This window comes from Janthinobacterium sp. P210006 (genome assembly GCF_036231885.1).
Classification (GTDB): domain Bacteria; phylum Pseudomonadota; class Gammaproteobacteria; order Burkholderiales; family Burkholderiaceae_D; genus Janthinobacterium; species Janthinobacterium violaceinigrum.
Window position 1 is genome coordinate 1,649,750 of sequence record NZ_JAZARD010000001.1, and the last position, 110,720, is coordinate 1,760,469.

Consider the following 110,720-nt stretch of genomic DNA (forward strand, 5'->3'; position numbering starts at 1 on the left):
GCGCTGGCGACGGCTTCGTCGATGTCGTGCGCATGGCAGTGCGGCGCGATGCGGCGCTGATGCAGGCACAGCGCCATCTTGATGATGCCGGCAATGCCGGCGGCGCCTTCGCAGTGGGCGATGTTGGCCTTGGCCGCGCCGAGGAACAGGGGCGTGTCGCGCTGGCCGAAGACCTCGCCCAGCGCGGCCAGTTCGATGCGGTCGCCCAGTTCCGTGCCGGTGCCGTGGGTTTCGATGTGCGATACCTGTTCCGGCGTCAGGCCGGCGTCGCGCAGCGCCTGTTCCATCAGGCGCCGCTGGGCGCTCTTCGATGGCGCGGTGATGCCGTTGCTGCGGCCGTCGCTGTTGATGGCGCTTCCGAGCACATGGGCGTACGCGCGCATGCCGCGCGATGCCGCTTCGGCGGCCGGCAGCAGCACGATGGCGCCGACGCCTTCGCCGCGCGAGAAGCCGTCGGCATGGCGGGTGAACGGCTTGCAGCGGCCGTCGGCCGCCAGCATGCCGGCAGCGGCGAGGTCGGCGCTGTAGTCGTGCGCCAGGATCAGCGACACGCCCGCCACGATGGCCATGCCGCAGCGTCCTTCGCGCAGCGCTGAAACGGCCTGGTGCAGCGCCACCAGCGACGATGAACAGGCCGTGTCGACCACCAGGCTGGGGCCTTCCAGGCCGAAATGGTAGGACAGGCGGCCGGCCGCCATGCTGCCCAGCGCACCGCGGCTCAGGTAGCCGTTATAGTCGCCGCTGGCGGCCATGCGCCGGCCGAAATCGCTGGTGCTGACGCCGACAAACACGCCGCATGGCTTGCCGCGCAGCGCTGCCGGATCGAGGCCGGCATCCTCGAGCGCGTGGTAGGCGCATTCGAGCAGAAGGCGGTGCTGCGGGTCCATGTAGGCGGCTTCCTTGGGCGCGATGCCGAAGCTGCCGGCGTCGAACAGCCACGGCGAGCGCCGCAGATAGCCGCCGTGGCGGGCGGCGGCGGCCAGGCCGTCGCGGGTGGCGCTGTCGAAGCGCTCGGCCGGCAAGGCGCCCGTGGCGTCGACGCCATGCATCAGCACGTGCTCGTAGCCGGCCAGGGTGTCGGCCGGGCCGGGCAGCTCGCAGGCCATGCCGACGATGGCGATGTCGCACGGGGAGGGGAGGTTAATGGCGTTCATGGTCAGATCCTTGATGGGAGGAAGTCGCGGCTGCCGGCAGCGCCTGCAGCACGCGCTGGGCCGAGCGCAGCGCGCCTTCGAAAAAGCCCTGGAAGTCGGAATAGGCTTCGCCGCAGATATGCACCTGCGGCGCGCGGCCGTCCTGGCCGATGGCGAACGCGGCCAGGGTTTGCATGACCTGTTCCGAATCGCGCCCCGGTTTCCAGAAATGCACGCCGGCACCGAAAGGCGCCGCGCTCCAGTCGCACAAACCCCATTCGAGCAGGTGCGGCTCGTCGTCGCGGCCAAAGGTCTGCTGCAGGGTGCGCACCAGCGCCTGGCGCAGGCGTGGGTCGCCGCTGCGTACCGGCCGGTCCTTGTGGGGGAAGCGCGCGCCTGGCGCGTCGCTCAGGTTGGCCCAGTAATGGCACCATGGGTCGTCGTTGTAAAACATCGCCAGGCCGTAGGCCTCGGGCTTGTCCGGATGCGATTCGAAGTGGGCGGCGCGGGTCGTGGCGCCTTCGCCGCTGCCGGGCGCGGCGCCAGGCGCCCACCAGGGATCGGCCATCACGCACGAGGCCCAGACGATGGGAAAGCACAGCACGGCGTCCAGGCAGGCCTGCACGGGCGCAGGCAGCGAGGGAGCCAGCGATTCCAGGGGGCTGCGCGGCAGGGCCAGGATCAGGCGCCGGGTGCGCAAGGTCACGGGCGCGCCCGCATGCCGCAGCTGCAGATCGAGTTCGCCATCGGCGCGTTCGCCGAAGGCCAGCAGCTGGTGGCCCACGTGGATCGCGACGCCGGCCGCGCGCACGGCCTGTTCGGCCACATCGATCAGCGCTTGCATGCCGCCGTGCGGAATGTACGAGGGGCGCTGCATCAGGCGCATGTCGAGCAGCTGGCAGATCCAGTCGGCCGCATTGGGATTCTGGTTCTTGAAGTTGTAGAACGCGCCTTTTTCGCGCGTGAACTCGACGGCTTCATGGCTCAGCACCTCGGCCAGCACGTTCCACATGCCCTGCCGGTACAGCGGACGTCCGCCAAACTGCGCCTGGCGGCGCAAGCGGGCCTTGTCGGCGGCCCGGCCCGGGCGGTCCAGCCGGTCGGCGGCCAGCGGCCACTGGTCGCCAAGGACTTGCGCGATGCCGTGCCACAGCAGCGCCCAGGCGACGTCGCCGCCGGCGGCCTGCTTCACCACGGCATGTTCGGCGGGCGTCAGCCGCGCGTTGTCCGGGCGGATGGCCGAGCAGGCCTCGTGCGACGTGATGGGGGTGATGACGAGCCCCAGCTGCCGCACAAAGTCGTCCATCAGGGGCTGCAGGTCCGGTTCGATGCGCACCGCGCCGAATTCGGCGCGGAACTCGCCGTCCAGCATGGGCTCGGTCTGCACGCGGCCGCCCACCGCTTCCAGCGCTTCGAACAGCTCGATGCGCAATTCCGGCTGGCGCCGCTTGAGCTGCAGCGCCAGGTACAGGCCCGTGATGCCGCCGCCGATGATGCAGATATCGCTGCTGGTTTGCATGCTCATCCTTATGCCATGGCGTGGTCGGCGGACGCGGCGCTGTCATGCTGCCGCGCGGCGATGGCTTGCGCCAGCAGTTCCAGCGTGAAGAATTCAAACAGTTCTTCGGCACGCAGGCGCACGCCGAAGTCCGTGCTGACGCGCAGCGCATACATCTGCACGCCGAGCGAATCGAGGCCCAGTTCGGCAAACGGCAGGTCGTGCTCGAGGGCGGCGCCGGGCGTGCCCAGCGTGTCGGCCAGGGCCGCTGCCAGCCGGTCTATGCAGGCGGCCGCCGGCGCCGCTGCCGGCGCCGGCGCGGCCTCGCCGCCGAACATGGCTTGCAGGGATTTGCGGTCCGCCTTGCCGCTCAGCGCCTGGCGCGGGATCTCGCGCAGCGGCAGGTATTGCTTGGGCAGCCAGGCAGGGGGCAGGGAGCGGGCGGCATGGGCGGCCAGCGCGTCGAGCCAGCGGACGTCGGCCTCGGCGCCCGCCCGGGGCACCAGCGCCGCGACCAGGCGCGTCCCCGCCAGCAGGGCGGTGACGTCGTCCAGCAGCCCGGAGTCGAGCAGCACGGCTTCGATTTCCGCCAGCTCGACCCGCTGGCCGTTGACCTTGACCTGGTCGTCGACGCGGCCGATGCAATGCAGCTGGCCCGCGGCGTCGACGCGGCAGACGTCGCCGGTCAGGTACAGGCGACGGTACAACTCCGTGGATTCGGGCTCGGATAGCGGATTCGGAATGAATTTGCGCGCGGTTTCGGCGGCATCGTTGACGTAGCCGTTGGCCAGGGCGGCGCCGCTGATGCACAGTTCGCCTTCGAGGAAGGGACTGAGCCGGTGCACCAGGCCGTCGCCGTCGCGCAGGTAGAAGCGCGTGTGCGGCACGGGCTCGCCTATCGGCAGCGAATCGGCGGGCTGGCCGTCATAGCGCCAGGCGCTGGCCATGATGGTTGCTTCGGTCGGTCCGTAGACGTTATAGATGCCGGCGGCCGGCAGCAGCGCGCTGGCGCGTGCGGCCAGCGCCGGCCGGAAGACCTCGCCGCCGACGCACATGGCGCGCATGGAGGTGCAGCGCTCCACGCCCGGCGTCTGCAGGATCAGGCCGAGCATGGTGGGCACGGTGGTCATGTGGGTTGCCTGGTGGCGCTCAATGGCGTCGACGATGCGGTCGCCGTCGATATTGCGCTCGCCGCCCAGGAAGGCGATGCGGGCGCCGACCATCAGCGGCGCCATCAATTCATGCATTGACGGGTCGAAGCACGGATGTATGCTTTGCAGCCAGCAGTCGCCGGCCTGGACGTTCAGGTAGCGCACGATCCAGCTGAAATGGTTGTAGGCGGCCGCGTGCGAGACTGCGACGCCCTTCGGCTGGCCCGTCGACCCGGAGGTGAAGATGATGTACAGGGGCGCCGTCACCGGCACCGGCGGCGCCATGTCGGCATTGGACAGGCCGAGGGCGTCGTGCTCGGCCTGCGCACACGGCAGCACGTTCAGCGTGGTCTCGGCCGCCATGCGGCGCTCGCTCAGTGCCGTCAGCAGCAGGCGCACGCCGGCCTGCTGGGCGATGCGCTGCAGGCGTTCGGTCGGACATTCGATATCCACGGGCACGTACACGGCGCCGCACTTGGCCAGCGCCAGCAGCAGCAGCGTCCGGCTAGGCTCATGCGCGCTGCAGACGGCGACGCTTTCCCCCGGGCGGACTTGATGCACCGCCTGCAGCAGGCGCGCCAGGCGATTGGCGCGCGCATTGAGTTCGCCATACGATACGGTGCTGCTGGCCGAGCACAGCGCCGGCAGCGCGGGCGTCAGACGGGCCTGGCGCTCGACCAGCTGGTGCGGATATTCAGGAGTGTAGGATGTGCTCATGGTTGGACTCTCGGTGCGTTTGTATCAGTTGGGCCAGGCTGTCGGCATGGGGCTCGGCCAGCATGGAAAAATGGTTGCCGGGGACTTCGATGCCCGGCTGGCGGTAGGCCAGGGCGGCCGCGTTCCAGCTGGCGATGAACGGCTGCCGGGCATGCAGGCGCAGGCAGCTGGCGCCGTCGGTGCCGCCCGGCGTGGGCCGGTAGCGCTGCAGCAGGGCCAGGCAGGCGTTGCGGTTGCTTAACACTTCATCGATGCGGCCCTTGGGCATGCGCTGCGCGATGCGCGCCGCCAGCTCGCCGGCGTCGAGCCGGCCGGCGACCTGCTGCTCGGACATTTCGGGATGCAGGGCCAGAAACAGGGTCAGCATTTCGTTGCCGGCGTCGCTCTGGCGGTCGCGCGCGGCCATGGCCAGCGAAGGGTCCAGCAGCACCACCTGTTCGACCTGCTTGCCGACGCTGCGTAGTATCAGCGCCATTTCGGCCGCGACGATGGCGCCGAAGGAATGGCCGCCGATGCGGTAGGCCGCCGCGGGCGCACTGCTCAGCAGCATCCTCACGTAGTGCGCCGCCAGGGTCTGTATGCTGGGCTGGCGGCGGCCGGCCTGCCGCAGGCTGAATGCATACACGCGGCAATTCAGGCGGGCTGCCAGCGCGGCAAACGGGGCGGCGCTGCCGTCGGCGCCATGCACCAGGTACAGCGGCGGCTGCGGCGTGATGGCCCGCGGCAGGCCCAGCGCGCGCGACAGTTCGACGATCGATTCGGCCTCCAGCGTGTGCGCCAGGCTGGCGGCGGCCAGCTGCCAGGCTTGCTGCAGGGCCTGGCCGCCCGGCGCGCCGCGGATGCTCCAGTCGTCATTCGGCAGCGGGTCGGACGGCGCCAGTATCACGCTGCGCTGGGGCGCGCGGATTTCAATCCTGGCGAGCGTCAATGCCTGCGCCGGGCTGCAGGGAGCGCTGCCGGCAGCGGGCGCTTCGCACGCGTCCAGCAGCTGCCGCAGCCATGCCGAGGCATCGTCGCCGGCCGGTTTCAAGGGCAGTCCCGTCCAGTGCAGCAATATCTGCGTCCGGTGGCCGTAGATTTGCTGGCAGGCATGTAGCAGTGCCGCCAGCAGGCTCAGTTGTACTGGCTGGCCGTACAGCCGGGACATGTGCTGGCGCAGCTGTTGCAGCGTGTCGCGTGAAGATGGAGGACTCATGCGGGTGATCCAGTGTAGGCGGTTGGAGCGGGCCATTGGACTACAGATGGGGGCACCGTATAACTGGAGGAAATGACAGTTTCGGCGCGTGGGCGAGGTTTCTATACTTGTCCGCGATTCGCCCGTCGGCTGATGCCTGCGGCCCTGACCATGTCGCCTATGAGGAATTCAATGGAAACCCCAACCGTCTCTGCCACGCAAGCCATCCTGGACGATGTGCGCGCGTACTTGCAGAGCAAAAGCAATCTGCCCGTCACCGAGGAACACGCTACTACCAAGCTGCTGGCCAAGTCGTTTGACGAGGAAGAAATCCGCCATCGCCGCGCCGCGTTTGCCACCAATGGCGAGATCGACTGTACCGCGGTGCTGGCGAATTACGAGTTATTGCATGGTATTAAATACCTGGACCGCCTGATCAATAACAGCGGCCACGAGGTGCCGGCCCGCGCGGCCATCGCCATCTTCCGCGGCGCCGAGATTTGCCTGAACAACCTGGTGGTGCTGGCGCGCCGCATCACCGACGACGTCAAGCGCGGCCATATGGCCGATGCTTCGCTGAAGATCGGCTGGGCCAATCGTTTCCACGAAACCTTGTACAGCCTGTCGCAGCTGCTGGTGCAGGTGGACCAGGGCGGCCGGCAGGGCGACAGCATCAGCATCCGCGATTCGGTCGTATTCCAGGACTATCTGGTGCAGGCGGCCCGCATGCACGCCATCCTGCGGGCCGAGGCCACCGAGCAGCACAGCGACCTGGGCGACAAGGATCTCGACGATCCGCAGCGCTTTGTATTCTTCCACAGCTTCGTCAACAGCAATTATGAAGCGATCTGGCTCAGCGCGATGGAACAGGTGCGCCTGCCCGGCGTGGTGCGCGAACCGGGCGAGGATGTCGCGACGTTCTATCAGCGCCTGATCCAGAACGACGAGGTGCGCGAAGCGGTCAACTGCGTCGACCTCAAGGACCCGACCTGCCTGATGCAGTTCCGCGCCTACCACCAGATCAGCGAAGTGCTGGTGGGCCTGGTCAATGAAGTGGCCAGCGAGATCATCGTGGCCTTGCTGGGCAACGAGCAGGGCACGTTCGGCGCGCACGCGCGCTCGCTGGCCCTGTGCAGCAAGCTGCTGCAGGTGGTGACCGACAATATCCGTCCCATCGTCCGCACGCTCAGCCCGAAAGCGTATTTCGCCATCCGTCCGGCGCTGGGCATCACCAGCGGCTCGCATTCGCACAACTTGCGCAAGGGGCTGTTCCTGACGATCTATCCGTCGCTGGTCAAGTCCCTGCGCCTGCAGCTGGCGGCGATGGACGAACAGCTGGCGGCCGACGACGAGCGGCTGCAGCAGATCGTGCTGGCGCTGCTGCAGCAGCACGGCGACCCGCGTGCCGACATCCTGCGCCAGGTGGTGTACATGCATCAGTACGTCCGTACCTGGCGCGACGAACACATGCAGTTCGTGAAGACGCAGATCGGCGTCAGCCCCGAGGACATGACGCCTACCGCATCGATTTCGGGCGCCGAAAACGCGGCGGTGACGGCCAATGGCTTCCGCCAGGCGCACAAGAACGATCCGATCGCCCCCTTGTACCAGGCCCTGCTCGGCAAGTCGCCGGTGCCGCCGCTGCCTATCGTGCACAAGGGCGGCTTCGATGAATACATGGCGCATTTCACCGCCAATGCGGTGAAAGAAATGTATGCCGACGTGCAGGACCGCGCGCAGCGCAAGCGTCCCGCCAGGATGGCCAGTTGAGCGGCCTGCCGCTCGTGGTGGTGACCGGCGCCGGTTCCGGGATCGGCGCGGCGGTGGCGCGGCGATTCAGCGCCGCCGGCCATCCGCTGCTGCTGATCGGCCGCCGCAAGGCGGCGCTGGAGGCGCTGGACTTGCCGCAGTCCATCTGCGCCGCGCTGGACGTGGGCGACGCCGCGGCGGCGCAGGACGCCGTGCGCCTGGCGGAGCAGCGCTATAGCGCCGTTGACTGCCTGGTCAACAGTGCCGGCGTCATGCGGCTGGCCGATGCCGCCGGGCAGGATGCGGCGGAGTTTGCCGAGATGCTCAATACCAACGTCGTCGGCAGCGTCAATCTGATTCAGTGCGTGCTGCCCGGCATGCTGCGCCAGCGGCGCGGCACGGTGTTCAACGTCAGCTCGATCGCCGGCCGCCAGGCGTTTCCCATGCATGCCGGTTATTGTGCCTCCAAGTTTGCCGTGCACGGCTACACGGCGGCACTGGGCCTGGACATGGCTGCGCACAATATTCGCGTCAGCACCGTCTCGCCCGGGGTCGTCGAGACGCCCCTGCTGCACAGCACCACCTCGGCGCCGGCGCGCGCCATGTTCGAGCAGTGGCTGGGCACGCTCGATTCCCTGCTCGCCCCGGAAGATGTGGCGGGCATCATCGCGTTTGCCTACCAGTTGCCGCAGAACGTGTGCATGCGCGAAATCTTCGTCACGTCCACCTCGCAGGGCTCCTAGCGGCGGTGCGGGGAAATCACACCCATCCCCGCCAGCCGCAGTGCGTGATGACGGTGTGTGCATCGAGCAAGTCGTAATAGACGCAAAACCGGGCGCCGGCGTGCAGGCGTGGCGACAGCGCCTGGTCGATGCGAAACGTCAGGGTACGCCGGGCCTGGTCGAACGCGATCAACGTGACGGCGCTGAAATCGAAGTAATAGCCGACCGTGGGAAAGGCGGCCTTGAAAAAGCTTTCCTTGGCAGAAAACACCACCGTCACCAGAAACTCCAGGGTATTTGCATTGTTGAGCTGGAGCAGCACGGCCAGCTCCGGCCCGCCAATCGCCGTGTTCAGCAATGCTTCGCGCATGTCCGCACCGACTACCGCCTCGATGTCGATGCCGATGGCTTCGTGATGCCGGGCCGGCAAGGCGACCGCGGCGGCATAGCCGCCGGCGTGGCTGATGCTGCCTGCCACCCCGGCAGGCCACAGTGGCTGGCGCGACGGGCCGGTGCCGATCTGTCCGCCGGCCAGGTCCAGCCGCGCCAGCGCGGCGCGCGCCGCCAGCCGTCCGAAAAAATACTCCGCTTGCCGTTTCGGCACGCTGTGCGCGATAGCGGCGGGCAGGGCGATGCCATGTTCATGAAAGGCGGCGGCGCGGAAGGGATACGGCTGGTAATGAATGATGGTGATGGGCAGTGCGCCCCCGTCGCTGTCGCCCGCTTCGTGGATGAACGGCAGGGGAAGCTGCTGCGTCCCGGCCATGATCATTTCTGCACGCTTCATTGCACCCGCTCTTTCATGGAAATGGACATAGACTACCCGATTGCCGCCATCGCGCACGACATTGCCGCCCATCGCCGCGGCTGCGCAACGGGATGACTGTCATGGCGTCCCATGCGGGGCCTGCTGCAGCGCCGCCACCGGCAACTGGAAGAAGCGCGGCACCATGGCGGGCGACAGCTCGTCGCCGCCGTCCGTCATGGCCAGGCGGCCGCTGAGCAGCAGCATCACGTAGCCGTGGCCCAGCGACCAGCCGGCGCTGGCGGCGGCCTTGTCCCAGCGCGCGTCGAGGCCCGCTTCGCGCACGGCCGCGCCGGCCGTCTGCAGCACATAGTGAAAGCACGCCTGCGCCGCCTCCTGCAGGGCGGGAAACTGGCGCACGTCCTGGTGCTCGAACATCAGCCGGTAGTGGGCGGGCGCGGCCAGCGCGAATTCGATGTATTGCTGGCCCAGTAGCTGGAAACGCTGCTCGGCGGGCAGGCTGGCCGGCGGCGGCAGTTCCGCCTCCCACTTGGCGACCAGGCTGGCGAAGCCGGCCGCCGCCACCTGGGCAAGCAGGGCTTCCTTGCTGGGGAAGTGGCGGTACACGGCGGCGATCGACACGCCCACCGTGCGCGCCAGTTCGCGCAGCGAGAGGGCGGCGTCGTGCTGCTGCGCCAGTTGCGCGATGGCGGTGGCGACCAGGGTGTCGCGCAGGTTGCCGTGATGATAGGTAGTCGTTGTCGTCATTCTATGTTATCGCTGTTCACATTGTCGTGTATGATGGCCATGTTATCACTGAACACATGGAGAGCATATGCAAGAGATGAGCAACGTGGTTCGCGCCGTGGCCTTGCCGCCCGGTGCCGGCATCGCCCCCTTGTATCCGGGCAGCAACCTGGCCGACGCGTACGCCGTGGGGTTGCCCACCGCGCAGGCGCGCCAGATGGACATGCAGAGCCTGGCGCGCCAGCTGCTGGGCAGCCAGCCGGGCTGGGCGCGCAGCCTGATGGTGCTGCGCGACGCCATCGTGGCGCGCTTCGGCATCCAGACGGCCAGGCAGCTGGAAGCGAAGCCAGGCAAGCGCATCGGCATCTTCCGCATCTATGCCGTCAGCGACGACGAGATCATCGTGGGCGAGGATGACAGCCACCTGGACTTCCGCCTGTCGGTGCTGCGCAACAGGGACGCGGGGCGGCATGGCAGCGTGACCGTGGCCAGCGTCGTGCGCTGTCACAACTGGGTGGGGCGCGCCTACATCCTGCTGATCCGGCCCTTCCACAAGCTGATCGTGCGGCGTTCGCTGGCACGGGCCGTCAGGCAAGGCTTTGCCTGAGCGGTCTGAGCAGGGAGCGTGACGGTGCGGGCAATCTTGCTTATTCATGGCCGGTATTGCATACTGCACCACCAGCCTCATCACGATTCCCATGAACGATACGCTTCTCCTGCTGGGTTTTGCCACCACGCCGCTTGAACTGATTTCCTTTGTCCTGGCACTGACAACCGTTGCGCTGAACATCCGCCAGAATCACTGGGCGTGGCTGTTCGCCATCATTTCCTCCGCCGCCTACGGTTTCGTGTTTTTCGAATCGCGCCTGTATGGCGACATGGCCTTGCAACTGCTGTTCATCAGCGTCTCGTTCTGGGGCTGGTACCAGTGGCTGCATCCGGCCAGCGGCGGCAAGATCCTGCCCGTCACGCGCCTCGATGGACGCGGCTGGCTGGCCTGCGCCGCGGGCTGGCTGATCGGCTTCCTGCTCATCGCCTGGCTGCTGACGACGACGGACACGGATGTGCCCCATGCGGACGGCTTCCTCACGGCCGGCAGCCTGGTGGGCCAGTTCCTGCTGTCGCGCAAAAAACTGGAAAACTGGATCGCCTGGATCATCGTCGACGTGCTGTACGTGTGGCTGTACGTGCACAAGGGCCTGACCCTGACGGCCGTGCTGTACGCCTTTTTCGTGGTCATGGCCATCATCGGCTTGCTGGCGTGGAAAAAATCGGCGCCAGCCGCGCCCGGCGCCATGGTACTCAAGTGATGGCGCCTTTGGTGCGCGTGGCGATCCTGGGCGCGGAATCGTCGGGCAAGTCGACCCTGGCGGCCGCCCTGGCCGAGCGCCACGGCACCGTCTGGGTGCCGGAATACTTGCGCGAGTTCGTCGAGACGCAGGGCCGGGTGCCCGTGGCGGCCGACCAGTTCGGCATTGCGCGCACGCAAGTCGAACGGGAAGCGGCCGCTGCCGCCCACGCCCGCCGCTTCCTGTTTTGCGACACGACGCCGTTGATGACGGTGGTCTACAGCCGCCATTATTTCAATGGCGCGGACGCGCCGCTGGCGGCGCTGGCCGATGCCACGCAGTACGACCTGACCTTGGTGACGGCGCCCGACAGCCCGTGGGTGGCCGATGGCTTGCAGCGCGAGTCCGAAGCCGTGCGCCAGCTGATCTACCGCTACCTGCTCGACAAGCTCGATGCACGCGGCATCGTCTACCACGTGCTGCACGACAGCCTGGAGGCGCGCCTGGAACAGGCGGCGCCTTTGCTGCAGCAGGCGCTTGCTGTGGCGCCTGCCATTTCCCTCAATTAAAAGTCGAACTGCGCCGAAACCTTGAACGTGCGGCTGGCGCCCGGGTACAGATAGCCATCCGATTCCGGCGTCACGTCGCGCCAGTAGAACTTGTCGGCCACGTTGTTGACGGCGGCGCGCAGCACGGCGCGCGTGCCGGCGATGCGCGTGGCGTAGGCGGCGCCCAGGTTGAACACGTTGTACGACGGCACGAAGGTCGTGTTGTTGTACTCAAACGCTTTCTTGCCCGCATATTCCCAGCTGCCGTTCACGCTCAGGCCCGCCACCTGCTGCACGGCGTAGTCCGCATGCACGGCCGCCTTGAAGGCGGGCACGTTGGGCACGCGCTTGCCGTCGAGGTCCGCATTGCCCGTGCCCGACTGCTGGCTGTTCAGGGCCGTCACGGACGCGCCCAGGCTCAGGCTGGACGATGCCTTGCCCTGGGCCGACAATTCCAGGCCACGGTGCTGCGCCTGGCCTTCGCGCACGAAGTTGTAGGCGCTCTTGCTGCTGTCGACGTACTGGTTGAATTCCAGGCCCTTGCGGATCTGGAACAGGCTGGCCGCCACCATGAAGTCCGGCGTCACGTCCATCTTCACGCCCAGTTCGACCTGCTTCGAGCGGCTGGGCGACAATTCCACGTTGGCGTTGACGGCCTTGCGGTCGGCCGTGCCGCCATGTTCCATGCCTTGCGAATAGGCCGCATACACGGACAGATTGTCGAGCGGGGTGTAGACGAGCGAGACGTTGGGCAGCAGGAAATCGTGCTTGGCGCGGATTTCCGTATCGGCCTTCAATACGTACTGGTAGCCATCGACATTGATATGGCGCAAGCCGCCATGCAGCTTCCAGTTCGGCGCCAGGCTGACGATATCCTGCACGAAGACGGAGTTTTCCGTGTCCTTGCGTACCAGGCGCACGGGACCTTGCACGCCCGTCGACATGTCGACGATCTGCGGGTGGTAGATGTTGCTCACGCCAGCCCAGTCGTACACGTACAGGCCGGCGCGGTCCTTGCGGCGGAAGGTCGATACGCCGGCCGTGAATTCATGGCGCAGGGAACCGGTGGCGAACTTGCCCTGGATCATGGCTTGCGCGCTCAGCGGTTTTTTCGTCTCGCCCAGGCTGCGGTAGTCGTACACGTCGAAGTCGCCATTGCCGCAGAAGCCGGGGTACAGGTCTTGCGCGCTGCAGCCGTACGGGAAGGCCGTGTAGTCGTCGCGCTTGAACGAGTGCTGGTTGGCCGACAGGGTGGCGTGCCAGTCGTCGCTGAACGCGTACTGGAAGCGAAGGCCGAGATTGCTGGTGACGGTTTCCACGGGACGCGTCCACGGCTGCAGGTTGAGCATGGCGTCGGCGCTGATGCCGGTCGGCAAGGTCGTGTTGTTCAGCAGCTGGAAGCCGGGCGCCGTCGCCTGCGCCTTGTCCTGGTAGTCGGCATCGATCTGCAGCAGCGCCTGCGGCGAGATTTGCCAGTCGAAGGCGCCGGAAATGAACTTGCGGTTACCATCGGCGCCCTTGATGTAGGAGCGCAGGCGCTCGGCCGCCACGTTGATCCGGTAGCCGAAGCGCGTGTCTTCCAGGCGGCCGCCCAGGTCGACGGCGCCATACACGGTGCCCCGCTCGCGCGTTTCTACTGTGACGCTGCGCAGCGGTGCGGCGGTGGGGCGTTTGACGATGAAGTCGATCACGCCGCCCGGCGCGGCCACGCCTGCCTGCAAGCCGGCCAGGCCCTTCAGCACTTCGATGCGTTCCTTGTTTTCCAGCGGAATTTGCGTGTCGCCTGGAATGGCCACGCCATCCTTGCGGTAGCTGGAATTGTTGTCGAGCTTGAAGCCGCGGATGGAAAACTGTTCCGCATAGCCGACGGCGTTGTAGGCGTCGTTGATGCTGGTGTCGAGCTTGACGGCATCGCTGAGATTACGGATCTGCAAGTCCTGCATGTCTTTTTGCGAAATGACGGTGACGGACGCGGGCGTCTGCAGCAGCGGCGCGTCACTGAAGCCGCCCACGGATGCGCGCTTGGCGGCCGGCGCCTTGCTGGCCGTGACGATGACTTCGGTCATGCTCTGGGCTTGCGGGTCGGCCGCTTCGGTGGTGTCATTCGTGGCAAAGGCGGGCGCGGCAAACGCGTGCAGGATCGCCAGGGTCAATACAGGACGGGAAAAATGCGCAGATAAATTCGGTGTGGACATAGATTGCTCGTGGTTCAAGCCGTCTCGGAAAAGAGCACGGCAGGCTGCTTGTTCGGCTGGCGCCAACGCAGGAGCTATCAAAGGAGGGAGGTACTTTGCGCTTTCCTTCGCTGGCATTATCCAGATCAGGTACGAAGGGTATCTCTCACCCGGATAACGACTCCAGGACCCCTAGCGAAATGACAGCTTAGCATGAACCACGGCCGCCTGTCCCCCTGGCTGACCGTTTTACAACAGTGTCGCCCGCAACTACAGGCTTAGTTCCAGCACCTTGCGGCTGACGGCGGGCGTCACTTCGCGCTGTTCGCCCAGCGCCGTCATGCCGTGCGCTTCCAGCGCGGACACGACGGCGTCCACGCTGGCGTGGTTCAGGCCGTAGTCGGCCAGGCGCGTCTTGACGCCCATGTGGCGGAAGAAGAATTCCGTGCGCGCGATGGCGGCTTCGATGCGGCCCTCCTCGTCGCCGCCGTCCAGGCCCCACACGCGGGCCGCGTATTGCAGCAGCTTGGCGCGCTTGGCCTGCTTGCGCACGCGCAGCATGCTGGGCAGGATGATGGCCAGGGTCTGCGCGTGGTCGAGTTCGTACAGGGCCGTCAATTCGTGGCCGATGGCGTGCGTGGACCAGTCCTGCGGCACGCCCACGCCGATCAGGCCGTTCAAGGCCAGGGTGGCGCTCCACATCACGTTGGCGCGCACGTCGTAGTCGTCCGGGTGCGACAGCGCTTTCGGGCCTTCCTCGATCAGGGTCAGCAAGATGCCTTCGGCGAAGCGGTCCTGCACGGACGCGTTCACAGGGTAGGTCAGATACTGTTCCATCACATGTGCAAACGCATCGACGACGCCATTGCCCACCTGGCGCAGCGGCAGGGTAAAGGTCTTCGACGGGTCCAGCACGGAGAATTTCGGATACACCTTGCGGCTCATGAACGAGCGCTTTTCCTGCGTGGCCTTGCGCGTGATCACGGCCGAGCCATTCATTTCGGACCCCGTGGCCGGCAAGGTCAGGACGGTGCCGAAGGGCAGGGCGGCCTCGACGATCTTGCCGCCTTTGGCCAGGATGTCCCACGCTTCGCCCTCGTGCAGGGCGGCCGCGGCGATGAACTTGGTGCCATCGACCACGGAACCGCCGCCGACGGCCAGCAGGAAATCGATGCGCTCGCTTTTCACCATGGCGACGGCCTGCATCAGCGTTTCATAGCTGGGATTGGGTTCGATGCCGGCAAACTCGAGCACCGTATGGCCGGCCAGCGCCGCCTTGACTTCATCGTAGACGCCGTTCTGCTTGATGCTGCCGCCGCCGTAGGTCATCAGGACGCGCGCCTGCGGCGGGATCAGGCCGGCGATGGCGGCGATCTGGCCCTGGCCGAAGAGGATTTGCGTCGGATTGTAAAAGTCGAAATTGAACATGGGGCTCCTGCCGCTGAGGTTTAGGCTGTTGCTGAGCCATGATTATGGCCGAACGGATGGAAACGTGTCGTGGACGCTTGAGCTTTTCGTCCGCGCGGTGGAGAATGCAGCCGATGTCACCAACACGCGAAAAGGAATGCGCATGACCACCGTCCCACTGGAAGAAACGGGCTTGCCGGCCACGGCACTCGACATGCACCGCGCCATCGGCGCCACCATCGCCGCGCTGCAGGCGCTGGACTTGAACAGCCAGCGTTTCGAGGCGTGCACGGACCCGGAACTGCGCCGCGTGCTCGCGCATGCGGGCGACACCAGCCGCAAGGAAGCGGCCATGCTGCTCGAATGGATGCGCCGCCGCGACGCGCGCCTGGACACGGCCATGAAGGAAGCGCTGTTCAAGGCGGGGCCGATTGTTGCCCAGTATCACTATGACGAGAAAATATTGTAACTATTGGTTTGTTGCTGTGACGTACCATGCGCCACATTGGCAGCGCTTCGCGTAGACTGTGCCCCGAACACGATTTTGGGGGAGTTTGCAACGATGAGATCATTACCATACCGCGAAGGCAGCTGGTTTGCCGTGCCCTTGCCGGGCGGCGGCTATGCCGTCGGCGTGGTGGCGCGCACGGCGCCCGCCGGACGCATCATGCTGGCCTATATGTTCGGGCCTAAGCGCGACAGCCTGCCGGCACTGGAAGAACTGGAAAGCTTGCGGCCGGAACAGGCCGTACGCCGCCTGCGCACGGGCGACATGGCCCTGCTCAACGAGCGCTGGCCCCTGCTGGGCGACAGCCGCCACTGGGAGCGCGCTGCCTGGCCCATGCCGGCCTTTATCCGCCGCAATGAATCCCTGCAGCGCGCCTGGCGCGCGAGCTATGCGGACGGGGACCCAGCCAAGCTGGACCGTGAAGAATCGATTCCCTTCGACACGCCGGGCATGGAAAGCGATTCCCTGTACGGCTACGGGGCAACGGAATTGCTGATGAATAAATTGCTGGCGCAGGAGCAGGCGTCGGCTTGATTGCGCGGGGTCAGGCCCGACTGGACTGACCCCGGCATGTCGGACTACACCGCTGGCAAGCTGATCTGAAACGCCAGGCCGCCGCCCTCGCGGTTGCGCACCTGCAATTCGGCGCCATGGCGCAGCAGCACCCGGTCGACGATGGCCAGGCCCAGGCCTGCGCCGTTTGCCTGCCCGCGCGCCGTGTCGAGGCGGGTGAACGGCTTCATCAATTGCTCGATCTTTTCCGCCGGCACGCCCGTGCCGTGGTCCTGCACCTCGATAATCACCTTTTTCACGCCATGGCTGGTGCGCACCTGGCAGGCGATGTCGATTTCCGTTACATCGCTGCCCGGCGTCTTGCCGTAGCGGCGCGCATTTTCGATCAGGTTGTTCAGCACGCGGCGCAGGTCGGTGGGATTGCCCATCGCATGCGCGCCGTCGGCGATGGTGGCGTTGATTTTGATGTCGGGCAGGCGCATGGCTTCGCGCGCCATGTCGCTGAGCAAGCCGCTCAGGTCGACATCGGTAAAGCTCGACGCTTCCGTCGGCTTGGCGTAGTCGAGGAACTGGCCGATGATCGCGTCCATCTGCCCGATATCGGACTGGATGCCTTCGCGCGCCTCGTCCGACAGGTTCGCCATTTCCACTTCCAGCTGCATGCGCGCCAGCGGCGTGCGCAAATCGTGCGAGATGCCGGCCAGGATCACGGCGCGGTCCGATTCCACCTGTTTCAGATCGTCGACCATCTGGTTGAAGCTGCGGTTTGCCTCGATGATCTCGATCGGGCCTTTTTCCGGCAACGGCGCCGGCTGCTTGCCCTTGGCGATGTCGCGCGCGGCCGCCGTCAGGCGCGACAGCGGCAGATTGATCAGGCTGGAAATGATGGCTGCGCCCAGCAGCGACAGCAGCGACACCAGGCTGGCCCAGCCCAGCCACTGGAAGCCCGTCAGGCCGCGCAGGCGCTCGCGGTCCAGCATCAGCCAGTACTCGTCATCGTCGATCTTGAAGCTGACCCAGAAGCCGGCCACGCCGTTGACGCGCGCGGAAAAGCGCGTGTCCTTGCCCAGCTTGGCCTTCACCAGCGCCTCGATGTCGGGCATCAGGTAATTGTCGGGCGGCGGCTCGATGCGGTCGTCCTCTTCCAGCGAGAAGATGCGGATGCCTTCGTTGCTGACGAGGTCGAACAGCAGCTCGCGGCGCAGCTCGGGCGCCGAGTGCGTCAGTGCCGCATGCGTGATGGTGACGACGGAAATGATCTGGGCGGAAATCTGCTGCGCCTGCGGCTCGCGCTGGATGACGGAAATCATGCCGATCCAGGTGATCATGCTGACCGTGGTCAAGGTGCCGAGCAGCAAAAAGGTGCGCCAGAACAGGCCGCTTTTCAGCCGCGCCAGGCTGATATCGGGAACAAGCTTCATCATGCCTCGCCAGCGATCAGCGCGGCTGTCCGTCCGGGATGAAGACGTAGCCCAGGCCCCACACGGTCTGGATGAACAGCGGGCTCGACGGGTCCGGCTCGATCAGCTTGCGCAGGCGCGAAATCTGCACGTCCAGGCTGCGGTCGAACACTTCGTATTCGCGGCCGCGCGCCAGTTCCATCAGTTTCTCGCGCGACAGGGGCTGGCGCGCATGGCGGGCAAACACTTTCAGCACGGAAAACTCACCCGTGGTCAGGGGCACCGTTTCGCCATTCTTTTTCAGGGTGCGCGTGCCCAGGTCCAACACGAAGTCGCCGAACTCGAAGGTTTGCGGCGTTTCCGACGGCGCGCCCGGGATTTCATCGGGACCCTTGCGGCGCAGCACGGCGCCGATGCGGGCCACCAGCTCGCGCGGGTTGAACGGTTTCGGCAGGTAATCGTCGGCGCCCATTTCCAGGCCCACGATGCGGTCCACGTCCTCGCCCTTGGCCGTCAGCATGATGATCGGCGTCTGGTCGCCCGCGCCGCGCAGGCGGCGGCAGATCGACAGGCCGTCTTCGCCGGGCAGCATCAGGTCGAGCACCAGCAAATCGTAGCGTTCGCGCAGCCACAGCTTGTTCATGGCCGTCGCGCTCTCTGCCGTAAAGACATTGAAGCCCTGTTCGGTCAGGTAGCGGCGCAGCAGGTCGCGCAGGCGCACATCGTCATCGACCACCATGATTTTTGCCTGGTGGCCGTGGATCGATTGCGTTGTTGTATTGCTGCCGGATGTGGAGGTTGTGGTCATTTAGGGTGTCGTGTTATCTTATATTAGTTGCTATAGTAACGCCTCGCGCGGCGTCGGCAAGGGGCTGTGGCGACCCATTACAAAGTGTTACAAACTTTACCCAATTACTCTTACTGCACCGTGTAAAGCATCATACACTGGGGCCACAGTGGAAATCAGCTTTAAGTTTATACGGCATCGCGGAAGAGGAACTCAATGAATATCTTTACTAAAAAAATTCACGCCGCTCCCAGCGCAGCTATTGCCGCACGTACGACTGTGCTGTCCGCATTTGCCGTTTGCTCCGTGTTCGCCGCCAGCGTGGCGCTGGCACAAAACCAGCCGCCGCCTCGCCGTGACGACCAGCAGCAAATGCAGGCCCAGCGGTATGAACAGGTACAGCGCAGTAACAGCAATGATACGCGACTGCGCGAACAGCGTGACGCACGCAGTTTCGACACGCGCGCCGAAGAGCAGCGCCGCGCCAACGAAGGCGCCGATGCCTCGCGCCGCACGGGCCGCATGACGCCCGACGAACGGCGCGACCTGCGCCGCCAGATCAATGAAGTGGGCCAGGATATCTACTCGAATCCCCCGCGCCGCTAGGCTTCGCGCCTCCCATCCGACAGGGCCATCTCGCAAGACATGGCCCTGTTTGCATCTGGCAAACACATTTTTGCCGAGTCAGGCACACGGCCACGCCCCGTGATATTGTTCAGTGCACTGAGGCAATTCTCTGAATTTGTTGCTGGGGAGGCAAGGCGTGAGCGACGACGACACACCCGTTCCTGATGCGGTCCAGGCTGGCGGCTTGCCGCATGGCCTGGTCCAGCGCGACGCGGGCGTGTACTTCGACCTGTCCCTGGCGCCCGCGCAGTTGCGCGCCGCCGTGGACCAGCTGTTCCTGTCGGGGCAGCTGCTGGCGGGCCTCGATTACGGCTTGTTCCTGCTGACCCTGTTTCATGCGCCCGCGCCCCGCGCCGCCCCCAAAGGCGACGCCTTGCTGCGCATTGCCGCCAGGGTGGCGCCATTTCCGCCCCAGCGCCGCGCGCTGTATAAACAGATCAAGATCCGCGGCGACAGCGCCGAGTTTTACTTTGAAGCGCTGGCCCCTGACGCGGATGGCCAGATGCCGGCCCGCCGCGAGTTTGACGAGCTGGTGGCCGACCTGTGGGGCAAGGGCGTGCACTACGGCATCGATGGCGTGGCCGTGCGGGCCATTCTCGACAGCGGCAAGGCCGAGCGCATCACGGTGGCGCGCACGCTGCCGCCACAGCCGGGACACGATGCGCAACTGGTCGAAGTGTCGCAAGGCATCCACCGCGACGATGCGCCGCGCGAACGCTCCGATGGCCGGCTGGATTTGCTCAGTTTCAAGAACCGCTTTCCGCAAGTGAAAAAACATGCGCGCCTGCTGCGCCTGCTGCCGGGCACGCCCGGCTTGCCCGGCTACGACCTGGCCGGCAAGGCGCTGCCGCCGCCCGCGCCGCTGGAACTGGACCTGGCCACGGTGGCGGGGGTGGGCACGGCGGTCGAGCATTTCAGCGATGGCGATTACGTCGTCGCTACGCAGGATGGCTATGTGAATGTCGATGAGCACGGCAAGATCTCCATCGAAAACAAGATCGTCAGCCGCGAAGGCGTCAGCAGCCGTACCACGGGCAACCTGAAGCTGCGCGCCGCCTACGAGGAATATGGGGAAGTGCAGGAGCAGCGCCAGCTCGACGGCAGCGACATTACCATCCATGGCGACGTGTATGGCCATCTGCACTCGCATGGCGGGCTGATATGGCTCAAGCGCAACCTGGTGGGCGGCACGGCCTTCAACGAGCATGGCGACGTGCGCGTCGAGGGCGTGGCTTCCGGTTCCGTGCTGCAGGCGCTGAGCGGCGAAATCCACTTGAAGCGGGCCGAAAGCTGCGTCATCGCCGGCACGCGCGTGGTGATCGACAGTGCCAGCAATTGCGAGATCATCGCCGACGAGGTCGTCATCGAGCTGGCCGAAGGCTGCGCCGTGGCGGCACGCACCATCCGCATCGGCAGCGCCGGTCCCCGCAAGCAGGTGGAGATGCTGCTGTTCCCGCTGGTGCCCGACCTGGGCCCGCTGGAGCAACGGATCGCGGACGGCCTGGCAAAGGCCGCGCAGTTTTTGCAGGTGCAGCACAAGCGCCAGCAGGAAATCGATGCCATTGCTCAATTGCCCGAGGTGCGCAATTACCTGACCCTGGCGGGCCAGCTGCGGCGCGGCGAGCTGCAGCTGCAGCCGGCGCAGCAGCTGCAGTACGACAAGCTGGCCGCGCGCATCGCGCCCGTGCTGAAGGAAGTGGCGCGGCTGCGCGTGGACGTCAAGCAGTCGGAAATCATGCACGCGCAGATGCTGGCGCTGGTGGCGCAGGTGCGCCAGGAACGGCAGGCGGCGGCCGGCCAGACGCGCTGCACCCTGGGTCTGATCGATGGCGAAACGGCCGTGCGCGCGCTGGTCGTGCCGCCCGGGCCGGCCAAGGTCTACGACCGGCCGCCCAAGGAAATCAAGGCGCTGCTGCGCAGCGCCACGCCGGCCACGCAGCCCGTGTTTGCGGACAGCACGGGCAGCCTGGACTGGACGTACTCGCCACCGCCGTAATCAGTCCGTGACCTTGCCGCGCGACTGCTTCAGCACGCTGTGCGTGCTCTTGCTGTCGAGGCGCCGCCGCTGCGAGCTGCGCGTGGGCTTGGTGGCGCGGCGCACGGCGGGCAGGAAAGTCACGCTGTCGATGATTTCCTGCAGCCGGCGCAAGGCTTCTTCCTTGTTCTGTTCCTGGCTGCGCGACTGCTGCGCCTTGAGCACCAGCACGCCATCCTTGCTGATGCGGCTGTCGCGCAGAGCCAGCAGCCGTTCCTTGTACGCTTCCGGCAGCGACGAGGCGGCGATGGGGAAGCGCAAATGGATGGCGCTGGAAACCTTGTTGACATTCTGCCCGCCCGGGCCCTGGGCGCGGATGGCGGAAAATTCGACTTCGGCGGGGTTGACGAGGTGTTGCATGGCCGGCCTGTGGGGAAACGATGTCCGTATTGTAAGGCAAGTGGCGCGGAACTGCGCCGGCGCAAGGCCGTGGCGGCAGGCGATGATGTCTTCCGGGAAAGTTGCGCTTTCTCAACGCCGCCCAGGGCGATGCTGGTTAGCATGGGGCCAAAGTTGCATCGTTGCGCCACTGCGCATCCTGGCAGCGCTTACCGGATGAAAGGATCATCATGCAGCCCACGACTACGCCTGGCGCCGCAGCAACGGCCGAAGCTGGCACCGCGCAATACCTGACGCAGTACTTGAGCTTCCGGCTGGGTGGCCTGGAATACGGCCTCGATTACCGCTGCGTGCGGGAATTGCGCCCGCTCAAGGAGCTCGACCGTTTTTCGTCGGAAGGGGAAGTGCTGCACAGCGTGGCCGTGTCGCGCGGCGTGATCATCCCCATCGTCGACATGCGCGCCGCGTTCGGCAGCGCCCAGGGCGCACCCGACCCGTCCACCGACGTGATCATCCTGCAGCTGAGCAATGGCGTGATGGGCATGGTGGTCGATGGCGTCACCGATATCGTCAGCCTGGCCCCCGCCGACATCGCCGCCGTGCCCGGCCTGGGCGAGACGGAGGCGGACTACCTGCTGGGCCTGGGCACGGTGGCGGGGCGCCGGCTGATCCTCGTCGACATCGACCGCCTGATGGCGATCCGCAGCGCCAGTCCCATGCAGGTGGCCTAAAAAAAAGACGACCCGATGAGTCGTCTTTGTGTTTGGCCTTAGCCGAGTTTTTCCAGCTGATCCTGCAAGTCCAGCCACTCCGCTTCCAGCTGCGCCAGGTCCTTGGTGAAGAAGGTCTGGTCGGCCAGCAATTGCTTCAGCTTGGCCTTGTTGGCCGCGTCGTAGATGGTCGGCTCGCCCAGCTTTTCTTCCGTTTCCGCCTTTTGCGCGTTGCGCTTGGCAATCTGCTCTTCCTGGCGCTTGATCTTGTTTTCGATCGGCTTGCGCAGGGCGGCGGCCTTCTGGCGGTCTTCCGCTTCCTGGCGCTTGTCGCGCACGGGCGCGGCAGGGGCGGCGGTCGGCGCAGGGACGGACGACGTCACCGGGAAGTCGGTCTTGTTGGCCTTGCCGGCGGCCGGCAGCACGTCCGTGCCCTTGCCCAGCTTGGTCTTGAACAGCCAGTCCTTGTAGTCGTCCAGGTCGCCGTCGAACGGTTGCAGCTTGCCGTCGGCAACGATGATGAATTCATCGGTGGTGGCGCGCAGCAAATGGCGATCATGGGAAACGACGACCAGGGTGCCTTCGAACTGGGCCAGCGCTTCCGTCAGCGCTTCGCGCGTTTCCAGATCCAGATGGTTGGTCGGTTCATCGAGCAGCAGCAGGTTCGGACGCTGCCAGACGATCAGGGCCAGCGCCAGACGGGCTTTTTCGCCGCCCGAGAACGGGGCGATCGAAGCGGTCACCATGTTGCCGGGGAAGTTGAAACCGCCGAGGAAGTTGCGCAATTCCTGCTCGCGCACGGTCGGGGCGATCTTCGCCAGATGCCACAGCGGCGATTCGTCGTGGCGCAGCATTTCCACCTGGTGCTGGGCGAAGTAGCCGATGTTCAGGCCCTTGCCCATGGTGGCGTCGCCGCTCAACGGCATCAGTTCGCCGGCGATGGTCTTGATCAGGGTCGATTTGCCGGCGCCGTTCTGGCCCAGCAGGCCAATGCGCTGGCCGATCTGCAGCGAAAACTTGATGCCGTTGACGATGGTTTTATGCGTGACCGCGCCCGTCGCTTCGTTTTCGATCTTGTAGCCGGCATCGACGTCTTCCATCACCAGCAGCGGGTTCGGGGCGCTCAAGGGCTCGCGGAACTCGAACGAGAATTCGGCGGCGGCGCGCAAGGGCGCCAGCTCTTCCATCTTCGCCAGCGCCTTCATGCGGCTCTGCGCCTGGCGGGCCTTGGAAGCTTGCGCCTTGAAGCGGTTCACGAACGATTCCAGGTGGGCGCGCTTGCGCTGCTGCTTTTCCAGCGCGCCGGCGGCCAGGATCATCTGCGCCGCGCGCTGGCGCTCGAAGCTCGAGTAGTTGCCCGAGTAGCGTTTCAGCTTGCGCTCGTCGATGTGCACGACCACGTTGACCACTTCGTCGAGGAAGTCGCGGTCATGGGAAATGATCAGCAAGGTGCCCGCGTAGCGTTTCAGCCAGTCTTCCAGCCAGATGATGGCGTCCAGATCCAGGTGGTTGGTCGGTTCATCGAGCAGCAGCAGGTCGGACGGGCACATCAGCGCTTGCGCCAGGTTCAAGCGCATGCGCCAGCCGCCGGAGAAGCTGGCCACCGGTTGCTGCATCTGGTCCAGGGTGAAGCCCAGGCCCAGCAGCAATTGCTCGCCGCGCGACTGCACCGTGTAGGCGTCGGCGTCGGCCAGCGCGCTGTAGATCTCGCCGATGGCGATGCCGTTTTCCGACGTGGCCGGTTCCGATTCCAGGCGCGCCAGTTCCGCTTCCAGCTTGCGCAGGGTGACGTCGCCGTCGATCGCGTAGTCGAGCGCGGCGCGGTCCAGCGGCGGCGTTTCTTGCGCCACGTAAGCCACGCGCCACTTGGCGGGGAAATCGATTTCGCCCTGGTCAGGGTGCAATTCGCCACGCATCATGGCAAACAGGCTCGATTTGCCCGCGCCATTGGCGCCGATCAGGCCGATCTTGTCGCCCGGATTGAGGGTGACGTCGACTTGTTCGAGCAACGGTTTGATGCCGCGCATCAGGCTTACTTGTAGGAAACGTATCATTTTTTTCTTTGTGTTTTAACCCAAAGGCGCAAATCTGGGGTCGGACCCTGAGGGTCCGACCCCGGCACTTGCTGTTGGGTTGAGTGAGGTAGTGCGCTTGTCAATTAACCCAGCTTCAACTGCTCGGCCGTCAGCAGGAACACCATGTCGTCGCCGGCGCTCGTCGTCAGCCAGGTCAGGCCCAGCTCGCCGAAGGCCGCTTCCGCGTAGGCGCGTTCGTTGCCGATTTCAATCATCAGGATGCCGTCGTCCGTCAGGCGTTCGGCCGCGCCGGCGATGATCTTGCGCACCAGGTCCATGCCGTCGCTGCCGCCGTCGAGGGCGATTTGCGGTTCGGCCAGGTATTCCTGGGGCAGGGCGCCCATCGATGCGGAATTCACGTACGGCGGGTTGCTGATGATCAAATCGTATTTCTTGGCCGGCACGTTCGCGTACAGGTCCGATTCGATCAGGGTGACGCGGTCCTGCAGCTTGTACGTGTCGACGTTGCGCTTGGCCACGGCCAGCGCGTCGGCGGAAATGTCCACGGCATCCACGGCGGCGTTCGGGAAGGCGTCGGCCATCATGATGGAGAGGCAGCCCGAACCGGTGCACAGTTCCAGGATGTTTTCCACGGCGTCCGGTTCCGGCACCCAGGGCGAGAAGTACTCGGGGATCAGCTCGGCGATGAAGGAGCGGGGCACGATCACGCGCTCGTCCACGTAGAAGTTATACGTGCCCAGCCACGCTTCCTTGGTGATGTAGGCGGCCGGCACGCGGTCGATGCTGCGGCGGTCGATGACGGTCATCACGTTGGCCACTTCCGACGGCAGCAATTTGGCGTCGAGGAAAGGCTCCAGCCGGTCGAGCGGCAGCTTTAACGTGTGCAGGACCAGGTAGGCGGCTTCGTCGAACGCTTCGGCGCTGCCGTGGCCGAAAAACAGCTTGGCGGTATTAAAACGGGTAACGGCGTAGCGCAGCAGGTCGCGTGGCGTGGAAAACGGGTTCGGGGTCATGGCATTCTCGAAAAGACGGTGTTCTGGCCCGCCGTGACGGGCCTCGGTATTCAGGTTCAGACGGGCAGCAAATGCTCCAGGGTGCGCCGGTAGATATTCTTCAGGGGATCGATGTGGCGCAGTTCGATGTGCTCGTCGATCTTGTGAATACTGGCATTGGGCGGCCCGAATTCTATCACTTGGGGGCAGATCTGCGCGATAAACCGGCCATCGGAGGTGCCGCCCGTGGTCGACAGCTCCGTCACGATGCCCGTTTCCTGCTCGATGGCGGCGGACAGCGCATCGGACAGGGTGCCGCGCGGCGTGAGGAAGGGCAGGCCGCTCAAGGTCCATTGCAAATCGTACTGCAGGTCATGCCTGTCGAGGATGGCGTGGACTCGTTGCTGCAGGCCTTCCGCCGTGCTGGCCGTGGAAAAGCGGAAGTTGAAGTCGATCACCATGTCGCCCGGAATCACGTTGTTGGCGCCCGTGCCCGCATTGATGTTGGACATTTGCCACGTGGTCGGTAGGTAGTACTCGTTGCCCGCATCCCATTGCTCCTCGACCAGGTCGGCCAGCGCCTGCGCCGCTTCGTGAATCGGGTTTTTCGCCAGGTGCGGGTAGGCAATGTGACCCTGCACGCCCTTGATCGTCAGACGGCCCGACAGCGAACCGCGGCGGCCGTTCTTGATCATGTCGCCCAGTTGCGCGCTCGACGTGGGCTCGCCCACCAGGCAATAGTCGATCTGCTCGCCCCGTGCTTTCAATTGCTCGCAGACGATGACGGTGCCGTCCGTGGCCGGGCCTTCCTCGTCGCTGGTGATCAGAAAGGCGATCGAGCCCGTGTGTTCGGGCGTGGCGGCGATGAATTCCTCGCAAGCGACCACCATGGCGGCAATCGAGGTCTTCATGTCGGCCGCGCCACGGCCGTACAGCTTGCCGTCGCGGTGCGTGGGGATGAACGGCTGCGAGCGCCATTGCTCGACGGGGCCCGTGGGCACCACGTCCGTATGGCCGGCAAAGACGAACACGGGCGACGTGGTGCCGCGGCGCGCCCACAGGTTGGTGACGTCGTTCGACTGTATCGTCTCGCAGACAAAGCCCAGCGGCGTGAGGATATCGATCAGGTGCTGCTGGCAGCCCTTGTCATCGGGCGTAACCGAAGACAGGGCGATCAGTTTTTCGGTCAGGGCGAGAGTTTTGGAGGTGGTCATGGGTAAGGTCGTGCCGGCAACAGCGTTCCGGTGGTCAACTAAGTATGGTTACAGCGAGAAAAGGGTCTTGTACTGCGCATCCGAAAACGCCACGCTGAACTGGCCATCCTTGTCCAGCACGGGGCGCTTGATGATGGACGGATTTTCCAGCATCAGGGCCAAAGCGCTGGCCGCATCGACGGTGGATGCCTTGCGCTCGTCGGACAGGGCGCGCCAGGTCGTGCCTTTCTTGTTGACCAGCACATCCCACGGCAATTGGGCCAGCCACGCTTCGACGGTGGCGCGTTCCAGTCCCTGCTTCTTGAAGTCGTGGAAGGTGAACTCGATTTGCTGTGCGGCCAGCCAGGTGCGGGCCTTTTTGACGGTATCGCAATTGGGGATACCGTAGAGTGTAATGGTCATAGTGGTCGGGCTAACGGGGAATGAATGCGGTTCGCTTGATCGCGGCGCTTGCGCTGGCGCGATATGCGATGTTAGCCGCCATTATACAGTCGTTGCGCTACTCGATGCGGCGCTGCAACATGTCCCGGAATTTTTCCTGGACGGGCCGCGGCGCCGTCTTGCCTGGCTCCGCCGGGCCGAAATGCAGGCCCAGCCGCAGGGCCAGGGCGCGCAGGGCGCCGCTTTCCTGCAGGTGCAGGGCCAGCGCGATATGGCCGTCGGGGCGCACCAGGTAGGCCGCGTCGCGGCCCAGGCCGGCCAGCTTGGCGGCGACATTGAAGGTGTAGCAATGCACGGGCAGCTTCAGCACGCGCGCCTCGTCCAGCAGTTCGGGCGCGGGTTCGCCATAGATGTGCAATTGCCAATCCATGCTGCGCAGGGCGATGAAATTGTCTTGCGTGCCATCGGAGAACCACGGCAGGCGGTCGCCGCCGCGCAGGTATTCCGCATGGCCCGCGGACAGGGCGCTGTCTTCATAGCTGATCTGGATTTGCGACACCGTCTGGAACAGCAGGCGGCGCGCCCGCCCAAAGCCGGACAGGAAGGGCAGCGCATGGGGCACCAGCCAGCGGCGTAGGAATTGCCCCGCGATGCCTTGCGCGACGATGGCCTGGAAGGCGCGGTCGGTGGTGGCGACGAGCTTGCGGGCAAACACGATGCGCTCGCTTTCATAGGTGTCGAGCAGGGCGTCGTTGCTCTGGCCGTGCAGCTTTTGCGCCAGCTTCCAGGCCAGGTTGACGGCGTCGCCCAGGCCCGTGTTCATGCCCTGGCCGCCCACGGGACTGTGCAAATGGGCCGCGTCGCCGAGGATGAAGCAGCGCCGCGCGCGGAACTGGCCCGCCACCCGGTGATGCACTTTATATGTGGAAAACCAGTTTACGTGCTCGACCTGGATGCCCAGCAAGGCTTGCACCTGTTCCCGCACGTCGTCGAAGACGGGCGCCGGCGCGCCATCGGGGCGGTCGGGCAGGATGCCGATCAGGCGCTGCATGCCGCTGGTGCGCACGGGCAACATCAGCGCAAACGAATTCGCGCCCAGGTGGGCGTGCAGATCCGTGTTGTTGCCGGCCACTTGCGCATCGGCCACGTAGTACAGGTGATCGTAGGTGCCGCCGGAAAAGTCAAAGTCGGCAATCTCGCGCACCTTGCTGCGGGCGCCGTCGCAGCCGCAGATATAGTCGAACGTGCAATATTGCCGTTCGCCATCCTTGAGCACAATGGCTTGCACTTCGCTATCGTCCTGCGTCCACAGGTCCAGCGCCGCATTCCATTCCACATGCACGCCGGCCGCCGCCAGCTTGCTGATGAGAAAGCGTTCATGTTCGTCCTGGGGCAGGCTCAGCACGAAAGGGTAGGGGCTCAGCCCCTCGCCGATCTCGCCCAGCGCCAGCTTGACCAGTTCCTCGCCCCCTTCGTGGATGTGCATGGCGTTGATCTTGATCCCCAGGTTGACGAGCTCGTCGGCAAAGCCTAGCTGCTGGTAAAACTCCAAGGTGCGCGCATGCACGGCCATGGCCCGCGACGCCTGGCCCGGTCCGCTGTTCTTGTCGATGATGCGGCAATCGACGCCATGGCGCGCCAGGCGCAAGGCAAGCATGAGGCCGGTAGGACCGGCGCCGACGATCAATACGGGAGGAGTATTCATGCCATCCAGTATAGGACAGGATGGGAGATGGCTGCAGGACGATTGAAGTTGCGTTCTGGAAACGAAAATGTCCCGCCGGGGCGGGACATTCAGCGTGTTGCGTGCGCCTTGCGGCGCAGTAATCAGATACCGCGCAGCAACTCGTTGATGCCGGTCTTGGCGCGGGTCTTCGCATCCACGCGCTTGACGATCACGGCGCAGTACAGCGAGTACTTGCCGTCTTCCGAAGGCAGGTTGCCCGAGACCACGACGGAGCCTGCTGGCACGCGGCCGTAGGTCACTTCGCCCGTGGCGCGGTCGTAGATCTTGGTCGACTGGCCGATGTACACGCCCATCGAGATGACGGAGTTTTCTTCGACGATCACGCCTTCGACGATTTCCGAACGGGCGCCGATGAAGCAGTTGTCTTCGATAATGGTCGGGTTCGCTTGCATGGGTTCCAGCACGCCGCCGATGCCGACGCCGCCGGACAGGTGGACGTTCTTGCCGATCTGTGCGCAGGAGCCGACGGTGGCCCAGGTGTCGACCATGGCGCCTTCATCGACGTAGGCGCCGATGTTGACGTAGGACGGCATCAGCACGACGTTCTTGGCGATGAAGCTGCCGCGGCGGGCGACGGCTGGCGGCACCACGCGGAAGCCGCCCTTGGCGAAGTCTTCCTTCGTGTAGTTGGCGAACTTGGTCGGCACCTTGTCGTAGAACTGCATCGTGCCATCCGATGGCAGGACGACGTTGTCTTCCAGGCGGAACGACAGCAGCACGGCTTTCTTGACCCACTGGTTGACAACCCAGTCGCCCGAGGTTTTTTCGGCCACGCGGATGCTGCCGTTGTCCAGGCCATTGATGACGTGGGAGACGGCGTCGCGCAGTTCGGCCGTGCCGTTGCCCGGATTGATCTCGGCGCGGTTTTCCCAGGCCTGGTCGATGATGTTTTGCAGTTGTTGGCTCATGATGATGTCTTGTTTAGTTGATTGAGGCGGATGCGGAAAGCTGCTGGCAGAATTTTACTATGCGTAAGGCCGCTTCCAGCCCTTCGGCCGTTTCGGCCACCAGGGCCATGCGGATGCGGTTGCGGCCCGGGTTGATGCCGTGCGCGTCGCGCGCCAGGTAGCTGCCAGGCAATACCGTGACATTATATTCGGCGTACAGGCGTTGCGCGAATTCGGTGTCGGACAGGCCCGTGCGGCTGACGTCGGCCCACAGGTAGAAGCCGGCGTCCGGCAATTGCACGTCCATCACCGATTGCAGCAGCGGCGTGATGGCGTCGAACTTGGCGCGGTACTTGGCGCGATTTTCCTCGACATGGGTTTCGTCGTTCCAGGCCGCGACGGAGGCCGCCTGCACGGCAGGGCTCATGGCGCCGCCGTGGTAGGTTCGGTAGAGCAGGAATTTTTTCAGCACTTCCGCGTCGCCGGCGACAAAGCCCGAGCGCATGCCCGGCACGTTCGAACGCTTCGACAGGCTGGAAAACACCACCAGGCGCGCATACGGGCGCTCGATGGTGGACAGGCCCAGCATGTGCGCCGCCTGCAGCGCGCCCAGCGGCGGCGTGTCGCCGTGGTAGATCTCGGAATAGCACTCGTCGGCGGCGATGACGAAATCGTAGCGCTCGGACAGGGCGAACAAATGTTCCCAGTCCGTCAGGGTAAGCACGGCGCCCGTCGGGTTGCCTGGCGAGCACAAAAACAGCAACTTGACCTTTTCCCACACGCTGGCCGGTACGCTGTCGTAGTCGCAGCCGAAATTGCGCGCCGGGTCGGAATTGACGAAATACGGTTCGGCGCCGGCCAGGTAGGCGGCGCCTTCATAGATCTGGTAAAACGGGTTCGGGCTGATCACGAGCGAGCCGGCCGCCGGATCGATCACCGTTTGCGCCAGCGCAAACAGCGCTTCGCGCGAACCGTTCACGGGCAGGATTTGCGTGGCAGGATTGAGCTTGGGGATGCCATAACGGCGCTCGAGCCAGCCGGCGATGGCACCGCGCAAGGCTTCCGAGCCGATGGTGGTCGGATAGCTGGCCAGGCCGTGAATATTGTCGACCAATGCCTGCTCGATGAAGGCTGGCGTCGGGTGCTTGGGTTCGCCCATGCCCAGGCTGATGGGCGCATAGTCGGGGTTGACCGTCACGCCGGCAAACAGCTGGCGCAGCTTTTCAAATGGATATGGTTGCAGTTTAGCAAGAAGTGGATTCACGGAGCGGACCAGGGCAAGAGTGGAAAGACGATGTGGCTTAGCAATGACTGAACTTGGTAATGACTTGGTAATGGCTGAAAATAAGGGCTGAAAATGGCTGAGCGGTTGCTTGGCGCGGCAGGCTTGATGCCGGTCAAATAATCAGCTGCGTCTTTCATTATAGCCGTCCTCGCGGGCCCGCTGTGCAAGCGGGGTCAGCCGGATGGCTGCCCGGCTTGTCCGGGCATGCCGCAGCGGGGAGTGCCGCGCCATGGCGCGGCAAGGTAAAATACGCTATGTCTACCTTACTTCCCACCTTACTTGCTATTGAAACCTCGTCCGAACTCGCCTCCTGCGCCTTGCTGCGCGGCGATGTCGTCCTGTCCCGCGCCTCGTCGGGCGTGCGCACCCATTCCCAATCCATCTTGCCGATGGTGCAGGAATTGCTGGCTGAAGCGGGCGTGACCCTGGCGGACGTGGACGCCATCGCCTACGGCTCCGGCCCCGGCTCGTTTACGGGCGTGCGCACGGCTTGCGGCATCGCCCAGGGCCTGGCCTACGGCGCCAGCCTGCCCGTCGTGCCCGTCGTCACGCTCGACGCCATGGCGCTGGCATGCCACCAGCAGCATGGCGCGCAGCGCATCGTGACCGTGCTCGACGCCCGCATGGGCGAAGTGTATTGGGCGCAATACGATTACCAGGATGGCTTGCAGGCCATCGTGCCGCCGGCCCTGAGCGCGCCGGCCGGCGTGCTGCCGCAAGGCGACGTCGTCGGTTGCGGCAATGGTTTTGGCGCCTATGCGGACGCCCTGGCCCCGCTGCCGTGTGCCTCGACTGCCGACGCCGCCATCATGCCGCACGCCGTGCAGGTGGGCCAGCTGGCGCGCATCGCTTTTGCGGCTGGCCATTTCGTCAAGGCGGCCGATGCGCAGCCTTTGTATTTGCGCAACAAGATCGCCTACACGAGCGCGGAACGGCTCGACATGCAACAGGCCAAGGCCGCTGCGGAGTCGGCACAATGAGTGTGGCGGGCCAGGACGCAGTGACGCAGGCCGGCAGTGCGGCATGGGACTTGCTGCGCCTCGACTATCAGCCGATGCTGGAGACGGACCTGTCTGAGGTGCTGGCGCTGGAGCAGCGCGTGTATCCGCATCCCTGGACGTATGGCAACTTCGTCGATTCCCTCAAGAGCGGTTATCCGGCCTGGGTGCTGCGCGACGTGGACGGCACCTTGCTCGGCTACTTTTTGCTGATGCTGGTCGTCGACGAGGCGCACTTGCTGAACGTGGCCGTCGAGGGCGCCATGCAGGGACAGGGCCTGGGCCGTTTCCTGCTGAACCAGTCCTGCGCCTGCGCGCGTCAGCTGGGCATGGAATCGATGTTGCTGGAAGTGCGCCCGTCGAACGTGCGCGCGCTCGATATTTACCAGCGCTATGGATTTGAACAGATAGGCCGGCGCAAGGGATATTATCCGGCCAGCAATTCGCAACGTGAGGACGCCATCGTGATGCGTTATACCTTATGAGCCGCAGCGCCGTATTTCTCGATGAAATGGGCGTGGGACCATTGTGGCGCTTGCGCCACGGCGCCGCGCCCGAGGCCGCTGACACTGTCGTCGCGGCTCCCGTGGACGTGCAAGCTGCCGCGGCGCAGCCTGTGGCCGAAGCGCTTGAAATAGTAACTGAGGTGGTAGCCGAGGTGGTTGCCGAAGTGCAGGCCGAGGCGCCCGCCGCCGTTGTTGCTGCGCCCGTCGCCGCCACGCCGGTCCCCGCCGCCACACCAGCGCCCGCCGCGGCGGCGCCTGACGACACGGCCTGGTTCGACGATGCGCCGCCACCGCCGCCCGTGAAGCAGCTGAGCGATACGGATATCGCCGCCCTCGACTGGGATGGCTTGACGGCGGCCGTCGCCAAGTGCGCGCGCTGCGACTTGTGCAAGACGGGCAAGGGCGTCGTCATGGGTCGTGGCGACCGCCAGGGCGATTGGCTGATGCTGGCCAGCAGCCCGTCGCGCGCGGAAGAACGGGAAGGGCGCGCCTTGCCGGGCGAACAGGGCAAATTGCTCGACAACATGCTGAAAGCCATCGAGGTCGATGCCAGCCGCGATGTGTATGTCACCCACCTACTGAAATGCCGTCCGCTCGACGAGGCGGGGCAGGAGCGCTTGCCGACAGAAGCCGAGTCGGCCGCCTGCCGTCCGTATTTCGAGCGCGAACTGGCCCTGCTGCAGCCGCGCACCATCGTCACCCTCGGTTCGATGGCCGCCGCCGGCATCACTCCCGGCGAGAAACCCGTGCGCGGCACCGTGCGCCAGCTGGGCCATGCCTCTGTCGTTGCCACTTTCCACCCGGAAATGTTGCTGCAGGACGAGACAGGCAAGGCGAAGGCGCGCGCCTGGGCCGACCTGTGCCTGGCGAAAAGCACGCACGGTGATTGACGGGGCCGCCGGCGCTTTCCAGGCCCGCTTCGAGCGCCGCTGGGGCCACCTGACGCACCCCGGCGTGCGTGCGCTGGCCTGGCTGCTCGATTCGCCCGACTTGCTGGACCCGGCCAGCCCCCACTGGGGCGGGCGCATCGCCAGCCTCGCGCCCGTCGCGCCGGTTGTGGCCGCCTGGCTGGGGGCGCTGCAAGAGGACCCGTCGCCGCTCGATGCGGCGCTGGGACCGAAATTCTATTCCCGCCTGGGCCTGTATGCTGAAAAGCTGCTGGCCTTTTATTTTGCGCAGCATGGATTGCTGCAAGCGCATGGCATGCAAGTGCAGGTGAACCGCAACGATACGGTAGGCGAGTTCGATTTCCTGCTGCGTGATGGAGATTCCCTGTTGCACTGGGAATTTGCCACCAAGTTCTACCTGCTCGAAGGCGCGCCCGATCCCGGCGTCTTCAATCACTTGATCGGCCCCAACCTGGCCGACACCCTGGGCTTGAAGATGCGCAAGATCCTGGACAAGCAACTGGCCTTGTCCCGCCATCCGGCCGCGCAAGGCTTGCTGGCGCAGCCCGTGCGCGCGGCGCAGGCGCTGGTCAAGGGCTGGCTGTTCTATGCGGCGGGCGCCACGCCTGCCCTGGACGGTATTTCCCATGAACACGGACACGGCTTCTGGTGCACGCCGGCCCAACTGCCGGCGCAGCGCTATGTCGTGCTGCCGCGCCTGCAATGGCTGGCGCCATTCAAGGGGCGCGACGTGGAGGTGCTGGACGCGGATGCCTTGCGCGCGCAGTTGTTTGATCTGGCGCAACCCGTGATGGTGGCTACAGTGGATACTGTCGAAGGCTGGGAAGTGGAACGCGAGAGAGGGTTCGTCGTGCCCCATGACTGGACGGAGCAGGCTGCCGCGCGGCGAATAACGGGCGCGCTACCTGCGTAATGCCGGGGGCTGACCCGCCAGGTCAGCCCTCGAAATTCATGCTGCTGCGCGCGAATCAAGGACAGGTTATCGGATGTAAAACGCTCAACCCAAAACGAAATCCGGGGTCAGACCCTGAGGGTCTGACCCCAGCCCTTGCTGGGTTTAATGTTTTTGCTCGCCGATCAAGGACAGATTATCGTGCTCGGCCTGGTTCAACTTGTGTTTGCGCATGATCATGTACATGGTGCCGGCCACGAACAGGCCGAACAGGGTGATGATGATGTTCAGCGGCAGGTGCAGGCGGATCATGATCGAATACACGGCCAGCATGGTGAGGATAGACAGGTTTTCATTGAAGTTCTGCACGGCGATGGAGTGGCCAGCGCTCATCAGCACGTGGCCGCGGTGTTGCAACAGGGCATTCATTGGCACAACGAAAAAGCCGGACAGGGCGCCGATCAGTATCAGCAGCGGGTAGGCGATCCACACGGAATGCACTTGCGTCATCATCATGACGATCACGCCCATGGCGATGCCCAACGGAATGACGGTCAGCGACTTGCGCAGCGGAATGAAGCGGGCCGACAGCACGGCGCCGGCAGCCACGCCGATGGCCACCACGCCCACCAGGCTGGTGGCCTTGTCGAATGGCATGTTCAAGGATTGCTTGGCCCATTCCAGCACGATCAGCTGCAAGGTGGCGCCGGCGCCCCAGAACAGGGTCGTCACGGCCAGGGTGATCTGGCCCAGCTTGTCTTTCCACAGGATGGAATAGCAATTGGCAAAATCGGTGATCAGTTTGATAGGATTGCGTTCCTGGTGCGGATACACGCAGCCCGTGTCGGGAATCTTCAGGTTGGCCAGGGTCGCCAGCGCGTAGATGCCGACTACCACGCACAAGGCCGCTTCCGTCTTGTTGGTGATGCCCGTGTCGATCAGCGGAATGTCGATGGACAGCAGCATGTCGGACACGTGGCCGCTGACGAGCGCGCCGCCCATGACGGTGCCCAGGATGATGGAAGTGACGGTCAAGCCTTCGATCCAGCCATTCGCCGCCACCAGCTTTTCCGGCGGCAACAGTTCCGTCAGGATGCCGTACTTGGCGGGCGAGTACACGGCCGCGCCAAAACCCACGACGGCGTAGGCCAGCAGCGGATGCACGTGGAAGAAGACGAGGGCGCAGCCGAAGATCTTGACCATGTTGGCGATGAACATGACCTTGCCTTTGGGCAATGCATCCGCGAAGGCGCCGACAAAAGCGGCCAACAACACGTAAAACAGCACGAACGATAGTTTGAGCAGCGGCGTGATCCACGCCGGGGATTTCATGGACACCAATAAATCGACGGCGACAAAAAAGAGGGCGTTATCGGCCAGCGAGGAAAAGAACTGCGCCGCCATGATGGTATAAAAACCACGATTCATTCTGGAATGCCTGAAATCATATCTGGCTTGCTTTATACCACGAAAAAACGGCAAACCCCAAGTTTGGACGGGGCCGCTTTGCATAGTCTTGCCTAAGCGAAGCTTAATTTTTCTGCCGTAGAAAAATACACATACATGTGAGCATTTTATACATGCTGTCGTGGGCGACCATCGCGCCCATCGCATTCCAGGCTTGTCGCCCGCAGCTCGCCGCCCGCATCCGGCCCATCCGGTAAAATACGGCTTTCCCACCCGCCGTGAACCACGCATATGCCCAGGCCCCTCATCGCCACCATCCATCTCGATGCCATGCAACACAATCTGGCGCGCGCCCGTGCCTGCGCCCGCGGCGCCAAGGTGTGGGCCGTCGTCAAGGCAAATGCCTATGGCCATGGCCTGGAACGGGCCATGCGGGGCTTTGCCGATGCCGATGGCCTGGCGCTGGTCGAGGTCGACTATGCCGTGCGCTTGCGCGAACTGGGCTGGACCAAGCCCATCTTGCTGCTGGAAGGGTTTTTTGACGCCAGCGATCTGCCCGTCATGGCGCAATATGGCTTGAACGGCAGCGTGCATTGCGAGGAACAGATTGCCTTGCTGGCGGCGGCACGCCTGCCGCACCCCATCGACGTGCACCTGAAAATGAATACGGGCATGAATCGTCTGGGCTTTACGCCGGACGCCGTGGCGGGTGCGTATGCGCGCCTGCGCGCCATGCCCCATATCGGCACGATCACCCTGATGACGCATTTCGCCAATGCGGACGAGGCGGCGCCCACGCGGCTGCCCCTGGCCCAGCAGATGCTGCGCTTTGAGGCGGGCGCAGCCAGCATCGGTGTGCCCTTGCCGCGCAGCCTGTGCAATTCGGCCGGCCTGCTGCTGCACCAGCTCGACAGCGACTGGGTGCGTCCCGGCATCATGCTGTACGGCGGCACGCCCAGCGGCGCTCCCGGCGGCACGTCTGCGCAGGCGTTCGGCTTGCTGCCCACCATGACCTTGCGCAGCAGCATCATCGGCATCCAGGACATTGCTGCCGGCGACGTGGTGGGCTACGGCAGCCGCTACGAAGCGGCCGGCAATATCAAGGTGGGCGTGGTGGCCTGCGGCTACGCGGACGGCTACCCGCGCCATGCGCCCGAAGGCACGCCCGTGCTGGTCGACGGCGTGCGCACGGGCCTCATTGGCAGGGTCTCGATGGACATGCTGATGGTGGACTTGACGCACGTGCCCGGCGCGCGGGTCGGCAGCAGCGTGACTTTATGGGGGCAGGGCATGCCGATCGACGAGGTGGCCTTGGCCGCCGGCACCATCGGCTACGAGCTGATGTGCGCACTGGCGCCCCGCGTGCCCGTGAACGAGGCGTGACCGCAGACGGCGATTTGTATATACTGTGAATCTACTGTATATATAACCAGCTGTTTCACTTTACCCGAGCAAAGTACACCATGGCCAAAGTCAAGACCGTCTACACCTGCAGCGATTGCGGCGCCGTCAGCAATAAATGGATGGGGCAATGCACCTCGTGCAACCAGTGGAACACCATGGTGGAAAGCCTGCCCGAGACGGGCGGCAACAACCGCTATTCGAACCCGCAGCACATGTCGCTGGCGCAAACGGCGCCCGTGCTGTCGCTCGACGATATCGACGCCATAGACGTGCCCCGCTTCGGCACGGGCATCGAGGAATTCGACCGCGTGCTGGGCGGCGGCATGGTGGCGGGCGGCGTGGTGCTGATCGGCGGCGACCCCGGCATCGGCAAGTCAACCCTGCTGCTGCAGGCGCTGGCCAATATGTCGCACCACAAGCGCGTGCTGTATGTGAGCGGCGAGGAATCGGGTGCGCAGATCGCCCTGCGCGCCAAGCGCCTCGTCATCGATGCCAAGGAACTGAAACTGCAGGCAGAGATCCAACTGGAAAAGATCCTCGCCACCCTGGCCGATTTGAAGCCGGAAGTGGTGGTGATCGACTCGATCCAGACCGTGTATTCGGACGCGCTCAGCTCGGCGCCCGGTTCCGTGGCGCAGGTGCGCGAATGCGCGGCCCAGCTCACGCGGGCGGCCAAGCAGACGGGCGTGACCATCATCCTGGTGGGCCACGTGACGAAGGAGGGCGCGCTGGCCGGTCCCCGCGTGCTCGAGCACATCGTCGATACGGTGCTGTACTTCGAGGGCGACGCCCATTCCAGCTTCCGCCTCGTGCGCGCCATCAAGAACCGTTTCGGCGCCGTCAATGAGCTGGGCGTGTTCGCCATGACGGAAAAGGGCTTGAAAGGGGTGTCGAACCCGTCCGCCCTGTTTTTGTCGCAGCACGACAATCAGGTGCCCGGTTCCTGCGTGATGGTGACGCAGGAAGGCACGCGTCCGCTGCTGGTGGAAATCCAGGCCCTGGTCGACACCAGTCACCTGCCCAATGCGCGCCGGCTGTCCGTCGGCCTGGAACAGAACCGCCTGGCCATGCTGCTGGCCGTGGCGCACCGCCACGCGGGCATCGCTGCGTTCGACCAGGATGTGTTCATCAACGCCGTGGGCGGCGTGAAGATCACGGAGCCGGCGGCCGACCTGGCCGTGTTGCTGGCGATTAACTCATCGATGCGCAACAAGCCGCTGCCGCGAGGGCTGGTCGTGTTTGGCGAAGTGGGGCTGGCCGGCGAAATCCGCCCCGCGCCACGGGGCCAGGAGCGCTTGCGCGAAGCGGCCAAGCTGGGCTTTACCCTGGCCGTCGTGCCCAAGTCCAACCTGCCCAAGCAAGTCATCGAGGGCCTCAAGGTGATCGGCGTCGAGCGTATCGACGAAGCGTTCAACAAGCTGCGCGATCACGAGTAAAAGTCGGTATGGTTTAAATGCCAAGCTTGAGACAAGTCAAACAGAATTTCCGTTTAGAACTATAATATTTGTCCGATGGATTCCAGCGTGAATCCGCATCGACAATGAATTGATAGAGAAGCGGAATACAGTGTCAGTTGAGCAAAGGCAGGGCGCACGCAAGATATTGCGTGCCAAGGCAATGTTGGTAATCGATGGCGCGGGCCCCGTGGCGGCGCGCACCCTCGATGTGGGGCCGGGCGGCATGTCGGCCGTCATCGCGGAACCGGTGCCGACAGGCAAAAAGGGCAAGGTGCTGTTCGAGTTGTTTTATGATGGCTCGGCGCACATCATCGAGGCGCGCGTGTCCGTCTCGCACTGCATTTTCAGCAGTGCCGGTTTCAAGGTGGGACTCACTTTCCAGCAGCTGGACATGGCCGTCAGCAGCGCCATTTCAAAGTTCATGCGCTGAGGCGGGTCCGGGATTAGCGGCAAGTCAAATGCGCTAAAATGGTGCATATGGGTTTGCAGTCAGGAAAAACCTGTTCTGTTCGCTGTTTTGATATTCCAGTAATACTGCATAATTATCAACCAGAAGAGGGACCTTGCCGCGCCACGCGCGCTGGCGTCCGTTTCCAGCGCAGCGCGGTCAGGACCTGAACCGTGTGCCATGACCTTACATCCGACGGGAATGCCTACCATGTTTAATTCGACCATCAACAGCAGGGCCTACACCAACAACACGCAGCAGACGACGCAGGGCAATATCTCGGCCGATGTGTATGCGAAGGTGGAGCGCCAGATGCAGTCGCAGAACACGGGCGTCGTCAAGCTCAACGCCAGCCTGGCGCGCGACCAGGCCAAATTCTCGGGCCTGGGCCAGCTGCAATCGGCGCTGGCAAAATTCCAGACCGTGGCCAAGAACATGGCCGGCAGCGGCCTGGCCACGTCGGCCACGTCCAGCACCAAGGATGTGCTGAGCGCCACCACCACCGACAAGGCTGTCAGCGGCAGCCATGAATTGAACGTCAAGCAGCTGGCGCAGGGACAGACCCTGCTCAGCGGAGCGCAGAAGTCCTCGAGCGCGGCGATCGGCACGGGCGCGCCGGCGCTGGTCAGGATCGAAGTGGGTACGGCCGATGGCAAGCAATTTACTGCCGGCAGCGGCAAGATCATCGCGGTGACCATCGACAGCAGCAACAATAGCCTTGACGGCATTGCCGCCGCGCTCAAGCAGCAGGGCGTCGACGCCAGCGTGGTCAAGGGCCCCGATGGCTACTCGCTGGCCCTGAACGGCAAGAGCGGCGCCGACAGCAGCATGCGCATCAGCGTGTCCGGCGACGCGGCCGTCAGCAATCTGCTCAGCTATGCGCCCGGTGCGGGCAAGGGCATGCAGCAGACGGCTGCCGCGCAGGATGCGCTGCTGACCGTCGACGGCAAGGAAATCAAGAGCGCCACGAATACCCTGACGACGGCCGTCGAGGGCGCCACCATCGAATTGAAGAAAAAAGGCACGACGGACCTCGTCATCGCCAAGGACAGCAGCCAGATCGCCAGCAACGTGGCCAGCTTCGTCACGGCCTACAATGAACTGAACAGCAAGCTGCAAAGCCTGCAGCAGGGCGACTTGAAGTCCGACACGGCCCTGGGCCAGGTGCGTTCGCAGATGGAGCAGGTGCTGCGCACGGCCAGCACGGGCGTGCCTTCCTCCGTCTTGAGCAGCGCCGGCGTGACCTTGGGCAAGAGCGGCGAGCTGGTGCTCGACGATAAAAAGCTCAAGGCCGCCATCGCGGCCGATCCTGACGCCGTCAGCAAGATGTTCACGAATAACGGCAAGGGTGTGGCGGACCAGTTCGCCAGCAAGATCGGCGAGCTGACGGGCGAGACGAGCATCATCCGCAAGGAAGTGCAGACGGTGGGCAAGGACATCACGACGCTCACCAACAAGAAAGCCGTGCTGGCCAAGGCGCTGACGGCCCAGGCGCAGGCGCTGGTGAAAGCGTATTCGGCCCAGGAACAGATGGGAACGAATTCGGCCTTGCCGGGCTACACGGGCAAGAACTCTTTATTTGACTTCATGGCTTGATTCGGCTTGATCCGCGCTGGCGTATGGCCTGCGGCGCGGCGCCTCGTTCTGAACGCCGGCCGGTGCGCGCTCAGGGGCGCCCGCCCTGCGCAAAAAACGCCGAGGGCGAGCTGCCGAAGGTTTTCTTGAACATGGCGGAAAAGGCCGACTGGCTGGCGTAGCCCAGTTCTTCGGCCACCTGCGACAGCGGCACGCCGCGCGCGATCAGGGGCGCCGCGTGCGCCAGGCGCACCTGCTGGCGCCACTGGCCAAAACTCATGCCCAATTCCCGTTCGAACAGCCGCGCCAGGGTACGCTCCGAGGCGCCGACCTGCTGCGCCCAGTGTTCCAGGGTCTGGTTGCTGCCCGGTTTCTCGATCAGGCTGTCGCACAGGGTCTTCAGGCGCTTGTCGCCCGGCAGGGGAACGCGGATGGGGCGCGTGGCCGAGCGTTTCAATTCATCGAGGATCAGTTCGGCCAGCAGCGCCTCGCGCGCCGGTTCCTGTCCCGGGTCCAGCAGTTCCAGCGCCATGATCAGCTGGCGCAGCAAATTCGACACTTCCAGCACCTTGCAGTCGCGGCCCGCGAATGGCGCGCGCGCGGCATGGATGCACAGGGGGCGTAAACGGGTTTTTTCCAGTATCGTAACGGCATGCTCGACGTTGGGCGCGATCCAGATGGCGCGCATGGGCGGCAGCACCCAGCTGCTGTTGTTGGCCGTGATGCGCAGCACGCCTTCGAGCGCCATCGTGACCTGGCCCCAGGGATGGCTGTGCGGCAATAAAAATTCATCGGGTTGCAGGTCGCGCGCGATCATCGTCACGGGGATCGTCGCGCTGGGCGCTTCCCGTGGCGGACACATACGGGTATGGTGGAGGATAGGTACACCCATCAGCTTGGCCTTAATTCGATAAATTATGTCGTTCTGTTGGAAAACAGACGATGGTATTTTGCATACACTTGAGCTTCACCAGTATAAGACAGGGTATGACATGATAACAACTAAGCCGGCAACGCAGTTGCCCCCGCCTGTGCCACCATCGCTGCGCAGCGATGCGCGCGTCATCGCCCTGGTGGGCCTGGCGCATGGGGTCTCGCACTTCTACCATCTGATCCTCGCGGCCCTGTTCGTCTGGCTGAAACCCGCATTCGGCCTGTCGTATGCGGAACTGGGTTTGCTGATGACGGTGTTTTTCATCATCTCGGGTGTGGGGCAGGCGCTGGCCGGTTTTGTCGTCGACCGCTTCGGCGCCCGCGCCGTGCTGTTTTCCGGTATTTTCTTGCTGGGCGTGTCGGCGCTGGCCCTGTCCACCGCCCACAGCTATGCGGCGCTGATGCTGGGCGCCATGCTGGCTGGCATGGGCAACAGCGTGTTCCATCCGGCCGACTACACGATACTCAACCAGCGCGTCTCGGCGCCCCGCGTGGCCTACGGCTTTTCCGTGCATGGCATCAGCGGCAATATCGGCTGGGCCCTGGCGCCCCTGTTCATGACGTATGTTGCCACGCACTACGACTGGCGGGTGGCCCTGCAGTGCGCGGCCGTGCTGCCGTTCGGCGTGCTGCTGATCCTGTTCCTGAACCGCCACGCCATCCGCCCGGAACCCGTGAAAAAGGCGGCGCCTGGCCAGCCGGCCGGCGGCGAAGGCACGCTGGACTTCCTGCGCCTGCCGGCCGTGTGGATGTGCTTTGCCTTCTTCTTCATTACCGCCATCGCCCTGGGCGGCATCCAGAGCTTTGCCAGCGTGGCCCTCGTCAAGCTGTACGGCATGAGCCTGGCGCTGGCCACCAGCGCCTATACGGCCTACATGCTGGCCTCTGCCGTGGGCATGCTGGCCGGCGGCGTGGTGGGCGCGCGCAGCAAGCAGCCGGACCGCAACGTGGCGATCGCCTTTTCCGTCGCCGCCTTGCTGGCCGTGCTGCTGGCCATGGCCGTCGTGCCGGCCTGGGGCGCGGTGGTGCTGATGGGCGCCATCGGCCTGACGTCGGGCGTGGCGGGGCCGTCGCGCGACCTGATGATACGCGCGGCCGCGCCGAAGAATGCCACGGGGCGCGTGTATGGCGTCGTGTATTCGGGCCTCGACAGCGGCCTGGCCGTGGGGCCCCTGTTCTTTGGCGCGCTGATGGATGGCGACCATCCGGCGCTGCTGTTCGTCTTCATCGGCGTGTTCCAGGCGCTGGCGATCGCCACGGCCGTGGGCGTGGGCGGTAAAACACGTGCCGTGGCGCTGCAAAAGGCATAGAATCGCTGCCATCCGACACCATTCACCCACTTTCAGGAGCCAGCATGACTTTTGCCACCACCGATCTGTGCGACGACTATGCAGCCATGCTGGATGAGGGCACCCTGGCCGTGCTGCCGCCCGTGTACCGCGCGTTCGGCCAGCGCGTACGCTTCTGCGGTCCGGCCACCACCTTGCAGGTGTTCGAAGACAATGCGCTCGTGCGCAGCACCCTGGAAACGCCGGGCCAGGGCCATGTGCTGGTGATCGATGGCGGCGGCAGCCTGCGCCGCGCGCTGGTGGGCGGCCAGCTGGGCGTGCTGGCCGAAAGCAACGGCTGGGCCGGTATCGTCGTCGATGGCTGCATCCGCGACAGCGACGAAATCAATGTCTGCCAGATCGGCGTGCGCGCGCTGGCCACGCATCCCCGCAAGAGCAACAAGACGGGCGCCGGCCAGCGCGACGTGCGCGTGCAGCTCAGCGGCGTGGCCGTGCATCCGGGCGACTGGATCTACGCGGACGCGGATGGCATCCTGGTGGCGCGCCAGGAACTCGATTGAGCCGTTCCTCCCAGGGGAGGGCGGCAGCAGCGGCATGCGCCGGGAAGCGTTACATATTGTCCACATTAAATATATTTTTGCAAAGTTCTTTGATTTTCATCCCGGCTGAGATATGATTTCACTTAAGGTAACTTTAATGCCAATAAGGCAAGGAAATCATCTCATGAAAATCGCCACCATCGCAGCAGTTGTCGCCCTGTTTGCTGCCGGCACCGCCAGCGCCAGCCCCGTCAACCTGATCACGAATGGCAATTTTGAAACGGTCGCTCCCGGCTACGCCTTCGACAGCGGCTTTAAAGTCGTCAACAGCGGTTCGTCGGCCATCACGGGCTGGACCGTTGGCGCCAGCTCCGTCGACCTGATCCGCAATGCATATAACGCCATCGACGGCTACAGCATCGATTTGCTGGGTACGCCAGGTCCGGGTTTCCTGTCGCAAAATTTCAATGTCGTTGCCGGCCAGACGTACAGCCTGACCTTTGACATGGCGCGCAATTCCGGCGGCCCAGCAGGCCAGGGCGTGAGCGTCAATTTCGGTGGCGTGGTCGGGGATTTCTACTCGACGGCTGCCGCCTCGAACACCTTGTACAGCAATACCCTGAGCTTCACGGCCGCCACCACCGGCCTGGCGACCCTGTCGTTTGCCAGCGCCGCCAAGGCCGGCACGCCGTTCGACAATTACTCGGGTGCCGTGATCGACAACGTGTCCGTGATGGCCGCCGTGCCGGAACCGGAAACCTACGCCATGCTGCTGGCCGGCCTGGGCCTGATGGGTTTCCTGCGCCGTCGCAAGGCCGCCAAGTAATCCCGGCTCTACGCCACGTCAAGACCGCCTGCTGCGTTGCACAGGCGGTTTTTGTCATTCTGGGGGCGCGTAGCCCGCATCGGGCCACAGCCGCCGCGGCAGTCTTTAGCTGACTGCATCGGCATTGCCGCGCAAGGGGCAGTCCGCCGCCTGCGGCTCCAGCCGCCGCGCCAGTTCGCCGCGCAACTGCGTCAATCCCGCGATGCGCGCATCGATTTCACCCAGCTTGCGCGCCAGCGCCGCGCGCAGCAGGTCCGCCGTGGCGGGATCGCCGGCGCTGGCCAGCAGCGGCATGTCGGCCTCGATTTCCGCCAGCGTAAAACCCAGCTGCTGCGCCGTGCGCAGGTAGCGCAGCCAGTCCGCCGCCTCGGGCGGGTAGTCGCGGTAGCCGTTCGCGCCGCGCCGCGCGCGCAGCAAGCCCCGCTTTTCATAGAAGCGCAGGGTATCGCGGCTCAAGCCCGTCGCCTGCGCCATCTCGCCGATCTGCATGGTTATTTTTCTTTCATAAAATGCTTGACCATGGAGTGTACTCCAACCTCGATCATGGGCGCTTTCCATCGACAGGAGTTGCCATGTTGTCCGTTTCCGCCTTCCGCCGCCTGGTGCGCGCCAGCGCCATTTATGATGTGCTCATGATTGCCCCGTTTACCACGCCGTGGACATTCTTGCTCATGCGCGAGCACTTAAGCGCCCTCAATGTGGGCCTGGGCGGCGTGCCGCTGCCCGTCTTCGGACCGTTTCATCTGCTCATCAGCAGCTTGCTGGGCAGCGTGGTGCTGGTCTGGTCCGTGTTGCGCACGCTCGATCCGCAGCCGCGTTTCGGCCGTTTCGATGCGGCGGCGCGCTACCTGTTTTCCACCTGGATGGCGTGGGCGCTGCTGGTGACGGGCCAGCCCCTGCTGTGGCTGTTCCTCGTGCCGGAGCTGGCCTGGGGCCTCGCGCAAAGCTTGCCAGTGCGCCGCAGCGAGGGCGGGCTGGAAGGGCATGCGCGCGAATCGCTGTTGAGATGACGATAACGAAATGCAATAATGGCCGTGCACGCAGTGCAACAATGACTGCAATGAACGACTATTAAGGGAATGACTATGCAGCAGGATGCCGCAGGAAAAAACATGGCGTTGCTCGATCCGGTAGTGGCGCCGCGCATCGCGGTGACGCGCCTGGTGACTGGTCTGCTGCAAGGCTTGCTGCTGTACTGGCTGTACAGCACGGCGCAAGACAAGGTGTGGCCCGCCACGGAAGCGTATCTGCTGGGGCCGTTGATGCTGATCAGCCTTCTGCTGCCCATTTTGCTCGTTTCCAGCCTGGGCCATATGTCGGCAAAGCGCATCGCCCTGTGGATGGCGGGCGCGGCTGCCGTGATGGCCGTGCTGGCCTGGCATGACGTGGCGCGCGGCGCTGAACACGTGATCTGGGGTAATTACAAGCCGGGCGCGCCGCTGCGCGTGGTCTCGGCACAGCTGTTCGGTTTCAGCGTGGTGGGCTTTTATATTGCCCACGCGCTGGTGCTGGCCAGCGCCCAGGATGGCCAGCGCATCGCCCGCTATCCCACTTATTTTGAAATCGCCTGGAAGCTGGGCATCCAGCTGCTGTTTTCCCTGCTGTTCGTGCTGGGCCTGTGGCTGGTGCTGTGGCTGGGCGGACAGCTGTTCCTGCTGATCAAGCTCAGTTTCCTGAAAAAACTGCTGGGCCAGGCGTGGTTCGTGATTCCCGTCATCTGCTTTGCGTTTTCGTTCGCCATCCATATCACGGACGTGCGCCCGTCCATCGTGCGCGGCATCCGCACCCTGCTGCTGGTGCTGCTGTCATGGCTGATGCCGATTGCCGCCGTGCTGGTCTCCGGCTTCCTGCTGACTTTGCCATTCATCGGCTTCGAACGCCTGTGGGCCACGCGCCATGCGGCTTCCGTGCTGCTGGGCATGGCCGGCGTGCTGGTGGTGCTGATCAATGCCGCCTTCCAGAACGGCGAAGTGGGCCATGGCGTGGCGCGCGGCATCCGCCTGGGCACGCGCCTGGCCTGCCTGCTGCTGCCGTGGGTGGTGGGCATCGCCATCTATGCGCTGACCTTGCGCGTGATGTCGCATGGCTGGACGTCCGACCGCCTGATCGCTGCCGCCTGCCTGCTGGTCGCCACCTGCTATGCCGTCGGCTATGCCTGGGCGGCCAGCAAGTATGGCGACTGGCTGCACCTGATCGCCAACGTCAACGTGGCCACGGCAGGCGTCACCCTGCTGGTGCTGTTCGCCCTGTTTTCGCCGCTGGCGGACCCGGCGCGCATTTCCGTGGCCAGCCAGATGGCGCGCCTGGACAGCGGCAAGGTGGGCGTGGACAAGTTCGATTTCGAATACCTGCGCTTCCAGGGCGCCCGCTACGGCCAGGCGGCCTTGCTGGAATTGAGCAAACGCACGACGGGACCTGACGCGGCCGTCATACGGGCCCGCGCCGACGCCATGCTCAAGCGCCAGAACCGGCTCGACGAGACGGGCGCGCTCAGCGACGTGTCGATCAACCTGACCCTGCGTCCGGCCACGGCGAAATTGCCGGAAAGTTTCCTGCGCCAGGACTGGACGCAAGTGGGTCCCGCCTGGCGCCTGCCCGCCTGCCTGAAGCGGGCAGGGCCCCAGTGCGACGCCTACCTGCTCGATTTCGATGGCGACGGCAAGCAGGATGTGTTACTGATCAGCAACGATCCGCGTGCCTCGTCGGTGCTGCTGGCGGAAAAAGAGGATGGCAACTGGTACGCGCGCGGGCAAATCCCCACGGATGCCCTGCGCTGCAAGCCCCTGCGCGAGAAACTGCAGGCAGGCGAATTCCAGCTGGTGCCGCCGAAGGTGCGCGAACTGGAAATCGAAGGCCAGCGCGTGCCCATGACTTTATATACGCCGGAGGACGAGGTCAGCTGCCCGGATGAGACGGCGCCGGCCCTGTAATGGCAGGGAGCGGATTTGACGCGTCGGGCAAAACATTTTGCCTGATCTGAAAATAATCAATTCGGATACGGGGCTGTTCCGGCTGTCCGTTATCGGCCAGAAGCGGACTGAAAAAAATAGGGTTTATAGACGTGGATACGACCAATGATTAGTTTGGTAGTGCAGATAGAGCGTGTTGTTGACGACCACTTTCCGGTATGGTTAGGATGCGTGCTTACTGATGCTGATGGCGTACGACATGAATTCGTCGAAAAAGAACCCGTCATAAGAACTGGGGAGCGAATGGCTGAGAGTCATTACCCCCACCCCGGGCACATCGGCTGTGTCATTGAAGACGAATGGGTTGATGAACTGGGACGAAGCCTAGTACGGGTGAGCACTGAGAAACCTTGGTCCATAGAATCGGTAGCTGGAGAGACCAAGTTCACGGTGTTTAAAGAACAAATCGTTTCGGGTTAAGCTTGGGCCGCGAACGGCCAGAAGCGGTCGCTGACTGCACGCGTGCTCCGTCTTCCATCATTCCCATTCAGCAAACAACTACTTACATGCTCAAAAATTTTCGCTGTCTAGTTCTTCCGTTTCTAGCGTTTGCGACGCTATCCGCTTGCGATGTGGGCGTTAAAGCGGGACGCTTCGACGAGGATAAGACTCTGGCCTTGGCCGGCGTTGACAAGTACCGTGGTCACTACGAAAAGCAGGACTACGAGCGTTTGTATAACTTGGGTTCTTCTGCGTTGAAAGCAGCTATACCAAAAGAACAGTTTGCCTCAGCAGTCCAAAGTGCAATGTCTCAGTACGGAAATTACAAGTCATCTGTTCTGGTGGGGTCTTCATGCTTTCCAAATGAAGTCCGATTGGCTTATGACACCGAGTACGAGAATGCGAAGGTGCGAGAGCTGATGATTTGGTCGGTAAGTGGTAGTCAAGCTGAGTTGACCATGTACCAAGTTCTGCCTAGCCAAGACGAATTTCACAAAGAGTCACAAGTCGGCTGCCCCGCTCCGTGATGAACGTCCGCAATGGGGCGTAACCTGCCAACGACGTCAACCGGCCAGAAGCCGACCATGAATAATCATGATGAAGCATACAAGGAGACGCAATGGGAGCGACACGGCTGCCGTCCAGGAAAATGGCAAAGAAAGCCAAACAGCCTGTCATTGCGCTGACGTTATTCCTGACCATGTTGGCGGTCGGATTCGGGTACTTTGTGTACGTGTCATCTGCCCGGGTTTTGGGTATTGGCTGTGCTGTGCTCTGTGTTTTTTGCGTCTGGACCAGCGTTTTGCATCGGCGTGAAAAGCAGCGCCTTCAAACCCTGGCTTGCGCACGCGAAGGCGAATCGATATGCCACTTCGCCCGCAGTTTTGACAAAAGAATAACTGATACCTGGATCATCCGCGCGGTGTATCAGGAGCTGCAAGTTTTTCTTGGGCCGTTTGTCGCTGCTCCAGTACGCGCATCGGACTTACTCTCGAGCGATTTGGGCTTGGATGCCGACGACATGGACGATCTCATCGTGGACGTTGCTTTGCGGGCCGGAAGGTCACTGGAGCGGACCGCGTGCAACCCGTATTACGGAAAAGTGCATACCGTCTCTGACATGGTGCTGTTCGTGAATGCGCAATCACCGGTGTGACGAATCCGGAGGTCCGCTGCGGGCCGGAAGTTGCCAATCATGTCCGCCGTCGGCCAGCGGCGGACATCGCAATGAGAAATAGCTGGAAAGCATGCCGGGCTTGCAGGCACGCTATCGATCATGGCGTTTTGCCCGTCACTTCTGGACGGCGCCGAAAGCCTGAGCCGAACGGGCCGGATCAGTTCTTCGTGCGCACCTGGCGCACGTGGTTTTCCAGTTCGCTGAACGATGGGCGTTCCGTGGCGGAAATGACCTTGCGGCCGAATTCCACCGCCAGGGCCGGCGCATAGCCGTTCAGGCTGGCCAGCAGGGTCACTTTCACGCACTGGTACATCTTTGCCGTTTCATGGTGCTTGCGGCGCAGCAGGCTGGCCAGCGGGGCGATGAAGCCGTAGGCCAGCAGGATGCCGATGAAGGTGCCCACCAGCGCCTGCGCGATCAGCACGCCCAGCTCGGCCGGCGGCAAGCCCACGGATGCCATCGTGTGCACCACTCCCATCACGGCGGCCACGATGCCGAAGGCGGGCATGGCGTCGGCCAGCTGCGAAATCGTCTGGATCGGCATTTCCGCATCTTCATGGTGCGTCTCGATCTCGTTATCCATCAGGTTTTCGATCTGGTAGGCGTCCATATTGCCCGACACCATCAGGCGCAGATAGTCGGTGATGAATTCCAGGATGTGCTCGTCGCCGAGCGTGTACGGGTATTTCACGAAGATGGGGCTGCGGTACGGGTCGTCGATATCGTCCTCGACGGACATCAAGCCTTCCTTGCGGATCTTGCTGAGGATTTCATACATCAGCCCCATCAGTTCCATATAGCGCGCCTTTGTGTATTGCGAACCGTGGAACAGGGTGGGCAGGGCGGCAAACGTGGCGCGGATGGCCTTGGCGTCGTTGCCGACAAAGAAGGTGCCCAGCGCGGCGCCGCCGATCATCAGCAATTCCAGCGGCTGGAACAGGGCGCCCAGGTGCCCGCCCTGCATGGCGAAGCCGCCGAAGACGGAAAACAGCACGACGATAAATCCGAGTATGACTAGCAAAACTTACTCCCTCATAATATTGCCATATCGCAATATTGTAGTTTAACCTGATTCGGCGGCCGTGGCCGCATCCGGCTGCAACTGCTGGCCGAGAAAATTGATAAAAGCGCGCACTTTGGCGGGCAGCTGGTGGCGGCTCGGGTAGTAGGCGTACAAGTCGGCTGGCGCCAGCGCGTAGTCTTCCAGCACCACGCGCAGGCGGCCGCTGTCGAGGTAGCGGGTCAGGTCCCATTCCGAGCGCAGCAGGATGCCGTGACCGTCCAGTGCCCAGCCCAGCACCACGTCGCCATCGTTGCTGGCCACCGTGCCGCGCACCTTCACCGTGTGCGTGGCGCGGCCACGGCTCAGCCGCCAGATGCCGTAGGCATCGTCGTTTTGCCGGTGCACGATGCAGCGGTGGTGCGCCAGCTCGTCGGGCGTCTGCGGCGTGCCGTGCGCCTGCAGGTAGGCGGGCGAGGCGCACAGGAAGCGCCGGTTCGACATGATGCGTCGCGCCGACAATCGCGTGTCGGGCAAGTCGCCGAAGCGGATGCCCAGGTCATACGCCTGCTCCACCAGGTTGATGGGACTGTCCGTCAGCTGCAGCTGCACTTCCAGCTGCGGATGGCGCAGCGCGAATTGCGACAGCAGGGGCGCGATCACCGTGCGGCCGAAGCCCAGGGTGGCGTTGACGCGCAGCAGCCCGCGCGGTTCCGCGCTGCCGCTGGCCAGGGACTCTTCCATGGCGCGGATGTCGTCGAGAATTTGCCGCGCCTGCGCCAGGTAGCTTTCGCCATCGCCCGTCAGGCTGATGCGTCGCGTGCTGCGGTTCAAGAGGCGCACGCCCAGGCGCTGCTCCATCAGCACCAGCCGTTTGCTGACGGCGGGCGGCGTGATGCCCAGTTCGCGCGCCGTGGCCGACAGGCTGCCCAGCTTGGCCAACAGCACAAAGAAGGCCATTTCCGTGGTGGCGTCCGTTTTCATGGTTCATCTTTCACTTCAAGTGAATAATGGTTTAAATTTCAGTCGATTATATGGCTTTATATCGCGGGTAAGCTGGCGTCATCGTTTTCACCCACAGGAGACCCGCATGAAAATCGTTGAAATCCGCGAACAGACCATTCCCATTTCCTCTCCCATCCGCAACGCCTACATCGATTTCACGAAGATGACCCTGAGCCTGGTGGCCGTCGTCACGGACGTGATGCGCGACGGCAAGCCCGTCGTCGGCTACGGCTTCAACTCGAATGGTCGCTACGGCCAGGGCATGCTGATGCGCGAGCGCTTCATCCCCCGCATCCTCGACGCCGATCCCGCCTCGCTGCTGACGGCGGACGGCAGCAACCTCGACCCGCACAAGGTGTGGGACTGCATGTACACGAATGAAAAGCCGGGCGGCCACGGCGAGCGCTCGGTGGCCATCGGCACCATCGACATGGCCATCTGGGATGCCGTGGCGAAGATCGAACGCAAGCCATTGTTCCAGCTGCTGGCCGAGCGCCACGGCACGGGCGTGCCCGACAAACAGGTGTTCGTGTATGCGGCGGGCGGCTATTACTACCCGGGCCAGAGCCTGTCCGCCCTGCAGGACGAGATGCGCAGCTATATCGACCGCGGCTACACGGTGGTCAAGAAGAAGATCGGCGGCGCCTCGCTGGACGAGGACTTGCGCCGCATCGACGCCATCCTGGAGGTGCTGCAGGATGGGCAAAAGCTGTGCGTGGATGCGAACGGGCGCTTCGACCTCGATACCTCGATCGCCTACGCCAAGGCGCTGCGCCAGTACGATTTGTTCTGGTATGAAGAGGCGGGCGACCCGCTCGACTTCGAGCTGCAGGCGACCCTGCGCAGCTATTACGACAAGCCCATGGCGACGGGCGAGAACCTGTTTTCCATGCAGGATGCGCGCAACCTGATCCGCTACGGCGGCATGCGCGCCGACCGCGACTGGCTGCAGTTCGACTGCGCCCTCAGCTACGGCCTGGTGGAATACCTGCGCACCCTGGACATGCTGCAGCAGCACGGCTGGTCGCGCAGCCGCTGCATCCCGCATGGCGGCCACCAGATGTCCCTGAATATCGCGGCAGGGCTGGGCCTGGGCGGCAATGAATCGTATCCGGACTTATTCCAGCCCTTCGGCGGCTTTCCCGATGGCGTGCGGGTGGAAAACGGCCACATCACCATGCCGGACCTCGTCGGCATCGGCTTCGAGGGCAAGGCCAACCTGTACGCGGCCATGCGCGCATTGAGCGGGCAGTAAATCAGGCGGCGCGCTGCCAGAAGCGCAGCCGGTTGCCGAACGGGTCGGCCACTTCCAGGATGCGGCCCCAGTCCTCGTCGCGGATGCCGGGCCGCGCATACGGGTAATCCTTGTCGCGCAGCTCCGCGTGCAGGGCGGCGACGTCGTCGACGGGGATCAGCAGCGCCGCTCCGGGCGTGGCGTCGCCGTAGTGTTCACTGAGGTGCAGCACGAGCTCGCCCCGCGTCACCTGCAGGTACAGGGGCGCCGCAGGCTCGAAGCGGTGCTGCCAGTCCAGGGTGAAACCGAGGAAGCCGAGGTAGAACTCGCGCGCTTTTTCTTCGGAAAAGCTGCGCAGGATGGGGATGGGAGCATGCATGGCGGCGCTTTCAGGCGGTGGCGATAGCGCCATTCTAGCCTCAGGCCGGCGCCTGTCGTTTGACCTGCGCGGCGGCGCTGGTCTTCTCCCAGCGGAACAGCCACATGATCACCAGCTTGGTCGCGGCGCTGACGCAGGCCAGCAGCAGCAAGGGCCAGCCCGTTTCCAGCCCCATGACGCAGGCAAAGAAGATGGTGCTGGCATCCATGGCCAGGATGAACTGGCTCATTTTCAGCGACACGGCGCCCGTCTTGCCCGAGCGCCAGATCAAACGGATCTGGTGCGCATAGCCTTGGGCCAGCAGCACGGTGACGGCGACGATCAGGCTTTGCGAGATCACGCGCTTTTCATCGCTGAAGGTGGGGCCGAAGGCCAGCCCCGCCACGCCCGCGCACAGCAGCAGCGCGCACGCCAGCAGCGCGTTGCGCGAGGTCCGGCTGCGGCGGTCGCGGTCGATTTCGTACAGGATGGCCAGCGCAATCAGGGAGGCGGCCAGGCGGGGCCAGACGATGTAGTGGTTGAACGGCGTGATCGAATAGCCGTACACAAAGAATGCGCAATACGCGAGGAAGCTGACGGTGAACTGGTTGATGGACAGGATGTCCGTCGTCTTGCCGTGCGCCAGGCTGGCATCGCGCTTGCGCTGCCAGATTTTTTGCAGCTGCGACCACAGGCCAAACAGGCTGACGACGATGAAGACGGAATTGAGGCTGCCGGCGAAGGCGTAGAGGGTAGGGGGCTGCAAGGGATCTCCTGGGATGGACGCGGCATCGCTGCGGCGGCAGCCTGCCTTGTCTATACATTTTATTTTGGCAATATGCTCTCATGAAATAAATTAGCAGGCAAGCAATGATTGCACTGCCGGGGCCTGTTGCCGCACGGCTTGCCGGAACGCCCCTGTTCCTGCGCTTGCCCGTATAATCGGGGCATGACTTTCTTATCACATCGTGCCCGCTCCGTGCTGGCCACCCTCGGCAAAATGGCCGTTTCCCTGATTATCCTGTTGACTGCACTGTGGGGCGCGCTGGCGCTGTGGTACCAGCTGTCCGGCGGCACGGCGGCGCAAGCCATCGGCGCCTTGCTGTGGGGCGCGCTGGGCGTGGCCAGCATCGCGCTGTGGTGGACGCGCGGCGACGCGCGCGTGCTGCTGCCGTATGCGGCCGGTTTTGTCCTGCTGCTCGTGTGGTGGAGCCTGATCGCGCCGAAACAGCAGCGCGTGTGGGCCGACGACGTGGCGCGCAACGTCACGGGCACGGTGAAGGGCAGCACCGTCACGCTGGACAATGTGCGCAATTTCGACTGGCGCAGCGACGACGACTACACGGTCAAGTGGGAGCAGCGCAGCTACGACCTCGACGGGCTGCGCACGGTGGACACGGCGCTGTCGTACTGGACGGGGCCGTATATCGCGCACACCCTGATCTCGTTCGGCTTTGCGGACGGGCGCTTCCTGACGTTTTCCATCGAAATCCGCAAGGAAAAGGGCGAGAGCTTTTCCGCCATCGGCGGCTTCTTCAAGCATTTCGAAATGAGCCTGATCGCCGCCGACGAGCGCGACATCCTGCGCGTGCGCACGAATGCGCGGGGCGAGGACATGCATCTGTACCGCGTGATGATGCCCAAGGCGGCCATGCGCTCGCTGTTCCTGGCCTACCTGGACGAAGCGCAAGCGCTGAAGAACCAGCCGCAGTTCTACAACACACTGACGGCCAACTGCACCACCATCGTCTTCGAGATGGTGCGCCGCATCGTGCCGGGCCTGCCGCTCGACTACCGGCTGATGGCCTCGGGCTACCTGGACCGCTACCTGTTCGACGTCAAGGGCCTGGTGCCCGGCCAGACCTTCCAGCAGCTGCGCACGGGAGGCCACGTCACGGCGCGCGCGCGGGCGGCCAACGACGACGCGGATTTTTCGCACGCGATCCGCCGCGGCATGCCGGGCTACGATGAAACGGGCCACCCGAAGCTGCAAATGCCGCGCCAATAGCCGACAAAATCCCCAGCGCGGTGTTGCCCATGCCTTGCCGTACCAGCGTACCGTCTGCGGCATGGCGCCTGGCCCTGAGCATTTTGTCAGCCGAGTCGCACCCTTGCTTTATACTGTCACCATATCCCGACCGGCCGCACATTGCGGCCGGTCTCACTTTACGAATAAAGAAGGCCCGCTATGCCATTTTCCTCACTGGGTCTGATCCCCTCCCTGGTCCGCGCCGTCGACAAGGCCGGCTATGCCGCGCCGACGGCCATCCAGGCGGCCGCCATTCCCGCCATCCTGCGCGGCAGCGACGTGCTGGGCGCGGCCCAGACGGGTTCCGGCAAGACGGCCGCCTACGCGCTGCCGCTGCTGCAGGCGCTGATGGCGCCCGTTTCCGGCCCGCGCCAGGTGCGCGCGCTGATCCTCGTGCCCACGCGCGAGCTGGCGGCGCAGGTGGGGCAGACGGTGCACGCGCTGGCCAAGCCGCTGCCCGTCAAGCTGAAGATTTCCGTGCTGTTCGGCGGCGTGTCGATCAATCCGCAGATGATGGACTTGCGCGGCGGCGCCGATATCGTCGTCGCCACGCCGGGCCGCCTGCTGGACCTGGTGCGCCAGAATGCCGTCAAATTGGGCGGCGTGTCGCTCTTCGTGCTCGACGAGGCCGACCGCCTGCTGGACATGGGTTTCAGCGAAGAGATCAACGCCATCCTGGCGCTGCTGCCTAAGCAGCGGCAAAACCTGTTTTTCTCCGCCACCTTCCCCGACAGCGTGCAGGCGCTGGCCGACAGCCTGCTCAAGGAACCCGTGCGCATCGAAGTGGCGTCCGAACCGCAGGACAAGCCCGACATCGTGCAGCGCGCCATCACGGTGGACGTGCCGCGCCGCACGCAGCTGCTGCGCTACCTGATCCTGCAGCAGCAGTGGGAGCGCGTGCTGGTGTTCGTCGCCACCAAGTACGCGGCCGAACACGTGGCCGACAAGCTGCAGCGCGCGGGCTTGCACGTGGGCGCCTTCCACGGCGAGTTCAGCCAGGGCACGCGCAGCCAGCTGCTGGCCGACTTCAAGGCGTGCCGCCTGCAGGTGCTGGTGGCCACGGACGTGGCCGCGCGTGGCATCGACATCGCCGGCCTGCCTGCCGTCGTCAACTACGACTTGCCCCGCTCGGCCGTCGACTACACGCACCGCATCGGCCGCACGGGCCGCGCCGGCGAAAGCGGCACGGCCATCAGTTTCGTGACGGCCGACACGGAAGCGCATTTCCGTCTGATCGAAAACCGCAACGACTTGCGCATCGTGCGCGAAGTGGTGGCCGGCTTCGAGCCGACGGAACTGCCCACGCCGGCGAGCACCGCGACCGATACGGTGAACGGCGGCGTGAAGGGCGCGCGCAAGAGCAAGAAGGATAAATTGCGCGAAGCGGCAGCCAAGGCGGCCGCAGGCAATTAAATCCCCCTTATGTGCGCTAGCCGCTTGAACGGCTGGCCGTCCCGCCTTAAGATGATGTTTCTATAAAGCAAGGGGACGGCAATGCACATGACATTCATCGCGCGCGCGGGCGCGCTGGCTTGCGCGCTGGCGCTGGCTGGCTGCGCCGGCATGGGGGGGGGCGGCAGCAATCGCGGCGACAAGGCCGGCATGCAGATGCCGGGCAAGACGTCGGCCGATGCGGCCGTGGCCGCCACGTGGTACAACCCGCCCAGCGAATTTCCCGGCATCTGCCTGACCCAGTTCAAGGATGGCAGCCTGCGTTTCGATGGCGGCTTCGCCTTCTACAACCCGGGCCGCTGGTCGTACGATGCGGCCACCGCCGAGCTGCGCCTGCAGCTGGCGCCCACGCCATCGCTGGAGCTGTCGCACGCGCAAATCGTGCAGCACATGAACCTGCTGCGCATCGAGGCGGACAAGAATACGCTGGTGTATGGCGTGAAAGCCGGCACCACGGCCATCGGCCTGGGCGGCTTTGTGTTTTACCGCGACACGCCTTGTCCCGCACGGCGCGGATAAGTGGCGGATAAGTGCCATGCGGGAATATTTAGTCGTATAATTTCAGCGCAAGGGGACGGCCGCGCAAGACTGTGCCGCGCGGCAGGTTTCCCCCTCAGGCAAGCTCCCGTATCGCCATGGCGATGAGAGGATGGTCCGATGGATGTGCACGATGAGCATGGTATGCCAGGGACTTCGGCACCGGCCGCGCAGCCGCGCACCTTGCTGCTGGTCGACGACGAGCCGAATATCCTCGCTTCGCTCAAGCGCCTGCTGCGGCGCGATGGCTACCATATCCTGACGGCCGGCAGCGGCCAGGAAGGGCTGGAGGTGCTGGCCAGCCATGCGGTCGACGTGATCGTGTCGGACCAGCGCATGCCCGGCATGCTGGGCGCCGACTTCCTGCGCAAGGCCAAGCTGCTGTGTCCGCAGACCATACGCATCATGCTGTCCGGCTATACCGAGTTGCAGGCCGTCACGGACGCCGTCAACGAAGGCGCCATCTTCAAGTTCCTCACCAAGCCCTGGGAAGACCATCAGTTGCGCGAGCATATCGCCGAAGCTTTCCGCCTGAAGGGCATCGACGATGACAATGCGCGCCTCAATGCCCAGCTGCGCGTGGCCAACCAGGCGCTGGCGGCCGCGAATGCCGCCATGCAGGCGCTGGTCAGCCAGCAGCAGCACCAGATCAGCCGCGACGAGGTCAGCCTGGGCATCGCGCGCGAACTGCTGCAATTTCTGCCGCTGCCCGTGATCGGGCTCGACGAGGACGGCATGATCGCTTTCATCAACGCGGCCGCGGCCAACCTGTTCGAGCGGGGCGCGGCCCTGCTGGGCAACGAGGCGGCGCTGGTCCTGCCGCAGCTGTTCGATGGGCAGGGCGCGCCTGGCCTGGCCGCCATCGACGGCCAGCCGTATGCCGTGGCCGTCCATCCCATGGGCCTGCATTCGCGCTCGCGCGGCAGCCTCGTCACCCTGAGCCGTCATGGAGCGGATACATGAGTGAAAGCGGACGCGAGATTTCCATCGAGCAAGCAGAAGAGGGCATGGTGCTGGCGCAGGCGCTGAGCGACGCCAGCGGCGCCGTCCTGCTGGCCCAGGGCGCCACCCTGACGGCGGCCAACCTGACGGCCTTGCGCCGGCGCAATGTGGAGCGCTGCCACATCGTGGCGGACGACGAACCCGACCCCGCCGCGCAGGCGCATGCCGAGCAGGAACGGGCGCGCCGCCTGGAGCGGCTGGCCGTGCTGTTCCGCGCCACGCCGCCCGATTCCGCCGGGGCGGAACTGCTGGCGCTGCTGCAGCGCTACCGGCAGGGGAGCGGGGCATGACACGGCTCAGTTTTGAACATATCATCCGCCAGATACAGGAACTGCCCTCGCTGCCGGTGGTGGTGCTGGAGCTGCTGTCGAGCATGGACCAGGACGATACGGACGTGCATGTGCTGGCGCAAAAGATCGAGCTGGACCAGGCCCTGGCGGCCAAGACCCTGCGCATCGCCAATTCCTCGTTCTACGGCATGCAATCGAAGGTCACGAGCATTCCGCAAGCCGTTTCCGTGCTGGGCTTTCACAGCATCCGTACCGTCGTCACGGCCTGCGCCCTGACGAGCAGCTTCGCGCCCGTGGGCGGCGGCTTCGATTTCCAGGCGTTCTGGCGCCATTCGCTGGCCACGGCCATCGCCGCGCGCCTGCTGGCGCCGCACTTGCGCGTCAATCCCGAGACGGCGTTCACGGCGGGCCTGCTGCACGACTTGGGCACCCTGGTGCTGGTGACGCGCTTCCCGGCCGAGCACGCGCTCGTGCGCAGCCACCGCCAGGCGCACGATTGCCAGATGGCCGATGCCGAAGTGGCCGTCATCGGCATCGATCACGCGCAGGTGGGCAGCGCCCTGGCTGCCTACTGGAAGTTTCCCGCCGCGATACAGCAGGCGGTGGCCGACCACCACGCCCTCGAGCGGCTGGACGCGGGCGGCTTGCCGCTGGTCGTGCACATGGCCAATGCCGTCGCGCTGGCGCTGGACCTGGCCGGCATCGACGATGCGCTCGTGCCGCCCCTGTCGCCCGCGGGCTGGCGCAGCCTGGCGCTGGACGAGCAGGCCTGGTTCGCGCTGCTGCGGCAAACCGAAACGACCTACGATGAGATGTCACGGATCATGCTGGCATGAACAGGAAAGAGGCCATGGACACAGATGCAGGGCACGCGCGGCCCGCCGCGCCGGCACCCCGCCAGGGCGATTCCATCGCGCTGTCGGCCTTTTTCGACGGTCACCCCGTGGCCACGTTCGCCATCGACACGGACCACGTGGTGACGCACTGGAACAGCGCCTGCGAACAGCTGCTGGGCTTTACGGCCGCCGAGATGGTGGGCACGCGCGACCACTGGAAGGCATTCTATCCGCAGCCGCGCGCCTGCCTGGCCGATTTGCTGGTGGCCGACGATATCGCGTTCGGCGAAAGCGAGCTGTACCAGGGCAAGCTGCAGCGCTCCGTCGTCATCCCCGGTGCCTACGAAGCGGAGGATTTCTTTGCGAATATCGGCCCCGACGGCCACTGGCTGCACTTCACGGCCGCGCCCCTGCGCGACCTGGACGGCCGCCTCGTGGGCGCCATCGAAACCTTGCGCGACGTGACGGAACGCCACCATGCGGAAAGCGCGCTGCGCAAGGCGCACGCCAACCTGGAACACCTGGTGGCCAGGCGCACGGCCCAGCTGGCCGAAATGAACGAGCGCCTGGCCGACGATATCCGCCAGCGCGAGATCGCCGACCTGGAATTGCGCGAACGCAACCTGGCCCTGACGGAATTGAACAGCAAGCTGTCGCTGGCCCAGCAAAAGCTGCTGCAGTCGGAAAAGCTCGCTTCCATCGGCCAGCTGGCCGCCGGCGTGGCGCACGAGATCAACAATCCCATCGGCTATGTGTTTTCCAATGTGGGTACCCTGGAAGGCTACCTGGATGATCTGTTCAGCATGCTCGATGCCTACGAGGAAGCGGAGCCGGCCGTCGCCGACGCCGTGGTGGCGGCGCGCCTGCGCGCGCTGCGCGAACAGATCGACCTGGATTTCCTGCGCACCGACATTCCGCTGCTGATGGGCGAGTCGAAGGAGGGCATCGCGCGCGTGCGCCGCATCGTGCAGGACCTGAAGGATTTTTCGCGCACGGATGCGCACCAGGAGTGGGTCTGGGCCGACCTGCGCCAGGGCATCGATACCACGCTCAATATCGTGAATAACGAGGTCAAGTACAAGGCTGACGTGGTGCGCGAGTATGGCGACATTCCCGATATCGAATGCCAGCCTTCCGAACTGAACCAGGTGATCATGAACCTGGTCGTCAACGCCGCCCACGCCATGGGCGAGGCGCACGGACGCATCACCCTGCGCACGGGCAGCGACAACGCGGCGGAAGTGTGGATCGAAGTCGAGGACACGGGCGGCGGCATCGCGCCCGAACACCTGTCGCGCATCTTCGACCCCTTCTTCACCACCAAGGCCGTCGGCAAGGGCACGGGCCTGGGCCTGTCGCTGGCCTACAGCACGGTGCAAAAGCACCACGGCCGCATCGACGTGCGCAGCGTCATCGGACGCGGCACCACCTTCCGCATCACCTTGCCCGTGCGCCAGGCGCAGGCCGTCGCACCATGACCATCAACGAACAGGACAGCATGAGCACCAGTACCAGCACCAGCGCCAGCGCCAGCACCGCGGCCGCGCCGCCGACCATCCTGTGCGTCGATGACGAGCCGAATATCCTGTCGTCGTTGCGGCGGCTGTTCCGCCCGCACGGCTACCGCGTGCTGACGGCCGAGAGCGGCGCGGCGGGCCTGGCCCTGCTCGAGGGTGAGGCGGTGGACCTGGTCATCTCCGACATGCGCATGCCGCACATGGATGGCGCGCAGTTCCTGGCCCAGGTGCGCCAGCGCTGGCCCGGCACCATGCGCCTGCTGCTGACGGGCTATGCGGATATCCAGTCCATCCTCGACGCCATCAACCAGGGCGAGATCTACCGCTATGTGACCAAGCCGTGGGACGAAAACGACATCGTGCTGGTGGTGCGCCACGCGCTGGAGCGGCGCGCGCTGGAACAGGAAAAGCAGCGGCTGGAAGCACTGACGGCCAGCCAGAACGTGCAGCTGCAGGCGCTCAACGCCGGCCTGGAAGCGAAGGTGGCTACGCGCACGCAGCAGCTGAAACAGTCGCACGACGAGGTGCAGGCGGCCAACGAGCGCCTGAAGGCCACGTTCGTGACGACGATCAAGGTGTTTTCCAACCTGATCGAAATGCGCGGCGGCAAGTTGGCCGGCCATGCGCGGCGGGTGGCGGAACTGGCGCGCAAGCTGGCGCTGGCGCTGGGCCTGGAAGGGCAGGAGGCGCGCGACGTGTTCATCGCGGCCCTGCTCAAGGATATCGGCAAACTCAGCTTGAGCGACGATGTGCTGGAATTGCCGGCCAGCGCCTGGACGGGCGAGCAGCTGGCCGCGTTCCGCAAGCATCCGCTGCGCGCGGAACAATTGCTGATGGCGCTCGACGAGCTGCGCGCCGTTTCCGTGATCCTGCGCTCGCAGCTCGAGCGTTTCGACGGCGGCGGCTTTCCCGACGGCCTGGTGGGCCTGGCCGTTCCGCTGGGCGCGCGCATCCTGGCGCTGGCCTCGGACTACGACGGTTTGCAGATCGGCGCCATGGTGCAGCGCAGCCTGCGCGCCGAGGAAGCCCGCAGCCTGATCTACGACAGTGTCGGCAAGCGCTATGACCCCGCCGTGGTGGCCGCTTTCCGCAGCATCATGGACGAGACGGAGCCGCCGGCGCGCGACCTGACCGTGCTGTCGGGCCAGCTGGAGCCGGGCATGGTGCTGTCGCGCGACCTGATCAGCCGCGATGGCCTGATGCTGCTGGCGGCCGAACACGTGCTGACGGCCCGCGTGATCGCCCAGCTGCTCGATTTCGAAGGCAAGAATGGCGGCCGGCTCAGCATCCGCGTGTACGCGCCGCCCAAGGACGCCTAGGCGTTCGCGGCCGGAGGCTGCAGGGGCAGGTGCACGGTGAAGCGCGTGCCGCGGCCCACTTCGGACGCCACCTCGATGCGCCCGCCATGCTTGTTGACGATGCCGTACGATAGCGACAGGCCCGTGCCGCTGCCCACGGCCTTGGTGGTGAAGAACGGTTCGAAGATGCGGTTCAGGTGTTCGGGCGCGATGCCGGCGCCCGTGTCGCCGATTTCCACCCACACCCAGCCGTCCGCGTGGCCCGTGCGGATGCTGATCACGCCTTCGCCGCTGATGGCCTGGCCCGCATTGACGAGCAGGTTCATGAAGACCTGGTTCAGCTGCGAAGCCAGGCACAGTATGGGCGGCAGCTCGCCATACTGTTTCTCGATGCGGGCCTTGTATTTCAATTCGTTGGCGACGATATTCAGGGTGCTGTCCAGCCCCGCGTGCAGGCTGGCGACTTGCCAGTCCGTCTCGCCCACGTGGGAAAAATCCTTCAGCGCCTGCACGATGTCGCGCACGCGCTTCAAGCCATCCATCGATTCGCCGACCAGGTCCACCATGTCGTCCTGCAGGAAGGCCAGGTCGGCTTGCGCGCGTACCTGGGCCACGCGCGCGGCCAGCGCCGCACTGTCGGACTCCTCGCGCATCGCCGCCTCATACTGGGTAATTACGCCGAAGAGGGTGCCGACATAGGCTTGCAGCGAACTCATGTTGGAATTGACGAAGCCGATCGGGTTATTGATTTCATGCGCGATGCCGGCCGCCAGCTGGCCGATGGACGCCATCTTTTCCGCCTGCAGCAGTTGGTCGTGCGCTTCCTGCAGCTTGCTGATCAGTAGTTGCTGCTCTTCGCCGCGCGCCTGCAGCATCGCTTCCATGCGCTTGCGCTCGGTGATATCCGTCAGCGAACCGATCACCTCGAACGGCACGCCGTGCTCGTCGCGCACCAGGCGCAGGCTGTCGTGCATCCACAGATAGCTGCCGTCCTGCACGCGGAAGCGGTATTCATACGCGCGCGCACCTTCGACGAAGATCTGCGCCAGGCTGGAAAAGATGCCGGGCGCATCGTCGGGATGGATGTGGTCGAACCAGAAATTGGGGTCGGCCACCATGTCCTCGGGCCGGTAGCCCAGCACGTTCAAGGCATTGTTGCTGACAAAAGTCATCTTGAAGTCGCCGCTGGGCACGGTGCAATAGATGATGGACGGGGTATTGTCGAGCAGGTATTGCAGGCGCACGGCCGTGGCGGCCGACGCATCGTCGCCAGGCACCGCACTGCCATGCCGGCTGGCATCGGGAGTAGATAGGTCGAAATCCTCGAACTGCATCGTCACACCTCGCGGCCTGCACGGCATTCATGTCACCCTGGCTCGATTATGCCTGATTCTGCCTGTCCTGGACCGCCGCGTTCAAGGGGCCAGCGGCTGCTCCACCACCGCCATGCGCCGCGCGATGCGCTGCGCCGTTTGCGTGTCGCCCGCCTGTTCGGCGCGCAGGCGCTGCACGCCCAGCCACGCCAGCAGCGGACGGCGCCAGCCCTGGTCCGAGGCGGTGGCCACGGCCGTATCGAGCAGTTCCGGCGTGGCGCGGCTGGCCCGCAGCAGCACGCCGGCCGCCACCAGCTGCGACAGCGGGTCGGCGATGGCGGCCACGGCGCTGGCGGCGGCCGCGTCCGAGCTGGCGCCGGCGGCCGCGCGCTGCGCTTCCGGCAACAGCGTAACGTCGGCCGCTTGTGCCTTGCCGGCCAGCCAGGCCGCATAGGCGCGGTCGGCGGCCGTCGCGTCGGCTTGCAGGGCGTCAAAGCCGGCGCAGTCCTCGAAGGCCAGGCTGGCCACGCGCGTGGCGCAGCGCAGCAGTTCGATGCGCGCCACCAGGTCGAGCTTGCCCGTGCCGGCCACCTGGCTGCGGGCGCGCCGGAATTCCGTCTGTTCGACCAGGGCGTTGTCGCTCAAATACGCCGCTTGAAAACGCTCGACGGAGCTTTGCGCATTCATTTTCCAGTCCGGCACGGGCGGGCCGCTGGAACAGGCGGCGAGCACGGCGGACAACAGCGCAACGAGCGCGGGGCGGGATAGTTTCATGGCAGTTTGATCTCCGGATTGCGCTTGAACGGCCATTTGCGGTTGATTTCATTGACCAGTTGCTCGACCTTGCGCAGATTGCTTTCCACGTCTGCGCGCAGCGGGCCCAGGTCGGCTGTCGCCGCCCTGGCGTTGGCGCCCACGGCTTGCGCCTCGACCAGCACGGCGTCGACTTTCTTCAGGCTGGCACGCGTGTCGGCCAGCAGGGCGTTCAGCTGCACGATGGTCGCCTGCGCATCCGTCATCACGCCTTTGTCGCCGAAGACGCGCGTGTCGGCATTGGCCACCAGGCCATCCGTGCGGCGCGCCAGCTGGTCCGCCGTGACCAGCAGGGCGTTGGCCCGCTCGACCAGCAGGCGCGACTGCTTGTCGTCGCCCGTCAGCAAGCCCATGGCGCCGCCCGGACCGCTCAGCTTGCCGGTCACGGCCTGCACATTGCGCAGGGTGCCGTCGAGGGCGGAGTCGCTGCCCGTCAGGCTGGCCACATTGTTCAGCAAATCTTTCGCGGCGGCCAGCAAACGGGGGATTTCCGCCGCCATGTCGCCCACCAGCAAGTCGCGCGTGGCGTCGTCGGGCAGCGGCGGGTCCGTCAGGATGCCGCTGTAGGCGCGCAGCTTGGCGCCGCCCACGATGCCCCGTTCCAGGGTGAAGATGGAACTGCTGCGCAGCCAGTGCGCATCTTTGCGCGGTACGTCGACGATGACCCTGGCCTTGCCGTCCGGCGCCAGCTCGATGCGCTGCACGCGGCCGATGGGAAAACCGGAAAAGGTCAGGTCGGCGCCCACGCCCACGCCGTCCGAATCGTCGGTCGTCAGCACCAGCGTCTGCGTGGCTTCGAAGGCGCCGCGCGCATACATCAGGTAGACGACGGAGCCGACCACCAGCACGAACATGAAGACGAGCAGGATGGCTGCCTTCAGTTCCGCGTGGCGCACGGGCGGCGGGGCGGGCAAGACGGCGTCCGGCGCCGTGACGTCGGTTTGGTCGGGATTCGGTGGCTGGCTCATGGCTTCTGGCTCTCGTATGGGTGGTTCGGGGATCGCTGGCGGTGGCAGGCGCGGGGCATCAGTAGTAATTGCCCATCAGCGAAGCCACTTCGATCAGCAGGATGACGGAAAACAGGCGCAGCATTTCGGACAGGCCGTGCGCGGCCCACAGGCGGTTGCGCCGGCCGTGCGCCTCTTCCGGATAGTACGAAGAGGCGAGCGGAATCAGGGCCACGGCAAAGCTGAAGAAGATGACTTTCAGCATCAGGATCAGGGCCACGGCGGGATTGAAGATCTGTCCCACCACGCGCGTATAGCCTTGCAGCGCCCACGGGGTAAAGCCGTAGATGGTGAGGTAGGCGAGGATCAGCGAGGTGACGCAGCTGACGACGGCCAGCATCCACACGGCAAAGATGCCGGACATGACGCGAGGAAAGTATTCGCGGCGCAGCAGGTCGACGCCCTGGCGCTGCATGGTGTCGAGCATGCCGGAAGAGCGCATTTGTGCAAACGCAATACCGTCGGGCAGGGTCAGGCGCAGGGCCACGAACAGGGCGGCCGTCAGGGGGATCAGTTCCAGCACCAGCACGCGCACCACCATTTCCAGCGCGTAGCGCGACAGGCCGTAGCTTTGCGCGCTGACGACGACGATGCGTATGAGCACCAGGCTGACCAGCGCGCAAGCCACGCTGAACCACACGAGGTTGGGCGCCGTGTTCGTCACCAGGCGATGGGCGAGGATGGGGCGGTTGTCGCGGTTATAGCTCGAGGGCGACAGGGCCAGCGAAAACACGAGGATGGCGAAATGCAGCATGCGCCACCAGCTGGCCAGCCAGGCCATGGTGGCGCGGTGCAGGCGGCGCAGACCGATGATGAGGGAGACGGATAGGGTCATCATGGCATCTTAACATCTGCCCGCCCGCCGGGCACGTCAGGCGTGCGCGCGCCTATTCAAACAGGGCGAAGCCGGCCATCACCACCATCAGCACGGCGATGTACTGCATCGGGATCCAGAACAGGGTGTGGCGCGTGCGCAGGGTCACGCGTTCCTGCGTGGCCGGGTCGATCAGTTCGCGTCCGGGTGCATTGTTCAGGCGCACGCCCGCAAACCAGCTGGCGGCCGCTGCCAGCAGGAAGGCCAGGGCCAGGGTCCATGCGTGGCTCTTCGTGTATTCCTCGCCCAGGGCGGCGCCAAACAGCGCTTGCGCGGCCACGACGACGATCAGACAGATAAGGGGGCCGAGTATGCCGAAGCCTTGCCAGATAAGCATAAAAATTCTCCAATGGTTTGAGGGAACCCGCGGCGGCGTGGCGGTGGCTATGCCCGGCGGGGTTGCGAATTTTACCAGACTTATCAAAAAGAAAGTTTCTTTTGAGAATTATTGTGCGCGGTTAGCGCACCGTGCTGTCCGCACTGGCCACGCTGGCGATAATCGCGTCGGCCGCCGCGCGCACGCGGGCCGAGCGGTTCAGGTCCGCATGCATGACGAGCCACACGTCGTACGGTTCCGCCCGCTCGGGCCAGATGCGCACCAGCTGCGGGTCGATGTCGGCCAGGTGGGTGGCCAGCTCGGCCACGCCCAGGCCCGCGCGCGTGGCTTCCTGCAGCATGGCCGCCGAATTGACTTCCATGGCGACGCGCGCATTGGCGACGGGCTCGCCCGCGATCTTCTCGCTGTGGCGGGGCGTCACGGAATGGTGGTAGATGACGATGTCGTGCCCGGCCAGCGCCGTGCCGCGCACGGGCTCGCCCCGTTCGGCCAGGTAGGCGCGCGACGCATACAGGCCCAGGCTGCGCTTGACGAGGTGGCGCGAGATCAGGTCCGGGTCGGTGGGGCGCACGCCGCGCACGGCCAGGTCCGCTTCGCGCCGCGTCAGGCTGGCCAGCGCGGGCGCCACGTTGAGCACGATGCGGATGTCGGGGTGGGCCGCGTGCAGCCGCTGCATGGCGCGGATGACGAAATGGCTGGCCATGGTGTCCGTGGTGGCTACGCGCACCAGGCCGCTTAAACGGTTGTCGACACCTTGCATCTCGCGCTGCAGCTTGTCTGCCGCCCGTTCCATCGCCTCGGCCGCAGTCAAGGCCAGCTCGCCGGCCGGCGTGGGCACGTAGCCGGACGGCGTGCGCAGGAACAGGGTGGCGCCCAGCGATGCTTCGAGCGCGGCCAGGCGGCGTCCGCACGTGGCCTGGTCGATGCACAGCAGGGCGGCCGCGCCGCGCAGGGTGCCGGCCCGGCCGATGGCCAGAAAGATGCGCGCGTTATCCCAGTCCAAGGTAATTCCCTATTCGGTTTCATGATGCATTTTTGCATCGGAGTGCCGAGTTTATGCCTGTTTACTGCATTGCGCAACGCTCCCATAATGGCTGCCCCGCTGCCTTTGCAAGGAAAAATCATGCTTCCCACCGCTCCCCGCCGCGCCAGCGGCTTGATCCTGCTGACGCTGGCCTTCGGCTTCGTCATGGCCATGCTCGACGTCACGGCCGTCAACGTGGCGCTGTCCGATATCGCGCTGGACCTGGACATACCGCTGACGGGCCTGGTCTGGGTGGTCGACGGCTACACCCTGACGTTTGCCGCGCTGCTGCTGGCCGGCGGCGCGCTGGCCGACCGTTTCGGCCCGAAAGCCGTGTACCAGGGAGGGCTGGGCGTCTTCATCGCCGGCTCTATCCTGTGCGGCGCCGCGCCCGACGGGCATTTCCTCACGGCCGCGCGCTTGCTGCAGGGCGCGGGTGCGGCCCTGTTCATGCCCAGTTCGCTCAGCCTGCTCACGCACAGCTTTGAAGACGAGCGCGAGCGTACGCGCATGCTGGGCGCCTGGTCGGCGCTGGTGGGCGTGGCGGGCGCGTCCGGTCCATTGATCGGCGGTATCCTCGTGCACCAGTTCGGCTGGCGCAGCGTGTTCTGGGTCAACGTGCCGCTGGGCGTGCTGGCCATCGTCATGGCGCAGCTGCTGCTGGCCGCGCCAGCGCGCCAGCCGCGCGATTTATCCATGTTCAGCCATGTGCTGGGCGTGGCGGCGCTGGCGGGCCTCAGTTTCGTGCTGATCGAAGGCCCCGTGCTGGGCTGGCTGTCGCCCGGCGTGCTGGCGGCGGGGGGCTTGACGGTGCTGGCGGCGGTGCAACTGCTGCGGCGCGAGCGCAGCGGCAGCCATCCGCTGTTGCCGCGCGCGCTGTTTCACAGCAGCAGCTTCGGCGCGGCCAATGGCGTGGGTTTCTTGATCAATTTCTGCGTGTTCGGCCAGCTGTTTTTGTTGAGCCTGTTCCTGCAGCAGTCGGGCGGCGCCGATGCCCTGCAGTCGGGCTTGCGCCTGCTGCCCATGATGGCGGCCTATACGGTGGGAAATTTCATGGCGGGAAGTATTGCGGCGCGGCATGGCACGCGCTGGCCCATGCTGGCCGGCTTGCTGGTGGGCGCCGTCATGGCCCTGCTGCTGACGGGGCTGCGTCCCGGCACGCCATATTCCCTGCTGGCGCTGGGCACGGCCATCATGAACGTGGCCATCGGCATCGCCATTCCCGCCATGACGGCCACCGTGATGCGGGTGGCCGGCAAGCAGCATGCGAATAGCGCGGCAGCGGCCCTGAATGCGAACCGGCAGATCGGCGCGCTGGTGGGCGTGGCCCTGATCGGCAGCATCCTGCACATGGTGCCCGACTGGTCGCTGCGCCTGCCGCTGGCCTACGCGACGATTGCCGCCGCGTATGGCCTGGCGGCGGGCCTCGTCTACCGCCACGTGCATGTAGCGAAGGCCGCGGCCGCCTGAAGAGGGCTTACTGTCCGCGCGTGCTGCGCCATTCCACCAGTTCTTCGATGGTCAGAATGGGCATGCCGTGCAGTTCGGCAAAGCGCTCGATATCGTCGCCGCGCATCATGGTGCCGTCCGGGTTCATCAGTTCGCACAGCACGGCGGCCGGGTTCAGGCCCGCCATGCGCGACAGGTCGACGGAGCCTTCCGTGTGGCCACGGCGCTCGAGCACGCCGCCGGGCGCGGCGCGCAGGGGGAAGACGTGGCCTGGGCGCACCAGGTCGGCGGGCTTGGCATCCTTGGCGATGGCGGCGCGGATGGTGGTGACCCTGTCGGCGGCCGATACGCCCGTGGTGACGCCGTCGCGCGCTTCGATGGAGACGGTAAATGGCGTGCCGTAGCGGCTGCCGTTGTCGGACGACATGGGCGGCAATTCCAGCGCGCTGACGACGTCCGTGGGCAGGCACAGGCAGACGATGCCGCTGCATTCGCGGATCAGCAGGGCCATGGTTTCGTTCGTGAGCTTTTCCGCCGACAGGATCAGGTCGGCTTCGTTTTCGCGGTCGAAATCGTCGAGCAGGATGACGGGGATGCCGGCGCGCATGGCGGCCAGGGCGGACTGGATGCGACCTTCAAGGTCGTTGGAAAGCAGGGTATAGCTGTTGACTAACATGGTGAAACGCTCCTCGCATAGGCGAAAAACGCTGCAGGGCAAGCGAATAGACGCAACTGGCCGCATCGCCGGGGCGATGGGACATCACACTACTGCACATCTTCTTTCATCCGGACTATACCGTCGGCTCTGGAGTCGCACCAGATCTGCTGACCCTGCCAAACGAAGTTTGACAGGCGCTCGCGGGCTTGACCGTTGCCGGTCTTACCGCCGGTGGGGAATCGCACCCCGCCCCGAAGACGTATTGTTGTGCCGATCCACATGATCGGCGGCAATACTTTAGCACAAATGAAAAAATGCGGCAGGGTACAGTTGAGTTTACTATTCGGCAAAGTTGCCTGGGGAAAGCAGTTTTCCCTAAGCTGTTTTTAATGGCGGAAAGACGATTTCAGTGTAAGGTACGTTTACTGAATCTTACCGTTGAGAATACATGAAGCTGAGTAAATTACGCCTGATCTCGGGCGCCGTCTTGCTGGCGTGCGCCTGCGTGGCCCAGGCGGAAATCCGTTTGACCGATCCCCTGCCGCTGGCACCAGAAGTTACCGTCGGCAAACTGCCGAACGGCTTGACCTATTACATCAAGAAAAATGCCCGTCCCGCGCAGAAAGTGGAACTGCGCCTGGTGGTGAAAGCCGGTTCCATCCTGGAAGATGACGACCAGCAAGGCCTGGCCCATTTCACGGAACACATGGCCTTCAATGGCTCCACGCATTTCAAGCGCAATCAGTTAATTTCCTATTTGCAATCGATCGGCGTGAAGTTCGGCGCCGACTTGAATGCCTACACGAGTTTCGATGAAACCGTGTACGTGCTGCCGATTCCCACGAACAAGAAGGAAAACCTGGAAAAGGGTTTTCTCGTGCTGGAAGACTGGGCGCACGGCTTGAAATTCAATCCGGCCGACATCAACAGCGAGCGCGGCATCGTGCTGGAAGAGGCGCGGCTGGGCAAGGGCGCCAGCGACCGCATGAACAAGGTCCTGTATCCGAAGCTGCTGAACGGTTCGCGCTATGCGGAACGCATGCCGATCGGCAAGGAATCCGTGCTGAAAACGTTCAAGCCGGAAGCCATCAAGCGTTTCTACAAGGATTGGTACCGGCCCGACCTGATGGCCGTGATGGTGGTGGGCGACGTGGAGCCGAAACAGGCTGAAAAACTGATCCAGCAGCATTTCGGCAAGCTGAAGAATCCCGCGCAACCGCGTCCCCGCCTGTATGCGGAAGTGCCGCAGCGCTCGCAAACGGAAGCGCTGGTGATCACGGACAAGGAAGCGCCGGACGACACCGTCTTCATCCGCTACCCGATCCGTGCCGCGCAGGAGCCCGTCACGATTGCCGATTACCGGCGCCAGATGATCGAAAACCTGTATGGCCAGATGCTCAGCGCGCGCATGCAGGAATTGACGCAGCAGGCGAACCCACCGTTCATCCAGGGCGGCAGCAGCATGGGCAAGCTGGTGCGCGGCTATGAATCGTTCAGCGCGTATGCCTTGCTGGGCAAGGGCGGCGTGCAGCCGGCCGTCGACGCGCTGGTGCAGGAAGACGAGCGGGCGCGCCGCTTTGGTTTCAGCCAGGATGAGCTGGACCGCGCGCGCAAGAACATGCTGCGCAATTACGAGCGCGCGTACAGCGAACGCGACAAGTCCGATTCGGCCGGTTTCGTGGCCGAGTATTCGCGCAACTTCCTGGAGCAGGAAGCCATTCCCGGCATCGCCAATGAATTGCTGTACGCGCAGGAACTCTTGCCGCAAGTGACCTTGCAGGAAATCAATGAGACGGTGGCCAAGGTCATCCCCGACCAGCAAAAGAAACTGGTGGTCTTCATGGGCGCCGAGCCGAAAGCGGGTGATACGGCCTCGACCGTGCCGACGCAGCAGCAATTGCTCGATGCCGTGGCGCGAGCCGAGCAGCAGAAGGTCGAGCCGCGCACGGAGAAAGTGCTTGCCAGTAAATTGATGGAGGGCCCGCCGGCCGGCGGCAGCATCGTCGCTGAAAAGTTCAACAGCGCCGTCGGCGTGACGGAGCTGACCCTGGGCAATGGCGTGCGCGTGCTGCTCAAACCGACGGACTTCAAGAATGACCAGGTGCTGATGGGCTCGACCCGCTTCGGCGGCCAGTCCCTGTTTGGCGATGCCGACATCTATAACGCCCGCTATGCCAGCGCCGTCGTCGGCAGCATGGGCTTGAAGGATCTGGCGCCGCTGGACCTGGAAAAAGTGCTGGCAGGTAAAACGGTCAATGTGGGCGCTTCGCTGGGCGAGCTGAGCGAAGGTTTTGGCGGCTCGGCCAGCAGCGCCGACGTGGAAGCCATGCTGCAACTGGTGTACCTGTATTTCCATGACGTGCGCAAGGATGCGGGCCTGTACCAGTCCTTCATCGGCAAGCAGCAGGACCTGGCGAAAAACAGCATGGCGCAGCCGGAAGCCGTGTTTTACGATGCCATCCAGCACGCCATGTTTGGCGACAACCCGCGCGTCGATGGCGTGCCGCGCGCGGCCGACTTCGACAAGGTGGGCCTGGATCGCTCGCTGGACATCTTCCGCCAGCGCTTTTCCAGCGCGCGCGACATGACCTTCATCTTTGCGGGCAGCTTCGAGCTCGACAAGATCAAGCCGCTGATCGCCAGCTACCTGGGCACCTTGCCCGTGGCCGAGGTGGCGCATGCCTACCGCGACGTGGGCATGCGCCCCGTCAGCGGGGTGGTCAAGAAGGATATCTACATGGGTAGCGAGCCCAAGAGCACGATTTCCATCACCTTCAATGGCGACGTGGCGTATTCGGACGAGCAGAAGCTGACCCTGCAGGCGCTGGGCGAGGTGCTGAACCTGAAAGTGATCGAAGTGCTGCGCGAAAAGATGAGCATGATCTATGGCGGCGGCTTCGAGACGTCCATGGGCCAGCACCCGTACGGCCATTATTCGGTGGCGCTGAACTTGCCGACGGGGCCGGAAAACGTGGACAAGGTGATCGCTGCCGCCTTTGCCGAAATCAGCAAGATGAAGACGGACGGACCATCGGTGGCCGACCTGGAGAAGGTCAAGCTGAACTGGATCACGCGCCAGCAGAAGTCGCTGCGCGAAAACCGCTACTGGATGAACCAGTTGATGGCATCGGTGACCCAGGGACGCGATCCCGCGCACCTCCTGCGCTACGAGCAGCAGGTGCGCGCCATCACGCCGCAAGCCGTCAAGCTGGCGGCGCAGCGCTACCTGGACATGCGCAATTACATACAGGTGGTCTTGTATCCGGAACGCAAAAACGTTGCAGTAAAGTAATCTCCATTGTTGAACTGCATGGGCGGCAGTATGGCGAAGCTGTTAAACTGCTGCTGATTGATGTAATCGCAATTTAACAAGTAAGGAATGCACGATGGCTAAGAAAGAAGAGCTCGATCCGGAAACCCTGGAATTGATCAACTGGTGTATCGAGGTCGAAGGCTTCCTCGTGGCGGGCGGCGCCACCGTGGCGCAGGCGCAGGAGCACATCGAAGAGCAGGTCGAGTGGTTCACCGACCAGTTCTACGACGGCTTGACGCCGGAAGAGGCGGCCAAGGAAGCCTTGGCCTGACCTTATAGTCAGACTTCAGCAAGACATATGCGGGCGGTGCCTGCCGGGCATCAGCCCGGTAGCGCCGCCCGCTTTGCTTTTCTGAAAAGATTTCCACATGGAATTGTTTATAATTCCACATTTTATTCTTTACCCAGGCTCCCATGACTCTCCGTTCGCGCATTCTCCTATTGTGTTTCAGCACCTTGCTGGGCATTGTCCTCATCGCTTCTTTCTCCCTGTATTCGCTGCGCCAGACCATGATGGCGGAAAGGGTGGAGCAATTGACGGTGCTGGTGGAACTGGCCAACGCATCGGTGGAAAAGGCGTATGCGCTGGAACAGTCGGGCAAGCTCACGCGTGAGCAGGCCCAGCAGCAGGCCAAGCTGGCCATCGGCAGCTTCGTCAAGGACGAGATGTATTACTTTGTGCGCGATTTCAGCACGGACTTGCTGTACGTGCATCCGAATCCCGCACGCATCGGCACGCCGCAAAAGAACATGAAGCAGTCGGGCGACCGCTACCGCGCGGCCCTGGCCAACAGCCGCATCGGCCTGGTGCAGGCGGACGGTACGCGCCCCGGCGTGCCCGACCCCGTGGCGAAGATGTATGCCGTGGTGAAATTTGCGCCGTGGGACTGGCTGATCGGCACGGGCACCTACATCGACGACATCAACCACAAGTTCTGGGCCCAGGCGGGCGTGCTGCTGGCCATCGGCGGCGCGCTGATGCTGGTGGTGGGTGCCCTGGCGGCCCTGATGCTGCGCCGTATCCTGGGCCAGCTGGGCGGCGAACCCGACTATGCGGCAGCCATCGTGGCGCAGATCGCCAAGGGCGACCTGACCACGCACATCGATACGCGCCCCGGCGACACGGACAGCCTGTTGATGGCGATCAAGGCCATGCGCGACAACCTGGCGCACCTGGTGAGCCAGGTGCGCAACGATGCCGATGCCATTTCCACGGCCTCGGGTGAGATCGCCTCCGGCAACCACGATTTGTCGGCGCGCACGGAGCAGCAGGCGGGATCGCTGGAAGAAACGGCCTCGACGATGGAAGAGATGACTTCCACCGTGCGCCAGAATGCGGACAATGCGCGCCAGGCCAACCAGCTGGCCATTTCTGCCTCGCAAGTGGCGACGCAGGCGGGCGGCGTGGTGAGCCAGGTGGTCGACACCATGGGCGCCATCAATGCCTCGTCGAAAAAGATCGGCGACATCATCGCCGTCATCGACGGCATCGCTTTCCAGACGAACATCCTGGCCTTGAACGCGGCCGTGGAAGCGGCGCGCGCGGGCGAGCAGGGCCGCGGCTTCGCCGTCGTCGCCAGCGAGGTGCGCAACCTGGCGCAGCGCTCGGCCGCCGCCGCGAAAGAGATCAAGCAATTGATCGACAGTTCCGCCGAACAGGTGGGCGCCGGTGAAAAACTGGTGGCGCTGGCGGGCGAGACGATGGAAAAAGTCGTCTCCAGCGTACAGCACGTGACCGATATCGTGGCCGAGATTTCCTCGGCCAGCGCCGAGCAGAGCGCCGGCATCGAGCAGATCAACCAGGCCATCGTCGAGATGGATAACATGACGCAGCAAAACTCCGCCCTGGTGGAACAGGCGTCGGCGGCGGCCCAGGCCATGAACGAGCAGGCGGCCGGGCTGGCGCAGATCGTCAGCGTGTTCAAGGTGGGCGCAGCGGCGCCGGCGTCGGCACTGCGGCGCCTGGCGCGCTGACGTTTTTTCTGTCATGGCGGGAACTTACGCCAGGCTCACCTGTCCAAATTTCTTGGTCCGCAATGGACGCACAGAAGAGGTGAGCATGACAGATGGTTTTTCCTATCACGCGGCCTTTGCCCGCAACCTGGGCTGGGTCACGCAAGGCGAGCAGGACAGCTTGCGTGGCAAGCGCGTGGCCATCGCCGGCATGGGCGGCGTGGGCGGCGTGCACTTGCTGACCCTGGCCCGGCTGGGCATCGGCGCGTTCCACATCGCCGATTTCGACACCTTCGATATCGCCAACTTCAACCGCCAGGCGGGCGCCATGATGTCTACCCTGGGCCAGCCCAAGGTGGCCGTGCTGGCGCAGATGGCGCGCGATATCAATCCCGAGCTTGAGATCAAGCAATTTTCAGACGGCATACACGACAGCAACCTGGCCGAGTTCTTTGCCGGCGTCGACCTGTATGTGGATGGCCTCGATTTCTTTGCCTTTCCCGCGCGCCAGGCCACGTTTGCCACCTGCGCGCGCCTGGGCATTCCCGCCATCACGGCCGCGCCGCTGGGCATGGGTACGGCCGTGCTCAGCTTTATGCCGGGCGGCATGACGTTCGAAGACTATTTTGGCTGGGGCGATTTTCCCGAGGAAGAAAAAGCCCTGCGTTTTCTCGTCGGACTGGCGCCGGCCGGCTTGCACGGCCCCTACCTGGTCGACCCGTCCGCCATCAACCTGAAGGAGCGGCGCGGGCCGTCGACCATCATGGGCTGCCAGCTGTGCGCGGGTGCGGCCGCCACGGAAGCGTTGAAAATTCTGTTAAAACGCGGCAAGGTGATGGCGGCACCGCACGGCATGCATTTCGATGCCTACCGCAACAAGCTCGTGCATACCTGGCGTCCCGGCGGCAACCGTCATCCGCTGCAGCGCCTGACGATGGCCATCATCAAGCGGCGCCGCGCCGCGCAGGGAGCATAAATGGCACAAGCACTGCAGATCGATCCCATGCTGGAAAACATCCTCGACCAGGCGCGCTGGGCGCCCAGCGGCGACAACACGCAGCCGTGGCGCTTTGAAGTCGTGGCGCCGCGCCATGTCGTCGTGCATGGCTTCGATACGCGCAGCCACTGCGTGTACGACCTCGATGGCCATCCCAGCCAGCTGTCGCTGGGTGCCTTGCTCGAAAGCATGGCACTGGCGGCCAGCAGCCACGGCTTGCGCATGGAAGCGCGCCGGCGCCTGTCCATGCCCGACACCTTGCCCACGTTTGACGTGCACCTGGTCGACAGTCCCGGCATGCCGCCCGATCCGCTGGCGGCCTATTTGCCGCAGCGCAGCGTGCAGCGGCGTCGGCTCAGCACGCGCCGCTTGCGCGCCAGCGAAAAGGCGGCGCTGGCCGCCAGCTTGCCGCCTGGCTACAGCGTGCAGTGGTTCGAAGGCTGGCGGGCGCGCCTCGTTTGCGCGCGCCTGATGTTCGGCAATGCGAAGCTGCGCCTGACCATGCCCGAAGCGCACAAGGTGCATCGCGACGTCATCGAGTGGGGCGCGCGCTACAGCAGCGACCGCATCCCGGAGCAGGCGCTGGGCGTCGACCCGATGACGGCGCGCCTCATGCGCTGGGTCATGCACAGCTGGCGCCGCGTGGATTTTTTCAATACCTGGCTGGCGGGCACCGTCGCGCCGCGCCTGCAGATGGACTTGCTGCCGGGCCTGTATTGCGCCGCGCACTTCGCGCTGCTGGCCGATGCCTCGCCGCGCCACATCGACGATTACGTGGCTGCCGGCCGCGCCATGCAGCGCTTCTGGCTGACGGCCACGCAGCTGGGCCTGCAATTGCAGCCGGAACTGACGCCGCTGATCTTTGCCCGCTATGTGCGCGAACGGCGGATTTTTTCGCGCACCGATGGCTTGCAGGAGCGGGCGCAGGAGCTGGCCGTGCAATGCCAGGCCGTGCTGGGCGCCACGGCGCTGGAGCGGGCCGTGTTTCTCGGGCGCATAGGCGCCGGCCCGGCGGCCAGCGCGCGCTCGCTGCGCCGGCCGCTGGCCGACTTGCTGGTGGCGCCGGCGGCAGGCGCGTGAGGCCCGCGTGACGCCATCAGGAGGCACGCCTGGACGTCAGCGCCGCCGCCGTGCCCCCAGGCCGGCCAGCGCCGCCAGGCCCGCCGCCAGCAGGGACAAGGTGCCCGGCAGCGCCATGGGCGTGACGCCGGGCACGTAGGCCAGTTCGGAGCTGTTCAGCATGTTCAACACCAGCGTATAGCTGCCTGCCACGAGGTTGTCCGTGACGGCGCCGTACTGCCCACCGCAGTTCTTGCCGATGCCCGTGCCCGTGGGGGCGCCGCAGCCGCTGGGGTCGTAGGTGAACACGCTGCCGCTGGTGAGCGGCGTTTGCGCGTAGCCTGTATTCAGGCTGGCGGCGTCGGCCAGTTCGGTGCCGCCCAGGATGCCCGAGCCGAGGTTGCCGTCGGGTGCCCAGTTGAAGACGATCTGGCCATTTTCATCGATGATGGTAAACGTCATGGCCATGTTGGTGGTGGCCGCCGAGCCCGTGCCGGCCAGGGCATCGAGGTACAGCTGCATGAAGGGCAGGGCCTGGAACTGGAAGGCCAGGGTGGCGCCCGGTTCGCCGACGACGAAATTGACGGCCATCGCCGTGCTGGAACCATTGCGGCCCGAGGCGTCGGCACTGCCGCCGCCCGTCAGGAAAGTTTCCGCCGCATTCACGGTATGCGTGCTGGTCGAGCCGGGCGGGAACGGGGGAATTTGCGAGCTGACGATTTGCGCGTCGCCGCGCGCATACGAGGCATTGCCCATGCCTTGCTGCGTAAAATCATTCTGTCCCTTGCTGACGGCGCCCCGCGCCGCCTGCAGCGCATCGATTTCATTGCTGCCACCGTGGATGACGCTGCTGCCGTTGAGCGTGGCGGTGGTGCGCGACAGGTCGACATTGCTGATGAGCGTGGTGGAGCCGACGGGATTGCTGATGACCAGGCCAAAGACACTGGTGTATGAATAACCGTAGGCGGCTGCGCTGGCGCCGCCGTGACCGGCCAGCAACAGCAGGGCGAACAGGGCGGCGGGAAATCGGGTGCGGGAAAAAGTACTCATGTAAATCCTTTGGAAATCCTTTCTGCTCGGACGCCAGCACGGCGGCCGCTTGCTGCATGGCCGCCGCGCTGTAAGGAAAACCGACAGCGTTCAGCATGAAAAAGGCGAGGTCACCCCCTCGCCTTTGCATTCCCCCGTCGCCAGGTTCAGGCGGCAACCTTGCGGCGGCGGGCATAGCCCAGGCCTGCAAGTCCCAGGCCCAGCAAGGCCAGGGTGCCTGGTTCCGGTGTCGCTTGCTGTTTCACCAGGTCCACGCTTTCCACGGCATTCAGGGTCAGGGTGTAGTTACCTGCCGTTAAGGCATTGCTGACGGCACTGAAGTTGCTGCCGCAGCCCGTGCCCACGCCCGTGCCCGTGGGCGTGCCGCAGCCGGAAGGGTCGTAGGTGAACAGATTGCCGCGCGTGAGGAAGTTGGTCGCCAGGCTGGTGTTCAGGTTGGCGCCGTCGGCGCTCTCCGTGCCGCCCGAGATGCCCGAGCCGATCACGCCGTCGGGCGTCCAGTTGAAGACCGTCGCGCCCGTCGAATCCGTGATGGTGAAGGTGACCACCAGGTTCGCCGTCGCCGTGGACAGGGAGCCGACATTGCTTTGCAAGAAAACCTGCATGAACGGCGATGACAGGAAATCAAAGCTCAGCGTCGCCGTGGGCGAGCCCACCACGAAGTTGACGGAAAAGCCCGTGGTCGAGCCATTGCGTCCGGACGCGTCGGCCGTGCCCGCGGGGTCAGCCAGGTGCACTTCGGCCACGTTGACGGCTTGCGTGGAAGTCGAGCCGGGCGGGAACGAGGGGAATTGCGTGCTGACGATCTGCGCGTCGCCGCGCGAGAAATTGCCAATAGGACCTTGTTGCGTAAAGTCGTTCTCGCCCTTGGTGACGGCGCCGACTGCGGCGCGCGGCGAATCGAGTATGCCGGGGCCGCCCTGGATGACGCTCACGCCGTTCAGGGTGGCCGTGCTGCGCGAGATGGTGGTGCTGTTCAGGGCCGTGATCGAACCCGTCGCGGCGGCGATCTGCAGGCCGAAGATGTTGTTGTAGGAATAGCCGTAGCCGCCCGCCTGCGCGCTACCGGCGACGCACAGCATGGCCAGTGCCGCTGCGGCCGGGATCAGTTTTAAATGAGACCGTTTCATTTGGGTTACCTCACGTCATGGGGTTGAGTGGATTTCGTGCTTGAGTCCTGTCGGCAGGTGCTCATGGCCAGTACCTAGCGACTTCCATGCCAACGCATGAGGTTCTTTTGAAATCAATGACTTGGCGTGCTTTTATTGACGTAGTGCAGGCCCTGTCGCACGCGCTGTAAGAAAAACCGACGCTGCCCATCAAGGCTGGCCGCCAGGCGGCAACGTGCCCAGCAGCGCATGCAGATGGGGCAGCAGGCGCTGCCCGGGCACATAGTTGCGCAATGCCGTGGCCAGCTGGCGCGCCGCCAGCCTGGCCTGGCCATCGTCGAGCATGCGCGTGGCGGCATGGCGCAGGGCGGTTTCCTGAAAGCGGTCGGCGCGCAGCAGCAGGCCGGCGCCGGCGGCCACGATGCCGTGCATATTGAGGAACTGGTCGAGATTGCCGGCGATGCCGATGACGGGCACGCCGGCCGTCAGCGCCTGCTGGCTGGTGGGGCTGCCGCCGTTGCAGATCACCAGGCTGGCGCGCCGGGCGGCCGCATCGCCCGGCAAGAAGGGCGCGACATAGGCGTTCGGCGGCACGGCATCGATGCGGATGGTGCCGGCCGTGGCCGCCAATACGGTGACGGGCAGCGGCGCCAGCGCGCGCAACACGCGCGGCAGCAATTGTCCCTGTCCGGAACTGCCCAGGGTGACGTAGATGATGGGCCGTCCGCTGCTCAGTTCCGCGTGCTGCCACCAGTCCGGCAAGTCGAGCGGCGGCGCCCAGATGATGGCGCCCAGGTAATCGTGCGTGGGCGGCATGGCGTGCGGCGGGAACAGTTGCGGAATATCCGCGTACAGGGTGCGGTCGGCATCCGTATAGATGCGCCGCAGGTCGCTGCCCAGCGACGGCAGGCCGTGGTGGCGGCGCACGCGGTTCAGGGGCACGGCGTGCGAGGCGAAGGCCAGCGGACGGATCAGGCGGAACAGGGGGGCGGCCAGCCAGATGGGCAGCATGCCGGTCAGGGGCAGGCTGGGCACCGTGTAGTGCGGGCGCACATAGGGGCTCCAGTAGGCATTGCTGACGGTGAGGTAGGGAATGCGCTGCAGGCGCGCGCTGACGGACAGCGACAGGCGGAAGTCGCCGATCACGAGATCGGGCTGGACGGCATTGAGCAGGCGCAGGTCGTCTTCCACATACGCGTGCAAGGTACTTTCCGTGTAGACGGGCTTGCCGTGGGCCAGCGCCTGCAGGAATTGCAGCGATGAAATACTGTCGATGCGCCAGCGCCGGAACGGGGTTTGCTTGAAACAAAAGTCATACCCATCGGCGCAGGCAAAATGCACGTCGTACACATCCTCGTCCAAGCCCTGAGCCAGGCTCAGGGGACGGCCGACATGGGCCAGGGTCACGGCCTCGGCCATAAAGAGGATTTTTTTGCGCGCCATCGCTGAGCTATCGCTTGCACTCGTGCCGGTGGGGATACGGTCAAGTTGGAGTGCCGCCGCGCCGATAAGTTCCCGTTGCCGCTTGCCCCTTGCGGGCGCCAGGATTTGGCCGCATCGGCTACAGTGGGGCAAAGGAGGCCACCATGCAGCCACATTTCCGTCAGACCCCGCTGCGTGCGCACAGCACGCCCGAACCCGATATGCCGCCATCGCCGGAAGGCGACCCCGTCACGCCGCCGCCGGAAACGCCGCCGCACATCGAGCCGGTGCCCGTCGAGGAGCCCACGCCGCCGCCACCGCCCGTCAAGATGCATTGAGCGCTTGTTGCGCTGCGGTGATGCTGCGCGGCGCCTGGCGCGCCGCGAGGTGCGTGCGCCTCAGTTATTTCCGATTGGAAATGAAAGGCGGGGGCGCCGTTCTCGCCACGCCATTTAAACAACAAAAAAGCCAATAAATGTTGCCGAGTGGATACAAATCAAGCTCTGACTGCCGAGTGTCATGCGGGCGTCACGATTCTGTTCTTATAATGAGACATCATAAAAATTCTTGTACAGGAGACCATCATGGGCAATTCCTTGCATAACAAAATCTACCTGGGCCGGCGCCCTGCGATCACCAGCAAAAACCTCGTGGCGCTGGCCCTGGCGGGCGCCGTGGCCGGTTGCGGGCTGGCCTGGCTGCTGCTGCGCAGCTACAAATAAGGGCTGCTGCGCCCGCGTTTGCGCCGCCTGTCCGCCTGGCGTGCGGCGCTAGATTTGCGTTGCCTGTTGCCGATGCGCAGCGGGGCGCGTACCATGGGGGCCGAACACCTGGCCTTTTATGGAAAAGTAATGAAGAACGAGAAATTAACAACCGATGAATATGACGCGCTGGAGCAAGTTGCACGCGGCATCAAGACCGAGCGCCCCAGCGCTTGCGTTGCCCGCAATGCCAAGCGCCTGTCGGGCCTGAAGCTGCTCAGCTATGCACGCGATGGCCGCCTGTCCATCACCGAGAAAGCACAGCAGCTGCTGTTCCTGCGCCGTTGCATCATGGGCTTGCGCGCCGTGGCCGTCGATCCGCTGACCAAGCTGGACTCGGACGTGGCCTATTTCCTGGGCAAGAAAGCCCACATCGTGGCGCGCGCCGAAGGCGAGGGCCACGACATTTCCGACAAGGGCCGCGACTCGCTGGCCGACATCGACACCCTGGGCCTGTAAGGTCTGCAGCCGGCCCCTGGGGCCGGTTTTCACATCCCCCTCACTTTTATTTCCCCCTTGGAGAACACTTTGGACAGCGCGATGAACTGGTCGGCCCACGAACTGACGATGACGGTCTTGATGACGCCCGATATGGCCAATTTTTCCGGTAACGTGCACGGCGGCACCATCCTGAAATACCTCGACAGCGTCGCCTATGCCTGCGCCAGCCGCTATTCGGGCAGCTATGTGGTGACCCTGTCGGTGGACCAGGTGATGTTCCTGCAGCCTATCCACGTGGGCGAGCTGGTGACGTTCCTGGCTTCGATCAATTACACGGGCACGACGTCGATGGAAGTGGGCATCCGCGTGGTGACGGAAAACATCCAGCAGCGTCTGGTGCGCCACGCCAACAGCTGCTATTTCACGATGGTGGCCGTGGACGCCAACCGCAAGCCCGTGGCCGTGCCGCCGCTGGTGCTGGAGACGCCGGAGCAGCACGCGCGCTTCGAACAAGCCAAGCTGCGCAAGCTGTCGCGCCAGAAGGTGTCGAAGAAGTAAATAAATATACCGGGCATAAAAAAAAACGGCCACCAGAGCGATCTGGTGGCCGTTTTTCATTGCATGCCTAGCGGCAGCGGGAACCGTGATTAACGGTCGCCGTAGCTGCGGCGCGCGCCGTCGGTGCTGCGTGGGTTGGAACCCTTGTAGCCGCCGCCGGTGCTGGGAGCGCCGTCCTTGCGTGGTGCGCCCGGCTTGCTGAACGTGCGTTGGCCTGGCTTCGCGCCGCCACGGTTGTCGCCTGGTTTCCAGCCGCCTGGACGGGCGCTCGAACGTGGTGCCGATGCCGTTTTCTTCGGTTCGAAACCTTCGATTACATTGACCGGGATCAATTGCTTGGTGAAGCGTTCGATGCGCTTGACGTTCATGCCTTCAGCGTGGTTCACCAGCGAGATGGCCAGGCCATTGCGGCCAGCGCGGCCCGTACGGCCGATGCGGTGGACGTAGTCTTCCGGGAACTTCGGCAGATCGTAGTTGAACACGTGGGTGATGGTAGGCACGTCGATGCCGCGGGCGGCAACGTCGGTGGCGACCAGCACTTTGACCTGGCCGCGGCGCATGCCGTCCAGGGTGCGGTTACGCGCGCCCTGATGCATGTCGCCGTGCAAGGCGGCAGCCGAGAAGCCGGCGATGTTCAGACGGTCGGCGATGGTGTCGGCATCACGCTTGGTGGCGGTGAACACAACAGCCTGGTCCAGGGTTTCGTCGCGCAGCAGGTGGTCCAGCAGGCGATTCTTGTGCGACAGGTCGTCGACGAAGTGCACGCGCTGGGTGATGTTTTCGTGCTTGTTGCTCGAGCTTGCCACTTGGATGACCAGCGGGTTTTTCGTGATGCGGCGGGCCATATTGCCCACGACGCCGTCCAGGGTTGCCGAGAACAGCATGGTTTGACGGCCTTCCGGCGTCGCTTCCACGATTTTTTCGATGTCGTCGATGAAACCCATGTCCAGCATGCGGTCGGCTTCGTCCAGCACCAGGATTTCCAGTTGCGAGAAGTCGATCTTGCCCGAGTCCATATGGTCGATCAGACGGCCAGGCGTGGCGACCAGGATCTCAGGATTCTTGGCCAGCAATTGCATCTGTTTAGGGTAAGGCATGCCGCCCAGGATCGACACAGCCTTGATGCGGCGGATGCCGGTGCTGTACTTGTCGGTATTGGTGGTTACTTGCAGGGCCAGTTCGCGCGTTGGCGTCAGCACCAGCATTTTTGGCTGGGCAGCCTTGAAGCGTGGACGCTCGCCGCGGGCGCGCGATGCTTGCATTTCCTGGTTTGGCGTCTTGCCGGCGGCGCTTTGTTCGGCGCTGGCCAGTTTGTGCAGCGACGGCAGCATGAACGCTGCGGTCTTGCCCGAACCGGTTTGCGACGAGACCAGCAGGTCACGGCCTTCGATCGCGGCAGGAATCGCTTGCGACTGTACCGCGGTTGGCGCGGTGTAGCCCGATTCGGTCAGAGCGGCGAGGATGGACGGATGCAGGCCTAAGGATTCAAATGTCATTCTTTTTCTTTCGTGAAAATCAGCGTTCTTGCAAAAAGCAGAACGCAAAATAGCAACGCCAACCAAAACGAAATGACTCAACTAGAAAGAAATTTCGGCACAAAAGCTTTGCGCCGGGACGGTGTCAGGTGCGACACACAAGGCGGGAGGGCTTTATAAGCGGCATCCTGTGGATGCGCTAAGGCTTGCGAAGCTGCTAAGTTTGTAGTGCTTGACTGCGGTGTTGCCATCGCTTCAAAGGAACATATTGCAGCGCACAACGACACTATACCGTATTTGCTGCCGTTTTGCACGGTCTAAATGGGAAGAAACGCAAGTCCTACCACGTTTTGAACATGTTTCCTATGTGAAATCAGTAGGAATACGTAGTTTTTCGCCGGTCAGGCAAGCATGGCGGCGATGTCGTCGTGCAGCGGTGGCGCCTGCGCCGCTTCCCTGGCCAGGTTGATGTGCCGGGCCGCCTGCGCTACGTCGATCAGGCTGCGTTCCAGCCGGTACGTGCCCTTGGCATGCAGCCACGCCAGCACGTCGGCCAGGTGCCAGATGGTGGCGCTGCCTTCATGCACGGGCGCGGGGAAACTGTGGCGGTGTTTGTTCATCAGCTTGTGCAGGTTTTGCCGGGACAGGCCCAGCACTTGCGCCACGTCCGTCAGCCCCACGAAGTCCGGCGCGGCCTCGACCAGGCGGGCGTGGGGCACGATGGCTTTCACGTCGGCCAATGCGCTCAGCAGCGCTTCGCTGGCCGAGCTTGCGTCGCGCGTGAATTCCAGCGCCAGGCGGCCCGCCTGGCCGATGCCGGCCAGTGCGTCATCGCAGCCGCCGATGCCCAGGCGCTCGGCCAGCGCATCGAGGTCGGTTTCGTCGTCGGGCAGGCGGTATTTGAGGGTGAAGATGTAATCCATGATGGCTACCCCCTGGATTTGCGTTGCATGCAGTCGTGCATCAGCTTATTGAAAGTGCAATTGTCGACCACCCGCCGTATGGCCCGCGCGTGGTTGCCGGGATTTTTCGGCGTGCTCCAGATGCAGGCGATGCAGAATTCGCCGCAGCGGCAGCCGGCATCGTTGTACGGGCAACAGATCTTGCCCCAGGCATGGCTGCCGCCCACTTCCACGCGCCAGCCCTGGCTTTCCGCGTGGCGCAATGCCGCTTCGATGTCTTTCTTCGGGGGCGGGGAGCGCGCCATGCGATGCCGCCAATGTAGGTCGATATTCTGTGGTTGTCAAGTGACAACCGCAGAATATCGGCCATCACCGCCTCACTCGACTTCGGGATTGACGGCCATCACTTGCGAAAAACCGCCATCGACGTAGGTAATCTCGCCCGTGATGCCTGAAGCCAGGTCGGACAGCAAAAAGGCGGCCGTGTTGCCCACTTCCTCGATGGTGACGTTGCGGCGCAGGGGGGCGTGCTCAGCCACAAAGCCCAGCAGTTTGCTGAAATCCTTGATGCCGGAAGCGGCCAAAGTCTTGATGGGGCCGGCCGAGATGCCGTTGGCGCGGATGCCGCGCGGGCCCAGCGATTCGGCCAGGTAGCGCACGGACGCTTCCAGCGACGCCTTGGCCAGGCCCATGGTGTTGTAGTAGGGCACGGCGCGCACGGCACCCAGGTAGGTCAGGGTCAGCACGCAGGCGCCCGGGTGCAGCAGGGGCAGGGCGGCCTTGGCCATGGCGGGAAAGCTGTAGGTGGAAATATCGTGCGCGATGCGGAAGCTGTCGCGCGACAGGCCGTCGAGGAAGTCGCCGGCAATCGCTTCGCGCGGGGCAAAGCCGATGGCGTGCACGAGGCCATCGAGATGTTCCCAGTGGTGCGCCAGGTCGCTGAAGACGGCGCTGATCTGTTCATCGCTGGAAACGTCGCAGTCGAACACCAGTTCGCTGCCGAATTCCGCCGCAAATTCCGTGATGCGCTCCTTGAAGCGTTCGCCCACATACGTGAAGGCGAGCGTGGCGCCTTCGCGGTGGCAGGCCTTGGCGATGCCATAGGCGATGGAGCGGTTGGACAGCAAGCCCGTGATGAGGATTTTTTTGCCTTGCAAGAAAGCCATGACGACTCCTGTCTGGGTAGGTGGGCGGATGTGCAACCGGCCGCGACAGCAAAGCTGTGGCGGCCGGTGAGGTGCGTCAATGCAGAGCAGGCGATCAGTGACGGGCTTTTGCGCGATTTCCGCCGCCGCCGCGCTGGATCCGCGGTTTCACCAGGGAAATCGGTGCAGCCTGCACCTTGCCGCCCTTGGCGACGCGGCGCACGGCCTTGGCGGCCCGTTCCGGGCGGTCCGCTTCCAGCAGCATGGTGGCGCTGTCGGCGATTTCCTGGGTGATATCGTTGTTCATCGTGGCCGAGGTTTTCGGCACGAGAATGGTGGAGCCGGCGCGCAGGCGCGTGCGCTGGGGAATGTTGTTGGCCTGGCGCAGCACATCGGCCGTGGTGCCGAATTTCGACGCCAGGGTTTCGATGCGTTCGCGCGCATTGGTGATCTTGTGCGTGGTCCAGCTCGACAAGGCATGGCCCCACTGCGCCAGGTTGGTGGTGAACTTGGCGGCGTTTTCCTGTGGCAACAGAATCTTGGTCTTTTCGCCGCCGATGATGACGGGGCGGTTAAATTGCGGATTCAAGGCCTTGAATTCATCCATCGACAGTTCGGCCAGCTGGGCGGCGACGGTGATGTCGATGTCGCTGGTCTTGTCGATGGCCGTGAAGTAGGGCTGGTTGTCGACCACGGGCAGGGTCAGGCCGAACTGGGCCGGATTGGCGATGATGTTTTTCACCGCTTGCAGCTTGGGCACGTAGTTGCGCGTTTCGGCCGGCATCAGGTCGGCCAGGCTTTCGAAATCGGTGGGCTTGCCCAGCGCCTGGTTTTTCTTGATGGCGCGCTGCACCGAGCCTTCGCCCCAGTTGTAGGCGGCCAGCGCCAGTTGCCAGTCGCCAAACATGTCATACAGGCGCTGCAGATACGTCAGGGCCGCATCGGTCGAGGCCAGCACGCCGCGGCGCTCGTCCTTGAACATGTTTTGCTTGAGGTTGAAATCGCGCCCGGTGGCGGGCACGAATTGCCACATGCCGGCCGCATTGGCGCTGGAGAACGCTTGCGGGTTGAAGGCGGACTCGATGAACGGCAGCAAGGCCAGTTCCGTCGGCATGCCGCGCTTTTCCAGTTCCTGCACCACGTGGAAGATGTAGCGCGAAGCGCGCGCCGTCGTGCGGGCGATGTAGTCGGGGCGGGTGGCGTACCAGTTGACGTGGTTGGCCACCAGCTGGTTGTTAATGTCGGGAATCGCATAGCCGCTGCGGATGCGGCCCCAGACGTCGGCTTCGCGCAGCGGATCGGAATTGTCGCTGAGGTTTTTCAGCAGGCGGTCGGTCTTTTGCAGGCGGTTGTCGAGGGTGGGGAGTTTCGCCGTGACCTGGGCGGTCATCGGGATCAGGGCTGGTGCGGCGGCGGCGACTGGCGCGTTATCGCTCTCAACACCGGCTTCGTACGCCTGGCTGAGGGCGGGCGCAAGCGCCAGGGCCAACGCCGCCAGGACGGTAGATTTAAAGGAGTTTTCGTGCATAGTGTTCCATTGTTGTCGTCGGAGAAACATCGGACAGACCCATGATCAAGCTGCGAGTGTACGTATATCCACATGCAGGAGTCAAGAATTATGTCAGCATGATGACAGGAAATAAGCGGCAATAAGTGGGAAACGGCTGAGTTTCCATTCGCAAATGCTGTCATTATTACAAATTTAATTTGCCCAATGCGTGATTCGGCCGCTGTTATAGCATACATGGGGAAGAGGCTGGCGCAAGCCTGGCAGCCGTCGAGTATGAGACTGCGCAAAGAGTGCGTACAATTTGGCTTTGGCCGGCCATTCGGCTGCCGGCCGCCATATTGATAGAGAGTTAAGTATATGAACACCCCGCCGCGCCACGACGACGACAACGCCGTCATCATTGCCAATACCGTTGCCTGGCTGGAAAAGGCCGTGATCGGCCTGAACCTGTGCCCGTTCGCCAAGGCCGTGCACGTCAAGAAGCAGATCCGCTATGTGGTGTGCGAATCGAGCAATCCCGAAGATTTGCTGGCGATGCTGATGGACGAGCTGCAAACCCTGGCCGACACGGACCCCGAGCAGATCGACACGACCTTGCTGATCCACCCGTACACCCTCAACGATTTCCTCGACTACAACGAGTTTCTCGATGTGGCCGATGCGGCCGTGGAAGACATGCACCTGGCGGGCGAACTGCAGGTGGCCAGTTTCCACCCGAACTACCAGTTTGCCGAGACGTTCGAGGACGACATCAGCAACTATACCAACCGCTCGCCGTACCCGACCCTGCACCTGCTGCGCGAAGACAGCATCGAGCGCGCCGTCGAGGCATTCCCGGAAGCGTCCGAGATTTTCGACAAGAATATCGCCACCCTGGAAAAACTGGGCATCGAGGGCTGGGAAAAGCTCGGCCTGGCGAAGGTCGGCTGAGATGGCGGACAAGGAACTGCCGCTGCGCCCCGATACGCCCTGCGTGGCCGTGTGCTCGACGACTTTCGATGAAATCTGCCGCGGCTGCGGCCGCACCGTGGTGGAAGTGGCCCACTGGGTGTCGATGACGGACGAGGAAAAGGAAGTGGTGTGGGTGCGCATCCTGGCGCAGGGGTATCCACGCAGGAATACTTGACGTGTTTGTGTTGCCGAACCCAACGGCAAATGCTGGGATCAGACCCGACGGGTCTGATCCCATATTTCAGCGCTAACGATTAATAACTACCAATGAAATCCTTCTTGCCCACTTCGATGCCGTTGTGGCGCAGGATGTCGTACGCCGTCGTCGCGTGGAAGAAGAAGTGCGGCAGCGCGTAGTGGAACAGATAGGTCTGGCCCGTGAAGTGCTTGGTCTTCTCGCCGCTGCCCGTGGTGATGGCGCGCGTTTCGCTGCCGTCGATGTCCGCTTGCGGCAGGCTTTCCAGGAAGGCGATGGTTTTCACGATGCGCGCCTTCAGTTCAGCAAAGCTCTGTTCGCTGTCTTCGTACGGCGGCACGGCCACGCCGGCCAGGCGTGCGCCGCAGCCCTTGGCGAAGTCGGTGGCGATCTGGATCTGGCGCACGAACGGCAGCATGTCCGGGAACAGGCGGAATTGCAGCAGGGCGTTCGGGTCGATTTTCTTGTCTTGCGCGTGCGTTTCCGCCTTGTCCAGGATGGCGGCCAGGCTGCCCAGGATCTGTTTGAAGACGGGGATCGATGCGGAGTAGATGGAGAAGGTCATGGTGGTTCCTCTAGGTAAAGTGGCGCGATGATAGCAAGCTGCGCGCTTTTCTGCTGGCGCTGGCCTGGCGCGCCGGCCCGCGTGTGGTTTTTCAGCCCTGTCTATATGACATGAGGTCGCTGCCGGCACGTGTTTATTGGTGACTTTTCCCGCTTTTTCCATGCATAATTGCTCCTGAAAAAGTTTCTTCCCGCCTTATCACCCGGATTCCCCTGTAAAGTTCGATGATCGCCCGCCTGATCCCTGTTGCCCTGTTGCCGCATGTTTAATTCGCCCTATCAGCGCCTGCGCGCCAGCCTGCGTGTGCTGTATGGCTCGTCGATCTATGGCGCCTTGCTGCTGGTGGTATTTGGCGGCCTCGTCGTTCCCGCCATCTTCGGCAGCTATCTGCTGGTCGGCGTGCATGAACGCCAGTCGGCGCGCACCAGCCTGAACGAGGCCTTGCAGCGCAATGCCGACATCCTGGCCCTGGGCATGCAGGAATCGCTGTGGAACATGAATGCGGAATCGGCCCATTCGCTGGTCGAGTCGGTGATGCGCGACCGCTCCCTGCTGCTGGTGAAGGTGCTGGGGCAGGGCGACACGGAATTCATCAGCCTGCGGGCGCCGCAGCGCCCCGTGGGCAATCTGTACCGCGCCGAGCGCGACATCCTCGTGCGGGGCGAACGCATCGGCCACGTCGTCGTCGAGATGGACGATGCGCGCAGCCAGCAGGAGCTGCGCGAAAAGCAGATGTCCTATATTTTCGTGCTCGGTGCGCAGCTGGCCGTGTCGATGGCGCTGATCGTGCTGTTCCTGAACCGCCGCCTGCTCAAGCCCCTGCGCCGCCTGACGCGCTTTTCCGACCGCCTGTCGCACGGCGATTTCGATACGCCCCTGGCCTCGCACAGCAATGACGAACTGGGGCGCCTGACGGCCCAGCTCGAGCAAATGCGCGCAGCCATCCGCCAGCTGTTCGAGGACGTGGGCCAGCGCGAAGAGCGTTTCCGCACCATCGTCACGCAGGTGCCGGGCGCCGTGTTCCGCTACCGGCCCGACGGCCCCATCGATTTCGTCAGCGATGCGATCGAGGAGATCGCCGGCTATTCGGCACGCCAGTTCATGCGCGGCACCACGCACGCCTGGGCCGACCTGATCTGCCCGGAAGACCGCCGCGCGCACCGCCGCGCCGTCAAGCAGGCGGTGCTGGAAGTGCAGCCGTATGCGCTGGAATACCGCATCATCGACGCATTCGGCATCGAGCGCTGGGTGGCCGAGAATGGCCAGCCGCAGGCGGGCGAGCATGGCGTCACCTGGGTCGACGGCATCATTGCCGACATCAGCCAGCGCAAGCACCACGAGATGCGCATCGAAGCGCTGCTGACGGAGCAGAGCGCGATCCTCGACAACGTGATGTTCGGCGTGATGTTCGTGCGCCACCGCCGCATCATTTCCGTCAATCGCCGCTGCGAAGAGCTGTTCGGCTACGGCCATGCCGAGATGACGGGCAGTTCCACTTCCATCGTCTTCATGACCTCGTATGACTTCGAGGAGGCGGGCGAGCGCCAGTATCCGGCGCTGGCCACGGGCGGCGATTTCAGCGAGGAGCGCCAGTACAAGCGCCGCGACGGCAGCCTGTTCTGGGCGCTGGTCAGCGGCTGCGCGCTCGATCCGCTGCGTCCCAACGAAGGCAGCATCTGGGTGTATGCCGACATCACGGCGCGCAAGGAGGCGGAGGAAAAGCTGCGCCTGTCGGCCACCGTGCTCGAACACATTGCCGATGGGGTGATGGTGGTCGACGCCGAGGGCATCATCGTCACCGTCAATCCCGCGTTCACGCAGATCACGGGCTACAGCGAAGCGGAGGCGCTGGGCCGGCACTCCTCGCTGACCCGCTCGACGCGCCACGATGCGGCGTTCTACCAGGCCATGTGGGATGAGCTGACGGCCACGGGTTTCTGGCGCGGCGAGATCTGGCACCAGCGCAAGAACGGCGAACTGTATCTGGAATGGCTGACCATCAGCGCCGTGCGCGACGCGCGCGCCGGCACCACGCATTACGTGGGCGTGTTCAGCGACATCACCTTGATCAAGGAGTCGCAGGAAAAGCTCGACCACATGGCGCACCACGACCCGCTGACGGCGCTGCCGAACCGCCTGCTGTTCCACGACCGCCTGCAGCACGCGCTGCTGCGCGCCGCGCGCGACCAGGAGCAGCTGGCCGTGCTGTTCATCGACCTGGACCGCTTCAAGAACGTCAACGACACCCTGGGCCACCACGTGGGCGACGAACTGCTGCAAAAGGTGGCCGGCCAGCTGGCTGCGCGCCTGCGCGAAGGCGACACCCTGGCGCGCCTGGGCGGCGACGAATTCATCGTGCTGCTCGAACGCGTGGACGGCGAGTACGGCGCGACGCAGGTGGCGGAAAAGCTGATGACCATGTTCGACCAGCCGTTCACGGTGGCCGACCACGAATTGTTCGTCACCTGCAGCGTGGGCATCAGCCTGTTCCCGGACGATGCGCTGGACTTGAACATGTTGATCCGTAACGCCGACGTGGCCATGTACCAGGCCAAGGCGCGCGGGCGCAACGGCTACCGCTTCTATGCGCCGTCGATGACGGGCGAGGGCGTCGAACGGCTGCGCCTGGAAACCTTTTTGCGCCGCTCGCTGGAAAAGAACGAGATGTTCCTCAATTACCAGCCGCAGGTGGAAATCGACACGGGCCGCCTGGTGGGCGTCGAGGCGCTGGTGCGCTGGAACCACCCGGAACTGGGCCTGGTGCCGCCGGCCCGCTTCATCCCGCTGGCCGAGGACAGCGGTTTCATCAACCAGCTGGGCAAATGGGTGCTCGACGAAGCCTGCCGCCAGATGATGCGCTGGCAGGCGCAGGGCTTGCGCGTGCCGAAGATGGCCGTCAACCTGTCGGTGAAACAGTTCGAACGGGGCAGCATCGCCGGCATGGTGGCCGACATCCTGAAGGAAACGGGCCTCGAGCCGCAGCGCCTGCAGCTGGAAGTGACGGAATCGGTGATCATGAACACGGGCGACGCGCTCGGTTTCATCAACGATTTGCACGCCATCGGCGTGGGCCTGGCCATCGACGACTTCGGCACCGGCTATTCCTCGCTGGCCTACTTGAAGCAGCTGCCCGTGCAAACGCTGAAGATCGACCGCTCCTTCATCAAGGATATCTCGACGGACGTGAACGACGAGGCGATTGCGATTGCCATCATCCAGCTGGGCAAGAGCATGCAATTGTCCGTGATTGCCGAAGGCGTGGAGACGGAAGAACAGGCCGCCTTCCTGCTGCGCCATGGCTGCAAGCTGGCGCAAGGGTATTTTTATAGCCGTCCGGTGCTGGCGCAGGATATGCTGGAGCGCTGGATCGACCACTCACCACTGTAAAGGACTCACCATGGCCACAGAATCCTCCCCGTCGCGCCGCCGTTTCCTGCTTGGCGGCCTGGGCCTTGGCGTGGCTGGCGTGGGTGCCCTGGTGCTGGGCTGGGGCGTGTTGCCGCCGCGCCAGCGCCTGCAGGGCAGCACGCCGCTGCCGCTCCAGGATGGCGCCGTGGCCTTGAATGGCTGGCTGGCGATCCAGGCCGATGGCACGGTGGTCCTGGCCATGCCGCGCAGCGAAATGGGGCAGGGCGTGCACACGGCCTTGCCCATGCTGGTGGCCGAGGAGCTGGACGTGCCCCTGGGCAGCGTCAAGCTGATCCAGGCGCCCATGGATAAGATCTTCGGCAACGTGGCCATGCTCACGGATGGCCTGCCGTTCCACCCGGACGACCAGGGCCGCCTGAAGGCGCTGGCCCAGTGGACGGTGGCCAAGGCGGCGCGCGAACTGGGCGTGATCGTCACGGGCGGCTCGTCCAGCGTGAAGGATGGCTGGGGGCCCATGCGCGAAGCGGGGGCGTCCGCGCGCGCCATGCTGGTAGGCGCCGCTGCCGCGCAGTGGCAAGTGCCGGCCGCCCAATGCCGTACGCAGGATGGCGAAGTCGTTCACGCGGACGGGCGGCGCGCCAGCTACGCCAGCCTGGCGCAGCGCGCCGCCGCCATTGACCCGGGCACGCCCGTGCTCAAGTCCCCCAGGGATTTCAAGCTGATCGGCCAGCCGGCGCCGCGCCGCGACACGCCGTCGAAAGTCGATGGCAGCGCGCGTTTCGGCATCGACGCGCGCCCGCCCGGCATGCTGTACGCGGCCCTGCATCTGCCGCCGCGCCTGGGGGATGTCCTGGCCGCGTTCGATGCGGCGCCCATCCTCGCCATGCCCGGCGTAAAAAAAGTGCTGGACCTGACGCCGCACCTGCCCCAGCGCGGCACCTCGGCCACCTCGTGCGCGGCCGTGGTGGCCGATACCTGGTGGCGGGCGAAACAGGCGGCGGCCGCCTTGCCGACGCAATGGAAGGCCGGTCCGCACGCGAACCTGTCCAGCGCCGGCGTGTATGCGGAGTTTGCACGCCTGCTCGACAGCGAAGCGGGCCATGCGTACCACGCCAGCGGCGAGGTGGAAGGCAAGGCCGTGCAGGGTTTGCGCAGCGTCAAGGCCGAATACCGTGCGCCATTTCTCGCGCATGCCACCATGGAACCCGTCAACTGCACCGCGCAAGTCAAGGATGGCAAGGTGATGCTGTGGGTATCGACGCAGGCGCCCGGCATCGCTGTCGACGTGGCGGCGAAAGTGGCCGGCGTCGATGCGCAGGATGTGGCGATCGAAGTGCTGCTGCTCGGCGGCGGTTTCGGCCGCCGCCTGGAAGTGGACATGGTGGCACAAGCCGTGGCCATCGCGCTGCAGTGCGATGGCGCGCCCGTGCAGCTGGTGTGGACGCGCGAGCAGGATACCCGGCACGATATGTACCGTCCCGCCGCGCTGGCCCGCTTTGCGGCGCGCCTCGACGAGCATGGCCGCATCGCTTCCTGGGACAACAAGTCCGTCAGTGCCTCCATCACGCACCAGTTTTTGCAGCGCAATTTCGGCTTGCCGGGAGCGGGGCCGGACAAGACCACTGCCGAAGGCGAATTCGACATGCCGTATGAGATCGCCAACCAGCGCATCGCCCATGTGATCGCCGACAGTGCCGTGCCGGTCGGCTATTGGCGCTCCGTGGGGCATTCGCACAATGCATTCTTCAAGGAAAGCTTTATCGATGAACTGGCGCATGCGGCGGGGCAGGACGGCGTCGCCTTCCGCCGCGCCATGCTGGCGCAGCATCCGCGCCACCTGGCCGTGCTCGATGCGGCCGTTGCGAAGGCGGGCAGCGCGCCGCCCGGCCATGCGCATGGCGTGGCCCTGCACCAGTCGTTCGGCAGCATCGTCGCGCAAGTGGCGCAAGTGTCCGTGGAAAACGGCGACATCCGCGTGCAGCGCGTGGTGTGCGCCATCGATTGCGGCATTGCCGTCAATCCGAACATCATTGCCCAGCAGATGGAGTCGGCCGTGCTGTTCGGCCTGTCGGCGGCGCTGGGCGGAGACATCACGTTCAAGGACGGCAAAGTGGAGCAAAGCAATTTCCACGACTACCCCGTGCTGCGCATGGGGCAAACGCCACAAGTGGAAACCATCATCATCGCCAGCGCGGAACACCCCGAAGGCGTGGGCGAACCCGGTACGCCGCCCATTGCGCCGGCCGTGGCCAACGCGGTCTTCCTGTTGACGGGGAAACGGCTGCGCAGCCTGCCGCTGCGCCTGGTTTGACGGCGCTCAGGCCAGGGTGGCGGCCAGCAAGTGGCGCAGATTGCAGTAGCGCTGCCAGTCGCGCCGCTCCTGCGTGCTGGTCGACAAGGCCGCCAGTTCTTCCCCGCTGAGGGCCTGCTGCGCCTGCACCATGCGGTGCGCCAGGCCGCCGTCGGGCAGCACGGTGCCGAAGAAGGCGACATTGTCGTCGTGCTGGATCAGCAGGGTGGGGAAGTTGTCGATGTCGAGATCGCCCACCACGTCGGCCTGGTCTTCGATGTCGACCCAGACGAAGACGGTATCGGGGTGGCGCGCGGCCAGTTCCTCGAACGTGGCGCGGTAGCTGCCGCAGGTGCCGCACCACAGCGCGCACAGGCAGGCCACCGTCCAGCGCGGGCCGGCCAGGGCTGCCGCGACATCGGCGCGGTTATCGGTCGTGAGGGTCAGGCTGTGCATGGTCGTATCTATTCAGTAGGGCGATGGGCGCGGGGCGCCCGATGCGCGTATTCTACCGCGCCCGGCCACGCCAGTCGCGGGAATGCATGCGCTTGTTTATCCGTGTTTTTTGATGCAACGCACCTTTCTGGTGGATAATGCTGGTAATTGCGCGCTGATTACGCTGGTCCATGCTGTTTCCTGGCCCCGCAGCCTGACCCCTCCAGTCTGTTTTCATGCCCTGCCCGGTGTCAGCGCTCCCGCCTTTATTTATTTTTATTATGGAATTAGCCAGCTTATGTTGAGTTACCGCCACGCCTTTCACGCGGGTAATCACGCCGATGTGTTGAAACATTATGTGCAGATTCAGTTGTTGCAATATCTGAATCAAAAAGATACCGCCTACAGTTATATCGATACCCACTCCGGCGCGGGCGTGTATGCGCTCGACGGCGGTTATGCGTCGAAAAATGCCGAGTACGAAACGGGCATCGCGCCCCTGTGGGACCGTACGGACCTGCCGGCCTCGCTGGCCGAGTACATGAAGCTAATCAAGGAAATGAATCCGAGCGGCAAGATGCGCTATTACCCGGGTTCGCCGTACTGCGCCGACAAGGTCAGCCGCGAGCAAGACCGTCTGCGCCTGTTCGAGCTGCATCCGGCCGATGCGAAGATTCTGGCCGACAACTTCCGCAAGGTCGAGGCCCATGCGCTGGCCCAGGGCGAGCGTCCTACCGTGCGCGGCAAGCGCGTCATCATCACCAAGGCGGACGGTTTTCAGAGCCTGAAAGCCCTGCTGCCGCCCCCGTCGCGCCGCGCGCTGGTGCTGATCGACCCGCCGTATGAAGACAAGATGGATTACCGCAAGGTCAAGGACACCCTGGCCGACGCCCTCGTGCGCTTCCCGTCGGGCATGTATGCCGTCTGGTACCCGGTGCTGCAGCGCATGGAATCGCGCCAGTTCGCCGACAAGCTCAAACAATTGCCCTGCGCGGACTGGCTGCACGTGACCCTGACGGTGAACACCCCGTCGCCGGACGGTTTCGGCTTGCACAGCAGCGGCATGTTCATCCTGAACCCGCCGTACACGCTGGAGCCGATGTTGCGCGAAGTCATGCCGTACCTGGTCAAGGTGCTGGGCCGCGACGATGGCGCCAAGTTCGTGCTGGAGACGGGCAAGGGTGGACAGAAGAATACGGGCACTAGAAGAGTGTAATCATACTTGTCCTGGTCGTGCTGTAATAAAAAACGCCACGGGTTGTGCCCGTGGCGTTTTTTTTATGGATGGGGGATTACTGTCCCAGCAGCAAGAACACGGTAGGTTTCTTGTGGAAGTCCGGCGCCTTGCCGGTGGCCAGCTGTTTCTTCCACTGTCCGCCATTCCACGTCTGCACGCTTTCCGTGTTCAGGCTCAGGTCGGTGGCGACGCAGATCAGGGTCGACGGCGCGCATTGCGCCACGAGCGCTTCGAGCATGGCGGCGTTGCGGTACGGCGTTTCGATGAACAGCTGGGTCTGCTTTTCATTGCGCGAACGGCTTTCCAGTTCCTTGATGCGCTTGGCGCGCAGGGCCGCATCCGTGGGCAGGTAGCCGTTGAAGGCGAAGCTCTGGCCGTTCAAGCCGCTGGCCATCACGGCCAGCAGGATCGACGACGGGCCCACCAGCGGACGCACCTTGATACCGTGCTGATGCGCCAGGCGCACCAGGTCGGCGCCGGGGTCGGCCACGGCGGGCACGCCCGCTTCCGACACGAGGCCCGCGTCGCGTCCCGCCAGCAACGGCGCCAGCAAGCCGGCCAGCGCTTGCGCCGGGGTGTTGACGTTGAGTTCGGAAATGGTGATTTCCTGCAAGGGCTTGGCCAGCGGATGCTCGCTGCCGATCAGTTTCAGGAAGGCGCGCGCCGTCTTGGCGTTTTCCGCAACGAAATAATCGAGTTGCGACGTAATCTGCCGCACTTGGCTTGGAATGATGTGGGCCAGCGGGTCGCTTGCGCCATCGGACAGGCCGAGGTGGTTGGGGATCAGGTACAGGGTGCCGGTCATATTCTTATTGTCGGTAAATTTAAAGGGTGAAAAACGCCACGCCCGCCTTGCGCAGCATGCCCGTCAGGGCGATCAGCGGCAAGCCGGTGAGGGCGGTGGGGTCCGTGGTGGCGATGCGTTCGAGCAGGGCGATGCCCAGGCCCTCGTTCTTGGCGCTGCCGGCGCAGTCGTATGGTTGCTCGATGCGCAGGTAGGCGTCCAGCTCGGCATCGGGCAAGTCGCGCACGGTGACGAGGGTCTGAATATCTTCCACCTGCGCCACGGCGGGCGACTGGCGTCCGTCGAGCAGGCACAGGGCCGTGTGGAATACGGTCTGGCGCCCGCGCATGGTTTGCAGCTGGCGCAGGGCGTTGGCGTGATTGCCGGGCTTGCCGATCTGCGCGCCATCGAGGGTGGCGACCTGGTCGGAGCCGATGACGAGGCTGCCAGGGTAGCGGTCGAGCACGGCCTGTGCCTTGGCCTGGGCCAGGCGCAGGGCCGTGGCGCTGGGGCTTTCGCCTGGCAGGGGGCTTTCGTCGAGATCGGGCACGGCCACCTCGAAAGGCAGGCGCAGGCGTTCCAGCAGTTCCTTGCGGTAGGTCGAACTCGATGCAAGAATCAAGCGCAATGGGGCGGAAGTTGGTATCATTCGGTAGTGGATGGCGGCCGGCATGGCCGCGCTGGTCGATGTCAGTGGAATTTCACGCAAATTCCAGGGCGCAGAGCCTCTAACTGAGGCTCCATGCGGCATGACGGTGTTGATGAATTTGTCACGAATGCGGCAATCATTGCGTCAAAAAAGATGCTTAGTCTTTGACTCGGTGCTAAAAACCCTGTTATTATCGCAGGTTTTCCGGGGAAATTTTCTACCAATGAATGCTTTTGTGATCGACGCCTTTGATTTTTGTCGTATCAGCGGGAGCCGCGAGGGTGTAACTCCTGTCGCTGAAATGACCCGGTTGACCAAGGATTGTGCAGATAATTCCGGCGAGATCGCCTGGAAGATCGTCGGCGGCACCAGCAAGCTGGGCTACCCACAACTGACCTTGTCGGTCAACGGCACCGTTCAGCTGGTTTGCCAGCGCTGCCTGACTCCGTATGCTTACGCAATTGATTCGACGACCACTCTGATGCTGGGCAAGGATGACGAGCACGCGGACGAGATCGAAGAAATCATCAACGATGAAACGATCGACGTGATCGTCGGCAGCCGCAGCATGGATGCCTCGGCCCTGATCGAAGATGAAGCCTTGCTGGCCCTGCCGCAGGTACCCAAACACGACGTCTGCCCCGATACGGCGCAGCTCGATGCTCTCAAGACTGAAAAGAAGTCGCCGTTCGCGGCCCTGAAAGACTTGAAGCCAGAATAAAGTAGTGTAAGAAAGGAAGCTTTAAAAAACCGTAGCGAGCGGCCCGATATCGTCTTGAGTCGCGCAAGCGTACGAAGGTACGCTGAGCAACGCCAAGGCGATAGCGGGAGGCGCAGTAGGTTTTTTATGCTTCCTGTAAAGAACGTGTCAAACGCGTGTAGTAATCGAGTATGGCAAGTGTAGTGAAATGTAATTGTAATAAACGATGTCGGTCCGGGCTATTTTCGGGTAGTCTTTGCCGCTGGGATACTCGATTCGCATGTATTTGCTAATCGATTGTGCTAAAATTTTAGAACTTATGTATTAGGAGTCATCATGGCAGTTCAACAGAACAAGAAAACCCCTTCCAAGCGCGGCATGCACCGTTCGCACGACTTCCTGGTCGCGCCGCAATTGAGCGTCGAGCCAGTTACCGGCGAAACACACATGCGTCACCATATCAGCCCTAACGGCTTCTATCGTGGCCGTAAAGTGTTGAAGACCAAAAACGACGAGTAATCGACGTTTTTGTTGGGTAAGATGAAAGCGGTGTTGCGTGGTTATTCGGCGTGGCGCCGCTTCTTCTTTTTTATCGGCTGCAATTCATCTTGCACACCCGTCATTTTGAATCACGCTGTCCAGGTCTGTGCATGACATGCTGCGCCCTGCATATGCTCCAGTCCGATTCACATCTTGCCGCACGCCCGCAGCGGTATTGAATCAACACAAATGACAATCAAAATTTCTATCGACTGCATGGGCGGAGATCACGGTCCCTCAGTCACTATCCCCGCAGCAATTTCCTTCGTAAAACATGAGCCTGAAGCTGAACTGATCCTTGTTGGATTGGAAGATGTGATCCGTGCCGAACTGAAGAAACATAAAGCCGACACGCATCCGCGCCTGTCGGTATTGCATGCCTCCGAACAAGTTACCATGGACGATCCCCTGGAAGTGGCCCTGCGCCGCAAGAAGGATTCCTCCATGCGCGTGGCCATCGAACAGGTCAAGAGCGGCGTGGCGCAAGCCTCCGTTTCCGCCGGTAATACGGCAGCCCTGATGGCCGTGTCGCGCTATGTATTGAAAACCATGTCCGGCGTCGACCGCCCGGCCATCTGCAGCATCTTGCCGAACCAAAAGAACGGCCCCACCTACATGCTGGACCTGGGCGCCAACGTCGATTGCGAACCGCATCACCTGCACCAGTTCGCCATCATGGGCTCCGTGCTCGTGTCCGCCATGGAAGGCATAGCACGCCCCACGATCGGCTTGCTGAACGTGGGCACGGAAGATATCAAGGGCAATGAAGTGGTGAAACTCGCCTCGAAGCTGCTGCAGGCCGACCACGAGCGTGGCGCGCTGAACTTCTACGGCAACGTGGAAGGCAACGACATCTTCAAGGGCACGACCGATATCGTCGTCTGCGACGGCTTTGTCGGCAACGTCACCCTGAAAGCCATCGAGGGCCTGGCGCGCTTCATGAAAGACGTGCTCACTTCCGAATTCAAGCGCAATCCGATCACCATGCTGGGCGCGCTGATCGCCCGCGGTGCCCTCAAAGCCATCGGCAACCGCCTGAATCCCTCGCGTTACAACGGCGCCAGCCTGCTGGGCTTGCGTGGTCTCGTCTTCAAGAGCCATGGCAGCGCCGATGCCTATTCCTTCGAATGGGCCTTGCGCCGCGCCTTTGATGCGGCAAAAAATGACGTGCAAGCACACCTGGCCAGCCTGATCGCCGAGCTGATGCCGCGCACGCCAGTACCGGACGAACCTACATCAACAAGCTCTACCATTTAGTGGACGGGTACTTGCATGACTGTTTTTAGCAAAATCTACAGCAAAATTATCGGTACCGGCAGCTACCTGCCGGAGAAACGCGTCACCAACCAGGATTTGACCGAACAGCTCGCCGCCAAGGGTATCGAGACCTCGGATGAATGGATCGTGTCGCGCAGCGGCATCTCGGCGCGCCATTACGCGGCGCCGACGCAGAATTCCTCGGACCTGGGCGTGGAAGCGGCCAGGAAGGCCCTGGAAATGGCTGGCCTGAACGGCAATGACCTGGACCTGATCATCGTCGCCAGCTCGACCCCCGATTTCTTCGGCAGCTTCCCCAGCACGGCCTGCATCGTGCAAAACAAGCTGGGCATCACCAACAACTGCGCCGCCGTCGACGTGCAGGCCGTCTGCAGCGGTTTCGTGTACGCGGTGGCCACGGCCGACAGCTTCATCCAGTCGGGCATGCACAAGAACGTGCTGGTGATCGGCGCCGAAGTGTTTTCGCGCATCCTCAATTTCGATGACCGCGGCACCTGCGTGCTGTTCGGCGACGGCGCCGGCGCCATCGTCATGACGGCGTCAAAAGAGCCGGGCATCCTGGCCACCAAGCTGCACGCGGACGGCCGCCACTCGAACATCCTCAGCGTGCCGGGCAGCCTGGCTGGCGGCGCGCTCGACGGCAGCGCCTTCCTGTACATGGATGGCCCGGCCGTGTTCAAGCTGGCCGTGTCCGTACTGGAAAAAGTCGCGCACGAAGCGCTGGAACATGCCAACATGACCTCGGACCAGATCGACTGGCTGATCCCGCACCAGGCGAACATCCGCATCATGAACAGCACGGCCAAGAAACTCGGCTTGCCGCTGGACAAGATGGTCGTCACCGTCGACCAGCATGGCAACACCTCGGCCGCCTCGATTCCGCTGGCGCTCGACATCGCCGTGCGCGACGGCCGCGTCAAGAAGGGCGACAACGTCATGATGGAAGGCGTGGGCGGCGGCTTTACCTGGGGCGCCGTGCTGGCGCGCATGTAATCCCGCAATACTATTAAAAAAACGGAGTCACCATGACACAATTTGCATTTGTTTTCCCAGGCCAAGGCTCGCAAGCGATTGCGATGCTCGACGGTTTCGCCGGCAACCCCGTGGTTGCGCAGACGGTGGCCGAAGCGTCGGATGCCCTGCAATTCGACCTGGGCAAGCTGATCGCCGAAGGTCCGAAGGAAGAGCTGGACCTGACCACCAACACGCAACCCGTGATGCTGACGGCGGCCGTGGCCTTCTACCGCGCCTGGCTGGCAGCGGGCGGCCCCGTGCCGACGGTCGTCGCCGGCCATAGCCTGGGCGAATATTCGGCGCTGGTTGCCGCCGGCGTCATTTCCTTCAAGGATGCCGTGCCGCTCGTGCGTTTCCGCGCGCAAGCCATGCAGGAAGCGGTGCCCGTCGGGCAGGGCACGATGGCTGTCGTGCTGGGCTTGTCGGACGACGACGTGCGCGCCGCCTGTGCGGAAGCGGCGGCGGAAGCCCCGGCCCTGGTGGTCGAGCCCGTCAATTTCAATGCGCCAGCGCAAGTCGTCATCGCCGGCCATACGGCTGCGGTCGAGCGCGCCTGCGAACTGGCCAAGGCCAAGGGCGCCAAGCGCGCCATGAAGCTGCCCGTCTCCGCGCCATTCCACTCGTCGCTGCTCAAACCCGCATCGGACCGCTTGCGCGAATACATGGCCGGCCTGACTTTCTCGGCGCCGCAGATCGCCCTGATCAATAACGTCGACGTGGCCATCGTCAACGACGTTGCCGGCATCAAGGATGCGCTGGTGCGCCAGGCAGCCAGCCCCGTGCGCTGGGTGGAAACCATGCAAAAGGTCGCTGCCGACGGCATCACGCAAGTGATCGAATGCGGTCCGGGCAAGGTCCTGATGGGCCTGGCCAAGCGCATCGATCCCGTGCTCGTGGGCGACGCCATCGTCGACCAGGCTTCGCTGGAACGTATTTTGACGCAGCTCAAATAAACATCAGACCGCGGCAGCCTGGTTGCCGCGGTTGCACTTAAGGATACTCATGAATTTAGCAAATCAAGTCGTGCTGGTCACGGGCGCTTCGCGCGGCATCGGCCGTGCCATCGCCACCGAACTGGGCAAGCAGGGTGCCACCGTGGTGGGCACCGCCACCTCGGAAAGCGGCGCGCAGGCGATCACCGATTACCTGGCCGCCGAAGGCGTGGCAGGCAAGGGTCTGGTCCTGAATGTGACCGATGCGGCGCGCTGCGCGGCCGTCGTCGACGAAGTGCAGAAAGCCTACGGCAGCCTGTCGATCCTGGTTAACAATGCGGGCATCACGCAAGACCAGCTGGCCATGCGCATGAAGGATGAAGAGTGGGACAGCGTCATTTCCACCAACCTGTCGGCCGTCGGCCGCCTGTCGCGCGCCGTACTGCGCGGCATGATGAAAGCCAAAACTGGGCGTATCATTAATATCACCTCGGTAGTGGCCTCGTCGGGCAATCCGGGACAAATGAACTACGCGGCGGCCAAGGCCGGCGTGGAAGGCATGAGCCGCGCGCTGGCGCGCGAAATCGGCAGCCGCAACATTACCGTGAACTGCATCGCCCCGGGCTTCATCGATACCGACATGACCAAGGCGTTGAGCGAAGAGCAGCACGCGGCCCTGTTGACGCAAATTCCCCTGTCCCGCCTGGGCAAACCGGAAGACGTGGCAGCGGCCGTGGCCTTTCTGGCCTCGCCGCAAGCGGCGTATATCACGGGCGCGACCCTGCACGTGAACGGCGGAATGTACATGAATTGATGTGAAAGGTAGACAGGGCGGGCGTTTGTGGCATGATTCAACGGCCGTTTTTGTCTATAATCGCATCTTTTAGCAGCAGCTTCGGTCGAATTAGCAGCAGACACCGAAATTAGTATTCGGACGCGCAAACCTGATAAAATGCGCGCACTTTCCGTAACACACACTTTGGAGCCATAACATGTCGGATATCGAACAACGCGTTAAGAAAATCGTCGCTGAGCAACTGGGCGTTGCAGAAGCAGACATCAAAATCGGATCCTCCTTCGTCGACGACCTGGGCGCCGATTCCCTGGACACCGTGGAGCTGGTGATGGCCCTGGAAGACGAATTCGAAATGGAAATTCCTGACGAACAAGCTGAGAAAATCACCACCGTGCAACAGGCGATCGACTACGCCACTGCACACGTCAAGGCCTAAGCCTGTCTGACCGACTTCAGGAGAATCGCTTGAGCCGTTCTAAAAACCGTCGTGTTGTTGTAACCGGCCTGGGCTGCGTTTCACCTGTCGGCAATACTATTGCCGAGGCGTGGGGCGCAATCGTCGAAGGTAAATCTGGCATTGCCACGATTACCAAATTTGATGCACAGCCATTCACCACGCATTTTGCCGGTGAAGTCAAAGGCTTCAATATCGAAGAGTACATCTCCGGTAAAGAAGCCCGCCATATGGATACCTTTATCCATTTCGGCATGGCTGCAGGCATCCAGGCGATCCAGGACTCCGGCCTGGAAGTGACCGAAGAAAACGCCGAGCGTATCGGCGTGATCATCGGTTCCGGTATCGGCGGCTTGCCGCTGATCGAAGAAACCAAGTCCGAGTACGAAAAGCGCGGTCCGCGCCGTATCTCGCCATTTTTCGTGCCTGCCTCGATCATTAACATGATCTCTGGCAACCTTTCGATCAAATATGGTCTGAAGGGCCCGAACCTGGCGATCGTTACGGCGTGTACCACCGGTTTGCACAGCATCGGCGCTGCCGCGCGCATGATCGAGTACGGCGATGCCGACGTCATGATCGCCGGCGGTGCTGAATCGACCGTGTCGCCACTGGGCCTGGGCGGTTTCGCTTCGGCGCGTGCCTTGTCGACCCGCAACGACGATCCGGCAACGGCATCGCGTCCGTGGGATACCGACCGCGACGGTTTCGTGCTGGGCGAGGGCGCTGGCGTCATGGTGCTGGAAGAGTACGAGCACGCGGTGGCCCGTGGTGCCAAGATCTATGCCGAAGTGCATGGTTTCGGGATGAGCGCAGATGCTTATCACATGACCTCGCCGCTGGAAGATGGTAGCGGCGGCAGCAAATCGGTGATCGCGGCCCTCAACAACGCCGGCTTGAACGCGGATCAGATCCAGTACCTGAACGCGCACGGCACGTCGACCCCGCAAGGCGACGTGGCGGAAGTGATGGGTATCAAGCGCACCTTCGGTGACCATGTCAAGAATCTGGTCGTCAACTCGACCAAGTCGATGACGGGCCATTTGCTGGGCGGCGCGGGCGGTCTGGAAGCGGTGTTTACGGTCCTGGCATTGCACCATCAGGTGTCGCCACCGACCATCAACATCTTCAACCAGGATCCCGCTTGCGATCTCGATTTCTGTGCCAACACGGCGCGTGATATGAAGATCGATTATGCAGTGAAGAATTCGTTCGGCTTCGGCGGAACGAATGGCACGCTGATTTTCGGTAAAGCGAAATAAGCAGGAACTTTCAAGCGCTCGCTACGGTCAAACCGTAGTGAGCGCTGATTCGGCGCCAACGTTCGTTGGCGCCTGAATTTGCCCGGCATGGTGCCGGCGCGCCTGATGTTTTTCCCATTGAGTTTGCCCTATGTCGATCGCGGTAGCGGCTGTCATTCGCTCGCCTGTCTGTTTGCGCCTGCTGCAAGCGGTGCTAGGCCTGGGTGCGGTGTTCGCTGCCTGGCCCTTGAGCGGCGCGTGGCGCGCTGCGGCCATGCCTGGCCAACTGGTAGGCGGCTATGCGCTGGGCTGCAGCGGTGCCTTGCTGAGTGCGGCTGGAGGCGTGTTTTTGCTGGCTTTGCTGCGTTGGCGCAGAAAGCTGCAGGCGCTTGATATTTCGCCAGTTGGCCAGCTGCGGCTGGCGGTATATCTGGAACGTGGCGGGGTGCCGGCGGCGGGCGCCAGCGGACTGGCGGAGCGGGCCGGGCCGCTGTCCCTGGTGCGGCCGGGACAGCGTCTGTTGCCGGGCTCGACCTTGTGGCCGTCGTTGCTGGTGCTGTGCCTGGCTGATGCCGCCGGGCGGCGCACGCAGGTGCTGGTGCAGCGTGGCAGCAGTTGCGCCGCCTTCCGCCCGCTGGCCGTGGCTTGCCGGGCCATCGCGGCGCGGAGTGGGGAAGAATAAAAGTGGGATGAACACTGAACTTCTTGCAGCGGGCCAACTCTATATCCATACAGGCGCCCACGCTGCATGCGAACAGGGACATTGGGCGTGAGGACAGAGCGCGAGTATGATCAGTTACTGGTCGAGCGGGTGCAGGCTGGCGACAAACGGGCATTCGATGTGCTGGTATCGAAATATCAGCGCCGCTTGATGCGCCTGGTGTCGCGCCTCGTGCATGATCCGGCGGAGGCCGAAGATGTAGTGCAGGAAACCTTTATCAAGGCATACCGGGCGCTGCGCCATTTTCGCGGCGATGCCGCCTTTTATACCTGGTTGTATCGCATCGGCATCAATACGGCCAAGAATTATCTCGTCACGCAGGGGCGGCGCGCCGCCACGTCCAGCGATGCCGATGCCGAGCAGGCGGAATCCTTCGATGACGGCAATAAATTGCGCGACAACAATACGCCTGAATCGGTGCTGGCCAGCAAGCAGATTGCGGCCACCGTCAATGCAGCCATGGATGTGCTGCCCATCGAGTTGCGCACGGCCATCGTGCTGCGCGAGATCGAGGGCCTGAGCTATGAAGAGATATCGGAAATCATGGCGTGCCCCATCGGTACCGTGCGCAGCCGTATTTTCCGCGCGCGCGAAGTGATTGCGGAGAAATTGAAACCGTTGCTGGACATGCCGATTGACAAGCGCTGGTAATCTGGAGAGTATGAGGTTGGCATGGCTGCGTCCGGTTTCCGCACCGATCTTCTTGAAATGGCAGGGCCCATCATGGATACGCACACACGATTGCACGAGATTATTTCCGCCCTGGCCGATGGCGAGCTGGCGACGGGCGAACTCGAACTGGCGTTTGCCGCCCTCGACACGCCATCGGGACGGCAAGCCTGGGATGCCTATCGCCATATCGGCGACGTGCTGCGTTCGGAGCAATGCGGCCATGCGCTGGGCGCGCAATTCGATGCGCGCCTGGCCAGCCGCCTGGCCGCGGAGCCGGCGCCCGAAGAGTCCGCTGCCCATGCAGCAGCGCTGCCGCCGCTTGCCGCCAGCATCGTGCCGCCGGGCGCCGCCGAACCGCTGGAGGCGGGACCGCTGGCGCAGCGCTAGCTGGCGCCTTGTCCATCTTATGCCAGGCTTAACCTCCGCCTCGCCCCCTTGACACTGGCCTTCGGTACGATTGACACTGTGCGCAGGCAATATCTTGCTTTTGCGATATATTGTTGCATTGTTTGCCATGCGCGCCGTCAGGTGGGTTTGCCCCTGAGGCTACGTCATGACGGCCAATCATGCGCGCAGGCAATCGCCTGATCCGTGTTTTGATCCGTTTATATACTCGAAAAGATCCTTTCCATGAAAAAAAACATGTGTGTCGCCAGCAAGTCGTTTTCAGTGAAGACGCTTTCCGCTTTATTGTTCGGTACGGCTGGCGTCTTTTTCGCACCGACCATGCTGGGCCTGGCGCCACAGGCGCAGGCCGCCGTGGCGGCCGTGAAGCTGCCTGATTTTTCCGACCTGGTCGACGCCGTGGGCCCGGCCGTGGTGAATATCCGCACCACCGAGCGCCTGAAGATGGGCGGCGCCGGCGCGGGCAGCCAGGACGAGCAGGAAATGCAGGAATTCCTGCGCCGCTTCTTTGGCGGCGCCATGCCGACGCCGCGCCAGCAGGCGCCGCGCGGCGGTCGTCGCGCCGTGCCGCAGGAGCAGGAAGTGCAGCGTGGCGTGGGCTCCGGCTTCATCATCTCGGCCGATGGCTACGTGCTGAGCAATGCCCACGTGGTCGATGGCGCCGACGAGGTGTATGTGACCCTGACGGACAAGCGCGAATTCAAGGCCAAGGTGATCGGCGCCGATGCGCGCACGGACGTGGCGCTGCTGAAGATCGAGGGCGGCAACCTGCCGCGCCTGACCATCGGCGACTCGGACAAGATACGCGTGGGCGAGTGGGTGATCGCCATCGGTTCGCCATTCAACCTGGAAAACACGGTGACTGCCGGCATCATTTCCGCCAAGTCCCGCGACACGGGCGACTACCTGCCGCTGATCCAGAGCGACGTGGCCGTCAACCCGGGCAACTCGGGCGGTCCGCTGATCAATATGCGCGGTGAAGTGATCGGCATCAATTCGCAGATCGCCACCTTGTCCGGCGCCTACAATGGCATCTCGTTTGCCGTACCCATCGATGAAGCCATGCGCGTGGGCGAGCAGCTGAAAAAGACGGGCAAGGTCGTGCGCGGGCGCATCGGCGTGCAGATCGGCGAAGTGAGCAAGGACGTGGCGGAATCGCTGGGCTTGCCGAATGCCAAGGGCGCGCAAGTGTCGATGGTGGAGCCGGGCGGTCCGGCCGACAAGGCGGGCATCAAGCCGGGCGACATCATCCTGAAATTCAACGGTGCGGCCATCGAGCGTTCCTCCGACCTGCCGCGCCTGGTCGGCGGCGCCGCCGTCAACGGCAAGTCCACCGTCACCGTGTGGCGCAAGGGGGCGCAGCAGGACATCCCCGTCACCGTGGTCGAGCTGGAAGGCGAGAAGACGGCCAAGAAGGGCGCCAAGGAGCCGGAAGCGCAAGCCGTCAATGCGCTGGGCCTGAAGGTCAGCGACGTGCCGGCCGCGAAGAAACAGGAATTGAAGATCGACGCGGGCGTGCTGGTCGACGATGCCGATGGCGTGGCGGCCCTGGCCGGCTTGCAGCCTGGCGACGTGATCTTGCAATTGAATAACGTTGCCGTCAAAGATGCCAAGCAGTTCAACGCGCTGGTGGCCAAGCTCGATCCGAAGAAATCGTCGGCCGTGCTGGTGCGCCGTGGCGATACGGCGCAATTCGTTTCGCTGCGTCCATCGGCCAAGTAAGTTTTTGATGTCATCTGCATCCCGGCGTCGGCCGGGATGCCTTTTCCCCTTTCTTCATGCACTTCACCCTCTATTCCCGCAGTTATTGCCACCTTTGCCAGGACATGCTCGACGCCTTGCTCCTGCTGCAGCCGCCCGACAAGCCGTTCACGGTGGAGGTGATCGATATCGACGACTCCGCCGATGCGACCTTGCTGGCCCGTTTCGACGAACTGGTGCCCGTGCTGTTTGGCGACCTGGCGCAGCCCGAGCTCTGCCACTATTTCCTGGACGAGGCTGCCGTACGGCGCTGCCTGGCGTAGCTTAAATGCCAATATTGACACTGCATTGCACCATTCTGGTGCCGAAAACAGCTGAAAATGTCGCCTTGCCCCCGTGCCACCCTCATAAGACGGGCTTTCCGCTCTGAAATCCGGTAAAATGGGGAGGTCGAAAAAGCTACTGTCCGAGGCAGCAGCTTCTGTCGCTTCAAAAGCGCTCGCCTGGGCATGCAGATGTCCTGCTCGGAGCGCTTTTTTCATCATGAGTGGGGCGCCCCGTTTTGGCCCTGTTTGGCCCGGACATGATCCCCTTGATTCCTGTTAAAGCAGTGTTGTCACTCGCACATATATTAGTTAATGAATAACATACGCAACTTCTCCATCATCGCCCATATTGACCACGGTAAATCGACCCTGGCTGACCGCATCATTCAATTGTGCGGCGGCTTGTCCGACCGCGAGATGGAGGCGCAGGTGCTCGATTCGATGGATCTGGAGCGCGAGCGCGGCATTACCATCAAGGCGCAAACGGCGGCCCTGCACTACAAGGCGCGCGACGGCCAGATCTACAACCTGAACCTGATCGATACGCCGGGCCACGTCGACTTCAGCTATGAAGTGTCGCGCTCGCTGTCCGCCTGCGAAGGCGCGCTGCTGGTAGTTGACGCGTCGCAAGGCGTGGAAGCGCAAACGGTCGCCAACTGCTACACGGCGCTGGACCTGGGCGTGGAAGTGGTGCCCGTCCTGAACAAGATCGACTTGCCGAACGCGGACCCGCCGACGGCCATCGCCGAGATCGAAGACGTGATCGGCATCGACGCGGCCGACGCCGTGCATTGCTCGGCCAAGACGGGCTTTGGCGTGCTGGACGTGCTCGAGCAACTGATCGTCAAGGTACCGCCGCCGAAGGGCGACCCCGATGCGCCGCTGCAGGCGCTGATCGTCGACTCCTGGTATGACGCCTATGTGGGCGTGGTCATGCTGGTACGCGTGGTCAACGGTACCCTGAAACCGAAAGACAAGATCCGCCTGATGGCCACCGATTCGGTGCAGCTGGTGGAAGACATCGGCGTGTTCTCGCCCCGTTCGCAATCGTTGCCGCAATTGTCGGCAGGCCAGGTGGGCTTCATCATCGCCGGCATCAAGGAATTGAAGGCGGCGAAAGTGGGCGACACGGTCACCCTGGCCAACCGTCCTGCCGCCGCGCCATTGCCTGGCTTCAAGGAAGTGCAGCCGCAAGTGTTTGCGGGCCTGTTCCCCGTGGAAGCGAACCAGTACGACGCGCTGCGCGACTCGCTGGAAAAGCTGAAACTGAACGACGCGGCCCTGATGTACGAGCCGGAAGTGTCGCAGGCGCTGGGCTTCGGCTTCCGCTGCGGCTTCCTGGGCTTGCTGCACATGGAAATCGTGCAGGAGCGCCTCGAGCGCGAATTCGACATGGACCTGATCACTACGGCGCCAACCGTGGTGTACGAAGTGATCCAGCGCGACGGCACCATGATCAACGTCGACAATCCGTCGAAGATGCCCGATCCGTCGCGCATCGAGGAAGTGCGCGAGCCTATCGTCACGGTCAATCTGTACATGCCGCAGGAATACGTGGGCTCCGTGATCACCCTGTGTATCGGCAAGCGCGGCATCCAGATGGACATGAGCTATCACGGCCGCCAGGTCAAGCTGGTGTACGAAATGCCGATGGCCGAGATCGTGCTGGACTTCTTCGATCGCCTGAAATCGACGTCGCGCGGCTATGCCTCGATGGATTACGAGTTCAAGGAATACCGCGCGGCCGACGTGGTCAAGGTCGACATGCTGATCAACAGCGAAAAAGTCGATGCGCTGGCCATCATCGTCCACCGTTCGAACAGCCAGTACCGTGGCCGCCAGGTGGCCGCCAAGATGCGCGAACTGATCCCGCGCCAGATGTTCGACGTGGCCATCCAGGCCACCATCGGCGCCAACATCATTTCGCGCGAGAACGTGAAAGCCTTGCGCAAGAACGTGCTGGCCAAGTGCTATGGCGGCGACATCAGCCGCAAGAAGAAATTGCTGGAAAAACAAAAAGCGGGTAAGAAACGCATGAAGCAAGTGGGTTCCGTGGAGATCCCGCAAGAAGCATTCCTGGCAATTTTACAAGTGGATGGTTAATACATGAACCTGCAAGTGATTTTAGGAAATTTCGCTTTAATCCTGTTCGTGCTGATGGTGTTGACGGGCCTGGTCTGGTGCCTGGATGTGTTCTATCTGTCCAAGCAGCGCCGCAAGGCGGCCGACCGCGCCTTGGCCGAATTCGATGCGCGCCAGTCCAAGCTGGCCGCCGAGGGCATCAAGTCCGATGCGGGCGGCAGCCGCGCGACCATCGAGGCAGCCCTGTTGCGCCAGCCGACCTGGGTCGAGTATTCGGGCAGTTTCTTCCCCGTCATCGCCCTCGTGTTCTGCCTGCGCTCGTTCCTGTACGAGCCATTCAAGATCCCGTCGAGCTCGATGGTGCCGACCTTGCTGGTGGGCGATTTGATCCTGGTCAACAAGTTCACCTATGGCATTCGTTTGCCGATCGTCAACAAGCGCATCATTGAAGTCAACGATCCGCAGCGTGGCGACGTGATGGTGTTCAAGTACCCGAAAGATATGTCGCAAGACTATATCAAGCGTGTGATCGGCGTGCCCGGTGATAAAATCACCTATGAAAACAAGCGCTTGACGGTCAATGGCAAGGAAGTGCAGTACACCCCGCTGGACGACTACCTCGACGACGAAAGCACCATTTATCACAAGCAGCTGGAAGAAAACCTGACGGGCGTGAGCCACCGCATCCTCAACGACGAGCCTGCTCCCACGTTGAACTTGCGCGAAGTGAAGGATTTCCCGCACAAGGATGCGTGCAACTACAACGAAGACGGTTTCACGTGTGTGGTGCCAGAAGGCAATTACTTCATGATGGGCGATAACCGCGACAACAGCGCGGACAGCCGCTACTGGGGCTTCGTGCCGAACGAGAATATCGTCGGCAAGGCTTTCCTGGTGTGGATGAACTTCAGCAATCCGAAACGCGTGGGCGGCATACACTAAGCCGCCCTATGGCTGCCGCGCCGATTCCCCGCGCGGCGGCCAGCCGAATTACTCAGATGATACAGAAACAACAATGAATCTTCAGCTATTGCAAACCCGTTTAGGCTATACGTTCCAGGATGCTGGCCTGTTGCAGCAAGCCTTGACGCATCGTAGCCACAGCAGTTTGCATAATGAGCGGCTGGAATTCCTGGGCGACTCCATCCTCAACTGCGTGGTCGCCTCCATCCTGTACGAACGCTTCAAGTCCATCGACGAGGGCGACCTGTCGCGCCTGCGCGCCAACCTGGTCAAGCAGCAGTCGCTGTATGAAATCGCGCAAAAGCTGGAATTGTCGCAATTCCTGCGCCTGGGCGAAGGCGAACTGAAGTCGGGCGGTTTCCGCCGTCCGTCCATCCTTGCCGATACCCTGGAAGCCCTGCTGGGCG

General features: G+C 63.8%; 110 protein-coding genes and 2 riboswitches (2 of these 112 running past the window's edge). Of the genes, 65 read left to right on the forward strand and 45 right to left on the reverse strand.

The window, feature by feature from the left end:
* The 4 genes in view from VPH41_RS07345 to VPH41_RS07360 are tightly spaced (at most 8 nt apart) and all read right to left on the reverse strand, a layout consistent with a single transcriptional unit that may run on beyond the window.
* Window positions 1-1,154 carry the start of a non-ribosomal peptide synthetase/type I polyketide synthase gene (locus VPH41_RS07345; RefSeq protein ID WP_328569446.1) on the reverse strand. Its footprint begins 8,410 nt before the window's first position, so the window shows 1,154 of its 9,564 coding nt (coding positions 1-1,154); it begins with the start codon at window positions 1,152-1,154; the stop codon falls past the left edge of the window.
* Complete coding sequence (locus VPH41_RS07350; protein WP_328569447.1) at window positions 1,141-2,652, reverse strand: flavin monoamine oxidase family protein; 1,512 nt, start codon at window positions 2,650-2,652, stop codon at window positions 1,141-1,143. Before VPH41_RS07350 ends, VPH41_RS07345 begins: the two co-directional genes overlap by 14 nt.
* 8 nt (window positions 2,653-2,660) lie before the next feature.
* A complete protein-coding gene (locus VPH41_RS07355) occupies window positions 2,661-4,499 on the reverse strand; it encodes a non-ribosomal peptide synthetase (protein ID WP_328569448.1) in 1,839 nt (612 codons plus the stop codon).
* Window positions 4,477-5,694, reverse strand: a complete 1,218-nt coding sequence (locus tag VPH41_RS07360; protein ID WP_328569449.1) for a thioesterase domain-containing protein — start codon at window positions 5,692-5,694, stop codon at window positions 4,477-4,479. The genes VPH41_RS07355 and VPH41_RS07360 overlap by 23 nt, the downstream gene beginning before the upstream one ends.
* Window positions 5,695-5,865: 171 nt before the next feature.
* Here VPH41_RS07360 and VPH41_RS07365 point away from each other — a divergent pair, with 171 nt between their 5' ends.
* Together VPH41_RS07365 and VPH41_RS07370 are read left to right on the forward strand one after the other, a co-directional pair.
* A complete protein-coding gene (locus VPH41_RS07365) occupies window positions 5,866-7,443 on the forward strand; it encodes a hypothetical protein (RefSeq protein WP_328569450.1) in 1,578 nt (525 codons plus the stop codon).
* Window positions 7,440-8,165: an SDR family oxidoreductase gene (locus VPH41_RS07370; protein ID WP_328569451.1), complete on the forward strand. Its 726-nt coding sequence runs from the start codon at window positions 7,440-7,442 to the stop codon at window positions 8,163-8,165. Before VPH41_RS07365 ends, VPH41_RS07370 begins: the two co-directional genes overlap by 4 nt.
* 16 nt (window positions 8,166-8,181) lie before the next feature.
* Here the strand turns inward: VPH41_RS07370 and VPH41_RS07375 are convergent, their stop codons facing one another.
* Window positions 8,182-8,931 (reverse strand): 4'-phosphopantetheinyl transferase family protein, encoded by a 750-nt coding sequence (locus tag VPH41_RS07375; protein ID WP_328569452.1) that lies wholly within the window; start codon window positions 8,929-8,931, stop codon window positions 8,182-8,184.
* Between the two features lie 99 nt (window positions 8,932-9,030).
* The gene (locus VPH41_RS07380) at window positions 9,031-9,657 is read right to left on the reverse strand and encodes a TetR/AcrR family transcriptional regulator (RefSeq protein ID WP_328569453.1); all 627 of its coding nucleotides are present in this window, start codon (window positions 9,655-9,657) and stop codon (window positions 9,031-9,033) included.
* A gap of 67 nt (window positions 9,658-9,724) precedes the next feature.
* On the opposite strand from VPH41_RS07380, the gene VPH41_RS07385 reads away from it, so the two are divergent.
* The 3 genes from VPH41_RS07385 (at window position 9,725) to VPH41_RS07395 (ending at window position 11,494) form a co-directional block, all read left to right on the forward strand.
* Complete coding sequence (locus VPH41_RS07385) at window positions 9,725-10,243, forward strand: DUF2867 domain-containing protein (RefSeq protein ID WP_328569454.1); 519 nt, start codon at window positions 9,725-9,727, stop codon at window positions 10,241-10,243.
* 91 nt (window positions 10,244-10,334) lie between these two features.
* Complete coding sequence (gene pnuC, locus VPH41_RS07390) at window positions 10,335-10,946, forward strand: nicotinamide riboside transporter PnuC (RefSeq protein ID WP_328569455.1); 612 nt, start codon at window positions 10,335-10,337, stop codon at window positions 10,944-10,946.
* Window positions 10,946-11,494 (forward strand): ATP-binding protein, encoded by a 549-nt coding sequence (locus VPH41_RS07395; RefSeq protein ID WP_328569627.1) that lies wholly within the window; start codon window positions 10,946-10,948, stop codon window positions 11,492-11,494. The genes pnuC and VPH41_RS07395 overlap by 1 nt, the downstream gene beginning before the upstream one ends.
* On the opposite strand, the gene VPH41_RS07400 is transcribed toward VPH41_RS07395, so the two are convergent.
* The gene (locus VPH41_RS07400) at window positions 11,491-13,668 is read right to left on the reverse strand and encodes a TonB-dependent siderophore receptor (RefSeq protein WP_328569456.1); all 2,178 of its coding nucleotides are present in this window, start codon (window positions 13,666-13,668) and stop codon (window positions 11,491-11,493) included. The two genes, VPH41_RS07395 and VPH41_RS07400, sit on opposite strands and share 4 nt — an antisense overlap.
* An 85-nt stretch (window positions 13,669-13,753) precedes the next feature.
* A riboswitch (TPP riboswitch) is annotated at window positions 13,754-13,851 on the reverse strand.
* A 66-nt stretch (window positions 13,852-13,917) separates the two neighbouring features.
* Window positions 13,918-15,075 carry an iron-containing alcohol dehydrogenase gene (locus VPH41_RS07405; RefSeq protein ID WP_328569457.1) on the reverse strand — a complete coding sequence of 386 codons (1,158 nt, stop codon included), beginning with the start codon at window positions 15,073-15,075 and terminating at the stop codon, window positions 13,918-13,920.
* Between the two features lie 142 nt (window positions 15,076-15,217).
* Between VPH41_RS07405 and VPH41_RS07410 the strand changes: the two genes are divergently transcribed.
* Together VPH41_RS07410 and VPH41_RS07415 are read left to right on the forward strand one after the other, a co-directional pair.
* Window positions 15,218-15,523, forward strand: a complete 306-nt coding sequence (locus VPH41_RS07410) for a ferritin family protein (RefSeq protein WP_226941529.1) — start codon at window positions 15,218-15,220, stop codon at window positions 15,521-15,523.
* A gap of 93 nt (window positions 15,524-15,616) precedes the next feature.
* Window positions 15,617-16,096, forward strand: a complete 480-nt coding sequence (locus VPH41_RS07415; protein WP_328569458.1) for an Imm26 family immunity protein — start codon at window positions 15,617-15,619, stop codon at window positions 16,094-16,096.
* A gap of 44 nt (window positions 16,097-16,140) precedes the next feature.
* Here the strand turns inward: VPH41_RS07415 and VPH41_RS07420 are convergent, their stop codons facing one another.
* Both VPH41_RS07420 and ompR read right to left on the reverse strand, forming a co-directional pair.
* Complete coding sequence (locus VPH41_RS07420; RefSeq protein WP_328569459.1) at window positions 16,141-17,499, reverse strand: sensor histidine kinase; 1,359 nt, start codon at window positions 17,497-17,499, stop codon at window positions 16,141-16,143.
* Between the two features lie 13 nt (window positions 17,500-17,512).
* Window positions 17,513-18,214 carry an osmolarity response regulator transcription factor OmpR gene (gene ompR / locus VPH41_RS07425; protein ID WP_223278807.1) on the reverse strand — a complete coding sequence of 234 codons (702 nt, stop codon included), beginning with the start codon at window positions 18,212-18,214 and terminating at the stop codon, window positions 17,513-17,515.
* Window positions 18,215-18,478: 264 nt separating this feature from the next.
* On the opposite strand from ompR, the gene VPH41_RS07430 reads away from it, so the two are divergent.
* Both VPH41_RS07430 and VPH41_RS07435 read left to right on the forward strand, forming a co-directional pair.
* Window positions 18,479-18,868 (forward strand): hypothetical protein, encoded by a 390-nt coding sequence (locus VPH41_RS07430; RefSeq protein WP_152284501.1) that lies wholly within the window; start codon window positions 18,479-18,481, stop codon window positions 18,866-18,868.
* 157 nt (window positions 18,869-19,025) lie between these two features.
* Window positions 19,026-20,885, forward strand: coding sequence for a flagellar assembly protein A (locus VPH41_RS07435; RefSeq protein WP_328569460.1), 1,860 nt, complete (start codon window positions 19,026-19,028; stop codon window positions 20,883-20,885).
* Here the strand turns inward: VPH41_RS07435 and arfB are convergent, their stop codons facing one another.
* Window positions 20,886-21,284 carry an alternative ribosome rescue aminoacyl-tRNA hydrolase ArfB gene (gene arfB, locus VPH41_RS07440; protein WP_034749850.1) on the reverse strand — a complete coding sequence of 133 codons (399 nt, stop codon included), beginning with the start codon at window positions 21,282-21,284 and terminating at the stop codon, window positions 20,886-20,888.
* A gap of 209 nt (window positions 21,285-21,493) precedes the next feature.
* Here arfB and VPH41_RS07445 point away from each other — a divergent pair, with 209 nt between their 5' ends.
* Window positions 21,494-21,994 (forward strand): chemotaxis protein CheW, encoded by a 501-nt coding sequence (locus VPH41_RS07445; protein WP_287778389.1) that lies wholly within the window; start codon window positions 21,494-21,496, stop codon window positions 21,992-21,994.
* Between the two features lie 38 nt (window positions 21,995-22,032).
* On the opposite strand, the gene VPH41_RS07450 is transcribed toward VPH41_RS07445, so the two are convergent.
* The 7 genes from VPH41_RS07450 to dapC form a co-directional block, all read right to left on the reverse strand.
* Entirely contained in the window at window positions 22,033-24,027 is a 1,995-nt protein-coding gene (locus VPH41_RS07450) for an ATP-binding cassette domain-containing protein (protein ID WP_328569461.1), read from the reverse strand.
* Window positions 24,028-24,131: 104 nt separating this feature from the next.
* Window positions 24,132-25,022 carry a 50S ribosomal protein L3 N(5)-glutamine methyltransferase gene (prmB, locus tag VPH41_RS07455; RefSeq protein WP_287778387.1) on the reverse strand — a complete coding sequence of 297 codons (891 nt, stop codon included), beginning with the start codon at window positions 25,020-25,022 and terminating at the stop codon, window positions 24,132-24,134.
* A 56-nt stretch (window positions 25,023-25,078) separates the two neighbouring features.
* Window positions 25,079-26,215, reverse strand: a complete 1,137-nt coding sequence (gene dapE / locus VPH41_RS07460) for a succinyl-diaminopimelate desuccinylase (RefSeq protein ID WP_328569462.1) — start codon at window positions 26,213-26,215, stop codon at window positions 25,079-25,081.
* A gap of 48 nt (window positions 26,216-26,263) precedes the next feature.
* Window positions 26,264-26,617: an ArsC family reductase gene (locus tag VPH41_RS07465; RefSeq protein ID WP_152284506.1), complete on the reverse strand. Its 354-nt coding sequence runs from the start codon at window positions 26,615-26,617 to the stop codon at window positions 26,264-26,266.
* Between the two features lie 97 nt (window positions 26,618-26,714).
* The gene (locus tag VPH41_RS07470; RefSeq protein ID WP_328569463.1) at window positions 26,715-28,301 is read right to left on the reverse strand and encodes an FAD-dependent monooxygenase; all 1,587 of its coding nucleotides are present in this window, start codon (window positions 28,299-28,301) and stop codon (window positions 26,715-26,717) included.
* Window positions 28,302-28,423: 122 nt separating this feature from the next.
* The gene (gene dapD / locus VPH41_RS07475) at window positions 28,424-29,251 is read right to left on the reverse strand and encodes a 2,3,4,5-tetrahydropyridine-2,6-dicarboxylate N-succinyltransferase (protein WP_070282206.1); all 828 of its coding nucleotides are present in this window, start codon (window positions 29,249-29,251) and stop codon (window positions 28,424-28,426) included.
* Between the two features lie 13 nt (window positions 29,252-29,264).
* Window positions 29,265-30,494, reverse strand: a complete 1,230-nt coding sequence (dapC, locus tag VPH41_RS07480; RefSeq protein ID WP_328569464.1) for a succinyldiaminopimelate transaminase — start codon at window positions 30,492-30,494, stop codon at window positions 29,265-29,267.
* Window positions 30,495-30,769: 275 nt separating this feature from the next.
* Between dapC and tsaB the strand changes: the two genes are divergently transcribed.
* Genes tsaB through VPH41_RS07500 form a run of 4 tightly spaced genes read left to right on the forward strand, consistent with a single transcriptional unit; the run spans window position 30,770 to window position 33,840 of the window.
* Window positions 30,770-31,495: a tRNA (adenosine(37)-N6)-threonylcarbamoyltransferase complex dimerization subunit type 1 TsaB gene (gene tsaB / locus VPH41_RS07485; RefSeq protein WP_328569465.1), complete on the forward strand. Its 726-nt coding sequence runs from the start codon at window positions 30,770-30,772 to the stop codon at window positions 31,493-31,495.
* Window positions 31,492-31,998 carry a ribosomal protein S18-alanine N-acetyltransferase gene (rimI, locus tag VPH41_RS07490; RefSeq protein WP_328569466.1) on the forward strand — a complete coding sequence of 169 codons (507 nt, stop codon included), beginning with the start codon at window positions 31,492-31,494 and terminating at the stop codon, window positions 31,996-31,998. Before tsaB ends, rimI begins: the two co-directional genes overlap by 4 nt.
* Entirely contained in the window at window positions 31,995-32,909 is a 915-nt protein-coding gene (locus VPH41_RS07495; RefSeq protein ID WP_328569467.1) for a uracil-DNA glycosylase, read from the forward strand. Before rimI ends, VPH41_RS07495 begins: the two co-directional genes overlap by 4 nt.
* On the forward strand, window positions 32,905-33,840 hold the full coding sequence (locus VPH41_RS07500) for a DUF1853 family protein (RefSeq protein ID WP_328569628.1): 936 nt from the start codon (window positions 32,905-32,907) through the stop codon (window positions 33,838-33,840). Before VPH41_RS07495 ends, VPH41_RS07500 begins: the two co-directional genes overlap by 5 nt.
* A 144-nt stretch (window positions 33,841-33,984) precedes the next feature.
* On the opposite strand, the gene lplT is transcribed toward VPH41_RS07500, so the two are convergent.
* Window positions 33,985-35,247, reverse strand: a complete 1,263-nt coding sequence (gene lplT, locus VPH41_RS07505; protein ID WP_152284514.1) for a lysophospholipid transporter LplT — start codon at window positions 35,245-35,247, stop codon at window positions 33,985-33,987.
* 270 nt (window positions 35,248-35,517) lie between these two features.
* On the opposite strand from lplT, the gene alr reads away from it, so the two are divergent.
* The 4 genes from alr (at window position 35,518) to fliD (ending at window position 40,131) form a co-directional block, all read left to right on the forward strand.
* The gene (gene alr / locus VPH41_RS07510; RefSeq protein ID WP_328569468.1) at window positions 35,518-36,609 is read left to right on the forward strand and encodes an alanine racemase; all 1,092 of its coding nucleotides are present in this window, start codon (window positions 35,518-35,520) and stop codon (window positions 36,607-36,609) included.
* A gap of 80 nt (window positions 36,610-36,689) precedes the next feature.
* Window positions 36,690-38,066 (forward strand): DNA repair protein RadA, encoded by a 1,377-nt coding sequence (gene radA / locus VPH41_RS07515; protein ID WP_328569469.1) that lies wholly within the window; start codon window positions 36,690-36,692, stop codon window positions 38,064-38,066.
* 130 nt (window positions 38,067-38,196) lie between these two features.
* Window positions 38,197-38,517: a PilZ domain-containing protein gene (locus tag VPH41_RS07520; RefSeq protein WP_226939138.1), complete on the forward strand. Its 321-nt coding sequence runs from the start codon at window positions 38,197-38,199 to the stop codon at window positions 38,515-38,517.
* Window positions 38,518-38,745: 228 nt separating this feature from the next.
* Window positions 38,746-40,131, forward strand: a complete 1,386-nt coding sequence (fliD, locus tag VPH41_RS07525) for a flagellar filament capping protein FliD (protein ID WP_152284517.1) — start codon at window positions 38,746-38,748, stop codon at window positions 40,129-40,131.
* Window positions 40,132-40,201: 70 nt separating this feature from the next.
* Here the strand turns inward: fliD and VPH41_RS07530 are convergent, their stop codons facing one another.
* Window positions 40,202-40,972, reverse strand: coding sequence for an AraC family transcriptional regulator (locus tag VPH41_RS07530; RefSeq protein WP_328569470.1), 771 nt, complete (start codon window positions 40,970-40,972; stop codon window positions 40,202-40,204).
* A 130-nt stretch (window positions 40,973-41,102) separates the two neighbouring features.
* Between VPH41_RS07530 and VPH41_RS07535 the strand changes: the two genes are divergently transcribed.
* The 3 genes from VPH41_RS07535 to VPH41_RS07545 all read left to right on the forward strand — a co-directional run bounded on the left by VPH41_RS07535 (window position 41,103) and on the right by VPH41_RS07545 (window position 43,697).
* Window positions 41,103-42,353 carry an MFS transporter gene (locus VPH41_RS07535; protein WP_328569471.1) on the forward strand — a complete coding sequence of 417 codons (1,251 nt, stop codon included), beginning with the start codon at window positions 41,103-41,105 and terminating at the stop codon, window positions 42,351-42,353.
* Window positions 42,354-42,397: 44 nt separating this feature from the next.
* Complete coding sequence (gene rraA / locus VPH41_RS07540; RefSeq protein WP_152284519.1) at window positions 42,398-42,892, forward strand: ribonuclease E activity regulator RraA; 495 nt, start codon at window positions 42,398-42,400, stop codon at window positions 42,890-42,892.
* Between the two features lie 163 nt (window positions 42,893-43,055).
* Complete coding sequence (locus tag VPH41_RS07545; RefSeq protein WP_328569472.1) at window positions 43,056-43,697, forward strand: choice-of-anchor C family PEP-CTERM protein; 642 nt, start codon at window positions 43,056-43,058, stop codon at window positions 43,695-43,697.
* 105 nt (window positions 43,698-43,802) lie between these two features.
* On the opposite strand, the gene VPH41_RS07550 is transcribed toward VPH41_RS07545, so the two are convergent.
* Window positions 43,803-44,186 (reverse strand): MerR family transcriptional regulator, encoded by a 384-nt coding sequence (locus VPH41_RS07550; protein WP_328569473.1) that lies wholly within the window; start codon window positions 44,184-44,186, stop codon window positions 43,803-43,805.
* An 83-nt stretch (window positions 44,187-44,269) separates the two neighbouring features.
* On the opposite strand from VPH41_RS07550, the gene VPH41_RS07555 reads away from it, so the two are divergent.
* The 4 genes from VPH41_RS07555 to VPH41_RS07570 all read left to right on the forward strand — a co-directional run bounded on the left by VPH41_RS07555 (window position 44,270) and on the right by VPH41_RS07570 (window position 48,263).
* Window positions 44,270-44,707, forward strand: a complete 438-nt coding sequence (locus tag VPH41_RS07555; protein WP_152284522.1) for a hypothetical protein — start codon at window positions 44,270-44,272, stop codon at window positions 44,705-44,707.
* A 102-nt stretch (window positions 44,708-44,809) separates the two neighbouring features.
* Window positions 44,810-46,627 (forward strand): DUF4153 domain-containing protein, encoded by a 1,818-nt coding sequence (locus VPH41_RS07560; RefSeq protein WP_328569474.1) that lies wholly within the window; start codon window positions 44,810-44,812, stop codon window positions 46,625-46,627.
* A gap of 545 nt (window positions 46,628-47,172) precedes the next feature.
* Entirely contained in the window at window positions 47,173-47,634 is a 462-nt protein-coding gene (locus tag VPH41_RS07565; RefSeq protein WP_328569475.1) for a hypothetical protein, read from the forward strand.
* 92 nt (window positions 47,635-47,726) lie between these two features.
* Entirely contained in the window at window positions 47,727-48,263 is a 537-nt protein-coding gene (locus VPH41_RS07570) for a hypothetical protein (protein WP_328569476.1), read from the forward strand.
* 178 nt (window positions 48,264-48,441) lie between these two features.
* Here the strand turns inward: VPH41_RS07570 and motA are convergent, their stop codons facing one another.
* Together motA and VPH41_RS07580 are read right to left on the reverse strand one after the other, a co-directional pair.
* On the reverse strand, window positions 48,442-49,305 hold the full coding sequence (gene motA, locus VPH41_RS07575) for a flagellar motor stator protein MotA (RefSeq protein WP_092794839.1): 864 nt from the start codon (window positions 49,303-49,305) through the stop codon (window positions 48,442-48,444).
* Window positions 49,306-49,347: 42 nt separating this feature from the next.
* Window positions 49,348-50,268 carry a LysR family transcriptional regulator gene (locus tag VPH41_RS07580; RefSeq protein ID WP_328569477.1) on the reverse strand — a complete coding sequence of 307 codons (921 nt, stop codon included), beginning with the start codon at window positions 50,266-50,268 and terminating at the stop codon, window positions 49,348-49,350.
* A gap of 106 nt (window positions 50,269-50,374) precedes the next feature.
* On the opposite strand from VPH41_RS07580, the gene VPH41_RS07585 reads away from it, so the two are divergent.
* Window positions 50,375-51,544 (forward strand): mandelate racemase/muconate lactonizing enzyme family protein, encoded by a 1,170-nt coding sequence (locus VPH41_RS07585; RefSeq protein WP_328569478.1) that lies wholly within the window; start codon window positions 50,375-50,377, stop codon window positions 51,542-51,544.
* A gap of 1 nt (window position 51,545) precedes the next feature.
* On the opposite strand, the gene VPH41_RS07590 is transcribed toward VPH41_RS07585, so the two are convergent.
* Both VPH41_RS07590 and VPH41_RS07595 read right to left on the reverse strand, forming a co-directional pair.
* Window positions 51,546-51,902: a glyoxalase superfamily protein gene (locus VPH41_RS07590; RefSeq protein WP_328569479.1), complete on the reverse strand. Its 357-nt coding sequence runs from the start codon at window positions 51,900-51,902 to the stop codon at window positions 51,546-51,548.
* Window positions 51,903-51,942: 40 nt separating this feature from the next.
* Window positions 51,943-52,647 carry a hypothetical protein gene (locus tag VPH41_RS07595; protein ID WP_328569480.1) on the reverse strand — a complete coding sequence of 235 codons (705 nt, stop codon included), beginning with the start codon at window positions 52,645-52,647 and terminating at the stop codon, window positions 51,943-51,945.
* Between the two features lie 183 nt (window positions 52,648-52,830).
* Between VPH41_RS07595 and VPH41_RS07600 the strand changes: the two genes are divergently transcribed.
* The 8 genes from VPH41_RS07600 to VPH41_RS07635 all read left to right on the forward strand — a co-directional run bounded on the left by VPH41_RS07600 (window position 52,831) and on the right by VPH41_RS07635 (window position 60,863).
* Window positions 52,831-53,889 (forward strand): Lnb N-terminal periplasmic domain-containing protein, encoded by a 1,059-nt coding sequence (locus VPH41_RS07600; RefSeq protein WP_328569481.1) that lies wholly within the window; start codon window positions 52,831-52,833, stop codon window positions 53,887-53,889.
* Between the two features lie 180 nt (window positions 53,890-54,069).
* On the forward strand, window positions 54,070-55,323 hold the full coding sequence (locus VPH41_RS07605) for a DEAD/DEAH box helicase (RefSeq protein ID WP_328569482.1): 1,254 nt from the start codon (window positions 54,070-54,072) through the stop codon (window positions 55,321-55,323).
* 81 nt (window positions 55,324-55,404) lie between these two features.
* Window positions 55,405-55,881 carry a hypothetical protein gene (locus VPH41_RS07610; protein WP_328569483.1) on the forward strand — a complete coding sequence of 159 codons (477 nt, stop codon included), beginning with the start codon at window positions 55,405-55,407 and terminating at the stop codon, window positions 55,879-55,881.
* Between the two features lie 162 nt (window positions 55,882-56,043).
* A complete protein-coding gene (locus tag VPH41_RS07615; RefSeq protein ID WP_328569484.1) occupies window positions 56,044-56,862 on the forward strand; it encodes a response regulator in 819 nt (272 codons plus the stop codon).
* Complete coding sequence (locus VPH41_RS07620) at window positions 56,859-57,191, forward strand: hypothetical protein (protein ID WP_287773106.1); 333 nt, start codon at window positions 56,859-56,861, stop codon at window positions 57,189-57,191. The genes VPH41_RS07615 and VPH41_RS07620 overlap by 4 nt, the downstream gene beginning before the upstream one ends.
* Window positions 57,188-58,027 (forward strand): HDOD domain-containing protein, encoded by an 840-nt coding sequence (locus tag VPH41_RS07625; protein WP_328569485.1) that lies wholly within the window; start codon window positions 57,188-57,190, stop codon window positions 58,025-58,027. The genes VPH41_RS07620 and VPH41_RS07625 overlap by 4 nt, the downstream gene beginning before the upstream one ends.
* Before the next feature lie 14 nt (window positions 58,028-58,041).
* The gene (locus tag VPH41_RS07630) at window positions 58,042-59,505 is read left to right on the forward strand and encodes an ATP-binding protein (protein ID WP_152284534.1); all 1,464 of its coding nucleotides are present in this window, start codon (window positions 58,042-58,044) and stop codon (window positions 59,503-59,505) included.
* On the forward strand, window positions 59,502-60,863 hold the full coding sequence (locus VPH41_RS07635) for an HD domain-containing phosphohydrolase (RefSeq protein WP_328569486.1): 1,362 nt from the start codon (window positions 59,502-59,504) through the stop codon (window positions 60,861-60,863). Before VPH41_RS07630 ends, VPH41_RS07635 begins: the two co-directional genes overlap by 4 nt.
* Here the strand turns inward: VPH41_RS07635 and VPH41_RS07640 are convergent.
* From VPH41_RS07640 to VPH41_RS07665, 6 genes are all read right to left on the reverse strand, one after another.
* Window positions 60,860-62,176 (reverse strand): ATP-binding protein, encoded by a 1,317-nt coding sequence (locus VPH41_RS07640; protein WP_328569487.1) that lies wholly within the window; start codon window positions 62,174-62,176, stop codon window positions 60,860-60,862. The two genes, VPH41_RS07635 and VPH41_RS07640, sit on opposite strands and share 4 nt — an antisense overlap.
* Before the next feature lie 81 nt (window positions 62,177-62,257).
* A complete protein-coding gene (locus VPH41_RS07645) occupies window positions 62,258-62,929 on the reverse strand; it encodes a hypothetical protein (RefSeq protein WP_328569488.1) in 672 nt (223 codons plus the stop codon).
* A complete protein-coding gene (locus tag VPH41_RS07650) occupies window positions 62,926-63,936 on the reverse strand; it encodes an MlaD family protein (RefSeq protein WP_328569489.1) in 1,011 nt (336 codons plus the stop codon). Before VPH41_RS07650 ends, VPH41_RS07645 begins: the two co-directional genes overlap by 4 nt.
* 58 nt (window positions 63,937-63,994) lie before the next feature.
* Window positions 63,995-64,810, reverse strand: coding sequence for an MlaE family ABC transporter permease (locus VPH41_RS07655; protein ID WP_442906237.1), 816 nt, complete (start codon window positions 64,808-64,810; stop codon window positions 63,995-63,997).
* A 52-nt stretch (window positions 64,811-64,862) separates the two neighbouring features.
* On the reverse strand, window positions 64,863-65,186 hold the full coding sequence (locus tag VPH41_RS07660) for a hypothetical protein (RefSeq protein ID WP_152285284.1): 324 nt from the start codon (window positions 65,184-65,186) through the stop codon (window positions 64,863-64,865).
* A 121-nt stretch (window positions 65,187-65,307) separates the two neighbouring features.
* Window positions 65,308-66,189: a LysR family transcriptional regulator gene (locus VPH41_RS07665; RefSeq protein WP_328569491.1), complete on the reverse strand. Its 882-nt coding sequence runs from the start codon at window positions 66,187-66,189 to the stop codon at window positions 65,308-65,310.
* 120 nt (window positions 66,190-66,309) lie between these two features.
* Between VPH41_RS07665 and VPH41_RS07670 the strand changes: the two genes are divergently transcribed.
* Window positions 66,310-67,680, forward strand: coding sequence for an MFS transporter (locus VPH41_RS07670; protein WP_328569492.1), 1,371 nt, complete (start codon window positions 66,310-66,312; stop codon window positions 67,678-67,680).
* Window positions 67,681-67,687: 7 nt separating this feature from the next.
* On the opposite strand, the gene ribB is transcribed toward VPH41_RS07670, so the two are convergent.
* Window positions 67,688-68,335, reverse strand: coding sequence for a 3,4-dihydroxy-2-butanone-4-phosphate synthase (ribB, locus tag VPH41_RS07675; protein ID WP_152259582.1), 648 nt, complete (start codon window positions 68,333-68,335; stop codon window positions 67,688-67,690).
* 94 nt (window positions 68,336-68,429) lie between these two features.
* Window positions 68,430-68,580: riboswitch (FMN riboswitch) on the reverse strand.
* Window positions 68,581-68,765: 185 nt separating this feature from the next.
* Here ribB and VPH41_RS07680 point away from each other — a divergent pair.
* The 5 genes from VPH41_RS07680 (at window position 68,766) to VPH41_RS07700 (ending at window position 75,660) form a co-directional block, all read left to right on the forward strand.
* Entirely contained in the window at window positions 68,766-71,609 is a 2,844-nt protein-coding gene (locus VPH41_RS07680; RefSeq protein WP_328569493.1) for a M16 family metallopeptidase, read from the forward strand.
* A 94-nt stretch (window positions 71,610-71,703) separates the two neighbouring features.
* The gene (locus VPH41_RS07685) at window positions 71,704-71,901 is read left to right on the forward strand and encodes a hypothetical protein (protein ID WP_152259580.1); all 198 of its coding nucleotides are present in this window, start codon (window positions 71,704-71,706) and stop codon (window positions 71,899-71,901) included.
* A 143-nt stretch (window positions 71,902-72,044) separates the two neighbouring features.
* Window positions 72,045-73,604: a methyl-accepting chemotaxis protein gene (locus VPH41_RS07690; protein ID WP_328569494.1), complete on the forward strand. Its 1,560-nt coding sequence runs from the start codon at window positions 72,045-72,047 to the stop codon at window positions 73,602-73,604.
* Between the two features lie 85 nt (window positions 73,605-73,689).
* Entirely contained in the window at window positions 73,690-74,559 is an 870-nt protein-coding gene (locus tag VPH41_RS07695) for a ThiF family adenylyltransferase (RefSeq protein WP_328569495.1), read from the forward strand.
* The gene (locus tag VPH41_RS07700) at window positions 74,560-75,660 is read left to right on the forward strand and encodes a nitroreductase family protein (protein WP_328569496.1); all 1,101 of its coding nucleotides are present in this window, start codon (window positions 74,560-74,562) and stop codon (window positions 75,658-75,660) included. It begins immediately after the preceding gene.
* A 36-nt stretch (window positions 75,661-75,696) separates the two neighbouring features.
* Here VPH41_RS07700 and VPH41_RS07705 read toward each other — a convergent pair whose 3' ends face one another.
* From VPH41_RS07705 to VPH41_RS07715, 3 genes are all read right to left on the reverse strand, one after another.
* Window positions 75,697-76,689 carry an EDSAP-1 family PEP-CTERM protein gene (locus VPH41_RS07705; RefSeq protein WP_328569497.1) on the reverse strand — a complete coding sequence of 331 codons (993 nt, stop codon included), beginning with the start codon at window positions 76,687-76,689 and terminating at the stop codon, window positions 75,697-75,699.
* 146 nt (window positions 76,690-76,835) lie between these two features.
* Entirely contained in the window at window positions 76,836-77,819 is a 984-nt protein-coding gene (locus tag VPH41_RS07710) for an EDSAP-1 family PEP-CTERM protein (RefSeq protein WP_328569498.1), read from the reverse strand.
* A gap of 189 nt (window positions 77,820-78,008) precedes the next feature.
* The gene (locus VPH41_RS07715) at window positions 78,009-79,217 is read right to left on the reverse strand and encodes a glycosyltransferase (RefSeq protein ID WP_328569499.1); all 1,209 of its coding nucleotides are present in this window, start codon (window positions 79,215-79,217) and stop codon (window positions 78,009-78,011) included.
* 167 nt (window positions 79,218-79,384) lie between these two features.
* Between VPH41_RS07715 and VPH41_RS07720 the strand changes: the two genes are divergently transcribed.
* The 4 genes from VPH41_RS07720 (at window position 79,385) to VPH41_RS07735 (ending at window position 80,980) form a co-directional block, all read left to right on the forward strand.
* Window positions 79,385-79,558: a hypothetical protein gene (locus VPH41_RS07720; protein WP_193317600.1), complete on the forward strand. Its 174-nt coding sequence runs from the start codon at window positions 79,385-79,387 to the stop codon at window positions 79,556-79,558.
* A 246-nt stretch (window positions 79,559-79,804) separates the two neighbouring features.
* A complete protein-coding gene (locus tag VPH41_RS07725; protein WP_193317599.1) occupies window positions 79,805-79,942 on the forward strand; it encodes a hypothetical protein in 138 nt (45 codons plus the stop codon).
* Window positions 79,943-80,071: 129 nt separating this feature from the next.
* Window positions 80,072-80,440 (forward strand): hypothetical protein, encoded by a 369-nt coding sequence (locus VPH41_RS07730; RefSeq protein WP_101481986.1) that lies wholly within the window; start codon window positions 80,072-80,074, stop codon window positions 80,438-80,440.
* An 81-nt stretch (window positions 80,441-80,521) separates the two neighbouring features.
* Window positions 80,522-80,980: an acyl-CoA thioesterase gene (locus VPH41_RS07735; RefSeq protein ID WP_034750191.1), complete on the forward strand. Its 459-nt coding sequence runs from the start codon at window positions 80,522-80,524 to the stop codon at window positions 80,978-80,980.
* 89 nt (window positions 80,981-81,069) lie between these two features.
* Here VPH41_RS07735 and VPH41_RS07740 read toward each other — a convergent pair whose 3' ends face one another.
* The 5 genes from VPH41_RS07740 to VPH41_RS07760 all read right to left on the reverse strand — a co-directional run bounded on the left by VPH41_RS07740 (window position 81,070) and on the right by VPH41_RS07760 (window position 86,030).
* The gene (locus VPH41_RS07740) at window positions 81,070-82,476 is read right to left on the reverse strand and encodes a DEAD/DEAH box helicase (protein WP_071322891.1); all 1,407 of its coding nucleotides are present in this window, start codon (window positions 82,474-82,476) and stop codon (window positions 81,070-81,072) included.
* Window positions 82,477-82,856: 380 nt separating this feature from the next.
* Window positions 82,857-83,378, reverse strand: coding sequence for a helix-turn-helix transcriptional regulator (locus tag VPH41_RS07745; protein WP_328569500.1), 522 nt, complete (start codon window positions 83,376-83,378; stop codon window positions 82,857-82,859).
* 5 nt (window positions 83,379-83,383) lie between these two features.
* Window positions 83,384-83,662 carry a hypothetical protein gene (locus VPH41_RS07750; protein ID WP_328569501.1) on the reverse strand — a complete coding sequence of 93 codons (279 nt, stop codon included), beginning with the start codon at window positions 83,660-83,662 and terminating at the stop codon, window positions 83,384-83,386.
* A gap of 72 nt (window positions 83,663-83,734) precedes the next feature.
* Window positions 83,735-84,523 carry an enoyl-ACP reductase FabI gene (gene fabI / locus VPH41_RS07755; RefSeq protein ID WP_328569502.1) on the reverse strand — a complete coding sequence of 263 codons (789 nt, stop codon included), beginning with the start codon at window positions 84,521-84,523 and terminating at the stop codon, window positions 83,735-83,737.
* A gap of 94 nt (window positions 84,524-84,617) precedes the next feature.
* On the reverse strand, window positions 84,618-86,030 hold the full coding sequence (locus VPH41_RS07760) for a transglycosylase SLT domain-containing protein (RefSeq protein ID WP_328569503.1): 1,413 nt from the start codon (window positions 86,028-86,030) through the stop codon (window positions 84,618-84,620).
* Window positions 86,031-86,369: 339 nt separating this feature from the next.
* On the opposite strand from VPH41_RS07760, the gene VPH41_RS07765 reads away from it, so the two are divergent.
* Window positions 86,370-86,942 carry a DUF1415 domain-containing protein gene (locus tag VPH41_RS07765; RefSeq protein ID WP_152258265.1) on the forward strand — a complete coding sequence of 191 codons (573 nt, stop codon included), beginning with the start codon at window positions 86,370-86,372 and terminating at the stop codon, window positions 86,940-86,942.
* 1 nt (window position 86,943) lies between these two features.
* Window positions 86,944-87,138: a DUF1289 domain-containing protein gene (locus VPH41_RS07770; protein ID WP_152258254.1), complete on the forward strand. Its 195-nt coding sequence runs from the start codon at window positions 86,944-86,946 to the stop codon at window positions 87,136-87,138.
* Window positions 87,139-87,217: 79 nt separating this feature from the next.
* On the opposite strand, the gene VPH41_RS07775 is transcribed toward VPH41_RS07770, so the two are convergent.
* Entirely contained in the window at window positions 87,218-87,724 is a 507-nt protein-coding gene (locus tag VPH41_RS07775; protein ID WP_034779265.1) for a DUF1993 domain-containing protein, read from the reverse strand.
* A gap of 261 nt (window positions 87,725-87,985) precedes the next feature.
* Between VPH41_RS07775 and VPH41_RS07780 the strand changes: the two genes are divergently transcribed.
* Together VPH41_RS07780 and VPH41_RS07785 are read left to right on the forward strand one after the other, a co-directional pair.
* Window positions 87,986-91,111: a bifunctional diguanylate cyclase/phosphodiesterase gene (locus tag VPH41_RS07780; RefSeq protein WP_328569504.1), complete on the forward strand. Its 3,126-nt coding sequence runs from the start codon at window positions 87,986-87,988 to the stop codon at window positions 91,109-91,111.
* A gap of 10 nt (window positions 91,112-91,121) precedes the next feature.
* Entirely contained in the window at window positions 91,122-93,404 is a 2,283-nt protein-coding gene (locus VPH41_RS07785; RefSeq protein ID WP_328569505.1) for a xanthine dehydrogenase family protein molybdopterin-binding subunit, read from the forward strand.
* A 6-nt stretch (window positions 93,405-93,410) separates the two neighbouring features.
* Here the strand turns inward: VPH41_RS07785 and VPH41_RS07790 are convergent, their stop codons facing one another.
* Window positions 93,411-93,839: a thioredoxin family protein gene (locus VPH41_RS07790; RefSeq protein ID WP_328569506.1), complete on the reverse strand. Its 429-nt coding sequence runs from the start codon at window positions 93,837-93,839 to the stop codon at window positions 93,411-93,413.
* A gap of 52 nt (window positions 93,840-93,891) precedes the next feature.
* On the reverse strand, window positions 93,892-94,173 hold the full coding sequence (locus VPH41_RS07795) for a hypothetical protein (RefSeq protein ID WP_328569634.1): 282 nt from the start codon (window positions 94,171-94,173) through the stop codon (window positions 93,892-93,894).
* Here VPH41_RS07795 and VPH41_RS07800 point away from each other — a divergent pair.
* Window positions 94,117-95,034, forward strand: coding sequence for a 23S rRNA (adenine(2030)-N(6))-methyltransferase RlmJ (locus tag VPH41_RS07800; protein WP_152284282.1), 918 nt, complete (start codon window positions 94,117-94,119; stop codon window positions 95,032-95,034). The genes VPH41_RS07795 and VPH41_RS07800 overlap by 57 nt on opposite strands.
* A gap of 76 nt (window positions 95,035-95,110) precedes the next feature.
* Here VPH41_RS07800 and VPH41_RS07805 read toward each other — a convergent pair whose 3' ends face one another.
* Both VPH41_RS07805 and VPH41_RS07810 read right to left on the reverse strand, forming a co-directional pair.
* Complete coding sequence (locus tag VPH41_RS07805) at window positions 95,111-95,860, reverse strand: SAM-dependent methyltransferase (RefSeq protein WP_328569507.1); 750 nt, start codon at window positions 95,858-95,860, stop codon at window positions 95,111-95,113.
* A gap of 19 nt (window positions 95,861-95,879) precedes the next feature.
* Entirely contained in the window at window positions 95,880-96,488 is a 609-nt protein-coding gene (locus VPH41_RS07810) for a Maf-like protein (RefSeq protein ID WP_328569508.1), read from the reverse strand.
* Window positions 96,489-96,711: 223 nt separating this feature from the next.
* Between VPH41_RS07810 and VPH41_RS07815 the strand changes: the two genes are divergently transcribed.
* The 16 genes from VPH41_RS07815 to rnc all read left to right on the forward strand — a co-directional run.
* Window positions 96,712-97,209, forward strand: a complete 498-nt coding sequence (locus VPH41_RS07815) for a YceD family protein (protein WP_152284295.1) — start codon at window positions 96,712-96,714, stop codon at window positions 97,207-97,209.
* Window positions 97,210-97,524: 315 nt separating this feature from the next.
* On the forward strand, window positions 97,525-97,707 hold the full coding sequence (gene rpmF / locus VPH41_RS07820) for a 50S ribosomal protein L32 (protein ID WP_034749653.1): 183 nt from the start codon (window positions 97,525-97,527) through the stop codon (window positions 97,705-97,707).
* A gap of 210 nt (window positions 97,708-97,917) precedes the next feature.
* Complete coding sequence (gene plsX / locus VPH41_RS07825) at window positions 97,918-98,985, forward strand: phosphate acyltransferase PlsX (protein ID WP_328569509.1); 1,068 nt, start codon at window positions 97,918-97,920, stop codon at window positions 98,983-98,985.
* 15 nt (window positions 98,986-99,000) lie between these two features.
* Window positions 99,001-99,999, forward strand: a complete 999-nt coding sequence (locus VPH41_RS07830; RefSeq protein WP_152258246.1) for a beta-ketoacyl-ACP synthase III — start codon at window positions 99,001-99,003, stop codon at window positions 99,997-99,999.
* Between the two features lie 32 nt (window positions 100,000-100,031).
* Window positions 100,032-100,973, forward strand: coding sequence for an ACP S-malonyltransferase (gene fabD / locus VPH41_RS07835; protein WP_152284278.1), 942 nt, complete (start codon window positions 100,032-100,034; stop codon window positions 100,971-100,973).
* A 49-nt stretch (window positions 100,974-101,022) separates the two neighbouring features.
* Window positions 101,023-101,766, forward strand: coding sequence for a 3-oxoacyl-ACP reductase FabG (gene fabG, locus VPH41_RS07840; RefSeq protein ID WP_328569510.1), 744 nt, complete (start codon window positions 101,023-101,025; stop codon window positions 101,764-101,766).
* Window positions 101,767-101,944: 178 nt separating this feature from the next.
* Window positions 101,945-102,184, forward strand: a complete 240-nt coding sequence (acpP, locus tag VPH41_RS07845; RefSeq protein ID WP_152258244.1) for an acyl carrier protein — start codon at window positions 101,945-101,947, stop codon at window positions 102,182-102,184.
* Window positions 102,185-102,213: 29 nt separating this feature from the next.
* Window positions 102,214-103,464 (forward strand): beta-ketoacyl-ACP synthase II, encoded by a 1,251-nt coding sequence (fabF, locus tag VPH41_RS07850; RefSeq protein WP_152284276.1) that lies wholly within the window; start codon window positions 102,214-102,216, stop codon window positions 103,462-103,464.
* Between the two features lie 130 nt (window positions 103,465-103,594).
* On the forward strand, window positions 103,595-104,125 hold the full coding sequence (locus VPH41_RS07855) for a hypothetical protein (RefSeq protein ID WP_328569511.1): 531 nt from the start codon (window positions 103,595-103,597) through the stop codon (window positions 104,123-104,125).
* 66 nt (window positions 104,126-104,191) lie between these two features.
* Complete coding sequence (gene rpoE, locus VPH41_RS07860) at window positions 104,192-104,815, forward strand: RNA polymerase sigma factor RpoE (protein ID WP_328569512.1); 624 nt, start codon at window positions 104,192-104,194, stop codon at window positions 104,813-104,815.
* Window positions 104,816-104,887: 72 nt separating this feature from the next.
* Window positions 104,888-105,223, forward strand: a complete 336-nt coding sequence (locus tag VPH41_RS07865) for a sigma-E factor negative regulatory protein (protein ID WP_328569513.1) — start codon at window positions 104,888-104,890, stop codon at window positions 105,221-105,223.
* 243 nt (window positions 105,224-105,466) lie between these two features.
* On the forward strand, window positions 105,467-106,963 hold the full coding sequence (locus VPH41_RS07870) for a DegQ family serine endoprotease (RefSeq protein WP_152284273.1): 1,497 nt from the start codon (window positions 105,467-105,469) through the stop codon (window positions 106,961-106,963).
* Between the two features lie 56 nt (window positions 106,964-107,019).
* The gene (locus tag VPH41_RS07875) at window positions 107,020-107,265 is read left to right on the forward strand and encodes a glutaredoxin family protein (protein ID WP_152284272.1); all 246 of its coding nucleotides are present in this window, start codon (window positions 107,020-107,022) and stop codon (window positions 107,263-107,265) included.
* Window positions 107,266-107,580: 315 nt separating this feature from the next.
* Window positions 107,581-109,371, forward strand: coding sequence for a translation elongation factor 4 (lepA, locus tag VPH41_RS07880; protein WP_152284271.1), 1,791 nt, complete (start codon window positions 107,581-107,583; stop codon window positions 109,369-109,371).
* 3 nt (window positions 109,372-109,374) lie between these two features.
* Window positions 109,375-110,292 (forward strand): signal peptidase I, encoded by a 918-nt coding sequence (lepB, locus tag VPH41_RS07885; RefSeq protein WP_152284270.1) that lies wholly within the window; start codon window positions 109,375-109,377, stop codon window positions 110,290-110,292.
* Between the two features lie 73 nt (window positions 110,293-110,365).
* Window positions 110,366-110,720, forward strand: the 5' end (the start) of a protein-coding gene (gene rnc / locus VPH41_RS07890; RefSeq protein ID WP_034749615.1) for a ribonuclease III. The gene runs 461 nt beyond the window's last position; 355 of the gene's 816 nt are visible here — the first part of the coding sequence; its start codon is at window positions 110,366-110,368; its stop codon lies beyond the right edge, outside the window.

What these genes read in the sequence shown, in the direction of transcription:
- VPH41_RS07350 (WP_328569447.1), bottom strand. Translation starts at nt 2,652, where the DNA reads ATGCAAACCAGCAGCGATATCTGCATCATCGGCGGCGGCATCACGGGC.
- VPH41_RS07355 (WP_328569448.1), bottom strand. Translation starts at nt 4,499, where the DNA reads ATGAGCACATCCTACACTCCTGAATATCCGCACCAGCTGGTCGAGCGC.
- VPH41_RS07360 (WP_328569449.1), bottom strand. Translation starts at nt 5,694, where the DNA reads ATGAGTCCTCCATCTTCACGCGACACGCTGCAACAGCTGCGCCAGCAC.
- VPH41_RS07365 (WP_328569450.1), top strand. Translation starts at nt 5,866, where the DNA reads ATGGAAACCCCAACCGTCTCTGCCACGCAAGCCATCCTGGACGATGTG.
- VPH41_RS07375 (WP_328569452.1), bottom strand. Translation starts at nt 8,931, where the DNA reads ATGAAGCGTGCAGAAATGATCATGGCCGGGACGCAGCAGCTTCCCCTG.
- VPH41_RS07380 (WP_328569453.1), bottom strand. Translation starts at nt 9,657, where the DNA reads ATGACGACAACGACTACCTATCATCACGGCAACCTGCGCGACACCCTG.
- VPH41_RS07385 (WP_328569454.1), top strand. Translation starts at nt 9,725, where the DNA reads ATGCAAGAGATGAGCAACGTGGTTCGCGCCGTGGCCTTGCCGCCCGGT.
- pnuC (WP_328569455.1), top strand. Translation starts at nt 10,335, where the DNA reads ATGAACGATACGCTTCTCCTGCTGGGTTTTGCCACCACGCCGCTTGAA.
- VPH41_RS07395 (WP_328569627.1), top strand. Translation starts at nt 10,946, where the DNA reads ATGGCGCCTTTGGTGCGCGTGGCGATCCTGGGCGCGGAATCGTCGGGC.
- VPH41_RS07400 (WP_328569456.1), bottom strand. Translation starts at nt 13,668, where the DNA reads ATGTCCACACCGAATTTATCTGCGCATTTTTCCCGTCCTGTATTGACC.
- VPH41_RS07405 (WP_328569457.1), bottom strand. Translation starts at nt 15,075, where the DNA reads ATGTTCAATTTCGACTTTTACAATCCGACGCAAATCCTCTTCGGCCAG.
- VPH41_RS07410 (WP_226941529.1), top strand. Translation starts at nt 15,218, where the DNA reads ATGACCACCGTCCCACTGGAAGAAACGGGCTTGCCGGCCACGGCACTC.
- VPH41_RS07415 (WP_328569458.1), top strand. Translation starts at nt 15,617, where the DNA reads ATGAGATCATTACCATACCGCGAAGGCAGCTGGTTTGCCGTGCCCTTG.
- VPH41_RS07420 (WP_328569459.1), bottom strand. Translation starts at nt 17,499, where the DNA reads ATGATGAAGCTTGTTCCCGATATCAGCCTGGCGCGGCTGAAAAGCGGC.
- ompR (WP_223278807.1), bottom strand. Translation starts at nt 18,214, where the DNA reads ATGGTGGTCGATGACGATGTGCGCCTGCGCGACCTGCTGCGCCGCTAC.
- VPH41_RS07430 (WP_152284501.1), top strand. Translation starts at nt 18,479, where the DNA reads ATGAATATCTTTACTAAAAAAATTCACGCCGCTCCCAGCGCAGCTATT.
- arfB (WP_034749850.1), bottom strand. Translation starts at nt 21,284, where the DNA reads ATGCAACACCTCGTCAACCCCGCCGAAGTCGAATTTTCCGCCATCCGC.
- VPH41_RS07445 (WP_287778389.1), top strand. Translation starts at nt 21,494, where the DNA reads ATGCAGCCCACGACTACGCCTGGCGCCGCAGCAACGGCCGAAGCTGGC.
- VPH41_RS07450 (WP_328569461.1), bottom strand. Translation starts at nt 24,027, where the DNA reads ATGATACGTTTCCTACAAGTAAGCCTGATGCGCGGCATCAAACCGTTG.
- prmB (WP_287778387.1), bottom strand. Translation starts at nt 25,022, where the DNA reads ATGACCCCGAACCCGTTTTCCACGCCACGCGACCTGCTGCGCTACGCC.
- dapE (WP_328569462.1), bottom strand. Translation starts at nt 26,215, where the DNA reads ATGACCACCTCCAAAACTCTCGCCCTGACCGAAAAACTGATCGCCCTG.
- VPH41_RS07465 (WP_152284506.1), bottom strand. Translation starts at nt 26,617, where the DNA reads ATGACCATTACACTCTACGGTATCCCCAATTGCGATACCGTCAAAAAG.
- VPH41_RS07470 (WP_328569463.1), bottom strand. Translation starts at nt 28,301, where the DNA reads ATGAATACTCCTCCCGTATTGATCGTCGGCGCCGGTCCTACCGGCCTC.
- dapD (WP_070282206.1), bottom strand. Translation starts at nt 29,251, where the DNA reads ATGAGCCAACAACTGCAAAACATCATCGACCAGGCCTGGGAAAACCGC.
- tsaB (WP_328569465.1), top strand. Translation starts at nt 30,770, where the DNA reads ATGTCTACCTTACTTCCCACCTTACTTGCTATTGAAACCTCGTCCGAA.
- rimI (WP_328569466.1), top strand. Translation starts at nt 31,492, where the DNA reads ATGAGTGTGGCGGGCCAGGACGCAGTGACGCAGGCCGGCAGTGCGGCA.
- VPH41_RS07495 (WP_328569467.1), top strand. Translation starts at nt 31,995, where the DNA reads ATGAGCCGCAGCGCCGTATTTCTCGATGAAATGGGCGTGGGACCATTG.
- lplT (WP_152284514.1), bottom strand. Translation starts at nt 35,247, where the DNA reads ATGAATCGTGGTTTTTATACCATCATGGCGGCGCAGTTCTTTTCCTCG.
- alr (WP_328569468.1), top strand. Translation starts at nt 35,518, where the DNA reads ATGCCCAGGCCCCTCATCGCCACCATCCATCTCGATGCCATGCAACAC.
- radA (WP_328569469.1), top strand. Translation starts at nt 36,690, where the DNA reads ATGGCCAAAGTCAAGACCGTCTACACCTGCAGCGATTGCGGCGCCGTC.
- fliD (WP_152284517.1), top strand. Translation starts at nt 38,746, where the DNA reads ATGTTTAATTCGACCATCAACAGCAGGGCCTACACCAACAACACGCAG.
- VPH41_RS07530 (WP_328569470.1), bottom strand. Translation starts at nt 40,972, where the DNA reads ATGTGTCCGCCACGGGAAGCGCCCAGCGCGACGATCCCCGTGACGATG.
- VPH41_RS07535 (WP_328569471.1), top strand. Translation starts at nt 41,103, where the DNA reads ATGATAACAACTAAGCCGGCAACGCAGTTGCCCCCGCCTGTGCCACCA.
- rraA (WP_152284519.1), top strand. Translation starts at nt 42,398, where the DNA reads ATGACTTTTGCCACCACCGATCTGTGCGACGACTATGCAGCCATGCTG.
- VPH41_RS07545 (WP_328569472.1), top strand. Translation starts at nt 43,056, where the DNA reads ATGAAAATCGCCACCATCGCAGCAGTTGTCGCCCTGTTTGCTGCCGGC.
- VPH41_RS07550 (WP_328569473.1), bottom strand. Translation starts at nt 44,186, where the DNA reads ATGCAGATCGGCGAGATGGCGCAGGCGACGGGCTTGAGCCGCGATACC.
- VPH41_RS07555 (WP_152284522.1), top strand. Translation starts at nt 44,270, where the DNA reads ATGTTGTCCGTTTCCGCCTTCCGCCGCCTGGTGCGCGCCAGCGCCATT.
- VPH41_RS07560 (WP_328569474.1), top strand. Translation starts at nt 44,810, where the DNA reads ATGGCGTTGCTCGATCCGGTAGTGGCGCCGCGCATCGCGGTGACGCGC.
- VPH41_RS07565 (WP_328569475.1), top strand. Translation starts at nt 47,173, where the DNA reads ATGCTCAAAAATTTTCGCTGTCTAGTTCTTCCGTTTCTAGCGTTTGCG.
- VPH41_RS07570 (WP_328569476.1), top strand. Translation starts at nt 47,727, where the DNA reads ATGGGAGCGACACGGCTGCCGTCCAGGAAAATGGCAAAGAAAGCCAAA.
- VPH41_RS07580 (WP_328569477.1), bottom strand. Translation starts at nt 50,268, where the DNA reads ATGAAAACGGACGCCACCACGGAAATGGCCTTCTTTGTGCTGTTGGCC.
- VPH41_RS07585 (WP_328569478.1), top strand. Translation starts at nt 50,375, where the DNA reads ATGAAAATCGTTGAAATCCGCGAACAGACCATTCCCATTTCCTCTCCC.
- VPH41_RS07590 (WP_328569479.1), bottom strand. Translation starts at nt 51,902, where the DNA reads ATGCATGCTCCCATCCCCATCCTGCGCAGCTTTTCCGAAGAAAAAGCG.
- VPH41_RS07600 (WP_328569481.1), top strand. Translation starts at nt 52,831, where the DNA reads ATGACTTTCTTATCACATCGTGCCCGCTCCGTGCTGGCCACCCTCGGC.
- VPH41_RS07605 (WP_328569482.1), top strand. Translation starts at nt 54,070, where the DNA reads ATGCCATTTTCCTCACTGGGTCTGATCCCCTCCCTGGTCCGCGCCGTC.
- VPH41_RS07610 (WP_328569483.1), top strand. Translation starts at nt 55,405, where the DNA reads ATGCACATGACATTCATCGCGCGCGCGGGCGCGCTGGCTTGCGCGCTG.
- VPH41_RS07615 (WP_328569484.1), top strand. Translation starts at nt 56,044, where the DNA reads ATGCCAGGGACTTCGGCACCGGCCGCGCAGCCGCGCACCTTGCTGCTG.
- VPH41_RS07620 (WP_287773106.1), top strand. Translation starts at nt 56,859, where the DNA reads ATGAGTGAAAGCGGACGCGAGATTTCCATCGAGCAAGCAGAAGAGGGC.
- VPH41_RS07625 (WP_328569485.1), top strand. Translation starts at nt 57,188, where the DNA reads ATGACACGGCTCAGTTTTGAACATATCATCCGCCAGATACAGGAACTG.
- VPH41_RS07630 (WP_152284534.1), top strand. Translation starts at nt 58,042, where the DNA reads ATGGACACAGATGCAGGGCACGCGCGGCCCGCCGCGCCGGCACCCCGC.
- VPH41_RS07635 (WP_328569486.1), top strand. Translation starts at nt 59,502, where the DNA reads ATGACCATCAACGAACAGGACAGCATGAGCACCAGTACCAGCACCAGC.
- VPH41_RS07640 (WP_328569487.1), bottom strand. Translation starts at nt 62,176, where the DNA reads ATGCAGTTCGAGGATTTCGACCTATCTACTCCCGATGCCAGCCGGCAT.
- VPH41_RS07645 (WP_328569488.1), bottom strand. Translation starts at nt 62,929, where the DNA reads ATGAAACTATCCCGCCCCGCGCTCGTTGCGCTGTTGTCCGCCGTGCTC.
- VPH41_RS07650 (WP_328569489.1), bottom strand. Translation starts at nt 63,936, where the DNA reads ATGAGCCAGCCACCGAATCCCGACCAAACCGACGTCACGGCGCCGGAC.
- VPH41_RS07655 (WP_442906237.1), bottom strand. Translation starts at nt 64,810, where the DNA reads ATGACCCTATCCGTCTCCCTCATCATCGGTCTGCGCCGCCTGCACCGC.
- VPH41_RS07660 (WP_152285284.1), bottom strand. Translation starts at nt 65,186, where the DNA reads ATGCTTATCTGGCAAGGCTTCGGCATACTCGGCCCCCTTATCTGTCTG.
- VPH41_RS07670 (WP_328569492.1), top strand. Translation starts at nt 66,310, where the DNA reads ATGCTTCCCACCGCTCCCCGCCGCGCCAGCGGCTTGATCCTGCTGACG.
- ribB (WP_152259582.1), bottom strand. Translation starts at nt 68,335, where the DNA reads ATGTTAGTCAACAGCTATACCCTGCTTTCCAACGACCTTGAAGGTCGC.
- VPH41_RS07680 (WP_328569493.1), top strand. Translation starts at nt 68,766, where the DNA reads ATGAAGCTGAGTAAATTACGCCTGATCTCGGGCGCCGTCTTGCTGGCG.
- VPH41_RS07685 (WP_152259580.1), top strand. Translation starts at nt 71,704, where the DNA reads ATGGCTAAGAAAGAAGAGCTCGATCCGGAAACCCTGGAATTGATCAAC.
- VPH41_RS07690 (WP_328569494.1), top strand. Translation starts at nt 72,045, where the DNA reads ATGACTCTCCGTTCGCGCATTCTCCTATTGTGTTTCAGCACCTTGCTG.
- VPH41_RS07695 (WP_328569495.1), top strand. Translation starts at nt 73,690, where the DNA reads ATGACAGATGGTTTTTCCTATCACGCGGCCTTTGCCCGCAACCTGGGC.
- VPH41_RS07700 (WP_328569496.1), top strand. Translation starts at nt 74,560, where the DNA reads ATGGCACAAGCACTGCAGATCGATCCCATGCTGGAAAACATCCTCGAC.
- VPH41_RS07705 (WP_328569497.1), bottom strand. Translation starts at nt 76,689, where the DNA reads ATGAGTACTTTTTCCCGCACCCGATTTCCCGCCGCCCTGTTCGCCCTG.
- VPH41_RS07710 (WP_328569498.1), bottom strand. Translation starts at nt 77,819, where the DNA reads ATGAAACGGTCTCATTTAAAACTGATCCCGGCCGCAGCGGCACTGGCC.
- VPH41_RS07715 (WP_328569499.1), bottom strand. Translation starts at nt 79,217, where the DNA reads ATGGCCGAGGCCGTGACCCTGGCCCATGTCGGCCGTCCCCTGAGCCTG.
- VPH41_RS07720 (WP_193317600.1), top strand. Translation starts at nt 79,385, where the DNA reads ATGCAGCCACATTTCCGTCAGACCCCGCTGCGTGCGCACAGCACGCCC.
- VPH41_RS07725 (WP_193317599.1), top strand. Translation starts at nt 79,805, where the DNA reads ATGGGCAATTCCTTGCATAACAAAATCTACCTGGGCCGGCGCCCTGCG.
- VPH41_RS07730 (WP_101481986.1), top strand. Translation starts at nt 80,072, where the DNA reads ATGAAGAACGAGAAATTAACAACCGATGAATATGACGCGCTGGAGCAA.
- VPH41_RS07735 (WP_034750191.1), top strand. Translation starts at nt 80,522, where the DNA reads ATGAACTGGTCGGCCCACGAACTGACGATGACGGTCTTGATGACGCCC.
- VPH41_RS07740 (WP_071322891.1), bottom strand. Translation starts at nt 82,476, where the DNA reads ATGACATTTGAATCCTTAGGCCTGCATCCGTCCATCCTCGCCGCTCTG.
- VPH41_RS07745 (WP_328569500.1), bottom strand. Translation starts at nt 83,378, where the DNA reads ATGGATTACATCTTCACCCTCAAATACCGCCTGCCCGACGACGAAACC.
- VPH41_RS07750 (WP_328569501.1), bottom strand. Translation starts at nt 83,662, where the DNA reads ATGGCGCGCTCCCCGCCCCCGAAGAAAGACATCGAAGCGGCATTGCGC.
- fabI (WP_328569502.1), bottom strand. Translation starts at nt 84,523, where the DNA reads ATGGCTTTCTTGCAAGGCAAAAAAATCCTCATCACGGGCTTGCTGTCC.
- VPH41_RS07760 (WP_328569503.1), bottom strand. Translation starts at nt 86,030, where the DNA reads ATGCACGAAAACTCCTTTAAATCTACCGTCCTGGCGGCGTTGGCCCTG.
- VPH41_RS07765 (WP_152258265.1), top strand. Translation starts at nt 86,370, where the DNA reads ATGAACACCCCGCCGCGCCACGACGACGACAACGCCGTCATCATTGCC.
- VPH41_RS07770 (WP_152258254.1), top strand. Translation starts at nt 86,944, where the DNA reads ATGGCGGACAAGGAACTGCCGCTGCGCCCCGATACGCCCTGCGTGGCC.
- VPH41_RS07775 (WP_034779265.1), bottom strand. Translation starts at nt 87,724, where the DNA reads ATGACCTTCTCCATCTACTCCGCATCGATCCCCGTCTTCAAACAGATC.
- VPH41_RS07780 (WP_328569504.1), top strand. Translation starts at nt 87,986, where the DNA reads ATGTTTAATTCGCCCTATCAGCGCCTGCGCGCCAGCCTGCGTGTGCTG.
- VPH41_RS07785 (WP_328569505.1), top strand. Translation starts at nt 91,122, where the DNA reads ATGGCCACAGAATCCTCCCCGTCGCGCCGCCGTTTCCTGCTTGGCGGC.
- VPH41_RS07790 (WP_328569506.1), bottom strand. Translation starts at nt 93,839, where the DNA reads ATGCACAGCCTGACCCTCACGACCGATAACCGCGCCGATGTCGCGGCA.
- VPH41_RS07800 (WP_152284282.1), top strand. Translation starts at nt 94,117, where the DNA reads ATGTTGAGTTACCGCCACGCCTTTCACGCGGGTAATCACGCCGATGTG.
- VPH41_RS07795 (WP_328569634.1), bottom strand. Translation starts at nt 94,173, where the DNA reads ATGTTTCAACACATCGGCGTGATTACCCGCGTGAAAGGCGTGGCGGTA.
- VPH41_RS07805 (WP_328569507.1), bottom strand. Translation starts at nt 95,860, where the DNA reads ATGACCGGCACCCTGTACCTGATCCCCAACCACCTCGGCCTGTCCGAT.
- VPH41_RS07810 (WP_328569508.1), bottom strand. Translation starts at nt 96,488, where the DNA reads ATGATACCAACTTCCGCCCCATTGCGCTTGATTCTTGCATCGAGTTCG.
- VPH41_RS07815 (WP_152284295.1), top strand. Translation starts at nt 96,712, where the DNA reads ATGAATGCTTTTGTGATCGACGCCTTTGATTTTTGTCGTATCAGCGGG.
- rpmF (WP_034749653.1), top strand. Translation starts at nt 97,525, where the DNA reads ATGGCAGTTCAACAGAACAAGAAAACCCCTTCCAAGCGCGGCATGCAC.
- plsX (WP_328569509.1), top strand. Translation starts at nt 97,918, where the DNA reads ATGACAATCAAAATTTCTATCGACTGCATGGGCGGAGATCACGGTCCC.
- VPH41_RS07830 (WP_152258246.1), top strand. Translation starts at nt 99,001, where the DNA reads ATGACTGTTTTTAGCAAAATCTACAGCAAAATTATCGGTACCGGCAGC.
- fabD (WP_152284278.1), top strand. Translation starts at nt 100,032, where the DNA reads ATGACACAATTTGCATTTGTTTTCCCAGGCCAAGGCTCGCAAGCGATT.
- fabG (WP_328569510.1), top strand. Translation starts at nt 101,023, where the DNA reads ATGAATTTAGCAAATCAAGTCGTGCTGGTCACGGGCGCTTCGCGCGGC.
- acpP (WP_152258244.1), top strand. Translation starts at nt 101,945, where the DNA reads ATGTCGGATATCGAACAACGCGTTAAGAAAATCGTCGCTGAGCAACTG.
- VPH41_RS07855 (WP_328569511.1), top strand. Translation starts at nt 103,595, where the DNA reads ATGTCGATCGCGGTAGCGGCTGTCATTCGCTCGCCTGTCTGTTTGCGC.
- rpoE (WP_328569512.1), top strand. Translation starts at nt 104,192, where the DNA reads ATGCGAACAGGGACATTGGGCGTGAGGACAGAGCGCGAGTATGATCAG.
- VPH41_RS07865 (WP_328569513.1), top strand. Translation starts at nt 104,888, where the DNA reads ATGGATACGCACACACGATTGCACGAGATTATTTCCGCCCTGGCCGAT.
- VPH41_RS07870 (WP_152284273.1), top strand. Translation starts at nt 105,467, where the DNA reads ATGAAAAAAAACATGTGTGTCGCCAGCAAGTCGTTTTCAGTGAAGACG.
- VPH41_RS07875 (WP_152284272.1), top strand. Translation starts at nt 107,020, where the DNA reads ATGCACTTCACCCTCTATTCCCGCAGTTATTGCCACCTTTGCCAGGAC.
- lepA (WP_152284271.1), top strand. Translation starts at nt 107,581, where the DNA reads ATGAATAACATACGCAACTTCTCCATCATCGCCCATATTGACCACGGT.
- lepB (WP_152284270.1), top strand. Translation starts at nt 109,375, where the DNA reads ATGAACCTGCAAGTGATTTTAGGAAATTTCGCTTTAATCCTGTTCGTG.